Annotated in this window: 98 protein-coding genes; 43 read left to right on the top strand and 55 right to left on the bottom strand. The window is 71.6% G+C overall.

The window, feature by feature from the left end; genetic code table 11:
* The first annotated feature begins 468 nt into the window (after positions 1 to 468).
* On the top strand, positions 469 to 1,305 hold the full coding sequence (locus tag HGB44_RS24100; protein WP_061083414.1) for a CPBP family intramembrane glutamic endopeptidase: 837 nt from the start codon (positions 469 to 471) through the stop codon (positions 1,303 to 1,305).
* 222 nt (positions 1,306 to 1,527) lie between these two features.
* Here the strand turns inward: HGB44_RS24100 and serB are convergent, their stop codons facing one another.
* Complete coding sequence (gene serB, locus HGB44_RS24095) at positions 1,528 to 2,787, bottom strand: phosphoserine phosphatase SerB (RefSeq protein WP_061083416.1); 1,260 nt, start codon at positions 2,785 to 2,787, stop codon at positions 1,528 to 1,530.
* A 101-nt stretch (positions 2,788 to 2,888) separates the two neighbouring features.
* Positions 2,889 to 3,542 carry a DUF1707 SHOCT-like domain-containing protein gene (locus tag HGB44_RS24090; RefSeq protein ID WP_061083413.1) on the bottom strand — a complete coding sequence of 218 codons (654 nt, stop codon included), beginning with the start codon at positions 3,540 to 3,542 and terminating at the stop codon, positions 2,889 to 2,891.
* Between the two features lie 355 nt (positions 3,543 to 3,897).
* Here HGB44_RS24090 and HGB44_RS24085 point away from each other — a divergent pair, with 355 nt between their 5' ends.
* The gene (locus tag HGB44_RS24085; protein ID WP_082768635.1) at positions 3,898 to 5,463 is read left to right on the top strand and encodes a serine hydrolase domain-containing protein; all 1,566 of its coding nucleotides are present in this window, start codon (positions 3,898 to 3,900) and stop codon (positions 5,461 to 5,463) included.
* Positions 5,464 to 5,562: 99 nt separating this feature from the next.
* Here HGB44_RS24085 and HGB44_RS24080 read toward each other — a convergent pair whose 3' ends face one another.
* Complete coding sequence (locus tag HGB44_RS24080) at positions 5,563 to 6,345, bottom strand: hypothetical protein (protein ID WP_061083412.1); 783 nt, start codon at positions 6,343 to 6,345, stop codon at positions 5,563 to 5,565.
* Positions 6,346 to 6,401: 56 nt separating this feature from the next.
* On the opposite strand from HGB44_RS24080, the gene HGB44_RS24075 reads away from it, so the two are divergent.
* The 3 genes from HGB44_RS24075 (at position 6,402) to HGB44_RS24065 (ending at position 9,525) form a co-directional block, all read left to right on the top strand.
* Positions 6,402 to 7,187 (top strand): ABC transporter ATP-binding protein, encoded by a 786-nt coding sequence (locus tag HGB44_RS24075; protein ID WP_017563494.1) that lies wholly within the window; start codon positions 6,402 to 6,404, stop codon positions 7,185 to 7,187.
* A gap of 421 nt (positions 7,188 to 7,608) precedes the next feature.
* On the top strand, positions 7,609 to 8,532 hold the full coding sequence (locus tag HGB44_RS24070) for an SPFH domain-containing protein (RefSeq protein ID WP_017563493.1): 924 nt from the start codon (positions 7,609 to 7,611) through the stop codon (positions 8,530 to 8,532).
* Between the two features lie 234 nt (positions 8,533 to 8,766).
* A complete protein-coding gene (locus tag HGB44_RS24065; RefSeq protein WP_061083411.1) occupies positions 8,767 to 9,525 on the top strand; it encodes a sulfite exporter TauE/SafE family protein in 759 nt (252 codons plus the stop codon).
* Between the two features lie 82 nt (positions 9,526 to 9,607).
* Here the strand turns inward: HGB44_RS24065 and HGB44_RS24060 are convergent, their stop codons facing one another.
* The 3 genes from HGB44_RS24060 to HGB44_RS24050 all read right to left on the bottom strand — a co-directional run bounded on the left by HGB44_RS24060 (position 9,608) and on the right by HGB44_RS24050 (position 11,896).
* The gene (locus tag HGB44_RS24060) at positions 9,608 to 10,231 is read right to left on the bottom strand and encodes an HD domain-containing protein (RefSeq protein ID WP_017563491.1); all 624 of its coding nucleotides are present in this window, start codon (positions 10,229 to 10,231) and stop codon (positions 9,608 to 9,610) included.
* A 211-nt stretch (positions 10,232 to 10,442) separates the two neighbouring features.
* Complete coding sequence (locus HGB44_RS24055) at positions 10,443 to 11,312, bottom strand: alpha/beta hydrolase family protein (protein ID WP_061083410.1); 870 nt, start codon at positions 11,310 to 11,312, stop codon at positions 10,443 to 10,445.
* On the bottom strand, positions 11,306 to 11,896 hold the full coding sequence (locus tag HGB44_RS24050) for a TetR/AcrR family transcriptional regulator (protein WP_061083409.1): 591 nt from the start codon (positions 11,894 to 11,896) through the stop codon (positions 11,306 to 11,308). The genes HGB44_RS24055 and HGB44_RS24050 overlap by 7 nt, the downstream gene beginning before the upstream one ends.
* Positions 11,897 to 12,298: 402 nt before the next feature.
* On the opposite strand from HGB44_RS24050, the gene HGB44_RS24045 reads away from it, so the two are divergent.
* Entirely contained in the window at positions 12,299 to 13,756 is a 1,458-nt protein-coding gene (locus tag HGB44_RS24045; protein WP_061083408.1) for an aldehyde dehydrogenase (NADP(+)), read from the top strand.
* A 134-nt stretch (positions 13,757 to 13,890) separates the two neighbouring features.
* Here the strand turns inward: HGB44_RS24045 and HGB44_RS24040 are convergent, their stop codons facing one another.
* Positions 13,891 to 14,502 (bottom strand): hypothetical protein, encoded by a 612-nt coding sequence (locus HGB44_RS24040; protein ID WP_210752082.1) that lies wholly within the window; start codon positions 14,500 to 14,502, stop codon positions 13,891 to 13,893.
* A 164-nt stretch (positions 14,503 to 14,666) separates the two neighbouring features.
* Between HGB44_RS24040 and add the strand changes: the two genes are divergently transcribed.
* Complete coding sequence (add, locus tag HGB44_RS24035; RefSeq protein WP_061083406.1) at positions 14,667 to 15,725, top strand: adenosine deaminase; 1,059 nt, start codon at positions 14,667 to 14,669, stop codon at positions 15,723 to 15,725.
* On the opposite strand, the gene HGB44_RS24030 is transcribed toward add, so the two are convergent.
* Positions 15,722 to 16,843: a CapA family protein gene (locus tag HGB44_RS24030; RefSeq protein WP_061083405.1), complete on the bottom strand. Its 1,122-nt coding sequence runs from the start codon at positions 16,841 to 16,843 to the stop codon at positions 15,722 to 15,724. The genes add and HGB44_RS24030 overlap by 4 nt on opposite strands.
* Positions 16,844 to 17,801: 958 nt before the next feature.
* Here HGB44_RS24030 and HGB44_RS24025 point away from each other — a divergent pair.
* From HGB44_RS24025 to HGB44_RS24015, 3 genes are all read left to right on the top strand, one after another.
* On the top strand, positions 17,802 to 18,845 hold the full coding sequence (locus HGB44_RS24025; protein ID WP_168444125.1) for a chaplin: 1,044 nt from the start codon (positions 17,802 to 17,804) through the stop codon (positions 18,843 to 18,845).
* 194 nt (positions 18,846 to 19,039) lie between these two features.
* On the top strand, positions 19,040 to 19,903 hold the full coding sequence (locus tag HGB44_RS24020) for an SURF1 family cytochrome oxidase biogenesis protein (protein WP_061081469.1): 864 nt from the start codon (positions 19,040 to 19,042) through the stop codon (positions 19,901 to 19,903).
* A gap of 90 nt (positions 19,904 to 19,993) precedes the next feature.
* Positions 19,994 to 20,821 carry a class I SAM-dependent methyltransferase gene (locus HGB44_RS24015; protein ID WP_061081470.1) on the top strand — a complete coding sequence of 276 codons (828 nt, stop codon included), beginning with the start codon at positions 19,994 to 19,996 and terminating at the stop codon, positions 20,819 to 20,821.
* A 153-nt stretch (positions 20,822 to 20,974) separates the two neighbouring features.
* Here HGB44_RS24015 and HGB44_RS24010 read toward each other — a convergent pair whose 3' ends face one another.
* The gene (locus tag HGB44_RS24010) at positions 20,975 to 21,640 is read right to left on the bottom strand and encodes a MerR family transcriptional regulator (RefSeq protein WP_231972498.1); all 666 of its coding nucleotides are present in this window, start codon (positions 21,638 to 21,640) and stop codon (positions 20,975 to 20,977) included.
* Positions 21,641 to 21,717: 77 nt separating this feature from the next.
* Between HGB44_RS24010 and HGB44_RS24005 the strand changes: the two genes are divergently transcribed.
* From HGB44_RS24005 to HGB44_RS23980, 6 genes are all read left to right on the top strand, one after another.
* Entirely contained in the window at positions 21,718 to 22,752 is a 1,035-nt protein-coding gene (locus tag HGB44_RS24005) for a hypothetical protein (protein ID WP_082768443.1), read from the top strand.
* A gap of 107 nt (positions 22,753 to 22,859) precedes the next feature.
* The gene (locus tag HGB44_RS24000) at positions 22,860 to 23,315 is read left to right on the top strand and encodes a GNAT family N-acetyltransferase (RefSeq protein ID WP_061081472.1); all 456 of its coding nucleotides are present in this window, start codon (positions 22,860 to 22,862) and stop codon (positions 23,313 to 23,315) included.
* Positions 23,316 to 23,415: 100 nt separating this feature from the next.
* Positions 23,416 to 23,667 carry a Smr/MutS family protein gene (locus HGB44_RS23995; RefSeq protein WP_061081473.1) on the top strand — a complete coding sequence of 84 codons (252 nt, stop codon included), beginning with the start codon at positions 23,416 to 23,418 and terminating at the stop codon, positions 23,665 to 23,667.
* A 59-nt stretch (positions 23,668 to 23,726) separates the two neighbouring features.
* The gene (locus HGB44_RS23990; protein WP_061081474.1) at positions 23,727 to 24,005 is read left to right on the top strand and encodes a type II toxin-antitoxin system prevent-host-death family antitoxin; all 279 of its coding nucleotides are present in this window, start codon (positions 23,727 to 23,729) and stop codon (positions 24,003 to 24,005) included.
* A complete protein-coding gene (locus HGB44_RS23985; RefSeq protein WP_061081475.1) occupies positions 24,002 to 24,283 on the top strand; it encodes a type II toxin-antitoxin system RelE family toxin in 282 nt (93 codons plus the stop codon). Before HGB44_RS23990 ends, HGB44_RS23985 begins: the two co-directional genes overlap by 4 nt.
* A 275-nt stretch (positions 24,284 to 24,558) precedes the next feature.
* Positions 24,559 to 25,356 carry a VOC family protein gene (locus tag HGB44_RS23980; protein ID WP_061081476.1) on the top strand — a complete coding sequence of 266 codons (798 nt, stop codon included), beginning with the start codon at positions 24,559 to 24,561 and terminating at the stop codon, positions 25,354 to 25,356.
* A 66-nt stretch (positions 25,357 to 25,422) separates the two neighbouring features.
* On the opposite strand, the gene HGB44_RS23975 is transcribed toward HGB44_RS23980, so the two are convergent.
* The 3 genes from HGB44_RS23975 to HGB44_RS23965 form a co-directional block, all read right to left on the bottom strand.
* Positions 25,423 to 26,994, bottom strand: a complete 1,572-nt coding sequence (locus HGB44_RS23975) for a long-chain-fatty-acid--CoA ligase (protein ID WP_061081477.1) — start codon at positions 26,992 to 26,994, stop codon at positions 25,423 to 25,425.
* A 135-nt stretch (positions 26,995 to 27,129) separates the two neighbouring features.
* Entirely contained in the window at positions 27,130 to 28,146 is a 1,017-nt protein-coding gene (locus HGB44_RS23970) for an amidohydrolase family protein (RefSeq protein ID WP_061081478.1), read from the bottom strand.
* 45 nt (positions 28,147 to 28,191) lie between these two features.
* Positions 28,192 to 29,031, bottom strand: a complete 840-nt coding sequence (locus HGB44_RS23965; protein ID WP_061081520.1) for an EamA family transporter — start codon at positions 29,029 to 29,031, stop codon at positions 28,192 to 28,194.
* Between the two features lie 440 nt (positions 29,032 to 29,471).
* Here HGB44_RS23965 and HGB44_RS23960 point away from each other — a divergent pair, with 440 nt between their 5' ends.
* Together HGB44_RS23960 and HGB44_RS23955 are read left to right on the top strand one after the other, a co-directional pair.
* Positions 29,472 to 29,768, top strand: a complete 297-nt coding sequence (locus HGB44_RS23960; protein ID WP_061081479.1) for a DUF4287 domain-containing protein — start codon at positions 29,472 to 29,474, stop codon at positions 29,766 to 29,768.
* Positions 29,769 to 30,307: 539 nt separating this feature from the next.
* Complete coding sequence (locus HGB44_RS23955) at positions 30,308 to 31,600, top strand: MFS transporter (RefSeq protein ID WP_061081480.1); 1,293 nt, start codon at positions 30,308 to 30,310, stop codon at positions 31,598 to 31,600.
* 164 nt (positions 31,601 to 31,764) lie between these two features.
* Here HGB44_RS23955 and HGB44_RS23950 read toward each other — a convergent pair whose 3' ends face one another.
* The 4 genes from HGB44_RS23950 to HGB44_RS23935 form a co-directional block, all read right to left on the bottom strand.
* The gene (locus HGB44_RS23950; protein WP_082768444.1) at positions 31,765 to 32,505 is read right to left on the bottom strand and encodes an anti-sigma factor; all 741 of its coding nucleotides are present in this window, start codon (positions 32,503 to 32,505) and stop codon (positions 31,765 to 31,767) included.
* Positions 32,502 to 33,113, bottom strand: a complete 612-nt coding sequence (locus HGB44_RS23945) for a sigma-70 family RNA polymerase sigma factor (RefSeq protein WP_061081481.1) — start codon at positions 33,111 to 33,113, stop codon at positions 32,502 to 32,504. Before HGB44_RS23945 ends, HGB44_RS23950 begins: the two co-directional genes overlap by 4 nt.
* 249 nt (positions 33,114 to 33,362) lie before the next feature.
* Positions 33,363 to 34,010: a fasciclin domain-containing protein gene (locus HGB44_RS23940; RefSeq protein WP_061081482.1), complete on the bottom strand. Its 648-nt coding sequence runs from the start codon at positions 34,008 to 34,010 to the stop codon at positions 33,363 to 33,365.
* A 76-nt stretch (positions 34,011 to 34,086) separates the two neighbouring features.
* A complete protein-coding gene (locus tag HGB44_RS23935; protein WP_061081483.1) occupies positions 34,087 to 35,730 on the bottom strand; it encodes a molybdopterin-dependent oxidoreductase in 1,644 nt (547 codons plus the stop codon).
* 283 nt (positions 35,731 to 36,013) lie between these two features.
* Between HGB44_RS23935 and HGB44_RS23930 the strand changes: the two genes are divergently transcribed.
* Complete coding sequence (locus HGB44_RS23930; protein ID WP_061081484.1) at positions 36,014 to 37,618, top strand: OmpA family protein; 1,605 nt, start codon at positions 36,014 to 36,016, stop codon at positions 37,616 to 37,618.
* A gap of 225 nt (positions 37,619 to 37,843) precedes the next feature.
* Here HGB44_RS23930 and HGB44_RS23925 read toward each other — a convergent pair whose 3' ends face one another.
* The 5 genes from HGB44_RS23925 to HGB44_RS23905 form a co-directional block, all read right to left on the bottom strand.
* Positions 37,844 to 38,554, bottom strand: a complete 711-nt coding sequence (locus tag HGB44_RS23925; RefSeq protein ID WP_061081485.1) for a hypothetical protein — start codon at positions 38,552 to 38,554, stop codon at positions 37,844 to 37,846.
* Between the two features lie 261 nt (positions 38,555 to 38,815).
* Positions 38,816 to 40,219, bottom strand: coding sequence for a dihydrolipoyl dehydrogenase (gene lpdA / locus HGB44_RS23920; RefSeq protein WP_061081486.1), 1,404 nt, complete (start codon positions 40,217 to 40,219; stop codon positions 38,816 to 38,818).
* A gap of 198 nt (positions 40,220 to 40,417) precedes the next feature.
* On the bottom strand, positions 40,418 to 41,407 hold the full coding sequence (locus HGB44_RS23915; protein WP_061081487.1) for a DedA family protein: 990 nt from the start codon (positions 41,405 to 41,407) through the stop codon (positions 40,418 to 40,420).
* Between the two features lie 204 nt (positions 41,408 to 41,611).
* The gene (locus HGB44_RS23910) at positions 41,612 to 43,594 is read right to left on the bottom strand and encodes a chromosomal replication initiator protein DnaA (RefSeq protein WP_061081488.1); all 1,983 of its coding nucleotides are present in this window, start codon (positions 43,592 to 43,594) and stop codon (positions 41,612 to 41,614) included.
* Positions 43,595 to 43,712: 118 nt separating this feature from the next.
* Positions 43,713 to 44,828, bottom strand: a complete 1,116-nt coding sequence (locus HGB44_RS23905) for a winged helix DNA-binding domain-containing protein (RefSeq protein WP_061081489.1) — start codon at positions 44,826 to 44,828, stop codon at positions 43,713 to 43,715.
* 199 nt (positions 44,829 to 45,027) lie between these two features.
* Between HGB44_RS23905 and HGB44_RS23900 the strand changes: the two genes are divergently transcribed.
* The gene (locus HGB44_RS23900) at positions 45,028 to 45,624 is read left to right on the top strand and encodes a GNAT family N-acetyltransferase (protein WP_061081490.1); all 597 of its coding nucleotides are present in this window, start codon (positions 45,028 to 45,030) and stop codon (positions 45,622 to 45,624) included.
* Between the two features lie 319 nt (positions 45,625 to 45,943).
* Positions 45,944 to 46,465 (top strand): hypothetical protein, encoded by a 522-nt coding sequence (locus HGB44_RS23895; protein ID WP_061081491.1) that lies wholly within the window; start codon positions 45,944 to 45,946, stop codon positions 46,463 to 46,465.
* A 111-nt stretch (positions 46,466 to 46,576) separates the two neighbouring features.
* Here HGB44_RS23895 and HGB44_RS23890 read toward each other — a convergent pair whose 3' ends face one another.
* Positions 46,577 to 48,937 carry a trehalase-like domain-containing protein gene (locus tag HGB44_RS23890; protein WP_231972499.1) on the bottom strand — a complete coding sequence of 787 codons (2,361 nt, stop codon included), beginning with the start codon at positions 48,935 to 48,937 and terminating at the stop codon, positions 46,577 to 46,579.
* A gap of 465 nt (positions 48,938 to 49,402) precedes the next feature.
* Positions 49,403 to 50,059: a response regulator transcription factor gene (locus HGB44_RS23885; protein ID WP_061081492.1), complete on the bottom strand. Its 657-nt coding sequence runs from the start codon at positions 50,057 to 50,059 to the stop codon at positions 49,403 to 49,405.
* A 101-nt stretch (positions 50,060 to 50,160) separates the two neighbouring features.
* On the opposite strand from HGB44_RS23885, the gene alr reads away from it, so the two are divergent.
* A complete protein-coding gene (alr, locus tag HGB44_RS23880; RefSeq protein ID WP_210752081.1) occupies positions 50,161 to 51,369 on the top strand; it encodes an alanine racemase in 1,209 nt (402 codons plus the stop codon).
* Positions 51,362 to 52,414, top strand: a complete 1,053-nt coding sequence (locus tag HGB44_RS23875) for a D-alanine--D-alanine ligase family protein (protein WP_061081494.1) — start codon at positions 51,362 to 51,364, stop codon at positions 52,412 to 52,414. Before alr ends, HGB44_RS23875 begins: the two co-directional genes overlap by 8 nt.
* Positions 52,415 to 52,497: 83 nt before the next feature.
* Here the strand turns inward: HGB44_RS23875 and HGB44_RS23870 are convergent, their stop codons facing one another.
* Positions 52,498 to 53,202: a class I SAM-dependent methyltransferase gene (locus tag HGB44_RS23870; RefSeq protein ID WP_061081495.1), complete on the bottom strand. Its 705-nt coding sequence runs from the start codon at positions 53,200 to 53,202 to the stop codon at positions 52,498 to 52,500.
* Positions 53,203 to 53,417: 215 nt separating this feature from the next.
* Here HGB44_RS23870 and HGB44_RS23865 point away from each other — a divergent pair, with 215 nt between their 5' ends.
* The 3 genes from HGB44_RS23865 (at position 53,418) to hisG (ending at position 55,626) form a co-directional block, all read left to right on the top strand.
* Positions 53,418 to 54,251 (top strand): SDR family NAD(P)-dependent oxidoreductase, encoded by an 834-nt coding sequence (locus HGB44_RS23865; protein ID WP_061081496.1) that lies wholly within the window; start codon positions 53,418 to 53,420, stop codon positions 54,249 to 54,251.
* 181 nt (positions 54,252 to 54,432) lie between these two features.
* Positions 54,433 to 54,696 carry a phosphoribosyl-ATP diphosphatase gene (locus tag HGB44_RS23860; RefSeq protein ID WP_013156366.1) on the top strand — a complete coding sequence of 88 codons (264 nt, stop codon included), beginning with the start codon at positions 54,433 to 54,435 and terminating at the stop codon, positions 54,694 to 54,696.
* 75 nt (positions 54,697 to 54,771) lie between these two features.
* Positions 54,772 to 55,626 (top strand): ATP phosphoribosyltransferase, encoded by an 855-nt coding sequence (gene hisG / locus HGB44_RS23855; protein WP_061081523.1) that lies wholly within the window; start codon positions 54,772 to 54,774, stop codon positions 55,624 to 55,626.
* Positions 55,627 to 55,723: 97 nt separating this feature from the next.
* Here hisG and HGB44_RS23850 read toward each other — a convergent pair whose 3' ends face one another.
* Positions 55,724 to 56,182 (bottom strand): DUF6194 family protein, encoded by a 459-nt coding sequence (locus HGB44_RS23850; RefSeq protein WP_231972501.1) that lies wholly within the window; start codon positions 56,180 to 56,182, stop codon positions 55,724 to 55,726.
* A 99-nt stretch (positions 56,183 to 56,281) separates the two neighbouring features.
* Here HGB44_RS23850 and HGB44_RS23845 point away from each other — a divergent pair, with 99 nt between their 5' ends.
* Positions 56,282 to 57,157 (top strand): MerR family transcriptional regulator, encoded by an 876-nt coding sequence (locus HGB44_RS23845; protein ID WP_168444124.1) that lies wholly within the window; start codon positions 56,282 to 56,284, stop codon positions 57,155 to 57,157.
* Here the strand turns inward: HGB44_RS23845 and HGB44_RS23840 are convergent.
* Together HGB44_RS23840 and HGB44_RS23835 are read right to left on the bottom strand one after the other, a co-directional pair.
* Complete coding sequence (locus HGB44_RS23840; RefSeq protein ID WP_061081497.1) at positions 57,088 to 57,888, bottom strand: MerR family transcriptional regulator; 801 nt, start codon at positions 57,886 to 57,888, stop codon at positions 57,088 to 57,090. The genes HGB44_RS23845 and HGB44_RS23840 overlap by 70 nt on opposite strands.
* Positions 57,889 to 57,971: 83 nt before the next feature.
* Positions 57,972 to 58,385, bottom strand: coding sequence for a DoxX family protein (locus HGB44_RS23835; RefSeq protein WP_061081498.1), 414 nt, complete (start codon positions 58,383 to 58,385; stop codon positions 57,972 to 57,974).
* A 142-nt stretch (positions 58,386 to 58,527) separates the two neighbouring features.
* Here HGB44_RS23835 and HGB44_RS23830 point away from each other — a divergent pair, with 142 nt between their 5' ends.
* Positions 58,528 to 59,253 carry a spermine/spermidine synthase domain-containing protein gene (locus HGB44_RS23830; RefSeq protein ID WP_061081499.1) on the top strand — a complete coding sequence of 242 codons (726 nt, stop codon included), beginning with the start codon at positions 58,528 to 58,530 and terminating at the stop codon, positions 59,251 to 59,253.
* 27 nt (positions 59,254 to 59,280) lie between these two features.
* On the opposite strand, the gene HGB44_RS23825 is transcribed toward HGB44_RS23830, so the two are convergent.
* From HGB44_RS23825 to trxA, 8 genes are all read right to left on the bottom strand, one after another.
* Positions 59,281 to 59,964, bottom strand: coding sequence for an HAD family hydrolase (locus tag HGB44_RS23825; RefSeq protein WP_061081500.1), 684 nt, complete (start codon positions 59,962 to 59,964; stop codon positions 59,281 to 59,283).
* Between the two features lie 7 nt (positions 59,965 to 59,971).
* On the bottom strand, positions 59,972 to 60,190 hold the full coding sequence (locus tag HGB44_RS23820) for an EF-hand domain-containing protein (RefSeq protein ID WP_061081501.1): 219 nt from the start codon (positions 60,188 to 60,190) through the stop codon (positions 59,972 to 59,974).
* A gap of 158 nt (positions 60,191 to 60,348) precedes the next feature.
* Positions 60,349 to 61,260, bottom strand: coding sequence for a phosphate ABC transporter permease PstA (gene pstA / locus HGB44_RS23815; RefSeq protein WP_061081502.1), 912 nt, complete (start codon positions 61,258 to 61,260; stop codon positions 60,349 to 60,351).
* A complete protein-coding gene (gene pstC, locus HGB44_RS23810; protein ID WP_061081503.1) occupies positions 61,257 to 62,264 on the bottom strand; it encodes a phosphate ABC transporter permease subunit PstC in 1,008 nt (335 codons plus the stop codon). Before pstC ends, pstA begins: the two co-directional genes overlap by 4 nt.
* Positions 62,265 to 62,382: 118 nt before the next feature.
* A complete protein-coding gene (pstS, locus tag HGB44_RS23805; RefSeq protein WP_061081504.1) occupies positions 62,383 to 63,561 on the bottom strand; it encodes a phosphate ABC transporter substrate-binding protein PstS in 1,179 nt (392 codons plus the stop codon).
* 401 nt (positions 63,562 to 63,962) lie between these two features.
* Positions 63,963 to 64,757 (bottom strand): response regulator transcription factor, encoded by a 795-nt coding sequence (locus HGB44_RS23800; RefSeq protein WP_061081505.1) that lies wholly within the window; start codon positions 64,755 to 64,757, stop codon positions 63,963 to 63,965.
* A gap of 217 nt (positions 64,758 to 64,974) precedes the next feature.
* Positions 64,975 to 65,847, bottom strand: a complete 873-nt coding sequence (pstB, locus tag HGB44_RS23795; RefSeq protein WP_013156377.1) for a phosphate ABC transporter ATP-binding protein PstB — start codon at positions 65,845 to 65,847, stop codon at positions 64,975 to 64,977.
* A gap of 503 nt (positions 65,848 to 66,350) precedes the next feature.
* Complete coding sequence (trxA, locus tag HGB44_RS23790) at positions 66,351 to 66,722, bottom strand: thioredoxin (protein ID WP_061081506.1); 372 nt, start codon at positions 66,720 to 66,722, stop codon at positions 66,351 to 66,353.
* A 282-nt stretch (positions 66,723 to 67,004) separates the two neighbouring features.
* On the opposite strand from trxA, the gene HGB44_RS23785 reads away from it, so the two are divergent.
* Both HGB44_RS23785 and HGB44_RS23780 read left to right on the top strand, forming a co-directional pair.
* On the top strand, positions 67,005 to 67,361 hold the full coding sequence (locus HGB44_RS23785) for a YidH family protein (protein WP_061081507.1): 357 nt from the start codon (positions 67,005 to 67,007) through the stop codon (positions 67,359 to 67,361).
* Positions 67,358 to 67,729, top strand: coding sequence for a DUF202 domain-containing protein (locus HGB44_RS23780; protein WP_061081508.1), 372 nt, complete (start codon positions 67,358 to 67,360; stop codon positions 67,727 to 67,729). The genes HGB44_RS23785 and HGB44_RS23780 overlap by 4 nt, the downstream gene beginning before the upstream one ends.
* 367 nt (positions 67,730 to 68,096) lie before the next feature.
* On the opposite strand, the gene HGB44_RS23775 is transcribed toward HGB44_RS23780, so the two are convergent.
* The 3 genes from HGB44_RS23775 to HGB44_RS23765 form a co-directional block, all read right to left on the bottom strand.
* The gene (locus HGB44_RS23775; protein WP_061081509.1) at positions 68,097 to 69,080 is read right to left on the bottom strand and encodes an NAD-dependent epimerase/dehydratase family protein; all 984 of its coding nucleotides are present in this window, start codon (positions 69,078 to 69,080) and stop codon (positions 68,097 to 68,099) included.
* A gap of 132 nt (positions 69,081 to 69,212) precedes the next feature.
* A complete protein-coding gene (locus HGB44_RS23770) occupies positions 69,213 to 69,926 on the bottom strand; it encodes a PIG-L deacetylase family protein (RefSeq protein ID WP_061081510.1) in 714 nt (237 codons plus the stop codon).
* 96 nt (positions 69,927 to 70,022) lie between these two features.
* Positions 70,023 to 70,754 carry a WbqC family protein gene (locus HGB44_RS23765; RefSeq protein ID WP_061081511.1) on the bottom strand — a complete coding sequence of 244 codons (732 nt, stop codon included), beginning with the start codon at positions 70,752 to 70,754 and terminating at the stop codon, positions 70,023 to 70,025.
* Positions 70,755 to 71,102: 348 nt separating this feature from the next.
* Between HGB44_RS23765 and HGB44_RS23760 the strand changes: the two genes are divergently transcribed.
* Together HGB44_RS23760 and HGB44_RS23755 are read left to right on the top strand one after the other, a co-directional pair.
* Positions 71,103 to 72,632 carry a glycosyltransferase family 2 protein gene (locus HGB44_RS23760; RefSeq protein WP_061081512.1) on the top strand — a complete coding sequence of 510 codons (1,530 nt, stop codon included), beginning with the start codon at positions 71,103 to 71,105 and terminating at the stop codon, positions 72,630 to 72,632.
* Positions 72,633 to 72,772: 140 nt separating this feature from the next.
* On the top strand, positions 72,773 to 73,180 hold the full coding sequence (locus tag HGB44_RS23755) for a DUF3817 domain-containing protein (protein ID WP_082768448.1): 408 nt from the start codon (positions 72,773 to 72,775) through the stop codon (positions 73,178 to 73,180).
* Here the strand turns inward: HGB44_RS23755 and HGB44_RS23750 are convergent.
* Together HGB44_RS23750 and HGB44_RS23745 are read right to left on the bottom strand one after the other, a co-directional pair.
* The gene (locus HGB44_RS23750) at positions 73,156 to 73,914 is read right to left on the bottom strand and encodes an SURF1 family protein (RefSeq protein WP_061081513.1); all 759 of its coding nucleotides are present in this window, start codon (positions 73,912 to 73,914) and stop codon (positions 73,156 to 73,158) included. The two genes, HGB44_RS23755 and HGB44_RS23750, sit on opposite strands and share 25 nt — an antisense overlap.
* A gap of 445 nt (positions 73,915 to 74,359) precedes the next feature.
* A complete protein-coding gene (locus tag HGB44_RS23745) occupies positions 74,360 to 74,896 on the bottom strand; it encodes a DinB family protein (RefSeq protein WP_061081526.1) in 537 nt (178 codons plus the stop codon).
* 158 nt (positions 74,897 to 75,054) lie between these two features.
* Between HGB44_RS23745 and HGB44_RS23740 the strand changes: the two genes are divergently transcribed.
* Positions 75,055 to 75,822: an alpha/beta fold hydrolase gene (locus HGB44_RS23740; protein ID WP_061081514.1), complete on the top strand. Its 768-nt coding sequence runs from the start codon at positions 75,055 to 75,057 to the stop codon at positions 75,820 to 75,822.
* A 25-nt stretch (positions 75,823 to 75,847) separates the two neighbouring features.
* Here HGB44_RS23740 and HGB44_RS23735 read toward each other — a convergent pair whose 3' ends face one another.
* Positions 75,848 to 76,255 carry a VOC family protein gene (locus HGB44_RS23735; RefSeq protein WP_013156389.1) on the bottom strand — a complete coding sequence of 136 codons (408 nt, stop codon included), beginning with the start codon at positions 76,253 to 76,255 and terminating at the stop codon, positions 75,848 to 75,850.
* A gap of 336 nt (positions 76,256 to 76,591) precedes the next feature.
* Here HGB44_RS23735 and HGB44_RS32130 point away from each other — a divergent pair, with 336 nt between their 5' ends.
* The 4 genes from HGB44_RS32130 (at position 76,592) to HGB44_RS23715 (ending at position 78,172) form a co-directional block, all read left to right on the top strand.
* Positions 76,592 to 76,870 carry a helix-turn-helix transcriptional regulator gene (locus HGB44_RS32130; protein ID WP_061081515.1) on the top strand — a complete coding sequence of 93 codons (279 nt, stop codon included), beginning with the start codon at positions 76,592 to 76,594 and terminating at the stop codon, positions 76,868 to 76,870.
* Positions 76,871 to 76,895: 25 nt separating this feature from the next.
* Positions 76,896 to 77,447, top strand: a complete 552-nt coding sequence (locus tag HGB44_RS23725; protein ID WP_061081516.1) for a hypothetical protein — start codon at positions 76,896 to 76,898, stop codon at positions 77,445 to 77,447.
* 81 nt (positions 77,448 to 77,528) lie between these two features.
* The gene (locus HGB44_RS23720; RefSeq protein ID WP_061081527.1) at positions 77,529 to 77,786 is read left to right on the top strand and encodes a type II toxin-antitoxin system Phd/YefM family antitoxin; all 258 of its coding nucleotides are present in this window, start codon (positions 77,529 to 77,531) and stop codon (positions 77,784 to 77,786) included.
* Entirely contained in the window at positions 77,771 to 78,172 is a 402-nt protein-coding gene (locus HGB44_RS23715) for a type II toxin-antitoxin system VapC family toxin (protein WP_061081517.1), read from the top strand. The genes HGB44_RS23720 and HGB44_RS23715 overlap by 16 nt, the downstream gene beginning before the upstream one ends.
* A gap of 4 nt (positions 78,173 to 78,176) precedes the next feature.
* Here HGB44_RS23715 and HGB44_RS23710 read toward each other — a convergent pair whose 3' ends face one another.
* Positions 78,177 to 78,839 (bottom strand): class II aldolase/adducin family protein, encoded by a 663-nt coding sequence (locus tag HGB44_RS23710; protein WP_061081518.1) that lies wholly within the window; start codon positions 78,837 to 78,839, stop codon positions 78,177 to 78,179.
* A 334-nt stretch (positions 78,840 to 79,173) separates the two neighbouring features.
* On the opposite strand from HGB44_RS23710, the gene HGB44_RS23705 reads away from it, so the two are divergent.
* Together HGB44_RS23705 and HGB44_RS23700 are read left to right on the top strand one after the other, a co-directional pair.
* Positions 79,174 to 80,700, top strand: a complete 1,527-nt coding sequence (locus HGB44_RS23705) for an aldehyde dehydrogenase family protein (protein ID WP_061079650.1) — start codon at positions 79,174 to 79,176, stop codon at positions 80,698 to 80,700.
* 29 nt (positions 80,701 to 80,729) lie between these two features.
* Positions 80,730 to 82,301, top strand: coding sequence for a GMC family oxidoreductase (locus HGB44_RS23700; protein WP_061079721.1), 1,572 nt, complete (start codon positions 80,730 to 80,732; stop codon positions 82,299 to 82,301).
* A 107-nt stretch (positions 82,302 to 82,408) separates the two neighbouring features.
* On the opposite strand, the gene HGB44_RS23695 is transcribed toward HGB44_RS23700, so the two are convergent.
* The 6 genes from HGB44_RS23695 to purS form a co-directional block, all read right to left on the bottom strand.
* Positions 82,409 to 82,648 (bottom strand): hypothetical protein, encoded by a 240-nt coding sequence (locus HGB44_RS23695; RefSeq protein ID WP_061079651.1) that lies wholly within the window; start codon positions 82,646 to 82,648, stop codon positions 82,409 to 82,411.
* A 220-nt stretch (positions 82,649 to 82,868) separates the two neighbouring features.
* On the bottom strand, positions 82,869 to 85,163 hold the full coding sequence (gene purL / locus HGB44_RS23690; protein ID WP_061079652.1) for a phosphoribosylformylglycinamidine synthase subunit PurL: 2,295 nt from the start codon (positions 85,161 to 85,163) through the stop codon (positions 82,869 to 82,871).
* Positions 85,164 to 85,234: 71 nt separating this feature from the next.
* Positions 85,235 to 85,753: a hypothetical protein gene (locus HGB44_RS23685; protein ID WP_061079653.1), complete on the bottom strand. Its 519-nt coding sequence runs from the start codon at positions 85,751 to 85,753 to the stop codon at positions 85,235 to 85,237.
* 28 nt (positions 85,754 to 85,781) lie between these two features.
* Positions 85,782 to 86,477, bottom strand: a complete 696-nt coding sequence (gene purQ / locus HGB44_RS23680; RefSeq protein WP_061079654.1) for a phosphoribosylformylglycinamidine synthase subunit PurQ — start codon at positions 86,475 to 86,477, stop codon at positions 85,782 to 85,784.
* Positions 86,478 to 86,862: 385 nt separating this feature from the next.
* Positions 86,863 to 87,342 carry an ATP-binding protein gene (locus HGB44_RS23675; protein ID WP_061079655.1) on the bottom strand — a complete coding sequence of 160 codons (480 nt, stop codon included), beginning with the start codon at positions 87,340 to 87,342 and terminating at the stop codon, positions 86,863 to 86,865.
* 242 nt (positions 87,343 to 87,584) lie between these two features.
* Positions 87,585 to 87,830, bottom strand: coding sequence for a phosphoribosylformylglycinamidine synthase subunit PurS (gene purS, locus HGB44_RS23670; protein WP_061079656.1), 246 nt, complete (start codon positions 87,828 to 87,830; stop codon positions 87,585 to 87,587).
* A gap of 281 nt (positions 87,831 to 88,111) precedes the next feature.
* Here purS and HGB44_RS23665 point away from each other — a divergent pair, with 281 nt between their 5' ends.
* On the top strand, positions 88,112 to 88,729 hold the full coding sequence (locus tag HGB44_RS23665) for a sigma-70 family RNA polymerase sigma factor (RefSeq protein ID WP_061079657.1): 618 nt from the start codon (positions 88,112 to 88,114) through the stop codon (positions 88,727 to 88,729).
* Positions 88,730 to 89,067: 338 nt separating this feature from the next.
* Here the strand turns inward: HGB44_RS23665 and HGB44_RS23660 are convergent, their stop codons facing one another.
* Positions 89,068 to 90,105 carry a CPBP family intramembrane glutamic endopeptidase gene (locus HGB44_RS23660; protein ID WP_061079658.1) on the bottom strand — a complete coding sequence of 346 codons (1,038 nt, stop codon included), beginning with the start codon at positions 90,103 to 90,105 and terminating at the stop codon, positions 89,068 to 89,070.
* A gap of 460 nt (positions 90,106 to 90,565) precedes the next feature.
* On the opposite strand from HGB44_RS23660, the gene pdhA reads away from it, so the two are divergent.
* The 3 genes from pdhA to HGB44_RS23645 are packed head-to-tail and all read left to right on the top strand — an operon-like array spanning position 90,566 to position 94,087.
* Positions 90,566 to 91,681 (top strand): pyruvate dehydrogenase (acetyl-transferring) E1 component subunit alpha, encoded by a 1,116-nt coding sequence (gene pdhA, locus HGB44_RS23655; RefSeq protein WP_061079659.1) that lies wholly within the window; start codon positions 90,566 to 90,568, stop codon positions 91,679 to 91,681.
* A 3-nt stretch (positions 91,682 to 91,684) separates the two neighbouring features.
* Positions 91,685 to 92,665 carry an alpha-ketoacid dehydrogenase subunit beta gene (locus HGB44_RS23650; protein ID WP_061079660.1) on the top strand — a complete coding sequence of 327 codons (981 nt, stop codon included), beginning with the start codon at positions 91,685 to 91,687 and terminating at the stop codon, positions 92,663 to 92,665.
* 21 nt (positions 92,666 to 92,686) lie between these two features.
* Positions 92,687 to 94,087 carry a dihydrolipoamide acetyltransferase family protein gene (locus HGB44_RS23645; protein ID WP_061079661.1) on the top strand — a complete coding sequence of 467 codons (1,401 nt, stop codon included), beginning with the start codon at positions 92,687 to 92,689 and terminating at the stop codon, positions 94,085 to 94,087.
* A gap of 133 nt (positions 94,088 to 94,220) precedes the next feature.
* Here HGB44_RS23645 and HGB44_RS23640 read toward each other — a convergent pair whose 3' ends face one another.
* From HGB44_RS23640 to HGB44_RS23615, 6 genes are all read right to left on the bottom strand, one after another.
* Positions 94,221 to 94,580, bottom strand: coding sequence for a hypothetical protein (locus HGB44_RS23640; protein WP_061079662.1), 360 nt, complete (start codon positions 94,578 to 94,580; stop codon positions 94,221 to 94,223).
* A gap of 206 nt (positions 94,581 to 94,786) precedes the next feature.
* Entirely contained in the window at positions 94,787 to 97,447 is a 2,661-nt protein-coding gene (locus tag HGB44_RS23635; RefSeq protein WP_061079663.1) for a TPR repeat region-containing protein, read from the bottom strand.
* A gap of 61 nt (positions 97,448 to 97,508) precedes the next feature.
* On the bottom strand, positions 97,509 to 97,841 hold the full coding sequence (locus HGB44_RS23630) for a hypothetical protein (protein ID WP_061079664.1): 333 nt from the start codon (positions 97,839 to 97,841) through the stop codon (positions 97,509 to 97,511).
* 283 nt (positions 97,842 to 98,124) lie between these two features.
* Entirely contained in the window at positions 98,125 to 100,035 is a 1,911-nt protein-coding gene (locus tag HGB44_RS23625; RefSeq protein ID WP_231972358.1) for a serine hydrolase domain-containing protein, read from the bottom strand.
* Between the two features lie 143 nt (positions 100,036 to 100,178).
* On the bottom strand, positions 100,179 to 101,108 hold the full coding sequence (locus HGB44_RS23620) for an AEC family transporter (protein WP_061079666.1): 930 nt from the start codon (positions 101,106 to 101,108) through the stop codon (positions 100,179 to 100,181).
* 192 nt (positions 101,109 to 101,300) lie between these two features.
* Positions 101,301 to 102,110 carry a hypothetical protein gene (locus tag HGB44_RS23615; RefSeq protein ID WP_168444123.1) on the bottom strand — a complete coding sequence of 270 codons (810 nt, stop codon included), beginning with the start codon at positions 102,108 to 102,110 and terminating at the stop codon, positions 101,301 to 101,303.
* Positions 102,111 to 102,898 lie beyond the last annotated feature (788 nt).

The following is a 102,898-nucleotide window of genomic DNA, read 5'->3' as shown; positions in this document are numbered from 1 at the left end:
CTGCCCTGTGGTGGGGTGGGAGAGTAGGTCGCTGCCACGGTTTTTCTTGAGGGGGGAGGGGTTGCCTTGCGGGGCGGCTTCTCCCCTCTTTTTTGTTGTGGTGGGGGTGGGGTTGTCTTGTCGGGCGGCTCTGTCTCCTCTTTTTTTGTGCGGGTGTTTGTGCGTTTGTGAACGCGGGGGGTGGGGGTGGGTCTCTGGTTCTCAGTGAATGGGTGGGGGTCGGGGTGTGGTGTGTTCTGCGGACAACCCACACAAGACCCTCGCGCGTGATTCCCGTAGCGCACGCGACGACCCGATGAGAGCCGTCAGCTCCTTACGAAGGAACCGTCACCGGACCGCTCACGAGTTCTGTCCCCCGAGAGAGCTACGCGCAGGTGTCCACTGCACGGTGACGATTCCCAGCCGCCGAATCCGTAGTGTTCGATGCAGCCGCGGCACTCCGTCCGCGGATCCGGCGAAGGAGTTTTCGTGAGAATAGTTTGGCAGTTCTTGGCCGTCGCGGTGGTCGCCCTCATCGGAGGTCAGGGCCTTGCCGCGGTACAGGGGAACCCGTGGCTCACCATCGCCGTCGGTGTTCTGACGGCTGTGCTTTCGGTGCTCGCCTACAGGTGGGTCGTACGCCGGACCGAGCACCGTGAGGTCACGGAGCTCTCTCGGAAGGGCGCCGTGGCGGCGACCGGCCTGGGGACGCTGATCGGCATCGGGCTGTTCGGGCTCGTCATCGCGAACATCGCCTTCCTCGGGTTCTACCAGGCCAACGGTGTGGGCTCGGTGACGGGCGCGTTGGGGCTGCTCGGCTTCATGGCCGCGGTCGCGGTGGGTGAGGAGGTGATGTGGCGCGGCGTCCTGTTCAGGATCGTCGAGGAGCGCACCGGAACGTGGATCGCGCTGGTGCTGACCGGTGTGCTGTTCGGCCTGGTCCACCTGATCAACCCGCACGCCAGCTTGTGGGGCGCCATCGCCATCGCGATCGAGGCCGGGGGCATGCTCACCGCCGCCTACGCCGCCACCCGCAGCCTGTGGCTGCCGATCGGCCTGCACTTCGGCTGGAACCTCGCCGGGTCCGCCATCTTCAGCACCTCGGTCTCGGGCACCGACAGCCAGCAGGGACTGCTGGACACCACGCTGTCGGGTCCGATGCTGATCACCGGCGGCGACTTCGGGCCCGAGGGAAGCCTGTACTCGATCCTGTTCTGCACCGTGGCGACGATCGTCTTCATGTGGATGGCCCACCGGCGCGGCCGTCTGGTGCCCCTCCGCCGGCGCGCGGACGGGGTCGACGCGACCGCCGCCCCCTCCCTGTAACCGGTCCACGGTGCCCCGGAGACCGTGTCCAAGCGGTCGTCCGCACCTGCCGCCGCGGCCTGGTGGCCTGACGCGCCGCGCGGGCCGCGGGGAGCGTCAGGACCCGAGCGGCCGCCGTGTTCCTCGGGCGCGGGTCCGCAGCTCTCACCGGTTCCCTGCGTCCTCCGGAGCCCTGTGTCCTCCGCCCCCGCCGGGGGCGGAGGACACAGGGCTCCCGGGCCGTCAGCCAGGCAGCACCGAGTTCGAAACCGGTTCGATCTGCCCCCGCATGTCCGCGGCCTCGATCTCCTCCCGGGTGATTCCGAGGATGAACGCGATCGTGTCCAGGTAGGGCACGTTCACCGAGGTGTCGGCCTGCTGCCGCACGACCGGCTTGGCGTTGAACGCCACGCCCAGTCCCGCGGCCTGCAACATGTCCAGGTCGTTCGCGCCGTCGCCCACGGCCACGGTCTGCTCCAGGGGAACACCGGCCTCCGCGGCGAACCGCTCCAGGGTGGTCGCCTTGCCCTTGCGGTCGATGATCGGACCCACCAGCTCACCGGTGAGCTTGCCGTCGATGATCTCCAGGGTGTTCGCGGCGGCGTAGTCCAACCCGAGGCGCTCGACGAGCACGTCCGTGAACTGCGTGAAGCCGCCGCTGACGATCCCGCACTCGTAACCCAGGCGCTTCAGGGTGCGCACCAGCGTCCTGGCGCCCGGCGTCAACTGGATCTCCTCGCACACCTTCGGGATGGCGGAGGAGTCCAGGCCCTTGAGCAGCATGACCCGGCGGCGCAACGACTCCTCGAAGTCCAGTTCGCCGCGCATGGCCTCCTCGGTGACCCGGGCGACCTCGTCCGCGCATCCGGCGTGGGCGGCCAGCAGCTCGATCACCTCGCCCTGGATCAGCGTGGAGTCCACGTCCATGACGATGAGGTGCTTGGCCCGTCGGTGCAGGCCGCTGGGCTGCACGGCCACGTCCACCCCCTGGGTGGCCCCCTCCATGGCGAGTTCGGCGCGCAGCTGGTCGACGTCGCCGCCGGAGATCTCCATCTCCACGGAGGTCACCGGGAAGCTGGACAGCCGCTCGATCCGGTCGATGTTCGCGCCTGCGCGCGCGACGCACGAGGTGAGGGCGCCCAGGGCGCCGGGACGCAGCGGGTCGGCCAGGACGGTCACGTGCAGGCGCTCGTGGACGACCGCCTTCACACGGCCGTTGTCCTTCCCGCCGCCCTTGCCGTAGCCGACCTCCATGTCGAGGTCGATGGCGGTCTTGTCGAGCGCGCTGCGGACCTCCTCGAAGACCCGCGCGGGGCTCACACCGGGAGCCACCCGCTCGTCCACCTCCAGGACCGCGCCCAGCACGAGGCGGCCCGCGAGGACCACCTGTTCCAGATCGGCGATGGTCACCGGAAAGACGGAGAGGGTGCTCAGAAGACGAGCACTGATGCCCGGACGGTCGTGGCCGGTCACCGTCACCAATAGCGTGGATTTATCGTTCATGGCGTTGTCCACGGTACTCGGCCACTCCGGAGGGGCGTCGCGCAGGGCTGGCCCTTTTCCCAGCTAGTTCACTATGTGGACAGCTGGAGGCGCGACGTACGTCACCTGTCCTTCCGACTCTTTTTCTTTCGCTTGGGTCCCTTGGCCTTGATGTCCACCCCGCCCAGCATGCAGGTCCCCGTCAGGCGGACGACCGGGGCGTTCGGGTCGGTGACCTGGTCCGTTCCGTGCATGTCGGCGCCGCCCAGGATCGCGGACGTGTTGTTGATCACCCTCACCCCGTGGGGCACGGTGATGTCCACCCCGCCCATGATCACCGCGACCTGGATGGTCACCTCGTGCTGGCTGAGCACCGCCTCGCGCAGGTCCAGTTCCACGCCGCCGCACAGCACGGACACGTTCGTGCGCGGCTCGACCAGCCAGCGGCCCTTGCGCTCGCAGCCGCCGAACACCGCGACCAGGTTCTCCGAGCCCTTGCTCTGTCCGGCCAGGTCGCGCGCCTCGCTGCCCAGGATCTCCATGCCGCTGGGCTCGTCGGAACGCCGTTCCATCGACGCGTAGTCGTACCCCTGGCCGGGCACGGGCAGGTCCTCCACGATGGGGCCGAGCTCGCCCATGGTCTTGGCCTTGTAGAGGGTGTCCAGCCGCTCCTCGTGCTCGACCGGCGTCAGGCGCCCCTCGGCCAGGGCCTCGCGCAGCCGCTCGGCAACCTTGTCCCGGTCCGCGTCGGAGGCTCGGATGTGCTCGGGCTGCATGATGACGGGTCTCCTCGTTCCTTCCGTGGGGCCGGGGGTCCGGCCTGCCACACACCCAGTATCGGCATTCTCCGCCGCCACGGGATCAGGTAACGTCCCTGGCCCTACCCCGAGAATCCCGCTCCCCGTCCCAGGGTGTCCTTCCCCACCTCCAGGGTGGCCCTCGCGGGCGCGCGGAACAACCCCTGCCCCGCCCCCGCCCAACGCCTGCGCGCCTGACCGGAACCGGGAGCGGTGCCCGCGTGCCGGGACCGCGGGGTGGTGCGCACCGCAGGGCCGCCGTGGCGGAGACCCCAGGAGAGGTCCGAGGTCCACACCATGGAGGGCGCCCCGCCGCCCTCCCTAGCGTGGCCGCATGCCTCCAGACCCACGCCCACGCCCAGACTCAGACCCACTCCTGGACCCGGGTCCACGCCGCGGCCATCGCGTCCTCTGGGTCCTGGGAGCCTCCGCCCTGCTGCTCCTGCACGCGGTACCCGCCTCCGCCGGACCCTCCCCGACCCCGTCCCCCGCGGCCGTCGACGCCCTCGTGGAGGAGTACCGGGAGGCCACCGGCCTCCCCGGCGCGGCGGTGGTCCTGACCCACGGCACGGAGGTCGTCCACGCGGAGGGGTACGGCACGACCCCCGGAGGGGAACCCGTCACCGAGCACACGCCCATGGCCGTGGCCTCGGTGAGCAAGTCCTTCACCGCGCTGGCGGTCCTCCAACTGGCCGAGGCGGGAGAGCTCGGCCTGGACGACCCGGTGCGGGAGCACCTGCCCGGGTTCACGATGGCCGATCCCCGCGCGGTACGGATCACCGTCCGCCAACTGCTCGACCAGACCTCCGGCATGTCCGACTCCGAGTTCGCCTCCTACAGCCGGGGCCGGAACACGCTCACCCTGCGCCAGTCCGTCGAGGACCTGCGCGACGCCGGTCTGGCCGCAGAACCCGGCACGCGGTGGGAGTACCACAACCCCAACTTCCAGGTCGCCGCCCGCCTGGTGGAGGTGGTCAGCGGACGGTCCTTCGCCGACTACCTGGACGAGAGGGTCCTCTCCCCGCTGGGGATGGACGACAGCACCACCATCGACACCGACCTCGACCTGCCGCCCAGCGCGCGCGGCCACGTCAGCGTGCTCGGCCGCTCGTTCCCGGCGGACGAACCCCCGGGGTTCGGCAACGGCTCGGGCGGCGTCCTCAGCACCGCCTCGGACATGGGCGCGTGGCTCGTCGCCCACAACAACGGCGGGCGGGGGCCGGGCGGCGACCGGATCCTGTCCGAGGAGGGCGTCGAGTCCCTGCACACCCCCTCGCCGGTCTCCGAGGGGTCCTACGCGCTGGGGTGGTCGCTGGACGAGACCGGTTCGGGGGCGCCGGTGGTCGAGCACAGCGGCAACCTGCTCACCGCCACCGCGCACCAGGCGCTGCTGCCCGACAGCGGCCACGGTGTGGCGGTCATGGCCAACAGCGGATCGGCGGGCAGCGGCGCCTCCGCCCTGGCCGCCGCGCTCGTGGAGCTGGTCGACTCGGGACGGGCACCAGCACCGCCGACGGGCACGGCGGTGCTGGTCGCGGACGCCGTCCTGCTCGCCCTGGGCGCCGCCGCCGTGCCGCTGGCCTGGCGGGGCGTCCGGCGCGCGGGCGACTGGGCCCGTGCGTGCGGGGGCCGCCCGTGGTGGGACGTGGCGGCGCGCCTGCTGCCCTACGCCGCGCCACCGCTGCTGATGGCCGTCCTGCACGAGGTGGTCGGATGGCTCTACCGGGGCAGGGACGTGGCGTGGTTCCAGGTGCCCTACCTGTTCACGTCGTTCTGGGCGGCCCTTCTCACGTTCGCCCTGGCCTGCGCGGCGGTCGCCTCGGTCCGCGTCGTCCGCCTCGCGGCGGTGCGCCGCGGGAGCGGCGGCACCGGCGGGCAAGCGGGGCGAGCCTCGGGCTGAGTGCCCGGGCGGCCCGGTTCCCCGCTCCAGGGGCTGGGGCGGGGGCCGACCGTCCCGGCTCCGGCGGCCCGGCGGCGGTCCGACGGCTCCCGGGTCCGCTCAGCGTCCCGGCACACCCCGGTCGGACAGGTCGATCGCACCGTGCGCGGCCACCAGGGCCCGGCGCACAGCCGCGTCCAGCCTCCGCAGCCCCTCGGAGCGGGCCGTCGCCTGGTGGGCGGTCAGCCCCCGTCCCGACGACGGATCGGCCAGCTCCACCACCCTGGCCAACCGTCCCGCCTGCTCCGCCACCCGGTGCGCCCGCGGCGGGTACCCGCGGGCCAACGACGACGGACCGCCGCCGTCCAGTTCGCCCAGCTGGCGGTGCACGTCCGGCGCGAACGGCGCGACGTCGTCCACGCCCTCCATCGCCCGGGCGGCCTCGATGAGGGCGAGCTTGAGCGCCTGCTCCGCCTCGGCCAGGCCGGGCACCTGCGGCAGCGCGTCGTTCGCCGGATACGGTGTCCACGAAACGCCCACATAGGATGAACCACGCCGGTCGGCGGAGGGCACCAGGCCCACCTGCCGGTCGGCGAGCCGCACCAGTACCCCCTCCCGCGCCTCGACGGCGGCCTGGTTGAGCTCCTTGGGGCCCACCAGTCCGAGGGGATCGCCCCAGGTGGGCAGGGCCAGCCGGAAGGCGGACAACCCCAGGCCGCGAAGCCGTGTCAGTGCGGCCCGCAGCGGTACGCCGCTGTCGAAGGGCAGGTCCACAGCCGGTACTGTCCCGATCAGGTTGGGACCACCGCGCCGCTCGACGGCGTCGACGGCCTCGTCGAGGCCGACGTGCCCGGACAGCCAGGCGTTGCCCCAGGCGACGAGTGGTGCGGACGAGAGATGCATTGCTTCAGGGTAGGGCGGCCCGTGCACCGGCGTGGGACGTGACGTGAGGGAGGACGATGGACGGGCGTGTTCTGGGCCTGAGCGGGGTCACGGTGCGGAGGGGCGACGCCCATCTGCTGGACGGGGTGGACTGGACGGTCCTGGAGGGCGAGCGCTGGGTCGTCCTCGGCCCCAACGGTGCGGGCAAGACCACGCTGCTCAACGTGGCCTACAGCCAGACGCACCCGACCGCGGGCGAGGTGGAGATCCTCGGCGAGCGGCTGGGCCGGGTGGACGTGTTCGAACTGCGTCCGCTCATCGGCTACGCGGGTGCCTCGGTGGCGTCGCGGATCGAGGAGGGCACCGAGGTCCTCGACATCGTGCTGAGCGCCGCCTACGGCTACGTGGGTCGCTTCCGCGAGGAGTACGGGAACCCGGACTACGGCCGCGCCCGTGCCCTGCTGGGCCACTGGGGCGTCGGCGACCTGGCCGACCGCCGGTTCCACACCCTCTCCGAGGGCGAGCGCAAGCGCGTGCTCATCGCCCGCGCGCTGATGTCGGACCCCGAGCTGCTGCTCCTGGACGAGCCCGCCGCCGGGCTGGACCTGGGCGGCCGGGAGGACCTGGTGCGCCGTCTGGGGAGCCTGGCCCGCAACGAGGCCGCGCCCGCGCTGGTGGTGGTGTCCCACCATGTGGAGGAGATCCCCGCCGGGACCACGCACGCCCTGCTGCTGCGCGGGGGCTCGGTGGTGCAGGCCGGCCCGATCGACGGGGTCCTGACCGCGGACCACCTGTCGGAGACCTTCGGGCTCGCGCTGAAGGTGGAGAGGGACGGGGACCGCTGGAGCGCCCGGGCCGTCTGAGCGCCCGGGCCGTCTGAGCGCCCGGGCCGGTCGAGCGCTCGGGGCGCGGGGTGAGGGAGGCCGTCCGGGCGGGCGTTGCGCCCGGAGCCCCGGACGTCCGGAGACCCGGCCGTCCGAGCACGTGTCCCGTCCGGTTGCACGGGCTCTCCGAGGACCGGTTCCCTCTTATTGGATTGCGTTAACGAAGCAAATGTATTGACCATAAACAGCATTTCTGTCCGGATGTGGTCGCCCCGGCGCATATGGGGTAGCGTCAGCGGACGGTGAGCGGATCGCTCCATTTCGGCGCGCTTTATGATCTTCGGGTGGGCGGGGCCGCCGGGCGCGGTCCGTGCCCGCCTGTCACCCCCGTCAGGAGATCCGGAGCTGCCCAGATGCCGATACCGAATGACGTCCTCCGTCCGGAAACCGGGGCGGTCCCATGACCATGATCATCATCGTGGCGCTTTTCGTCGCGGTTCTGCTGCTCGTCTTCTGGCGGAGTGTGCGTATCGTTCCGCACTCGATGGAGGACGTCGTCGAGCGTTTCGGTAAGTTCCACCGGACGTTGAGCTCGGGTTTCAACATCGTCGTCCCCGGTGTGGACCACGTGCGCGAGCGCATCGACCGCCGCGTCCAGGTCGTGAGCTTCCCGCCGCAGTCGGCCATCACCGAGGACAACCTCGCGGTCGAGGTCGACTCGGCGGTCTACATCAGGGTCGTGGACGCCTACCGGGCCACCTACGAGGTGGCCAACTTCATCCAGGCCGTCGAACAGCTGACGCTGGCCACGCTGCGCAACGTCATCGGCGGTATGAACCTGGAGGGAACGCTCACCTCCCGCGACGCGATCAACCGCGAGCTGAAGGCCGTGCTGGACGAGGCCACCAGCGACTGGGGCATCGAGATCAGCCGTATCGAGCTCAAGGGCATCGAGCCGCCGTCCTCCGTGCAGGAGGCGATGGAGATGCAGATGCGCGCCGACCGGGAGAAGCGCGCCCAGCTGCTCAGCGCCGAGGGCGAGAAGCAGTCCGCGGTCCTGCGCGCCGAGGGTGAGCGCTCGGCGGCGGTGCTGCGGGCCAGGGGCGCGGCCGAGGCGCAGGCGCTCACCTCCAAGGCCGACGCCGAGGCCCAGACCACCCGGGCCCGCGGTGAGGCCGACGCCATCCACATGGTGTTCAAGGCCCTGCACACCAGCCGGGTCGATCCGGACGTGCTGGCCTACCACTACCTCCAGAAGCTGCCGGAGATCGCCCGGGGCGACGCGAACAAGGTGTGGATCGTCCCGGCCGAGATGGGCCAGGCCCTCAAGGGGGTCGGCGCCGCGTTCGACCGGCTGCGCGACGACGTGGTCAGGGCCCCCTGACCCGGCTCCGCCGTTCGGCACCCGGACGCGCCGACCCCTGAGCGAGGGGGCCCGCCCCGTCGGCCGGTCCCCGGATGTCGGACCGGTTGACGCAAGGCCGGGCCGAGAGGGCCTGAGCCCGGTACTGGACCGGGCTCGGGCCCTCCGCGCATCCCGGCATGATCATCCGATGACCCGCTCTCGTAGTCTGTTGTCGCCCTCGACCGTCGGGGGCGGACAGGGAGAGCTGGGCGGATGGAACTCTGGGAGGCGGCGGTCATCCTTCTCGCCGGTGTGGCAGCCGGCGGGATCAACGCCATCGCGGGGTCGGGGACGCTGTTCACCTTCCCCGTGCTCCTGGCGCTCGGCTATCCGCCGATCACCGCGACCGTCTCCAACAGCATCGGCCTGGCCCCCGGGACGCTCAGCGGCACCATCGCCTACCGCCGGGAGCTGGCGGGCCAGCGCACCCGCGTCCTCCGGCTGGGCAGCATGTCCTTCCTCGGCGCGGTGACCGGCGCCCTGCTGCTGATCTACCTGCCCCCGGGCGTGTTCGAGGCCGTGGTGCCGTTCATGATCGGCTTCGCCTGCGTGCTGATCGTTCTCCAGCCGCGGATCACCCGGTGGGTCCGCTCGCGCAGGCCCGCCCACAGGGACGGCGGTCCGCTGCTGCCGTTGGGCGCCTACGCGACCGGTGCCTACGGGGGCTACTTCGCCGCGGCCCAGGGGATCATCCTCATGGGCATCCTCGGCACCGCCCTGGACGAGGAGCTCCAGCGGCTCAACGCCCTGAAGAACATGCTCGCCACCATCGTCAACACCACGGCGTCGGTGTTCTACATCATCCTGGCCGAGCCGGCCTGGCCGGTGGTCGGCCTCATCGCCTGCGGGACGATCATCGGCGGGTACCTGGGCGGAAGGTTCGGGCGCAGGCTCAGCCCGGCCGCCCTGCGGGTGTGCCTGGTGCTCGTGGGCCTGTCCGCAGCGGTCCAGATCCTCATGGGCCGGGTCTGACCCAGAGACGCAGGGCCCCGCACGGGCCCCGCGGTGCCCGCCGGGGTTTTCCGGGAGGCGGTTCGGCGCCGGGCCCCGCCGCTCAGGTCCGGAAGTACCCGCGGCGGTCGGCGTCGTCCACCAGGGCGGTCGCGTAGGCGCCCAGCGCCTCCGACCCCTCCTGGATCAGCTTGACCTTCTCCATCACCTGCGCCCGGGTGATACCGAAGCGCACCCACGTGCCGCCCTCGTTGTGCCAGTTGGCGAGCATGGGCGAGAGCCGGTCGACCGCGCGGGCGAACCGCGCCTCGGCGGTGGCGCGCGCCTCGAACTCCTCCCACAGCTCGCGGGCCCGCTCGGCCTGGTCCTCGGGCAGGAGGGGGAAGATGCGGTCGGCCGCGGCGCGCTCGCGCTCCGCCTGGGTCCGGGAGTTGACGGTGTCGAAGAGGAAGGTGTCCCCGGCGTCGATCTCGACGATGTCGTGGAGGACCAGCATCTCGACGACGCGGTCGATGTCGGTGCCCTCCGGCGCGTACTCGGCGAAGGTGCGGGCTGACAGGGCCAGGTGCCAGGAGTGCTCGGCCGAGTTCTCCCGCCGGGAGCCGTCCACCAGGAGGGACTGCCGCAGGATGCGCTTGAGTTTGTCGACTTCCAGAAGGAAGCGGAGTTGCGCGTTCAACCGCTCGTTGTCGACCCCGCTGGCAAAGACCGGTGCCGGTTCCGTCACGTGGTTCGCCCTCCTGAAGGATGAGTCGAAACGGTCAGGTGGGCCGCTCGGTGCGGCCGCCCCTGGATGATCCCATGGAACGCGCACCAGCTGTCGCGGTGGCGTCCGTCAAGGGGACGCGGGAGGAGGCGCGAGGGTGCACCCGGTGAACGGCGGGTTTCATGCCGGGCCGGGGTGCGGACGGAGCACCCGGCAGGGCCCGCCGGAGCACCTATCCGGCCGTCCGGACCTGGGAGGAAGAGCTGAGGTGCTGGTGGAACCACTCGGTCAGCGCCCGGTCGGTGAGGACTCCGGCCGGGGTGAGCGGGCCGGGTCGCAGGCCCGGCTCCGGACCGATGGCGTGGGCCAGGTCGGGGACCACGATGTGACGGAGCGCATGCTCGGGTGCGTGGGCCGCCACGGCGTCGCGCAGCGACCGGCCGTGCTCGGGGGGCACGACCTCGTCCCGGCCCCCGCTGACGACGAGCAGGGGGACGCGGTCGCGGGAGACCTCCTCGGCGCGGTCGCCGAAGTCCAGCCAGCCGCGGGTGCTGCGGGCCTGCTCGGTCCACTCGTAGGCGGTGCCCGTGCGCCGCTCCCGCGCGGCGATGACCAGGGCGGGGTCCACGACCGGGTTGACGACGGCGGCGGCGCCCACGGGCAGCCGCCCCTCGGCCAGGGTGAGCAGCACGGCCGCGGCTCCGGCGCCCACGCCGACCAGCCCGACGGGGACGTCGGTGACGGGGAAGGCGGCGCGCAGTTCGGCGGTGACGCGGTGGAGCTCGGCGGCGGCCTCCTCGACCACCGGCCCGAACAGCTCGACGAGGTAGTCGCGCTCACCGCGCCGGTTGATCTCGGCGATGCCGCCCTCGGGAAGCCGGGCCCCGAACAGGGGCAGGCCCAGGTAGACCCGCCAGGCCGGGAGCGGGGCCATGGGCACGGTTCCGGCCAGGGCGGCCTCGGCCCGGGGCGGCTCGAAGGCGTGCAGGCCCAGCACGAGCGGGGCCGGGACGTCACCGCTGGCGGGCGGCAGGGCCAGGAAGGGCACTCCGGCGGCCGTTCCGGTGACGGGCCGGGAGAGGGTGCCGGCGTCGGCTACCACGGATGGTCGCCTCCGTTGCGTTGGGAGAAGTGGGACAGGTAACTGCTGACCAGGTGCTTGGCCTCGCGGACGAGGGCCGGGTCGCCCTCGGGGTCGTCGCGGAAGGCGAGCTTGAGCACGGCGTCCGCGGCCTCGACGGCGACGTTGATGGCCCGGTCCAGTTCGTCATTGTCGGGGATGCCTGTGACAGAGACGATGATCCTGCGCAGGCGGATGGAGATGACGCGGTTGTTGTCGGCGCCTCCGTTGAGGAGGCGTGTGTCGACGATGTCACCGAAGTGCAGGCTGCGGAAGCCGGGTACGTGGCGGTGCATGTCGATGTACTCGTCGACCACCGCGTCCACGGCCAGGGTCCAGTGGCTGAAGGAGGCGTCGGCGAGGCGCTCGGTGACGCGCGCGCCGAACTGGTCGAGGAAGCGCAGGCCGAGGGCCTGGGTGATGGCCTTCTTGTCCGGGAAGAACTGGTAGACGGAACCGATGGCGACCCCGGCGCGCTCGGCGATCCTGGTCGTGGAGAGGTTGTCGTAGCCGACCTCGTCGAGGAGTTCGGCGCAGCAGTCGAGCATGCGCTGGACCCTGAGCATGCTGCGCTGCTGGGCGGGCAGCCTCCGCAGCGGCGCCTGCGCGAAGGCGAGTTCGTCGTGGGCGACGCTGGCTCGTCCACGGTCCTCGCGTGACGCGTGGTCGCTCCCCGTGCTGCCTGGGGACCGTCGTGACCGCGGGGGTGTTGAGCTTCGGGAGTTTGTCGTCACAGTCCCTATGATGCCTTTCCGGAATCACCTGGTTCCGGGGAAATTCCAGTTTCGTTCCGCCGCCCCTCCGAGGACGCGGTCAGCGGCCCGGAGCGGCGGGTACCCCGGACGGGGTCTTCCGGCCGCTGTGCGCGCGGAGGACGCAACCTGTATGGATAGCGCTTTCCTGATCGGCTCTGGCATGGTTGTATCAGGGCCGACGCAGCGTACACACCCTCCTGGAGGCTGAGAGCCATGACCACCGCCCCGGACACCACGCCGGAGGAACTCGACGCCGTCATGGAACGGGCCGCCGCGGCGGCGCCGCTCCTGGCCGCCCTCACACCGGGCGAGCGCGCCGGACTGCTGCGGGCCGTCGCCGACGCCCTGGACGGCGCCGCCGACGAGCTCGTGCCGATCGCGATGGAGGAGGCGCACTACCCGGAGGCGCGCTGCCGGGGGGAGCTGGGACGCACCACCTTCCAGCTGCGCCTGTTCGCCGATGTCCTGGAGGAGGGCTCCTACCTGGAGGCCGCCGTGGACCCGGCCGACCCCGACTGGGGGACCCCGCGCCCGGACGTGCGCCGCCTGCTGGTCCCGCTCGGGCCGGTGGTGGTGTTCGGGGCGAGCAACTTCCCGTTCGCGTTCGCCACGGCCGGGGGCGACAGCGCCTCCGCCCTGGCCGCCGGGTGCCCCGTGGTCGTCAAGGCCCACCCGGGGCACCTGCGGCTCGCCCGGCGCACCGCCGAGACGGTGGTCGCGGCGCTCGACGGCGCGGGGGCGCCCGAGGGCAGCTTCGCTTTGGTGGAGGGGGTGGAGACGGGCAAACGCGCGGTCACCCACCCGCTCACCCGGGCCGTGGGCTTCACCGGGTCCATCCCCGGTGGACGGGCCCTGTTCGACCTGGCGGCCTCGCGTCCCGACCCGATCCCCTTCTACGGGGAGCTCGGCAGCGTGAACCCGGTGTTCGTCACCCGCGGGGCCGCCGCCGCGCGCGGCGACGAGATCCTGGGCGGGTACGCGGACTCGGCCACCATGGGATCGGGCCAGTTCTGCACCAAGCCCGGCGTGCTGTTCGTGCCGGAGGAGACCAAGCTCGACGCCCTCGTCGCCGACTTCGGCGCGCGTGCCGCCGCCCCGCTGCTCAACGAGCGGGTCTCCGAGGGCTTCGTGCGCGGGCTGGACGCCCTGAGCGCCCACCCGGCCACCGAGGTGCTGGTCCAGGGCGTGCGCACCGGCGACGACTGGACCCCGTCCCTGCTGCGCACCGACCTGGACTCCCTGCTGGAGAACGCCGAGACCCTCCTGGAGGAGTGCTTCGGCCCGGTCACGCTCGTGGTCACCTACCCCGACGAGCGGCGGCTGCTGGAGGCGGCAGGGGTGTTCGGCGGCCAGCTCACCGTGACCGTGCACGGGGAGGAGGACGACGAGATCGCGCCCGCGCTGCTGGCGCTGGGCGCGTCCCTGGCCGGACGGGTGCTCTGGAACAGCTGGCCGACCGGGGTGGCGGTCACCTACGCCATGACCCACGGCGGCCCCTACCCGGCCACCACCGCGCCGCTGCACACGTCGGTGGGCACCACCGCGGTCCGGCGCTTCCTGCGCCCGGTCACCTACCAGTCGGTCCCGCAGTCGCTGCTGCCCCGGGAGCTGCGCGACGACAACCCGCTGGGCGTGCCGCGCCGCGTGAACGGCGCCGCGCCCTCCGCCTGACCGCCCGCCGGGCGCGTCGGCGGACGCGCCCGGCAGGTGCCGCGCCTATGGGGTGTGCCGCGGAGCGCCTTCCCGAGCGGGTGGCGCGTCGTACGCGGAGTTCCGGGGTGCACGGTGCGCGGGTCCGGCGGTTCCTACGGGTGCCGTGCCCCGGCGGCGTAGCGGTCGTAGGCCTGGCTCAACGCCTCGGCCCGGCGCCGTCTCCTGGCCGCGTCGGCCGGATGCCGCCAGGCGGCCCAGAGGCAGAGGGCGGCGACGAGGGAGTGGATCGTGACCTCGGGAAAGGTCACCGGGGTGAGGCCCTCCACCACCAGGGTGCGGGCGGTCATGACCGCCACGCCCAGCGCGGCCACCGCCAGGAAGGCGCGCCAGGCCCGCGGAAAGCGCACGTCGAGCTTGCGCGCCTCCTGGTCGGCCAGGATCCGGGCCAGCCGGTCGGCCTCGGGGGCGGACCCCAGCACTCCCCACGCCAGCAGTCGTTCGGCCACCGCCACGCGTACCGGGTCGGCGTCGGCGGGGAGGGGGTCGCCGCGGACGAGCACGCGCGTCTCCCAGGCGGCCAGTTCACCGCAGAGCGCTGTCGCCCCGACGACCAGGACCAGTCCGGCGCCGGAGTAGGCCAGGAACCGCGCGGGGGTGTCCGTGAGGTGGGCGGTCGGAACCAGGCAGACCAGCCACAGGACGAGGAAGGCGATCCCGAAGATCAGGTAGGCGAAGAGGCGCGGCCTGTTCTGCGCGCGGATCATGTTGCGCGCACGGAACACGGCGGGGCCCGACGGGGGACGCGGAAACCTCGGCGGGGGCTGGGGGACCACCCCCTCACCTTATCCGGGCCCGCTTCTGACGGACGGCTGTGAACTTGGCCGGCGAGGGCTTGGGGGCGGCCTCCCGGTACGCGTAACTTGACGCCATGCACACCCACTCCACGCCTACCGACGTCGATGCGCTCGTCCGCGACCTGCCCAAGGTGGAACTGCACGTCCACCTCGAAGGTTCGATGCCCGCCGACACCCTGTTCGACCTCGCCCGCCGACACGGCGTCACCGACGTACCCGACACCCTGGAGGCACTCCGGGACTGGTACGTCTTCACCGACTTCCCGCACTTCGTCGAGGTCTACCTGGCCTCGGTCACGACCCTGCGCGAGGAGCAGGACTTCGCCCTCCTGGCCTCCGCGGTCGCCGAACGCCTGGCCGCGCAGAACGTGCGCTACGCCGAGATGCACGTCAGCCTCTACACCCACCTGATGCGCGGAGTGCCCGCCCGCGTGGTCTTCGACGGCATCGAGGAGGCCCGCCGCGCGGCCGAGAGCCGACACGGCATCCAGCTGCGGTGGATCCCCGACTTCCCCGCCGACTTCGGGCTGGAGAGCGCCGAGGCCACCGTGGAGGCGGTCCTGCGCGACGCGCCGCCCAGCGTCGTCGGCTTCGGCGTCGGAGGCGTGGAGACCCCGCTGGAGCAGTACGCCGGGGTGTTCGGCAGGGCCCGCGCCGCCGGGCTGGCCAGCCTGCCGCACGCCGGTGAGCACGGCGGCCCCGAGCGGGTGCGCGAGGCCCTGGACGCGCTCGGCGCCGAGCGCATCGGCCACGGCATCGACTCCATGCGCGACGAGGCGCTGGTCGGCCGCCTGGCGGAGGGGCGCATCCCGGTGGACGTCAGCCCCACCTCCAACGTGTGCACCCGCGCCGTGGCGGAGCTGGGCGACCACCCGCTGCCCCGCATGCTGGAGGCCGGTCTGCTGGTCACCCTCAACACCGACGACCCGACCATGTTCGGCACCGACCTGAACAGCGAGTACCGCGCCGCGCACGCGCTGGGCCTGGACGCCGCCGACCTGGTCGGACTCGCCGCGAACGGCGTGCACGCCTCCTACCTGGGCGCGGCCCGCCGCCACGCGCTGCTGGCCGAGATCGGCGAGGTCGCCGCGCGCCACGGCGTCGACCCGGCGAAGGTCGCGGCGCTGCGCTAGGCGGGCGAGTCGACGAGCGGCAGCCCGCACTGTGCGCGCATGTCCACCCAGGTCCGCGCGGCCTGCGCGGCGGCCTCGCCCTCGTAGGGGACGGGGACGCCGCCCTGGATCCGCGCCGGGGCCCAGTCCGACCGGGTCACGCTGCCCTGGTCGAAGGTGAGGGTGAGCACGCCCGTCTCCGCGGTGGGGCCCTCGAAGTTGTAGAAGACGAAGTTGCCCAGACCGTAGTGCACGTAGGAGTCGCCCAGGAACCCGCCCGGGGACAGCACGTGCGCGTGGCCGCCGACGACGGCGGACGCGCCCGCGTCGACCAGTTCCCGGGCCAGGGCGGGGGCGTGCGGGAGCGGGCAGTGCGAGCCCTCCAGGCCCCAGTGCAGGAAGACCGCGACGTTGTCGTGCTCGGCGGCGGCCTCCGAGACGGCGGTGAGCAACCGCTGCCTCATCTCGCCCTTGGTGGTGGCCAGGCCGGGCTTGCCCTCTCCCGCCGTCCACTCCGCCATGAGGTGGTCGTCCAGGACGTCGGTGGCGCCGAACAGGGCGACGCTCTGACCGTTGACCTCGGCGACGTGGGGCGTGTACGCCTCCTCGGCGTCGTGCCCGGCGCCGACCAGCGACACGGGTGAGGCCCCGCCGTTGGCCAGGGTGTCGGTCAACCCGTCCACGCCGTAGTCCATGCCGTGGTTGTTGGCGATGGTCGCCACGTCCACCCCCGCTGCGTCCAGGGCCTCCAGGGCGGTGGCGGGCGCGCGGAACGCGTACGTCTTGTCGGGGGCCGGGGTGCCGCCCTGGGTGACCGCGGTCTCCAGGTTGACCATGGCCAGGTCGGCGGCCGAGAGCTGCCCCGCGATCGGTGCGAGCGCGCTCTGGGGGGCGGCCAGGGCCGGTTCGAGCATGCCCTCGAACATCACGTCACCGCCGAAGGCGATGGTGAAGGGCTCCGAGGCCCCGGGCTCCGCGCCGGGCGAGGGGGAGGCCGTGTCCTCCTCGGTGGGGGCGACCGCGCCCCCGGACTGCCCCGGTGCCCCGTCGCCCGAGGCGCAGGCCGTGAGAAGGAGGAGGGTCAGTGCCGCGGCACCGGACGCCGTGCGCGTGCGGGGACGCGGGGGTACGGGTTGCATGCATGCTCCAGTGGGGCGGGGGAAACGGGCGGCATGTCCTTATTGAGACGCACATCACACATTTCCGGTTGGCCTTCATGGCTGGAGGGAGCCGGATGTTCCGATCCGTCACCGGCGATGACCACGGGTGTTCGTGCCCCTACCACGCGGGTGCGGTGCCGAGTCCGGGTGCCGACGGGTGTCGACGGTTCGCCGGGCCCAGGGTAGGGGCGTGTGACCAGCGCTTTTGTTGCGTTTGGTGAGGTCAGGGGCCTGCGGGCTCCCTGGAGTCCCTGGGGCTGAAGAGAATCGTGCTCAAGGGTGACAAACAGCACGTACCTCTTTGGTGGTCACGGTCCCGGCGGTCGCGCCCCCGGGGGCTCGCCTCCGGCGGCCGTGGCCCCGGCGGCCGCGCCTCCGGGCGGTGGGGCGCCACTGGCGGGGTTCCGCGAGCGGAACCCCCTTTTCCGACTTTTATCCCATAAGGGAATTCTCTTGCTCAAGAGGGAAAACTGTCAGGGTTTTGGGCGCTGGAGGGCGGCCTGGATACGAATCTGCGAAGTTGCTTAGTAGGTTCGCTTTTGAGGTTTACCGGGAAAATTTTCTTTTCCTGATGCAACCCCAGGTGGGTGTTCATAAGCAGTACGTAGTCGATCGGATGTGCTGTGAACTGCTATTCTCGCCTTGAGTAGCAAGTCAGTTGCTGGCTGTACTTGTACTGGTGAAGTGTATTTCCCGAAAACGCCTGCGAGCCTTCGGTTGCTTGCTAACGTTTCGGTCCGTCGGCGGTTCCGCGAACTTTCGGACCGCGACTTCACACACGCGGGTCACCCCGCCGCCACGCGGCGTTCTCCGCTGGCGGACCCGCCCCGCCGTGGACAGCCGGACCCGCGAGACGACGCGGGTACCGGTCCCGCTGCGGACCAGCGTCGCGACTGCGCGATCCCCAAGCCGTATCCGTGAAAGGTCACCTCCGCACATGCGCAACACACTCCGTTACTCCTTCGCCACCGTCATGACCGCCGGACTGGTCGTGGCGCCCGTCGCGGCGACCTTCGCCGACACCACCACCAGCGGCTCCGGCGGGATCGGCAGCGGGAACCAGGTCGTCGTGCCCGTGGACGTCGAGGCCGAACTGTGCGGCAACTCGATCGCGATCCTCGGCATCTCCAGCGCCACGTGCACCCAGGTCTCGGAGGTCCTCTACGAGGCCAGCGGCCAGGGCGGGGCCTCCACGGACGGCTCCGGCGGTGTGGCCAGCGGCAACCAGATCATCGTCCCCGTGGACGCCGCGATCGACGCCTGCGGCAACGCGGCCGCGGTCGGCGGCATCAGCCAGGCCGAGTGCGTCGAGGTGGTCGAGGTCCTGGAGGAGGAGAGCGCCGACGCGCCCACCACCAGGACCGACGGCTCCGGCGGTGTGGCCAGCGGCAACCAGATCATCGTCCCCGTGGACACCGCCATCAACGTCTGCGGCAACTCGGTGGCCATCCTGGGCGGCTCCAGCGCCAAGTGCACCACCATCATCAACATCATCCAGGCCTCCCCCGAGAACGAGGGCTCCCCCGACGCCGCCACCAGCGGCGCGGGCGGGATCGGCAGCGGCAACCAGGTCGTGGTCCCGGTCGACGCGGCCGTCGACATCTGCGGCAACGCCGTGTCCGTGCTCGGCCTGGCCGAGGGCTCCTGCATGGAGATCATCTCCGAGGAGGAGCCGGAGGAGCCCGGCGAGGAGAACCCCGGCGAGCCCGAGAAGCCCGAGGAGGAGAAGCCGGAGGAGGAGAAGCCCGAGGAGCCGGGTGAGGAGAAGCCCGAGGAGCCCCGCGAGGAGGACAAGGACGAGGACGACTCCAGCACCGGCGAGGAGCCCTCCGAGCCCCAGGCCGACGAGCAGCTCCCGGTGACCGGCGGTGCCCTGGCCGGTCTGGTCGCCGCGGGCATCGCCGCGGTCGGCGCCGGCGGTGCCGGGCTGTACTTCGCCCGCAGGCGCAAGGCCGCCGCCGTGACCGGCGACGACGAGTAGCACGGGCGGGACCTGAGTTCCTGCTCACACACGCGGGGCCGCCGGCGACCGGCGGCCCCGTCCGCGTGCGGTCGGTGGGCGTGCGGCGGTCGGCCCCGTCCGCGGCAGCGGGTCCGGGCACGTGCGCGGGGCCGCGCGGCGCGGGGGAGAGGGTCGGTGCGAGGCGGCCGGAAGCGTCTCCTAACCTCGAAGACGTGCTCAAAGTCCTGTTCTCGCAACGCATGCTGGCCTTCCACGCGCTGGTGCTGGTGCTGGTGCCCAGCTTCGTCTGGCTGGGCTTCTGGCAGCTGGACCGGGCCGGGCAGCGCGGCGCGGCGGTCGACCTCCAGCAGTCCAACCTCGCCGCCGATCCCGTGCCGGTGGCAGAACTGTCCCGGGTCGGCGAGGACGTCGATCCCGACGACCGTTGGCGCACCGTCGAGGCCACCGGCACCTGGGACACCGAGCACGAGCTGTTGCTGCGCAACCGCGACGGCTCCGGGGGCGTGGGCTTCCACGTGCTCACCCCGCTGGTCACCGAGGAGGGGCCCGCGGTCCTGGTCAACCGCGGATGGGTCGAGCGCGGCGCGACCGCCCTCGACCAGCCGGAGGTGCCGCCCGTGCCCGGGGGCGCCGTGGAGGTGGCCGGGCGCCTGCACTACTCCGAGACCGAGGAGAACACCGGACTGCGCAACCGCGACGACCTGCCCGAGGGGCAGATGATGATGGTCGACGTGGACCGGATCGCCGCGGATCTGCCCTACCCGGTCTACGGCGGGTACGTCGATCTGACCCGGCAGGACCCGATGCCTGACGCGGCGCCCGAGCCGGTCACCCTGCACGAGGAGGACGCGGGGATGAGCGCGTCCTACGCCGTGCAGTGGTGGGTGTTCGCGGTCGTCGCCGTCGGGGGCTGGGTCTTCCTCGTCCGCCGCGAGATACGGGACGCCCGCGAGGCCGAGGCCGGGGCGGCTGAGCCCGAGGACACCGAGGAGACCGGCGGGGGTTCGGTGCGGGGCGGGGAACCGGGTGAAGACCCCGGCGCGACCGCGGGCACGGGCCGGTCGGGAACCGCCTGACACGGAGGCCGGACGGGGAGCGTCCGGGCGCCCGGCGCCGACCTCGCACCGAAGCCTCGTGAGCGCTCGTCTTCTGGGAGGCTGGGGCACATGAACGATGACGGCTATCCGGATCCCGGGCGCGTCGGGCGCCGAGCGGTGGACGCGGCGGAGAGCGCCCGCGCCGGGCGTCTGTGGTGGGACGGCGCGGCCGACGCCTACCAGGCCGAGCACGGGGCCTTCCTCGGCGACGCCGAGTTCGTGTGGTGCCCGGAGGGGCTGACCGAGGCCGAGGCGCGCCTGCTCGGCGATCCTGGGGACCTCCCGCGGGCCCGGGTCCTGGAGGTGGGCTGCGGCGCGGGCCAGTGCGGACGGTGGCTGCGCGCCCAGGGGGTGTGCGAGGTGGTCGGGTTCGACCTGTCCTTCCGCCAGCTCCAGCATTCGCGCAGGATCGACGAGGGGACCGGGCACGCGCTGGCGACCGTGCAGGCCGACGCCCAGCGGCTGCCGTTCGCCGACGCCGCCTTCGACGTGGTGTTCTCCTCGTTCGGGGCCTTCCCGTTCGTGCCCTCCGCCGACGACGCCCTGGCCGAGGCCGCGCGGGTGCTCAGGCCCGGGGGGCGGCTGGTGTTCTCGGTGACCCACCCGATCCGGTGGAGCTTCCCGGACGACCCCGGCGAGGGCGGGTTCACCGTGCACCAGTCCTACTTCGACCGCCGCGCGTACGTGGAGGAGGACGAGGGCGGCGAGGCGGTCTACGTGGAGCACCACCACACGGTGGGAGACTGGGTGCGCGGGATCGCCCGCGCGGGCCTGGTGCTGCGGGACCTGGTCGAACCGGAGTGGCCCGAGGGGCTGGAACGGGTGTGGGGCGGCTGGGGGCCGGTGCGCGGCCGGATGATCCCCGGCACCGCGATCTTCTCGGCTGACCGGCCCTGAGCCTCCGGAGGAAGGGGCGGCGCGTACGCGGTCTCTCCGGTTCACGGTTCCGAAGGCCCCGCCGGGCCTCCGGCGGGGCCAGGGCTCTTCGGTCGGATACCGGAGCGGTGAGCGGGACCCTCGAGGCCGTGCCGTAGTGCCGCGCCCGCCCTCTCAGCAGTCGTCGGTCACCGCCCCCGACCTGCGTGCGGACTCGTCGGCCTGCGCGAGCCTGCGCAGGACGGCCAGCAGGGTGTCGCCCAGGACGGTGCGCACCACGGCCCCCTCCAGGATCGCGTCGGTCTCGCTGACGCCCTCCAGAACGTCGAGGTCCACCCGCGCCGCCTGTTCCGCGGCGGCGGCGTAGCCGTCGAACTCGGCGTCACTGAGCGGATGGCCCGCGCTCCGGTAGGCGGCGACCACCCCGGCCAGGTCGGTGACGGCGCGGTCGCTGGAGTAGACGCGCCAGTTCAGGCGCTCGACCAGAGCCTCTACCCGCTCCATGTCCGCGTCCTCCGCGCCTTCGAATCCCTTCGCGGCCGGGGTGAGGTCGTTCAGGGTCCGGCCGAGCAGTTGGTGGGTGGTGGGCCCGGGGGCGTCCACGTGGGCGATGATCTCGCGGACGGCGGCGATGGACAGCCCGCCCACGTCGGTCAGGGCGCGCACCAAGCGCAGGCGGCGCAGGTGCTCCTCGCCGTATCTCGCCTGGTTGCGGCCGGTGCGCTCGCCCCGGGGAAGCAGACCCTCCCGCAGGTAGTACTTCACCGTCGGCACCGGGGTGCCCGACCGTTCGCTCAGCTCGGCCATGCGCATGGGCTCGTCCTCGTTTCTCGTCTCCACTCCTTGCGGTGTCCACCCTATTTGGATAATACTAGTATCCATTATGGATAGTTAAAGTATCCAGAAAGAGGAGTCACATGGACGCCCCCTCGCCCTCACCCGTCCGTCCCCGCACCGACCCCCTCCGCCGGACCGCGCTGACCGCGCTGGACTGGCACCGCCCCCTCACGGTCACCGCCGCTCTGTGCCTCGCCCTCCTGGCCGTGGCCGTGGTCGGCCTCCTCCTGGACGACCGCGTCGTGCACGGTGACCCGGTCTGGCTCAAGCCCGCCAAGTTCGCCGTGTCCATCGGGGTCTACAACGTCACCCTGGCCTGGCTGCTGTCGCTGCTCACACGGTGGCGGCGCACCGGCTGGTGGCTCGGCACGGTCGTGGCGGCCATGCTCGCCGGGGAACTCGTCGCGGTCGTGTTCCAGGCGGTGCGCGGCGAACCCAGCCACTTCAACTACGCGACGCCCCTCGACTCGGCCGTCTACAACGCCATGGCCGCCATGGTCGTCACCGTGTGGGTCGCCAACCTCGCCATCGGCGTCCTGCTGCTCGTGCAGCGGCTCGACGACCGCTCCACGACCTGGGCGATCCGGATCGGCATCGCGATCGGGCTCGTGGGTATGGGCCTGGCCTACCTGATGACCTCCCCCACCGCGGAGCAGATGACCACCATGCGGGAGGGAGGCGTCGCCGAGGTCATCGGCGCGCACACCGTCGGATACGAGGACGGCGGTCCGGGCCTTCCGCTCGTGGGCTGGAGCACCGTCGCGGGCGACCTGCGCGTGCCGCACTTCGTCGGTCTGCACGGGCTCCAGGTGATGGTCCTGCTCGCACTGGCGCTGATGGCCTGGCGGGGGCGGTACCCGCGCCTGGCGTCGGACGCGCTCCGGCTCCGGGTGGTCGCCGTGGTGGGCGCCTCCTACAGCGCTCTGGTCGCCCTGACCACCTGGCAGGCACTGCGCGGCCAGTCGGTCGTGCGTCCCGACCCCCTCACCCTCGCCGTCGCCGGGACGCTGGGGGCGGTCACCCTGCTCGGCCTGTGGTGGGCGTTCCGGCGGAGGAGAGGGGAGCGGAGTGAGCGGGGTGCGTCGGTCCCGGGGCGGGGGTCCGGGCACCCCTGAGCGGTTTCCCGCACCCGGAGCGGGCGGGTCCGCGAAAGGGGTTCGCGGACCCGTCGGCGGGTATTCCGGGCCCGGAACACCCGCCGACGACGAGCAGGAGCCCCCGCGTGGCCGACGTCCGTGTCCGAACCGCCCTCCCCTCCGACCACCCGCGCATCGTGGCGGTCTGTGACGACTGGTGGGAGCGCCCCGTGGCGCACATCCTCCCCAGGCTCTTCCTCGACCACTTCCACACCACCAGCCTCATCGCCGAGGAGGAGGGGGAGCTGGCGGGCTTCCTGGTCGGCTTCCCCTCGCCGTCCGTGCCCGAGGAGGCGTACGTGCACTTCGCCGGGGTGGCCCCGGGGCACCGCAGGACGGGACTCGCGAACGGGCTGTACCGGCGCTTCGCGGACGGGGCGCGGGAACGCGGGTGCGCGGTCGTGCGCGCGGTCACTTCCCCCGCCAACGAGCGCTCCATCGCCTTCCACCGCGCCCACGGCTTCACCGTCACCGGACCGCACGCCGACTACGAGGGGCCGGGCGTGGACCGGATGGTCTTCACCCTGCGCCTCGGGGCGTGACGGGGGAGGCCACGGGCACCGGAGGGAAAGATCGTGCCGTGGCCTCGGCGCGCGGATCCGCGCCGCGTATGATCCGGCTACCGGAAGCGGAGGAGGCACGGTGCGGCTCAAACTCGACCTGCACGACATCTTCAACAAGGGCAGGGACATCGACCGGGCCCTCAGCGACATCATGGACGAGGCCGAGCGCACCGGGGCCAAGAGCGTCGAGATCATCCCCGGCAAGGGGTCCGGGCAGCTGAAGAAGCGGGTGCTGCGCTTCCTCGACCGCAAGGACGTCAAGGCCCGCTACCACCGGGTCGAGAAGGACTCCAAGAACTTCGGCCGCCTGTTCGTGCACTTTCGGCACTGAGTACGCCCTATAGGGACACCATCTTAGCCAAGTTAGCCAACTTGGCGTATCGTCGGCGCATGAGCACTGAACCTGTCGAGCTGACCGTCGCGGATGCCCGCAACCACTTTTCCCAGCGTGTGAACAGGGCGGCCTTCGGCGATGAGATCACCTACGTGACCCGAGGGCGCAAGCACGAGCGCGTTGCCGCGATCGTCCCGATCGAGCTGGTCGAGGCCTACGAGGAGCTTCTCGACGAGCAGGACGGCCGTGTCGCACATCAGAGGCTGGAGGAGATCCGGTCCGGTGACGCCGAGGTCGTGCCCGCCGAGGATGTGGCCAAGGAGCTTGGCCTGTGACGGATGGGCAGCCGAGCCGCTATGAAGTGGTGTTCGACGGTCGGGCCGGCAAGGAGCTCGGCAAGTTGGACAAGCCCGTGGCTCGCCGCGTGTACGCAGCCGTGATGGCCCTGGCTGAGGAGCCGCGGCCGGACGGGTGCCGTCAGCTCAGCGGTTATCCAGGTCTGTGGCGTATCCGAGTGGGCGACCATCGGGTGGTCTACTCGATCGATGACGGCCGACTCGTCGTCCTCGCCCTGCGCGTCGCCCATCGTCGCGAGGCCTACCGCAAACTCTAGGGCCGGCTTTCCGTAAGTACGTCGATGTGAGTACTTCGGCCGCCTGTTCGTGCACTTTCGGCACTGAGCGCGTCCGCGCCGCGGCCGGGAACCGGCTGGCGCGCGGAGTCACCGGGTCCGCGTCCCCGCGTCCCGCGACGGACCCGACCGCCCCCGGCCCGCCGGACGGTCTCGGCAACGGTGAGTTGTGTGAGACTTTGCCCCTCCGATCCCCGGAACCCCTCTCATCAGGGAAGGAACCGAAGGGTGGTGCGTCGTCACGGAGAGGGACAGCGATGATCAGTACGGATTTCACACCCGGGTCTCCCTGCTGGGTCGAGGTCTCCTCACCCGACGTCGAGGCCACGGCCGCCTTCTACGGTCAGGTGTTCGGCTGGAGCTCCGAGACGCACATCCGGCAGATGGAGGGCTACAAGTTCCTGTGCAGTGACGGACTCGCCGCGGCGGGGATCAGCCCGGTCATGGGGGAGAGCGACCACCCCTCCTGGACGGTGTACTTCGCCGACTCCGACATCGAGGACACCATCACACAGGTGGAGCGGCTGGGCGGCACCCTCCTGGTGGAGCCGTTCGACATCTTCGACCTGGGCCGCCAGGCACTGTTCCGCGACCCCCAGGGCGCCTCCTTCGGCGTCTGGCGGGGGGAGATGTACCTCGGCCTGGTGGGACGGATCAACAGCCTCTGCTGGGTGGAGCTGCGGACCACCGACGCGCGCGGCGCGGCCGAGTTCTACACCGGGGTCTTCAAGTGGGACCTCAGCCCGTTCGATCCGTCCCTCGGAGGAGAGGAGGTCGGCGGGTACACGGTCCTGCGCCCCGCGGGTACCGGTGACGAGCGCACCCACGGGGGCATCCTGCAAGCGGCTCCCGGGGGCAGGGAGCGGTTCGGCGGTGAGGAGGACTGGCACCCGGTGTTCGCGGTGGCCGACTGCGAAGCCGTCGCGGAGAGGGTCGTGGCCGCGGGCGGACACGTGCACGCGGAACCGGAGAACATTTCGGGCGTGGGACGTCGCATGGTCTGCTCCGACCTCTTCCAAGCCGGATTCGTCCTGCTCAACTGGCCGCCCGGGTGATCCGGACGCCGCCCGGCCGGGAGCCCCCGCACCAGAGGGGCGCGGCCCCCGGCCGGAATCCGGCGGCTACTGCCGGGACACCGCGGACGCGCCCCCGCGCAGGACGAACTTCTGGATCTTGCCGGTGGCCGTCTTCGGGAGCTGCTCCACGAACTCCACCCGCGTGGGCGCCTTGAAGTGCGCCAGGTTGTCGCGGGCGAAGGCGATCAGTTCCTCCTCCGTGGCCGTGGCGCCCCCGCGCAGGACCACGGACGCCTTCGGCGACTCGCCCCAGCGCTCGTGCGGCACGCCCACGACGGCCGCCTCCAGCACGGCCGGGTGCCGCAGCAGGACCCCCTCCACCTCGACGGAGGAGATGTTCTCCCCGCCGGAGATGATGACGTCCTTGATCCGGTCCTGGATCTCCACGTACCCGTCCGGGTGGGTGACCGCCGCGTCGCCGGTGTGGAACCAGCCGTCGCCCATGGCCTTCTGGGTGGCCTCCGGGTCGTTGTAGTAGCCCTTCATCACCACGTTCCCGCGTACGGTGATCTCCCCGACCGTCGTGCCGTCCCAGGGCACCTCGGCGCCGTCCGCGTCCACCACCCGCAGTTCGCCGGAGGTGATCAGCTCGACCCCCTGGCGTGCCTTGACGGCGGCACGGTCGCGCGGGGACAGGCCGCCGTGCTCGGCGCGCGGCTCGCACACGGTGATGAAGGGCGTGGTCTCGGTCAGCCCGTAGACATGGGTCACGGTCCACCCGAAACCGTCCTCCAGGCGTTCGATGGTGTCGGCGGCGGGGGAGGCCCCGGCCGTCACCACATGCACGCCGGACGGAACCTCACCGCGCACCTCCTCGGGGGCGTTGGACAGCATGATCAGCACGGTGGGGGCCGCGCACAGCCAGGTGACCCCCTCGGAACGGATCAGCTCGTACACGGCGGCCGGATCCATCGCGGGCAGGCACACGTGGGTGGCGGCCGCGGCGGTCACCGTCCACGTGTAGGTCCAGCCGTTGGCGTGGAACATCGGCAGCGTCCACAGGTACCGGTCGTCGATGCCGATCCTCAGGTGGAGCAGGGTGCCCACCGAGTTCATGTACGCGTTGCGGTGGGTGATCATCACACCCTTGGGTCGGGCCGTGGTTCCGCTGGTGTAGTTGATGGTCAGCAGGTCGGTCTCGTCGATCCCGGGACGGGTGTAGTCCGCCGTGGCCTGTGCGACGAGGGCCTCGTAGTCCTCCCAGCCGGGGCGCGCCCCCTCCAGGGCGACGAACCGCTCCACGCCCGGCATCTGGTCGCGGACGCCGTCCACGGCGTCGAGCTGGTCGGCGTGCACGCACAGGACCCGGGCCCCGGAGTGGTTGACGATGTAGACGAAGTCGTCCGCCGACAGCCGGAAGTTGACCGGTACCAGCACCGCGCCGAGCTGCGGTACCGCGTAGAAGGACTCCAGCTGGGCGTGGGTGTTGGGGGAGATGTAGGCGACGCGGTCGCCCTTGGACACCCCCATGTTCTGGAGGGTGGAGGACCAGCGGTCGCAGCGGTCGAAGAACTCCTCGTAGGTGAGCCGGAGGCCACGGTCGACCACCGCTTCGCGCCGGGGGTGCAGTCTTCGGGTACGGCGGGCGAACTCCAGGGGAGTCAGGGCGAGTTCCATGGTGCCGGGTGCCTTTCCGCGTCGGTGATGGCGGGCGGTGGTCGGGGCGGCGGAGGCCGAAGGCGGCCGCCCCACGACCACCATCACCGGACGGTCGTCGGCTGTCCAGCGTCGGTCGCCGGAAGTCGGTGACGCTCAGAGCCCGAACAGCCGGGCGGCGTTGCCGTACAGGACGTCCCGCAGCCAGTCCTCGCCCAGGTCGAGCCGGGCCAGGGCCCGGAGCTGTTCGAGGTAGGGGTGGGGGATGTTCGGGAAGTCCGTGCCGAACAGGATCCGGTCCGCGACGCCCTTCAGGCGGGGCACCTCCTCGTCGGGGAAGGGCGCCCAGTCCTTGGAGAACTCGGTGAACACCATCGTGGTGTCCAGGTGGACGCGTTCGTGGCGCTCGGCCAGGTCCAGGAACGCGCGGTAGTCGGGTGCCCCGGCGTGGGCGATGACCGCGGTGAGCCCGGGGTTCGCGCGCAGGGTCTCGGCGAAGGGGTCGGGGCCGGTGAAGGGGCCCGCCTCGGGGCTCGAACCGCAGTGGACCACCACGGGCGTGCCCGCGTCCGCGAGCAGCCCCCACACGTCGGCCAGCAGAGGGTCGCGCGGGTCGTAGCGGCCGACCTGGAGGTGGGCCTTGAACACGCGGGTACCCGCGTCCAACGCCGCGGCCACGTAGTCGCTGGCCTCCGGCTCGGGGTAGAAGGTGGCGCTGCGCAGGCAGTCGGGGTTGCGGTCGGCGAAGCCGTTCGCCCAGTCGTTGAGCCAGACGGCCATGCCCGGGCGGTGCGGGTAGGAGAGGGCGGTGAAGTGCTGGACCCCGAAGCCCCGGAGCAGGGACAGGCGTTCGTCCTCGTCGAAGCGGTAGGTGATCGGCCACAGGCCGCCGAGGGCGTCGAAGTGGGCCCACACCTTGCGCAGCACGTTGTCGGGCATGAAGTGCGTGTGGACGTCGATGAGCCCGGGGAGTCCCAGGTCCTGCCAGACCGCGCGTACGGCGGCGGACTCGGGCCCGTGGTCGGGTGCGGACTCCACCGCGTGACCGGTTCCGGGACCGGGGCCGGTCCCGGAACCGGCGTCAGTGGCGGTGGTGGCGGCGGTGGTGGTGGCGGTGTCCGTCGGGGCGTTCGTCGCGGTGGCGGACCCGGCGGGGGTCGAGGCTCGTGTCACGCCGGAAACGATACGGGTAAGCGCTGGTCAGAGTCATGAAGACGCTCAGAAAGTCAGGAGGAGAACTCCGGTCACGACGATGGCGGAGGCGGCGACCCGTACCGGGCCGAACCGCTCCCCGAACAGCAGCGCGCCCAGCAGCGCGGCGAAGACGATGCTCGTCTCGCGCAGCGCGGCGATGCCCGCGACCGCGCCGGTCAGCTGCGCCCACAGCACGAGCCCGTAGGCGACCGCGCTGACCACACCGCCCAGGACCCCGAACTTCCAGACCGGCTTGAGCTGGCGCGGGAGCGCGCCACGGCGGGTGAACACCGCCACCACGAAGAACACCGGTCCCTGAAGGATCATGAGCCACGTGATGTAACCCAGTGGGTTCTGGGTGAGGCGGACCCCGTAGGCGTCGACCACGGTGTAGACGGCGATGCTGACGCCGGTGGCGAAGGCCGCCAGCAGCGCCGGGAACTGTGCGCGGCCGGGTCGGCCGCCCGCGAACACCAGCGTCGTCAGCCCGGCCGAGACGACCAGGACCCCGGCCAGGTCGGACGGGGGCATCGACTCGCCGAGGAGGATGATGCCGGTCAGGGCGACCACCCACGGCGCCGTGCCGCGCGCCATCGGGTACACCTGGCCGAACTCACCGGTCCGGTAGGAGAGCATCAGCAGGCTCATGTACAGCAGGTGGGTGACCAGCGAGGCGAGCAGGACCGGCCAGACCTCGCGCGGCGGCAGCCCCACGACCGGGAGCAGGGGCAGGGCGGCGAGCATCCCGCCGAGGCCGATCAGGGCGAACCCGAGCAGGCGGTCGGTGATGGAGTGGGCGATCGCGTTCCAGCCCGCGTGCAGGAGCGCCGCGAGCAGGACCACGGCCACGACCCACGGGGTCATGGGGCGGAGGCGGATGCCGGGGAGGGCGTCCGGCAAGGCGGGGGTGGAGGAAGCGGGCCTGGGAAAGGCTCCCGGCGGAGCGCTGGCGGAGGAGTCGGGGCCGGGGAGGGCATCGGGGGCGGAGAGGGCATCCGGCAAGGCTAGGCGTTTGTCCACAGGCCGGGGAGCGCGGGGTGGCACGGGGGGCGCGGCGGGCATACCTGTCATGGGGGACGTGTTCCACGGCGCGGAGGCCGGGGACCCCCATCAACAGCATGCTCCTCCCGGAGGCCGTCCACCACCCCGCTGCCCCGCCTGTGGACGACCCTCCTGAGCCCGCGCGCTCCGTCCCCTGCGCGCCTGCGCGTCCGAGATCCGCCTCGAAGGCTGCCGCCGCCGCTGCCGCCGGAATGTCGGAGGCGCGTGTGATCATCGGAGCCCGCCCAGTTGAGGAGGCCCCCATGTCGTTCCAGGCCTATCTGGATGCCGTCGAGGACAAGACCGGTCTGACCCCGCGCGCGCTCGTCGACCGCGCCAAGGAGAAGGGCTACGACGACCCCTCGGTCAAGGCGGGCACCATCGTGCGGTGGCTGGCCGAGGACTACGGACTGGGGCGCGGCCACGCGATGGCCCTGGTCCACGTCATCAAGAAGGGTCCGCAGATCAGCGCCAAGCACGTGGGCACCACCGGTACCCACAGGGACGCCTCCACCGAACTCTGGCTCGACGGCAAGGCGACCAGGCCGCAGACGGCCTGAGGTCGCACGCCCCTGCCTGCCCCCGGGCCCGTTCCCACCGTTCCGCCACCGTCGAAAGTCCGGAACGGTCCGGTCGAGCGGGACCGAAAGCTCCCATGGCCGAATTCGGCCACATCCTCCGCATGCCCCGCGACGGCCTCCGACGCCCTTTTCCGCCGTCGCCGCTGGCAGCCGTTCCCCGATCCCGCTCAACCCGTCCAACCCACCTTTCACACGGAACCCGGCACACTCCACTTTCCCCTCCCGGCGCGCACCGACCCACACCGGCCTGTGCCGCCTCGCGCTGACTCGAAACCCGCGTTCCTCCTGTTCAGGGCATGCGAGAAGCCAGGGAAGCAGCCACACGCACCCCAAGCCATCCCTGTGTGACTACGGGACTACACCACTCCCGGAGTGGATTTTCCAGATGATCTCTACTGTGCGGAGTACAGAACCAACAAAGCTCACTAATGCGGGCAATGCGCGCATAATGACGGAATGAGAACCACACCCCTCGACAGGTCCGCCGCGCGGTCCTGCGGACGGGGCAGTCGATCGCGATGACGGCGGAACAGGACCGCCCGCCCCGACCCCCCGGCCCGGCCCCGCCGGTCGGCGGCGCGGAGCGGTTCGTCCCCCTCGCCCGCAACCGGGACTTCCAGGTGCTCTGGACCAGCCGGTTCCTCGCGGGACTGGGCAAGGAGAGCGGCGAGGTCGCCTACCCCCTCCTCACCCTCCTCCTCGCGGGGTCGGCGGCGCAGGCGGGCGTCATCGGGGCGGCCCAGGTCACCGCGGCCATGGTCACCGCCGTCATCGGCGGTGCGCTCGCGGACCGGGCCGACCGCCGCACGGTGCTGCTGTGCTGCGACCTCGGACGGCTCGCGCTGCTCTCCCTCTTCACCGTTCTCCTGCTCACCGAGAACGTCACATTCACCGTCATCGTGGGCGTCGCGGTCGGCTCCGCCGCGCTGATGGGCGTCTCCAACCCCGTCGCGATGGCCTCCGTCAAGCAGCTGGTTCCCGCCTCGCAGATGGCCGAGGCCTCCGCCCAGAACCAGATCCGCCTCTTCAGCACCACCGCCCTCGGCGCGCCCTTCGCCGGAACCCTGTTCGGCGTTGGCCGGGTCTTCCCCTTCGCCGCCGAGGCCCTCGCCTACCTGGCGTCGGCGGCCCTGGTGATGCTCATCCGCCGCCCCATGCAGGCCCGCCGGACCGACGTGCCGGAACCGTGGACCCTGCGCGGAGCGGTCAGCGGGTTCACCGTGCTGGCCAGGCATCCGATCCTGCGGCCGATGATCTCGTGGATCGTCGGATTCAACCTCACCTACACCCAGACGGGTGCCTTCCTGGCCCTCATCGCGACCGCCGAGAGCCAGGGCGCCGACCACCTCCAGATCGGGCTGACCGTCTCCCTGGCCGGATCCGGCGGCCTGCTCGGCGCGCTGTGCGCAGGGGCGGTCATCAGGTGGGTGCGGCCTTCGGTCATCTTCCTCACCGCGGCCTGGGCCGCGCCGGTGTGCGCGCTCGGGCTGCTGTTCGCGCCCAACGTGATGTTCCTCGGGGTGATGGTGGGCTGTGTGTTCGCCATCGTGCCCTGCGTGAACGCCGTGTTCCACGGTTACGTCGCCGCGTCGGTCAGCGATCGCCACCAGGGCCGCGTCCTGGGCGCTGTCACGTTCATGGCGCTGGTCTCCCAGCCGGTGGGCATCCTCGGCATCGGGGTGATCTTCGACCACGCCGGACCCGCCTGGGTGTTCCTGACGATGGCGCTGGTCTCGGCGCTCGCCGCGCTGTTCAGCCTCTCCCCGGTCATGCGCGACCTGCCCCGGCCCGAGGAGGTGGCCGTGGCCTGACCGCGGCCCCGCCCCCCGAAGGGGCCGAGCGGTCAGGCCGCGGCCGGTCTGGTATCCGGACCGCGGCCCAGGGGGCGGTCCGGCCCGGGCGCCGGTCACCGGTCATCCGACGACCAGAAGGAAGCCGGTCGCGGCTCAGCCGGGAGCCCGACGGCGACCGGACCTCAGCCCTCGAATGGCATCGCCATGAGCGGATCGGAGGTGGGCTGCTCGGAGCCGCCCTCGGGCTCGACGGTGACGGCCACGCCCCCGGTCGCCTCGTCCTCCGGCGCGGCCAGCACCGGGAGCACGAAGCCGGACTCGTCCACGGAGAGCACCCCGGCCGAGTACACGCTGCCGTCGTCACGGGTCAGCCAGAGTTGGTAGTCCTCGTCCTCCAGCCGCTCCAGGCCGTGGGCGCTGAACACCAGCCGCCCGCTGCTCTCGGAGTGCACCACGGTCACGGACACGCCCTCCATGGGCTCGGCCGTGGTGTGGTCGGAGTTCGGGTCGGCGAGGACCGCCGCGATCTGCCGCTCGTTCTCCCGGAGCTGCTGCACCTGGCGCACCTGGTCCATGACGACCGCTCCCAGCGCGACCATGACGGCCAGGCAGGCGGCCAGCACCAGCCCCAGAGCCCGGGTCCACCGGCCCCTGCGCGGCGCGGGCAGGCGCTCGGGTGCGGGGGCGAGCTGGCGGGTGCGCGCCACCTCCTCCAGCACGCGCTCGCGCAGTTCGGCGGGCGGCGTGCCCGCGGCCGCGGTGCCCAGAAGAGAGACGGTCTCGGTGAAACCGCGCGTCTCCTGCACGCAGGAGTCGCATTCGGCCAGGTGGTCCTCGAACCGCACGCTCTCACCCGGAGACAGGGCGCCCAGGGCGTAGGCCCCCGAGAGGATGTGCGGGTCCTGGCCCAGTGTCCTCCTCACCACTCCACCCCCAAGCAGTCCCGCAGCCGGATCAGGCCGTCGCGCATCCGCGTCTTCACGGTGCCCAACGGCGTCGAAAGCAGGCGGGCCACCTCACGATAGGTGTATCCGCCGTAGTAGGCCAGGCGCACGGACTGGCCCTGGAGTTCGGTCAGTGTGTCGAGGCAGCGGCGCACCCGCTCGCGCTCCAGACGGTTCGTGGCCTCCTCGGCCACCTCGTCGTAGGGGCGCTGCGTGCTCGCCGCCGCCACCCTGGCCTCCCGGTCGCTGGAGGCCTGCTCCGAGCGCACCCGGTCCACCGCCCGGCGGTGCGCGAGCGTCATCACCCACGCCTGGGGGCTGCCGCGCCGCTCGTCGTAACGGCAGGCGGTGCGCCACACCTCCACCATCACCTCCTGGGCGACCTCCTCGGACTGGGCGGGGTCGCGCAGCACACGGCGCACCAGCCCGTACACCGACGGGATGACCAGGTCGTACACCTCGCCGAACGCGCTCTCCTCACCACGGGCCACCTGGCGGAGCAGCTCCGTGAGCCGCTGGGCCGGCGAAACCGGCGGCTCCGCTCCCGCCCTGCGGGGGCCCCGGGGTATCGCGGCCTGCTCGTCCATCCGCTCCTCTTCCTGGTGGTCCTGCGTCGCTGCCTCGTCCGTGCGATGGGCGGATCCGGGCGGGTTCCGGGAGACCCGCCCCCAAGAGTCGCACCTCGACGGTGCCGTCGTCCGGCTGTTCCTCCGCCGAGCGCCCGGCGGGGCTCCGCGGAGTCCACGGAGCCCGTGCGCTGGCAGGGGCGGTGGTGGGCCCGGACGGCCCGGCGCCAACGCTCGGACCGCCCGGGGGCCACACCGTGCCGGAGGCCGTCAGGCGGGCATCAGCACACCGTCGATGATGTACACCGTGGCGTTGGCGGTCTGCACGTTGCCGCAGATGACTGCCGCCTCGCCGTTCACCGTGAACTCCTCGCCGGAGCCCTCGGTGGTGACCTCTCCGCCCTGGAGCGAGGTGAACGTGCCGTCCTCCAGGTCGGCCGGGGTCTGGCGGCCCTCGACCACGTGGTAGGTCAGCACCTCGGTCAGCTGCTCCTGGTCGGCCAGCAGCGCGTCGAGGTCCTCCTGCGGGATCGCCTCGAACGCGGGGTTGGCCGGGGCGAAGACCGTGACGTCCTCGGCCGAGTTGAGCGTGTCGACCAGCTCCGCCTCGGTCACGGCCGTCACCAGCGTGGACAGCACCGGGTTGTTGGACGCCGCGGTGGCGACCGGGTCGTCCGCCATGCCCTCGAAGCTGCCCTCGCCGTCGGCGGGCACCTCGGCGCAGCCGGAACCGAAGTTCTCGCCCGCCATCTCGGTGGTGCCCTCCCCGCCGCCCATGTCGCCGCTCTCGGACTCGGTCGCGGCGGGGGTCTCCTCGGCGGCCTCCTCCTCGCCGCCCATCTCGCCGCCACAGGCGGTCAGACCGAAGGCGAGCGCGGCAGCGGCGGCCGTGACGGTGAGGCTGCTCTTGCGGATCATTGTTTTCTCCTTCAACTCGGTTAACTTCTGCTTGCTCACGTCACCGACTTGCGTCGGTGCTGGTTGAGGGGTACGTCTACTCGGCGGTGAACCGGATGCTGTGCCAGCCGGTGGCACCGTTGGGGACGGGGTCCACCCGTTCGGCGGGCTGGGTGAACCCGGCGGCGTCCGTGGCCCGGACCTCGACCGAGTGCTGGCCGGGTTCGACGGTGGTCTCGGCCACCCACTGGACCCAGGTGTCGATGCCGGGGACCGCGGCGAGTTCGGCCCGCTGCCACCCGCCCTCGTCCACGCGCACCTCCACGGCGTCGATCCCGCGGTGCTGCGCCCAGGCCACTCCGGCCAGGACGACCTCTCCGGCGCCCACCCGGCCCAGGGGCGCGGGCACGTCCACGCGGGACATGGTCCTGACGGGTGCGCGCACGGCCCAGCCGCGCTGCGCCCAGTAGGCCTGCTCGTCGGCGAAGCGGGTCAGCTTGACGTCGGTGACCCACTTGGTGGCGCTGACGAACCCGTAGAGGCCGGGGACGACCATGCGCGCCGGGTAGCCGTGCACGTGGGGGAGGGGTTCTCCGTTCATGCCCACGGCCAGGAGCGCGTCGCGCCCGTCCATGACGACCTCGGTCGGGGTGCCGCAGGTCCAGCCGTCGTCGGAGGTACTGAGGATCTGGTCGGCGCCCGACCGCACGCCCGCGCGCCGCAGAAGGTCGGCCAGGGGGAAGCCCAGCCAGCGGGTGTTGCCCGCGAGGTCGCCGCCGACCTGGTTCGACACGCACGTCATGGTGATGTCGGCCTCGACGAGCTCCTCGGCGAGCAGTTCGTCCATGTCGATCTCGAAGGGGCGGTCCACCATCCCGTGCACCCTCAGCGTCCACCGGGTGGAGTCCAGCCGGGGAATGGTGAGGGCGGTGTCGATCCGGTAGAACTCCCGGTTGGGCGTGGTGAAGGGAGTCAGCCCCGGAACGCCCAGGTCGGTGGCGGCGGGCAGCGGCGGCAGCGGGTCCGCCGCCGGGGGAAGGACGAGGGCGGAGCGGGAGCCGGCACCGCCGCCGAGTGCCGGCAGCAGGCGCCCGAGGACACCGGCGGTTCCGGACACGGCCAGTACGCCCGTCGCGGTCAGCACGAAACCGCGTCTGCCCGGGCCCTGGCCCGGTCCGGCCGCGGGAGGGGGAGGAACCTCCTCCGCGCCCGCCGGTGTCTTCGGGGGCCCCGTCCCCCGTGGTCCAAGGTCCGGGTCGGAGCGGAGCATCCCGCGCGCGCCACGCGCCAGGAGCGCCAGGGCCAGAGCCCCCGCGACCGCCCCGACGAGCACGGGCACCGGGGCGCCCGGGTCGTCGGAGCGGTGCGGAAGCACGGCGGCCAGCCCGACCGCGGTGAACACCGCCAACCCCGTGTACCCGACGAGGGGCCGCCGAAGCGACGCCGTGCCGAGTACGGCCCCGACACCCAGAAGGGCGACGATGATGCCGGCCACGAGCACGACCTTGTCGGCTCTGCCCAGCAGATCGATCGCCACCTCCACCAGGGCGGGCGGTGCGATGTCGACGACCGTGTCGCCGACGGCGATCACCGGAGACACGGTTCGGAGGAGTCCTGCGGCCAGCTCGGCGGCACCCAGTGAGGCGCCGACCGTGAGCAGCCCCACGACTGACCCGACGACGACCCGTCGCCTGTCGCGTGGCGGGGTGTTCCCGCGTGTCTCGGTGGTCACGTCGGTCATTCGGGGCCGACGCGGGTGCGGATGGGTGTTTGCCGGAGATTTTTTTCGATCCGTATGGAGAAGGCCGTGACCTGCGACGACATGGTGCCGTCGACCGTCGCCGGAGCGGTCCTCGTCGGCCGCCGCCCGTCCGGGGCTCCCGCGCGGACCGGGCGCCCCCGCGCGGGGGCGCCGCCCGCCAGGCGGACGTAACCCGCCAACAGGGGGCAGGGCGGTCGGTTCCGCCCCGCGCGTGCAGGAGGATGTTGCCCGTACGTCTCCTCAACGATCGGAGTTCCCCCACATGGCGAGGAAGTCGCCCCTACCCCTGGTCGCGCTGGCGGTCTCGGGCAGCCTCCTGCTCAGCGGCTGTACGGTCACCGAGGGGGTGTCCGACTGGTGGTCCGAGACCTTCGGAGACGCGTCGGGCCCTCCCGAGGTCAGGGAGGAGTTCCCCTACGTCCGCGAGGGCCGCATCTTCCAGGACACCGGTCGGGACAACGAGATGCGATTCGCCGTCACCGGCCTGGAGCGCACCGATGACTACACCGTCATGTACTACGAGGTCACCTACCTCGACGAGTTCACCGGACCCAACCGGAACATGAGCATGGCCCACACCCTGGTCGACCCGCTCACCGGCCGCGTCTACCGGGAGTTCCTGGACGAGGAGGGCCTCAAGTACGGCTCCGAGAGCCCCAACCAGGACGGCCTCTACCCGGTCCACGACGGGGTCACCAACGAGTACGTGCGCTACTTCCCGCGCCTGCCCGACGAGGTCGGGCAGGTCACGTTCGTCGGCAGCGGACTCGGGGCCATGACCGGAATCCCGGTCGTGGACGTGGAGGAGGAGCGGGCCGACCCGCAGGACCCCAACGGGGCCGACCACCTCACCCCGGACAACCCGCCGCCGAGCGGGGAGAGCCTCACCTTCGCCAACCGCCGTCCGGACGGGGACGCGGTGGCCGACGAGGGATGGGTGCAGAGCTTCGTGGACTCCGAGATCGCCTCCACCACCCGCGACGGCGACCGGGAGATCATCTCCCTGCACTCCGACGTCATGTTCGAGTTCGACCGCTCGGACCTGACCTCCGAGGCCGAGGACGTGGTGCGCCGCGCGGCCACCAGCCTGGCCCGGAACGTCGACCCCGACGAGCCCGTCATCACCGTCATCGGCCACACCGACAGCATCGGCGACGACGCCTACAACGACAACCTGTCGGTGCAGCGGGCCGAGAGCGTGCGCGACCTGCTCGCCGAGGAGTTGGGCACCGACTACACCCTTGAGGTGGAGGGCCGCGGCGAGCACGAGCCGATCGCCCGGGAGGGCGGCCCCGACGACGACGAGGCGCGGGCGCGCAACCGGCGCGTGGAGTTCTCCTACGTCTTCAACACCACCGTGGCCGCCACGGAGGAAGAGGAGTACGACGACGACGGTCTGGGCGCCGCCCAGCGCAACGTCACCTGGCCCGCGCCCTACGACGACGACCCGGGGTCCGTGGTGGCCGAGGGCGAGCTGGACGGGGTGCGCCTGGAGGTCTACCCGCTGCGCCGCGACGGCGCGTACGTCATCGGCACCGTGGCGCTGACCAACACCACCGACGAGCCGACCATGCCCGACATGGGCGGGCAGGAGGCCGTCCAGGCGGGCGGCCCCGAGCAGTTCAACAAGGGCACGCTCGGCGGCTTCCAGCTGCTGGAGCCGGAGAGCGGCCTGGTGCGCTACGTGGCCCAGATGGACTTCGGCGAGGGACGCTACAGCAGCTTCGCCGAGGAGGTCCACACGCTCCAGCCCGACAACACCTACAGCCTGGTCGCGGTCTTCCCCGCGCCGCCGGTGGACGTGGAGGAGCTGACCCTGCGGGCGGGCCCGTTCGGTGAGTTCGAGGAGATCCCCGTGGAGTACTAGCGGGTTGGCCGGAACTGTTGCCGGTGTGAGGCATGGGTTCTGACCTGCGATGATCTTGTACTTATGGCCGATGTCGGCGCTCGAAGCTCGCTATAGGTACAAGATCACGGCGAAGAGAACGGAACGGTGAACCCTTCCGGTCACCGCACCGGGGACACCGGAACCGTCCGGGAACACGCGAGGGGGCCGCCGATCGGCGGCCCCCTCGGTCGTTCGCGCCGCGGATCAGCCCCGGATGCGCTCGGCGGCCAGCATGACCACCCGCTCCAGGTCCTCGCGCGGCACCTCCTCGCCGTAGGCGATGGCGGTGACGTACAGCTCGTCGGGCAGCGTCAGGTACAGGTGGCGGCTGGAGCCGTCCACGGTGCCCACGTACTCCAGGTCGCCGCCCAGGGAGTCGGACTCCTCGGTGTGGTAGGTGTCCACGTCCACGTCGATGTCCACCTCCCAGTTCATCTGCTCCTGCTCCCCGGGCACCCGCACCACGTCCGGGTTGGCGCTCGGGTCGGCGTTCAGGGTGAACACCAGCGTGAACGAGGACGCGCCGGGCCCGGTGCTCCCGTCGCTGAACGAGCACACGACCTGCTCGGCGCCGTCGACGCCCTCCACCTCACCGACCTCCTCGGTGAGCACCTGGCCCGGGGCCAGGTCGCCGACCACCTCCGCGGCGCCGGCGGCCGCGCACGACTCGGGCAGTCCGTACTCCGGGGCGGCCTGCTCCGGCTCCTCCTCCGGGCTGGGCGAGGCTCCGGCAGCCTGTTCGGGGACCTCCTCGCCGTCCCCGAAGGGCAGGTCCACGCCGTCTCCGAAGGACAGGTCCATATCGAACTCGTCGAGGTCGATCACGTCGAAGCCGACGAGGACGAACCCTCCGACGACGGCGGCGACGACGGCCGTGCCCAGGCACGACAGGGGAGTGGACGGGATCAGGCGCATGGATGGCTTTCGGTCGGGGGAGCACCGGAGCCCGGGGTGGGGGTCCGGCGGGGACACACGAAACCTAGCAAGTCCCCGGAGCGTTCGCGGCAGCGGTCGCCGCCCGCCTCCGGCGATCGGTGCCTCCGCCCGTCCGGCCGACGGGCCCGCGCCGAACGGAGCCGTGTGCCGCCCCGCTCCTCCCGCGCCGCGTGCCCCGCCCCGGACACGGCGCGGCCCCGCCGTCCTCCCGGAGCGGCGGGGCCGAGGATGACCGTTGCGTCACATGTTGATCATGTGACCGGCCAGGCCGTGCACGGCCTCCTTGACCGCCTCGCTGAGCGTGGGGTGCGCGTGGATGTTGCGCGCGACCTCGTGCACGGTCAGGTCCCACTGCTGGGCCAGGGTCAGCTCGGGCAGCAGCTCGGTCACGTCCGGGCCGATCATGTGCGCGCCGAGGAACTCCCCGTACTTGCCGTCGGAGAGGATCTTGACGAAACCGCGCGTGTCCCCGAGGCCGTGCGCCTTGCCGTTGGCCATGAACGGGAACTTGGCGACCTGGACGTCGAAGCCCGCCTCACGCGCCTCCTTCTCGCTGTAGCCGAAGCTGGCGATCTGCGGCTGGCAGTAGGTGGCGCGCGGGATGAACCGGTAGTCGATCTCCTGGGTCTCGGCGCCCGCGATGGTCTCCGCGGCGACGATGCCCATGGCCTCGGCGGTGTGGGCCAGCATGAGCTTGGCGGTGACGTCGCCGATCGCGAAGATGTGCGGGACGCTGGTGCGCCCCCGGGAGTCGATGCCGATCGCGCCCCGGTCGGTCAGCTCCACGCCGGTCTTCTCCAGACCGTAGCCCTCCACGTTGGGGGCGAAGCCGATGGCCTGGAGGAGCTTGTCGGCCTCCAGGGTCTGTTCCCCGCCGTTGCTGCTGACGGTGACGCGCACGCCCTCGCCGGTGTCCTCGACCGACTCCACACGGGTGGAGGTCATCACCTTGACGCCCAGCTTCTTGTAGGCGCGGCCCAGCTCCTTGGAGACCTCCTCGTCCTCGGTGGGCACGAGGCGGTCGAGGAACTCCACGATCGTCACGTCCACGCCGTAGTTGGCCAGGACGTAGGCGAACTCGACGCCGATGGCGCCCGCACCGGCGATGACGATGCTCTCCGGCAGGGTGTCGGTGAGGATCTGCTCCTCGTAGGTGACGACCCGCTCGGACAGCTCGGTGCCGGGCAGCAGCTTGGTGGAGGAGCCCGCCGCGATCACCGCGTGGTCGAAGGTGACGGTCTCGGTGGCGCCGTCCTCACCTCTGACCTCGACGGTGTGGTCGTCGGTGAAGGTGCCCCGGCCGTTCAGCTCGGTGATCTTGTTCTTCTTCATCAGGTAGTGGACGCCCTTGACCCGGCCGTCCGCCACCTCGCGGCTGCGGCTGTGCGCCTTGCCGAAGTCGAACTCGACCTTGCCGTCGACCTTGATGCCGAAGAAGTCGGCCTCGTTCTGGAACAGGTGGGCGAGTTCGGCGTTGCGCAGCAGCGCCTTGGAGGGGATGCAGCCCACGTTGAGGCAGACCCCGCCCCAGTACTTCTCCTCGATGACGGCGGTCGTCAGGCCGAGCTGGGCGGCGCGGATGGCGGCCACGTAGCCGCCGGGGCCCGCGCCGAGAACCACCAGATCGAAGTGTCGCTGTCCCATGACGGGATCTCCTTGAGTGTGTTTGTGACGCACCCAGCGCAGTCGGCTTGCCCGGGTTGTCGGATTGCCGAACGCCAGCCTAGCCGGGTGCCCCCGGCACGTGGGTGACCAGCCGCTTCCTTCACGGTACTTTCCGTGGAAGCGCCTGCTCACAGGGGGTTCCGGGCGCTCGACGGAGGGAGATCCCGGCCCGCGGTGTCAGCCCCGCGGGTCCTGCGCCGTTCCGTTCCCCTGAGCCGCCTCGGACCCCCGCGCCGTCCCGCCATCCCGCGCCGCCTCGGACCCCTCAGCGGCCGCGGCCCCTTCGGCGGCCCTGGCCTCCTCCGCGGCCCGGGCCCTCTTCTGCGCACGGTTCTGCTTGAACACGGGGACGAAGGCCATGACGACGACGATGCCCAGGGTGAACCAGAGGGCGTACCTGTCGACCAGCAGGACGATGTCGACACCGGTCTGGCCCGCCGCGTAGCCGACGGAGGCCACGGACGCGGTGAGGACCAGGGCCCCGAAAGCGTCCAGGAGGAGGAAGGGCAGCAGGCGCATCCCGGTCCAGCCCGCGATGACGAGGATGAACACGGTGGGGATGCCCGGCAGGTAGCCGAGGATGAGCGCGACCGGCATGATCCACGGGCTCATGTCCTGTGCCCGGTCGGCGAAGCGCTGTGCCCTGTCCCCCGGCGCGATGAGGTTGACGAGACCGCGGCCCCAGCGCCTGCCGACCCACCAGAACAGCCAGTCGATCTTCACCTTGCCGACGACGCCCGCCACCACGACCAGCCACAGGGGGATCTCCCCGATCCGGGCGAACGCCGCGGCCGCGCCGATCGCCGCGTTGCTGCCGGTGACGAACTCCAGCAGGACCGGGTGGTTGGCGATCAGGAAGGGCTTCAGCGGCGTCAGCGCCATGAAGAAGAGGGGAACGCCGACGAAGGCGGCCAACAGCGCCTTGTCCTGCCGGGTCGCCTTACCCTTCCAGGGCTTGATCGCGCGCAGGGCCGCCCGGGCCTCCTCCTTCTGCGCCTCCTTCTCGGCGGCCTCGCGCTCCTCCGCCGACAGGGGCGCGCCGCCCGCGCGCGGGGAGTCCTCACCGGCGTGCTCGGTCACGGACCCGGACGCGGACCGGGGCTCGGAGGCGGGCTCCGGCCCGGATCCGGAAACGGCGTCGGGGCGGTCGCTGTTCACTGTCGTCATACCCCCAAGCTTGGCTGACCGGGGAGGTCCGCCCCCAGACGCAGGAGTCACCGGGTCGGTGTGAGAGCCGCCGGGGCCGCGGCATGACACCTGTCATACGGCGCCACCGGAGCCGGAGCCGGGTCGGCGTACCCGACCCGTACCGACCCCGTGCCCGTACCCGGTTCGCGGCCGGGAGGCCCGCCTCCGCGCCGCGGGTCGCGCTCAGTCGGAGGAACCGGGCGGCGCGGGCCACTTCCAGCCCGGAGCCCAGGCCCAGCTGTCCGAGACACCCGGCGGCATGGGCGGCAGCAGACGGGAGCCGGGGCGCCTTCCGTCGCCGGAGTCCGCTATGTCCGCCGCGTCCGCGGCCTTCTCCGCGTCCGCCGTGTTCTCCGAGTCCTCTGGGTCCAGGGAATGGGACGGGCCCGCCGTTCCCCGGTCCTCCGGGGTCTCCGGCTGATCCCATGCGCCCAACGGGTCCTCCGAAGCCGAGGGGCTCCAGAGCTGGTCCCGACCCTCCTGCCCCGGCTGTCCCCCGGGTTCGGTCGGGCTTCTCCAGTCGCCCAGCGGCTCGGCGGGCCCGGCGGAGCTCCAGGAGTTCTCCGACGCCGCCAGGGGCCAGGGCTGGGCCTGTTCCCTCCGCTCCTCGGGTTCGGCGGGGGTCCAGGAGTCCAGGGGTTCGGGGCTCCGCCACGCGCCCAGCGGCTCGGCGGGTTCCGCGGCGCTCCAGGGGTCCTCCGGCCGCGCGGAGCTCCAGGGATCCTGTGGACCCGAGAGCGGGTCTGCGAGCGGGTCTGCGAGCGGGTCCGGGATCGGGTCCCCGGCCCGGGGGGCCTCCGGCGGTTCCGGGCGCGTGCGGGAGGGCAGCGGGTCGGCGGCCCACGGGTGCGGTCCGGGCGCGTCGGTCCCGGAGGATCCGCCCCGGTCCTCCGGTGAGGTCCCCCACGGCTCCGGCGGGGACTGCGGTTCCGCGGGAGCGGCATCGGACTCCCCGGGGAACAGCCCGTCATCGGTCTCCGGTTCCAGCGACCGGAACGAGGCCGACATCGGACCCGAGTCCACCTCGGCGAAGTGGGCGGCGACACCGAAGTGGCGGGGCGCCTGCGTCCGGTGGGTTCCGGTCTCGTCGTGCTCGATCGGCGGTGCCATCGGATGGCGCACCGAACCGGCCAGGTGGATCCGCGTCCACCACACGGCCGCGTCCTCGTGGCGCAGCTCCTCCAGTACCTCCAGCGACCCCGGGATGTGCGGGTGTCTGCGCCCCGCGCGCCAGGAATGGCTGAGCGACTGCGGCTCCAGCACCAGCACCCGCGTGCCCTCGACCAGCGGGATGTCCCCGGGATAGGCCTCGTTGCCCACCCACGTGCCGTCGCCGCCGACCAGGTCCCACTCGCCGCGCACCACGTCCGCCAGCGGGTCCACCGGCGCGTCCAGGCACGCGGCGGTCCACCGGGGGTCGGGCCGGGTGCCGGGCACCAGCCGTCCCTCCTTGCCGATCAGCGCGTCCGCGAGCAGCGTGTGCAGTTGGAAGTTGTCGCCGATCCCGTCGAAGCGCACCCGGAAGCCCCGGCGCGAGGTCCGGTCCAGCACCAGGAGCGTGCCCGCCTCCGCCATCCGCAGCAGCTCGTTCACCTCGACGAACTCGCTGAGCTGCGTGGACAGCGCGTGCACGATCTGGGTCAGCCCCTCCAGCGCGCTGGAGTCGGCGCGCACGGCCGCCCGCACCTCGGGGTCGCCCAGCATGGCCTTGGCGGCCAGCCCGTAGCGCAGGGACGTCCACCAGCCCACGGTGGCCAGCGGGGCGTTGTCCCCGAGGACCTCCTCGACGCGCTGCTCGTCGGCCGCCGACACGTCGTTGGGCGCGGGCAGCTGTCCGCCGCCGGTCTTGTCCCACGCGTGCATGAAGGCCACTGCGGCCTGACCGTAACTTCCGAGCTGGCGCAGTACCTCCAGCCCCACCTGTCCCGCGGGCGCTCCGGCCTCCACGAGGGCACCGGCCAGGACGGCGAGGTCGGCCGCGATCCCGGCGACCGGTTCGCTGTCGCCCAGAACCGGGGCCAGCGCCTCCATGGCGATGGCGAGTTCTTCGACGGGCACCTGGGAGGACAGCCGGAACACGTCGTGCACGGCCGCCGGAAACGCGGGTGCCTGGCTGGCTGCGGTGTCGAGCACGCGTTGGAACGCGGCACGGAACTCATCGGTCACCTGTGAATCCTTCCATACCCACACGTAGTGTCCGTGGTCCGGTCACATGCGTCGAAGCCGGGCATCAAAAGAATCCCGGCAAAACGGACTGGTCCGTGTGTCCCGGGGCGGGCGGCGGTCAGGCGGGCGCCGCGAACCGGACCTCGTGCCCGTCGCGCTCCGGTGCCAGGAAACCCAGCAGCCGCAGCCCCTCGGCCTCCGCCTCGTCGCGGTCGGCGGCCCCGAACGGCCGGAACGGCGTCACCTCCACGGCCGCCGTCCCCCTGGCGCGGACCACCTTCCAGGAGCCGCGCACCTCGCCGTCCACGAGCACCGTGGCGGGCGGCATCCCGTTGCGGGAGGCGAGCCGCCCCAGGTCCTCGGCGGAGAGCATCCGGCTGCGGTCGGCGTGGCCGCGCAGCACGTTGTCGAAGTCGTAGAGGAAGCGGACGGGAGCCGGGACGTCCGGACCGGGGCGCGGGGCGTCGGGGAGGTCGAACAGCTCGGCGCCGTCCTCGCCGCGCAGGGACACGAGCCGCTCGCGCAGGCGGTCGACCACCGCGCGCAGCCGGGTCAGCCCCGACCACGCCTGAACGTCCTTCACGGTGGCCGGTCCGAACGCGGCCAGGTAACGCAGTACGAGCGCCTCCGGATCGGGTTCGGCGTCCATGGGCAGTCCGGTCCAGGTGTCGGCGGGGGCGAACGCGGGTGGACCGGAGGAGCCCCACACCCCGCGCGGGGGGATCTGGACGAGGGGCAGCAGGGAGCGCACCGCGTAGGACAGGTCGTCGCCGGGGATCCCGGGCCACCGCTCGGCCAGGTGCGCGCCCAGCTCGCCGGTGGTGAGCGGCTCCTTCAGCAGCAGGGCGCGCCCGGCGTCCACCACGGCGTCCAGGTCGATCCCGGCGGTGGCCCTCCCGTGGCTGCTGTGCGCCAGACCGCTGGTGATGACGGGCTGGACCGTGGGGCGCAGCGCGCGGAAGTCCTCCGGGGTGACCAGGTGCAGGGTGCCGCGCATGAGTGTGGCGCGGACGAGTTCGCCGTCGGTGAGCTGGCGGCCGACGTCCTCGGGGGACGGGTCCTCGATCCGGTTCTGGAGCCCGACGTACCAGGTGTGCGTGGTCTGGGCCTGGAGGCCGACCAGGTGGGCGACGACCTCGGTCACCGGCCGGTCCACGCGCCGGAGGAGGAACTGGCGGGCGAGGGTGGCGCGGTTGAGCGCGCGCCGGGAGAGAACGGTGTCGGTGGCGGCCATCGCTCGGTTCCTCCAGGATTACCGGTCAGTGGGGGGTCACACTACCCACCGGCTCCGACAGGGCGGGGGCGCGCGGGGCGGTCCGGTTCGCCCCGGGCGGAGCGGCGGCCGCTGTGTGGGGTACCCCACTCGACGGGCGGTCCGTGGGGCGACACTACAATCCGCAACGGACATAACGCCGTACACCGGAGGAGTGCCCATGTCGTGGTCCGAGCAGTCGCGTGTCCGGTTGGAGAACGAGCACGTGCTGCTCACCCCCCTGGTGGAGACGGACCGCGAGGGATGGCGTGAACAGGCCCTGGACTCCGACATCTGGACGTACTTCGTGGCCCGTGTGGACGACGAGGCGAGCTTCGTCCGGTTCTTCTACTCCTACCTGGCCGCCAGCGACGGCGGCCAGCGCTCCACGTTCACCATCACCGACAAGGCGAGCGGGCGCGTCGCGGGCAGCATGAGCTACGGGCACATGTCCGAGACCGACCTGCGGCTGGAGATCGGCAGCTCCTGGCTGGGGCGCGACTTCCGGGGCCGGGGGGTCAACCACTGGTCCAAGTACCTGCTGCTGCGGCACGCCTTCGAGGAGATGGGCGCCGAGCGGATCGAGTTCAAGACCGACGTGCTCAACGAACGGGCCCGTCGCGGCCTGCGCTCCATCGGCGCCACGGAGGAGGGGGTCCTGCGCAGCTACAACGTCATGCCGGGCGGGCGCCGTCGGGACGCCGTGTACTACTCGGTGCTGCGCAACGAGTGGCCGGACGTGCGCGAACGCCTGGAGGAGGGCCCGCGCTTCCGGTGAGGCCGGTGTTCACGGCGGGGCTCGCCTGCCCGGTGAGGCCGGTGTCCGCGGTGGTGCTCGCGCTTCCGGCGGGGTCCGTGTGTCCGACTGGATCCGCGCGTCGGGAAACGACGGTCGGGCCGCGGAGCAGGGGGAGGAGGCCCCCCACACCGCCCCTCGGCGCCGCGGGCGGCTCACGTCCCCTGGGAGCCGCCCGCGGCGCCGGCGCGGGCGGGGCACGGGTTCCGCCCGGGAGGGAACCGTTCTCCCCCCGCGCAAGTCGTAGGTCCGAAACATCCCTCGTCCCGCGCACGGCCCCGACCGGGAAGGCGTCTCCCCCGTGAACCCCTACGCTCCCGCACCCCCGATGCCCGGTCCGCTCAAGGCGGTCCGCGTCATCCTCATCATCAGGATCGTGCTCGCCGCCGTCCTCTACTCCCTGGCCCTGTTCGGCCTCCTGGCCGTCGTCAGCCTGCCCAGCGCGCAGGTCGAGGCGGAGATGGGCATGGGGGTGGGCGGGCTCACCGCCATCCTGCTCTACGGCCTCGCCCTCACGGCCTTCGAGGTCTACGTCGCCATCGCCCTGGGGAAGGGCGGGGCCAGGGCGCGCACGCTCGTGCTCGTGGTCGTGGCCCTGGGATTCGCCAGCGCGCTCCTCAACCTGCTCACCGACTCCTCCAACCCGGCCCTGGGCATAGTCCTGATGGCGGTCATCCTGATCCTCATCCGGACCGAGAGCGCTAAGGAGTGGTTCCGCGTGACCGATCCCGGTCACCAGCCCCTCCAGGGCGGTCACCCCGGCCAGGGCGGCTATCCGGGCCCCGGCGGCCACCCCGGCCAGACGGGTTCCACCGGTCACTGAACGGCCCCGCCGAACGCCGCGGATCCGTCCGTTGGCGGGCGGAACGTCCGTGGGCGCGCTCCCACGGCCCTCACAGGCCGGGGCGGGCGCCCACGGGCGCCCCGGCAGGACTCAGAGGCGGTCGAGCAGCTGCGCGCAGCGGATCAGGCCCAGGTGCGAGTACGCCTGCGGGTGGTTGCCCAGCGCCCGCTCGGTGACCGGGTCGAACTCCTCCGGGATGAGCCCGGTCGGTCCGGCGCAGTCCACCAGGTGCTTGAACAGTTCGTCCGCCTCCGCGCGGCGGCCGGTCAGCAGGTACGCCTCGATCAGCCACGCGGTACACAGGTGGAAGCCGCCCTCGCCGCCCGGCAGGCCGTCGTCGCGGTGGTACCGGTACACGGTCGGGCCGCTGCGCAGCTCCGCCTCCACGGCGGTCACGGTGGCCTGGAAGCGCTCGTCGGCCGGGTCGATCAGGCCGGACAGGCCGATGTGCAGGGACGCGGCGTCCAGGTCGGTGCCGTCGTAGGCGGTGGTGAAGGCCTGCGCCTCCTCGTTCCAGCCCTTGTCCAGCACCTCGGCGGCGATGCCGTCGCGCAGGTCCGACCAGGACGGGTCCACCTCGCGGCCGTAGGCGCGGGCCAGGGCGACGGCGCGGTCCAGGGTCACCCAGCACATCACCTTGGAGTAGACGCGCTGACGGGGCTCGTCGCGCTCCTCCCAGATGCCGTGGTCGGGCTCGTGCCAGCGGCGGGCGACCGCCTCGGCCATCGACCGGACCAGGTCCCAGTCGCGGTCGGCCAGGGTGCCGCGCACCGAGGACAGCTTCTCGATCAGCTCCACGACGGGGCCGAACACGTCCAGCTGCACCTGGTGGTCGGCCAGGTTGCCGATCCGCACCGGCCGCGAGCCCGCGTACCCGGACAGCGACTCGACGACCTCCTCCGGGCCCAGGTTGGTGCCCCGCAGCGAGTACAGCGGGCGCAGCAGCTCCGGGCCGGGCAGCGAGTCCACGACCCGGTGCACCCAGTCCAGGAACTCCTCGGCCTCGGCGGTCGAGCCCAGGGAGACCAGCGACTGCACGGTCAGGGCGCCGTCGCGCAGCCAGCAGTACCGGTAGTCCCAGTTGCGGACGCCGCCGATCTCCTCGGGCAGCGACGTGGTCGCGGCGGCCATCACGCCCCCGGACGGGGTGCACAGGCCGCGCAGGGTGAGCGCGGAGCGCGCCGCCAGCTGCTGGGCGGTGTCGGGCAGGGTGAGCCCGTCGAGCCAGTGCGACCAGTGCTCGCCGGACGTCCGCTGGCGCTCGGACTCGGGCAGCGTGCCGCGCACGAGGGAGTCGGTGCCGCAGCGCAGCTCCAGCACCACGGGCTGCTCCGAGCGCGGGTGGACGACCGCGCGGGCGAGGTCGGAGACGCCGTCGTGGTCGATCTCCCACTCCACACCGGGCGAGTACAGGGCCATCGGGAAGTCGGCGCCCTCCACGAGCAGGCCGTCCTCCTGGGGGGTGATGCGCACCGGCACGCGGCCGAAGTCGGGCCGGGGGGCGAACTCCACCGTGGCCGGGGTGACGCCGCTGATCACCCGGACCAGGTCGGTGCGCCCCTGCGGGGTGCCGTGGGCGAGGTAGTCGGTGACGTCCATGCGAGACCAGCGGGTGCGCACGGTCATGGTGCCGGGCAGGTAGCGCTGGCCCAGCGGGCGGCCGCCGTGGGCGGGGGCGACGGCGAACACGCCCGCCTGACGGCCGCCCAGGACCTCGGCGAACACGGCGTTCGAGTCGGGCTCGGGGTGGCAGAACCACAGCAGGCGCGCGTCCGGGCCGACGAGGGCCACGGAGCCCTGGTTGGAGAGCATCGACATGCGCTCGATGGGAGTGGGGCGCTCGCCGAAGACCCAGAAGCGGCGCTCGGCGGCCAGCGCGGACAACAGGGCCGCGGCGGTCGGGGTGTCGGCCACGCGGTGGGAGGCCACGGTGGGCCCCTCGCCGACCCGCACGCCCGCGTCGGCGCCGGTCAGCCGCATGAAGACGGGCTCCTCGCCCTCGCCGCCGCCGATGTAGAGGATGGCGGTGGCCTCGACCTGGTCGCGCAGCAGCTCCAGGGCGGCGGCCTTGTCCGAGGGGGAGTCGGCGGAGCGGTGGGCGGGGTCGATGGTCACGTCGGTGTCGAACTCGGTGCCGTGGGCGCCCACGAGGCGCACCTCGGCGGGCAGGCGCGAGAGCGCGGCCAGGTCGCGCAGGGGGCGGCCGGAGATGACCGCGCACACGGTTCCGGGCAAGTCGGCCAGGTCGCGCAGCGCGCGCAGCGCCTCGGGCAGCGGGCGCCGGTCGGCCGGGTCGACCGTGGAGAGCGCGCCGTCGTAGTCGCAGGCGACCAGGAGCCGTGAGGTCCTGGCGAGGGCGGAGACGCGTTGTCTGACGTCCACGGGCATGAGCGCGGGAGCGGTGTCCTCCGGGACGCCCGGAACCGCTTCGACCGCTTGGGTGACCGTCACGCTGCCTCCTCCGTTGGTCCGCGTTGACCTGGGGAATCGGATGATCTGTAGGACTCCGCACGCATGCTGCTGGTTCACTCTGATATGGGTGTGCACAAAGGTGAGCCCAGGGCTTGTGGCGTGGGATGGGACTTCCGGGGACGTCAGAGGGATCCTCAGGAGCTCTTCACGTGTGTGCGGGCGAGAGGTGGTGCCGAACGCAAAGATCCGGTCCGCAAGAAGTCAACGCGAGACTACCCGCGTCTCACCCGTACCTGCGACCTCAGTTTCCGGTGATGCAGGTCACGAATGGGTCGCAAAAGAGGGCAAAGGCCGCTTATCCCGATCCGGGCGAGCCCGTGATCACCCACCGTCGCGAAGGATCCGGGCGGAGGAGGGGAATCGCGTGTGCTCCGGCGGCGCGGGACGTGCGATGGGACACGTCGGTGCGCGGCGACGGGCTCAGGTCACCGCCCGGGATCCGGGTCACATCAGCCGGTAACCCACGCGGGGCACGGTCTGGATGGGGTTCGGGGCGCCCAGCTTGCGCCGCAGGGAGCGGATGGTGACGCGCACGATCGTGGTGAACGGGTCGATGTTCTCGTCCCACACCCTCTCCAGCAGCGCCTCCGCCGACACCGGGGCGCCGTCGGCGCGCAGCAGCTCCTCCAGCACCCCGAACTGCTTGGGCGACAGGTGCAGGGGCCTGCCGTTGCGGGAGGCCTCGTAGCGGGTGGAGTTGAGCCGCAGGCCCGACCGCTCCAGGACCGGCGGGTCGGCCCGGCCGGGTCGCCGGGCCAGGGCGCGGACCCGGGCGATCATCTCCTCGCGGTCGAGGGGCCTGGTGAGGTAGTCGTCGGCGCCCAGCTCGAAACCGGCGAGCCGCTCCTTCGGGCTGGTGGGGGAACTCACCATGAGAACCCGCACCTGACCGTGCAGGGCGGTGGCCGCGCGGCACACCTCGTTCCCGCTCAGCCCCGGCAGCGCCCGTTCGAGAAGCATGACCCCGTACTCGTTGACGGCGAGCTTGTACAGCGCCGTCTCCCCGTCCGGGGCGGTGTCCACGGCGAAACCGGCCGCCCGCAACCACGAGGCGGTCGGCTGTGCGGGGTCCTCTCCGTGGTCCACGACCAAGACCCTCATACGCTCTTCCTTCTCCCTCCGCGCTCGGCGGGCGTTCCGTGGGACGTGACGAGGGGGGCGCTCACACTCTGTTCACAGCGCGTCGTGTCTACTTTTTGGTCATGCCGTCGACCGACCCCGGGGAGCACTCGCTCCACCTCCCCGGACACCCGGCCTCACCTCTGGGTGAGGCCCTCATCGATATAAGCGCGATCGCCCACAATGTACGGTTCATGGCAAAGCGGACCAATTCCGAAATTCTTGCCGTCGTCAAGGCGAACGGCTTCGGCCACGGGGCCGTGGAGGTCGCCCGCGCGTCCCTGGAGTCCGGAGCGACCTGGCTGGGTGTGACCTCCCTGGAGGAGGCGCTCGCCCTGCGCCGCGCCGGTTTGCGCGCCCCCGTGCTGTGCTGGCTGCACCGCGCGGACCAGGACTTCGACTCCGCCGTTGCCGCCGACGTGGACCTGTCCGTCCCCTCGGTCAGCCACCTGCGCGCCGTGGCCGACGCAGCCGTGCGCACGGGCCGTGTCGCGCACGTCCACCTCAAGGCCGACACCGGGCTCAGCCGCAACGGTGCGCCGCCGGACGCCTGGCCCGGCCTGGTCGGACTGGCCCGCGTGCTGGAACTGGACGGTCTGGTCCGGGTGCGCGGCGTCTGGTCGCACCTGGCCTCCGCCGACCTGCCCGGCGCGGCGACCACCGCCCAGCAGGTCACCGCCTTCGAGAGGGCGGTCTCCCAGGCGCGCGCGGCCGGACTCGACCCGTCGCTGCGGCACCTGGCCAACACGGCCGCGATCCTCAACGAGCCCGCCACGCACTTCGACCTGGTCCGGGCGGGTGTGGGCCTCTACGGGGTGGAGCCCGTCGAGGGCAGGCGCTTCGGCCTGCGCCTGGCCATGACCCTGCGCGCCCGGGTGGCCATGGTCCGCCGGGTCCCCGCGGGGACGGGCGTCAGCTACCACCACACCTACACCACCTCGCGCGAGAGCCTGCTCGCCCTCGTCCCGCTCGGCTACGCCGACGGCGTCCCCCGGGCGGCGGGGGACCGGGCCTACGTGTGGATCGCCGGACGGCGGTGCCCCGTGGCCGGACGCATCGCCATGGACCAGTTCGTGGTCGACGTCGGCGGCATGGACGTGCGCGAGGGCGACGAGGTGGTCGTGTTCGGCCCCGGCGACCGGGGCGAGCCCACCGTCGAGGAGTGGGCCGACTGGGCCGGAACCATCCCCCACGAGATTCTCACCGGCGTGGGCGCTCGCGTGCCCCGCCTCCACCAGGACCTGGCGCGGCCCCTGCCGCGCGAGCAGAGCAAGGAGATATCGAGTGCCTGAGGCAAGGACACGCGTCGCCGTCGTCTTCGGTGGGCGCAACGGGGAGTACGACGTCTCGTGCGCGTCGGCAATGTCGGTCCTCGCCCACCTGGACCGCGACCGGTACGAGGTCGTCCCTGTGCGGATCACGCGCGCCGGGGCGTGGGTGGTGGGCACCGACACCGACGACCCCGCCGCGCTGGACGGTGAGCGCCTGCTGGCCCTGACCGCCGAGCCCGAGGGCGAGGGGAAGCGGCGCACGGGCGACGGCCTGGGAGACGCGATCGTGGCGATGGGCGGGGTGGACGTGGTCTTCCCCGTCATCCACGGCCCCTACGGCGAGGACGGCACGATCCAGGGGATGCTCGAACTCCTGGGCGTCCCGTACGTGGGCAACGGCGTGCTCGCCAGCGCCGCGGGGATGGACAAGGCCACCACCAAGACGCTGCTGCGCGCGGCGGGCCTGCCGGTCGCGCGGGACGTGGTGCTGCGCGGACCGGACGACGAGGTCTCGCCGCGGGAGCGCGCCGAGCTGGGGCTGCCCGTGTTCGTCAAGCCCGCGCGCAGCGGCTCCAGCCTGGGGGTGACGCGGGTCGGCGACTGGTCGGAGCTGGAGGCAGCCGTCAAGACCGCGCGGGAGTTCGACACCAAGGTGCTGGTGGAGGAGACCGTCGTCGGCCGCGAGGTCGACCTGGCCGTCCTGGAGCTGCCCGACGGCGCGCTCAAGGCCGGGCCGCCGCTGGAGATCCGGGTCGCGGAGGCGGACCGCTTCTTCGACTACGACACCAAGTACGGGGGCGACGCGGTCTTCGACATCCCCGCCGACCTGCCGGTCGAGATCCAGTCTCAGCTGAGCGAACTCGCCCTGGGCGTGTTCGAGGCGGTCGGCTGCTCGGGCCTGTTGCGCGTGGACTTCTTCCTGCGCGGGGGCACCGAACCCGTCGTCAACGAGGTCAACACCCTGCCCGGGTTCACCGCGCACTCGCAGTACCCCCAGATCTGGCGGGCGGCGGGCCTGGACTACCCCGAGCTGCTGGACAGCCTCATCCGGACCGCGCTGGCCTGAGGGGCGCGCCCCTCAGGGCGAACGCACGAGGGCCCGCCACGCGTGTGGCGGGCCCGGACCGTCGGCTGGGGGGGAGGGGAGGCTCAGTCCTTCCCCGGCTTGCGCAGGTGGTGCACCCACGCGGGCGGGACGTTGGCGAACACCTTCTCGGAGCCGACGCCGTAGCGGTCGATCCACTCCTGGACCAGCCAGCTCGTGCGGGCCTGGCGCAGGTAGTCCTCGCGGCGGGCGATGACCGCCTTGACCTCCTTCGTGTACAGGTACCCGTAGAAGGACAGGGTCCCGCCCGGTTCGAGCACCTCGAAGTAGTAGTCCAGGATCTCCCGGACGGCGTCGACGGTGAAGTTCGCGAACGGCAGGCCCGACACGATCACGTCGTAGGACCGCTCGGTGCCCATGTCGTTGACGAGCTTGGCGTGCACGCGGGAGTCGTCGGCGACCCGCAACATGACCGGGTCGGTCCCGAGCAGTCCCTCCACATGGGCGGCGAACTCGGGGTTGGCCTCCACGAGGTCCAGGGTGTCCCCCGGCTGCATCGCGGCGGCGATCCCGCGGCTGATCGCGCCGGTCCCGGCTCCGGCCTCCAGGATGCGCAGCGGGCGGTCGGGTTCGGGTCGGCGTCGGACGTACTCGGCCATCGCACGCGCCAGCGCACCGCTGCTGGGGAGGATGGAACCGGTGGCGTGGAAGGTGCGCAGCGCCTGGCTGAAGAACAGTCGGGTGTCACGCAGGCGCTCGTCCAACCTCAGGGAGGAGAGGGGTCCGGCAGGGCTGTGGGTCTCGGACATACACGCACGCTAACGCCTCACCCCTCCCCGAAGGGAGTCGGCACGGCCGCGTTCGGGGAAAACCCAGGTGAAACCGTGTGTGTCCATACCCACCGCGCAAAGGGGAACTTCGGCCCCGACGGGGGCGCGGGGCGGGCCGCGACCGTGCGCGCGCGCCGCTCCGCCGTCCGCCGGGGCCTCTGTCCGTGCGGCCGGTGACGGCCTACCCTGGGAGGATGAGCGAAGCGGCCAGCACCTCCGAGACCCCCGCCCATCCCCGGACCGCGCTGGTCACCGGAGCCTCCACCGGGATCGGGGAGGAGTACGCCCGCAGGCTCGCCGAGCGCGGCTACTCCCTCGTCCTCGTCGCCCGCCGGGGCGAGCTCCTGGAGGCCCTCGCCGAGGAGATCGGCGGACGCTACGGGGTCGGCGTCCAGCCCCTGCCCGCCGACCTCGGCACCGACGAGGGCCTCTCGCTCGTCGCCAAGCGCCTGTCGGCCGACGGCAGCGGCGACGAGGCCCCCGTGGACCTGCTCGTCAACAACGCCGGTCGTGGCGACGGCGGCCCCTTCACCGAGCAGGAGCCCTCGGAGATCGACGCCATGCTCGACCTCAACGTGCGCGCGGTCCTCCAGCTGACCCGCGCCGTCCTGCCGGTGCAGATCGCCCGCCGCGGGACCGTTCCGGGCCGGACCAGGCTCGGCGTCGTCAATCTCTCCTCCGTCGCGGGCGAGATCACCGCCAACCCCGGCGGCTCGGTGTACGGGGCCGGGAAGAAGTTCGTGTCCCTGTGGAGCGAGAGCGTGGCCGCCGAGGTCGCCGAGCACGGCGTGCACGTCACCGCGGTCCTGCCGGGCTTCGTGCGCACCGACATGACCAGGGGCGTCCAGGAGAGCGGCCTGCCCGCGTTCGCGTTCGTCCCCAAGGAGCAGGTCGTGCGAGAGTCCCTCGCCGCCTGGGCGGCCGGGCGCTCCAGTGTCGTCGCCGGCGCCCAGTACAAGGCGGCCACGGGGCTCCTGCGCTTCATCCCCAAGCCGCTCGTGCGCGCCGCCGCCCGCAAGGTGTGGTGAAGCGGGGGAGGGGCTGGTGGAGCCGGGGGAGCGGCTGCCCCGAGCGGGGCGGGGCGGGCGGAGCGCGGCGCGGTGTGGCGCACGCCGCCGACCACATGCTGAGACATCCTCGCGAGGGTGCGGCATCGGGGCGCCGGACCGCCTACGCTGGTAGCGCATCTGTCGGTCGAGGAAAGACACCATGAAGACCTTCGAAGAGCTGTTCGCCGAGCTGTCCGAGAAGGCGCGTTCCCGCCCCGAGGGGTCCGGGACCGTCGCCCAGCTCGACGCCGGCGTCCATGCCATCGGAAAGAAGGTCGTCGAGGAGGCGGCGGAGGTCTGGATGGCCGCCGAGTACGAGTCGGACGACCAGGCCGCCGAAGAGATCTCGCAGCTCCTCTACCACCTCCAGGTCCTGATGCTGGCCCGCGGCCTGCGTCTGGAGGACGTCTACAAGCATCTGTAGGCCGACGCGCAGCCCGTGCGCATCCGGCCACCGACGCCACGTCCCCGTACACGCAGCCACGAGAAAGCCGTGAACATGCCCGACATGTTGAGAATCGCCGTGCCCAACAAGGGGCAGCTCTCCGAACCCGCCGTGGAGATGCTCCGCGAGGCCGGGTACCGGCAGCGCAAGAGCAGCCGCGACCTGGTCATGATCGACCCCGACAACGACACCGAGTTCTTCTTCCTGCGCCCCAAGGACATCGCCGTCTACGTCGGCGAGGGCATCCTCCAGGCCGGCATCACCGGCCGCGACATGCTGCTGGACTCCGGCGCGGCAGTGGACGAGGTCCTACCGCTGGGCTTCGGCGGTTCCACCTTCCGCTTCGCGGCGCCCGGCGGCGCCGACATGAGGGTGTCCGACCTCAACGGCAAGCGGATCGCCACGTCCTTCGACGGCCTCCTGCGCTCCTACCTGGACCAGCAGGGCGTCGACGCCCGCGTCATCCACCTGGACGGCGCGGTCGAGAGCTCCGTCCAGCTCGGCGTCGCCGACGTCGTCGCCGACGTGGTCTCCACCGGCACCACCCTGCGCCAGGCGGGCATGGAGACCTTCGGCGAGCCGATACTGGTCTCCGAGGCGGTGGTCATCCGTCCGAGCGGGGCCCCCGAGAACCCCAAGTTCGACACGCTGGTACGCCGTCTGCGCGGCGTCCTGGTCGCCCGCGACTACGTGATGATGGACTACGACGTGCACGCCGAGCGCCTGGAGGCGGCGGTCGCGCTCACCCCGGGCATGGAGGGGCCGACGGTCTCCCCGCTGCACCGGGAGGGCTGGGTCGCGGTCCGGTCGATGGTGCCGAGCAAGGACGCCCAGCGGATCATGGACGACCTGTGGCAGCTCGGCGCCCGCGCCATCCTGGTCACCGACATCTACGCCTGCCGCCTGTAGGCCGTGTTCCGAGCGAGGGACCGCCGGGGGCCGGCCTGGCCGGCCCCCGGCGGTCCCCGTCGTGCCACGGGGCTTTCGCGCGCCTCGGCGTCGACCGTCAGTCCGTCGTCGGCCGTCGGCCCGACGCGGTCCCGGTGCGCCGCCGGTGGCGCGAGCGTGCGAGGCCGTGAGCCGTGCGGAGCAGCTCCCGGACCGCCTCCCCGGTCCGCGGTCCCGGGTCCACCACGGCGAGCCAGCCCAGGCCGCCGTAGACGGGGTGCGCCATCACGACGTCCGCCGCGCTCGGGTCCGAGTCCGGGTCGGCCGGTTCGCGCGGCTCGCGGCCGGTCCAGCTGACGAAGGCCTCCCTTCCGGCGGCGACGTTCAGGCGGAAGACGCCGGGCCGGTCCAGGCGCGACGCCCGGTCGTCGGGGTAGTCCTTCGTCACGACGGTCGCGAAGGGCTGGGTCGCGGCGGGGACGGCGCCGTCGGGCGCGTAGTAGAAGAACGCGTCGCCCCAGCTGACCTCGGGCGAGCCGTCGCCGGGCTGCGGCCTGAGGGCCAGCACGCCCTCGATCTCCTAAAGGAACGCGGTGATCTCGTCGATGCTCATGTGTTCCAGCGTTACATTCATGTGCTTGTGGAGACTTTTCCGCGAAGAGTGCGAGGTGGGGGAGTGAGAAGTCGCAAGTCGTCCGCCCTGCGTACGGTCGACGTCGCCCGGCGCTCCGGGTACTCCGTCCAGCAGGTGCGCAACCTCGAACGCGACGGCGTGCTGCCCCCGGCGGAGCGCACCGCCGCGGGTTACCGGGTCTACGCCGAGGTGCACGTGTGTTCGGCCCTGGCCTACCGGGCCCTCGCCGCCGGGGCCGGTCCGGTCGAGGCCGGGAGGATCGTGCGCGCCGCGCACGGGTACCCGGCCTCGGACCTGCTCGCCCTCCTGGACGCCGCGCACGCCCGGATCCACACCGAGCGCCGGGATCTCGGACTGGCCAGGGAGGCCGCGGAGGCGATCGCCGCGGAGCCGGTCGGGGACGTCCGCCCGGCGGACTCCATGGGCGTCTCCGAACTCGCCGACGCGCTCGGAGTGCGGCCCTCGACGCTGCGGCACTGGGACGCCGAGGGGCTCGTCGTGCCCGGCAGGGTCTCTCCCGGGGGAACGCGGAGGTACTCGCCCGCCGACGCCAGGGACGCGCGGATCGTCCACCAGCTGCGCACGGCCGGGTACCGCATCACCCCGCTCCGGGCCCTGATGCCGGAGCTGCGCCGCGCACGGCGGTGGGACGAGGTGATGACCGCGCTGGCTGCCCGGGACGCGAGCATCGACGCCCGCTCGGCGGCCCTCCTCGAAGGCGCCGCCGCGCTCGGCGCCCTGCTGCGGTCAGCGCGGTCTCCGGACGCGGGGCCTTCGGCCGCGGAGCTGTCGGATGGGGCGTCCCCGGGCGCGGACAAGCCAGAAACGGGGCCTTCGGCCGCGGACCCTCACTCCGGAGCCTCCGCCAGGGGCCGCATCCCGATGGCGAACTCCACGCCTCCGTCGCACTCCGACTGACGGAGGGCGCCCACGTCGGCGAACATGCCCTCGACCTCGTGCCCGAACAGGTGGGTCAGCGCCAGGGTGAGGCCGCCCAGGCTCTCCCTGCCGGGCATCAGCAGCCAGGCCTCGGTGCCCTCCCCGTACTCCACCAGCTCCACGTCCTCCGGCAGCGGGGACGGGGAGGGGCCGACCGCCGAGACCGGGACGCACACCCGGTAGCCCGCGGCGTCGCCCCTCGGCTCCAGGCTCTTCCACCACCGGCCGTCGGTGCGCCACCCGCGCTCCTCGACCAGCGCGCCGAGCCGCCCGGCCAGGGCCCGCACCTCGGCGCGCGCCCGGCCCATGTCGAAGTCCTCGCCCGAGGACCGCGCGGTCACCCCGGTGAGGGCCGTGCACGCCCGCCGGGGCCGGACCCCCACCCTCGGCTCCCACGCCAGGACCGCGAGGGCCTCCGCCAGTGCCCGGTCCTGGGCCTCCCGCTCGCGCCGGAGGTCCTCGGCGTGCCGGCGCAGCGCGTCCGGGGCCAGGCCGGGGTCGTCCACCACGAGCCGGACGGTGTCCAGGCCCATGCCCGCGCGGCGCAGGGTGACGATCTGCCCGGCGCGCTCGATCTGGTCGACGGTGTACCAGCGGAACTGCGTGTCCTCGTCCACGCGGGCCGGGACCAGCAGCCCGAGTGCGTGGTAGTGACGCAGCGCCTTGTGCGAGAGGCCGGTGAGTTCGCTGAAGGAACCGATGGGAAGCATGGTTCCACTGTGGCTCCTCCCCCAAGGGGAGGGGCAAGCGGAAACCCCCGGTCGGCCGACGCCTCGGCGCGAGCCGCCGCCGGTCAGTCCTCCCTGCCTCCGCGGCGGGCCTGGAGGGCCGCCCAGACGAGCGGGATCTGGAGCGGCACGCGGGCCCAGGCCACGAGGCGGTTGTCGGCCGGGCCCCGGAGCCTGCCCGTACCCGAGTCGAGGGCCATCTGGACGTTGGCGGGCCACACGGCGAGCAGCAGGGCCGCGCTCGCCGGACCGGCCCACGCCCTGCGCGTCAGCAGGCCCGCACCGCAGACCAGTTCGGCCGCACCGCTGCCGTAGACCCACGCGCGCGGCGCGGGCAGGGAGCGGGGCATGATCGCCTGGAAGGGTCCGGGCGCCGCGAAGTGCAGCACGCCCGAAGCCACGAACAGGCCGCCGAGCGCGTAGGGGGCGGCCCCGCGCACCCGGTCGAACAGTCCGCCGCGTCCGTGCTTGACCTGCATGGAGTTCTCCTTCGGTGGGGTGGTCCCTGACCCTACTCTTCGGTAACCATGCGGTCCGCGAAGACCCCCCGGGCAGCGTTCCCCCGGCCCCCTCCGCGGGAACGCGGGCGCGTCCGCCGGGCGGGCGGGCACAATGTGGGGTATGGACCAGCCGACGACGTACACCGCCTCCACTTTCCGCGAGCCCGAGGAGGAGTCGGTCACCCTGGCGAGGGTGACCGGGGAGACCGGTGGCGACCTCGTGCTGCGCCGGGTGGGCGCGCACTACGAGATCTACTCCAACGGGGTGTTCCTCATGGACACCCGCGACGGCACATCCGAGCGCGAGATGGTGCGCGCCAGCCTCGCCGCCCTCCCCGCGGGCCGCTCGCGCTCGCGGGTGCTCATCGGCGGGCTGGGCGTGGGCTTCTCCGCCCGCGAGGCGCTGGAGCACCCCCAGGTGGCGGTGGTGGACGTGGTGGAACTCGAACCCCACGTGATCGCCTGGCACGACGGGGAGCTGGGCGAGGCCGCCGACTACGTGCACCAGGACCCGCGCTGCCGGGTGGTCAACGCCGACATCGTGGCCTGGCTGGAGAAGGCGTCCTCGGCCGCGAACCCCGTCCGCTACGACGCGATCTGCCTGGACACCGACAACGGGCCCGACTGGACGGTGGTGGAGAGCAACAACCGCCTCTACGAGGCCGCGGGGCTGGACCGGCTCACCCGCCTGCTCGCCCCCGGCGGGGTCCTGGCCTTCTGGAGCGCCAACGCGGTGCCCGACTTCGAGGAGTCGCTGCGGGGCAGGTTCGCGTCGGTGGAGGTCATCGAGGTCCTGGTCGCCAACGGCGTGCCCGACACCGTCTACCTGGTGCGCGAGCCGCGCTGAGGCGGCGGCTCCACACGGGTTCCACTGTCAGTTCGGCGCCTCCCCGGGCACACGCACGTGCGCCCGGGGTCCGCGGTCCCCCTCGGGCAGGACCGCGGCCAGGTGCCCGAGCACGTCGTCCCTTCCCCAGAGCAGCGCGGACAGTCCGGCGTCCTCGGCGGCGGCCACGTTCTCCGGCGTGTCGTCGACGAAGAGGACGGGAGCGCCCGTGAAGGCGCCCGAGCGCGTTCCGGAGACGCTCTCCTCCGCGATCCGGTAGAACTCCGGATCCGGCTTGGCCACACCCACCCGCGAACTGTTGACGACGTCGAGGGCGACCCCGTCCAGGCCGAGCGCCGCCAGGTCGGACTCCAGGCGGGTGGTCGCGTTGGACACCAGCACCACCGGAACGTGCCTGTTCACGGCGGTCAGCAGGCCCGCCATCTCCTGGTTCACCGTGCCGGGGATCGCGGTCCAGTCCGCGACCAGGGCGCGGGCGCGCTCCTGACCGCCGCAGCGGTCGGCCAGCGCCAGGGCGACGCCCTCGCGCCACTCCTCGTCGGACACGCGTCCGGTGATCGCGGGCAGCAGGAGGTCGGGGTGGAAGGCGGTGGCCGCCAGTGTCCCCTCAGCGAGCCCGTACGCCCGGTCGACGCCTGGCATGGCGTCCGGGGGCCACAGGCGCAGCACCCCGTCGACGTCGCACAGGACGGCGCCGTAGGGCGGGCCCATCGGGGGCTCAGCCCCTGGTGTCGGACATGTAGGCCGTGAACTCGTCCAGGGTGACCAGCCCGTCGCCGTCCTGGTCCATGGCCTCGATCGCCCGCAGGGCCTGCTCCTCGGTGCAGCTGTCCCCCAGGCGGTGCATCAGGTCGGCGTACTCCTGGGCGGAGATGCGGCCGTCGCTGTCGGCGTCGACGAACGCGAAGGTCGTCGCGTACTCGTTGGTGTCGGGCATCTGCGTTCGTCTCCAGGGAGTCGCGGTGGCGGGTCCGGCGCAAGATTACCGGTGAGGGGGCGGTTCGGGAAGCCGGGCGGGCACCGGTGCGGCCCGCAGAGCCGAAGGGGCCGCGCACCGGAGGGCTCTCCGGCACACGGCCCCACGGGGGCGGATCGTCAGCGGCTGCCCACGGAGGCCCGCGAGCCGATCCACCGCGCGATCACGGTGAACAGCAGCACCAGCAGGAACAGGCACAGGGCAGCGCCCCAGGCGCGGTCGATACCGGCCTCGAAGGGCTGCATGGCCCCCCGGTACAGCTGCATCGGCACGGCGCCCTGCGGCTCGCCCTGGAAGGCGGTCACCACCAGGCCGGTTCCGAACGCGGTCAGCAGCAGCGGGGCGGTCTCACCGATACCGCGGGCGACGGCCAGCATCGAGCCGGTGGTCAGACCGGGGGCGGCGGCGGGCAGCACCGTGTGCAGGATGGTCTGCCACTTGCGCGCGCCCAGGCCGTAGCTGGCGTTGCGCATCTCGTTGGGCACGAGCCGCAGCATCTCCTCCGCGGACCGCGTCACGATCGGCAGCATCATCATGGCGATCGCCAGAGCACCGGCGAAGGTGCCGAAGCCCATGCTGCCCCAGCCGATCACGATCAGGCCGTACACGAACAGACCGACGAAGATCGAGGGGATACCCGTCATCACGTCGGTGAAGAAGCGGATCGCGCCGGTCAGGCGGTTGGGACCGTACTCCACGACGTAGACGGCCGTGGCGATGCCGATGGGGATCGACATCACGACCGCGAGCGCCATGATGTAGAGCGTGCCGAAGAACCCGGCCGCGTACCCGCCGCCCTCGCGCCGCGGCGGGGGCTCGGTCGCGGTGAAGAACTCCAGGTTGACGACGCCGATGCCGCGCCGGGTGACCTCGAAGATGATGAGGACCAGCGGGATCATCGCCAGGACCATCGCGGCGGTCAGTACCACCGAGGCCGAGCGGTCCTTGAACCTGCGGAAGCCGGAGCCGGGCGAACGCTGGCCCAGGGGGGTGTGCCGGGCTTCCGGAGGAGTGGTGGTTGCTGTGCTCATACGGCGGAGTCTCCCGTGAACTGCCCCAGGCGCCAGACGATGACGCGGGCCAGGATGTTGACGATCATCGTGACCAGGAAGAGGGCGACGCCGATCGCCATCAGCGCCGTCCGGACCTCGGGCGAGGCCTCACCGAAGGACGCGGCGATGTGCGAGGCCATGCTGCTTCCGGTGCCGAACAGGCTGCCGCTCCACCCCTGCGTGCCGCCGATCAGCATCAGCACGGCGATGGTCTCACCGAGGGCGCGGCCCAGTCCCAGCATGGCGGCGGCCACGATCCCGGAGAAGCTGGCGGGCAGGATCACCTTGGTGATGACCTCCCACCGGGTGGAGCCCAGGGCGTAGGCGGCCATCTGCTGCTCGACCGGCTGGACGACGACGACCTCGCGGATGAGCGCCGTCATGATCGGCAGGATCATGATGGCCAGCACGATGCCCGCGGGCAGGTAGCCGACGCCGCGCACCGGTCCCTCGAAGAGGAAGAACCAGCCGAACGTGCTCTCCAGCCAGACGAAGAAGGGGCGCATCACGTTCGGCAGGAACCAGTGCAGGCCCCAGAGGCCGAAGATGACGCTGGGCACGGCGGCGAGCAGCTCGACCGTGTACGACAGCGGCTTGGCGAGACGGCGCGGGGCCAGGTGGGTCAGGTAGACGGCGACCATGATCGCCAGCGGCAGCGCGATGATGATCGCGATGGTCGCCGTGACCAGGGTGCCGTAGATGAAGGGCCAGGCGCCGTAGACGCCTGTGATCTCCGTGCGCGAGCCGCCGCTCTGCCAGTCCTCCCCGAGGAGGAAGCCGAAGAAGCCCTCCTTGGCGAAGACCGGCCAGGCCTCGCTGGTGGTCCGGATGACCATCAGCGCCAGGATGACCAGCACGATGGTGCCGCAGGCCGCGACGGCCCACTTGAAGATCGGATCGCCCAGGCGCCCCTTACCGGACTTCAGCGTCCCCCGCCGGGAGTCCTCGGGGGCCTGGGGGGCCTCGCGGGCCTCGGTGGACATGTGCTTCTCCTCTGTGGCTTTCGTGGGGAGTGGAGAGCGTCCCGCCCCGGGACGGGGGCGGAGGTTGGGAAGAAGGCGTGCGGGGCCGGGAGACCTCTCCCGGCCCCGCGGGGCGTTCCTACTCGGTGGCGGCTTCGTCCTCGGCGGGGGCGCTCTCCTCAGCGCTCTCCTCGGAACCGGCCTCCTCCTCGGCGCCGGCGTCGGCGCCGCCGTTCTCGGAGTTGGTCTTCTCCAGCTCGGCGACGACGCGGTCGGTCAGCTCCTCGCCCAGCGGCGCGTAGCCCAGCTCACCGGCCAGGTCGCGGGCGCCCTGGTCGGTCAGGGCCCAGGTCCAGAAGTCGATGATGGCGTCGGCGTTGGCCTGCTCGTAGCCGCAGGTGTAGGTGAAGATCCAGTTGGAACCGGCGATCGGGTAGCCCTCGCCGCCGATGTTGTCGATCGCGAACTGGAAGTTCTCCGGGATCTCGGCCTCCTCGGAGGCCGCGATGGTGGACTCCAGGGTCGGCTCGATCGGGTTGCCGTCCTCGTTCACGATGTGGGCGACGGACAGACCCGCCTCCTGCGCGAAGGACTGGTTGACGTAGCCGATGCCGCCGGGGTTCTGGGTGATGCCCTGGGCGACGCCGTCGTTCTGCTGGCCGCCGACCAGGCCGTCGGCCCACTCGATCTCCTTGCCCTCGCCGTACTTGTCGGCCCAGGAGTCGACCTCGGTGCTCAGGTAGTGCGAGAACACGTAGGTGGTGCCGGAGCTGTCGGAGCGGTGGACGGGGATGATCTCGTCGCCGGGCAGTTCCATGTCCGGGTTGAGCTCGGCGATGGCCGGGTCGTCGAACGTGGTGATCTCGCGGTCGTAGATGGCCGCGATGGTCGCCGGGTCCAGGACCAGGCCGTCCAGCTCGGGGTTGTTGAAGGCGATGACGACGGCGCCGAAGACGACCGGGAACTGCACGGCCTCACAACCGCGGGCATCGGCCGCGGCGGTGAGGTCCTCCTCGCCCAGGGGCTCCTCGGAGGAACCGAAGTCGACGGTCTGCTCCAGGAACTGCTCCACGCCGGCACCGGAGCCCACGCTCTGGTAGTTGACGCTGACGCCGGGCTGGACGTCGTTGGAGTAGGTGTAGATCCAGTCCTGGAACAGGGGGTCGGGGAAGCTGGCCCCGGCTCCGGTCAGGGAGGCGCTGAGGTCGCCCCCGCCGCCGCCGGAGCTGTCACCGCCAGTGTCGCCTCCGCTGCTGCACGCCGCCGCGAGCAGGGGGATGGCCGCCAGAACGGCGAGCTTGGAACGCCCGTTGCGCATGTCGTAGTTCTCCTCGTTGAATCACCGCTGTCGGGGCTGACGTGAAACGACAGTAAGTGCGCAGGAAGACGCTGTGTCATCGAAATGAAGGCGGGATGGTAGAAGAAGGGTGAATGCGGAGTGAATGGCGGTAACCATTTGATAACGGGTGTGTGTTTTCGGCTTCGCGGAGATTCTGTGATGTCCAGGGGACAGGCGGTGATGACCTGCGGGTATGGCCGTGGACGCCCGGGCGGCGCGGCGGTTTTCCGGCAGCGAAGGTGACGCGTCGGATTATTCGACGATTCACCTTCGCGTTCGTCTCGAAGCTAGGTGACGCGAAGGTGAACAAGGGGTCTCGTCGGTATCACCCGGGGGCCCTGTGAGGAATTGGCGAACCTCGTCCCGCGATTCTTCTCCGCTCAGGCGCCGTTCGCCGTGTCCAGCCGGTAGCCGATTCCTCGGACCGTGTGGATGAACCTGGGCTGTGCCTCGGAGTCGCCCAGCTTGTGGCGCAGGCGCCGGATGTGCACGGCGATGGTGTTGTTCACCGGAGGCAGCGGCTTGTGCCAGACCTCGGTCCACAGCTCCTCACGGCTGACCACCCTGCCGCTGTGTCTCAGCAGGAAGTCCATGATCCCGAACTCCCGCAGCGCCAGGTTGACCGGGTTGCCGTCCACGAAGAGCCGGTGCCCCAGCGCGTCCAGCTCCAGGGCGCCCGAGCGCAGTGCGGCCGGGGAGACGGTGCCGTCCGGGCTGCCGCCGCCGTCCGGTCCGGGGAGGGAACCGCGCAGCAGCGCCGCCAGCTCCGGGATCCGGTAGGGGCGGTTGACGCACGCGGTGGCTCCGGCCGCCAGCGCGCGCATCGCGCGCTGGGAGTCGCCGGGGCCCACCCCGATGAGGATCGGGATGTCCGTCGCCCGCCGGGTCACCCGCACCAGCGTCTCCAGGTCCACCTCGGGCGGAGTGGCGCTGGTGAGCAGGGTGTCCGGTCGCATCATCCCCACCCGCAGCAGAGCCTCGGCACCGTCCACGCACACCGTGATGTCCACGTCGTGCCCGCTCAGCGACAGCACCAGCTGGTGCGACTGCTCCGACTCGGGCTCCACCAGCAGGACCCGGAGCGGTCCCTCCGACCGTTCCGAGCGCTCGACCAGTTCGTCCTCGACCGGGGCACCCGGAAACGGGACGGATGCGGACGTTGTGAGCGCGGGCATGGGAGGTCCACTTCGTCGAAGGAACAGCGGGGGCGGGGTCCCGGACGGGTGCTCCGGCCTGACCGAAACGACCCTCCGGTCGGCGGTCGCGACCGGAGGGCGTACGGCCGTCGGTTCGCCCGAAGCGGCCCTCCGGAGAGCCGGTGGCCGGTGGTTTGGCCGAAGCGACCCCTCCGATCAGCGGTCCCGGTCCGTCGGAGAGCCGGAGACCAGCGGTTTAGCCGAAGCGACCGCTGATATAGTCCTCGGTCCTCTGGTCGGAGGGCTTGCTGAAGATCGTCGCGGTCTCGTCGAACTCCACCAGGCTGCCGTAGCGGTCGCCCGCGTCGTCCACACCGGCGGTGAAGAAGGCCGTGCGGTCGGACACGCGCGCCGCCTGCTGCATGTTGTGCGTGACGATGACGATGGTGTACTCGCTGGCCAGCTCGTACATCAGGTCCTCGATCTTGAGGGTCGCGATGGGGTCGAGCGCCGAGCAGGGCTCGTCCATCAGGATCACCTCGGGGTTGACCGCGATGGTGCGCGCGATGCACAGGCGCTGCTGCTGACCGCCGGAGAGGGCGAAGGCGCTCTCCTTGAGCTTGTCCTTGACCTCGTCCCACAGGGCGGCCTTGGTCAGCGTCTCCTCGACCAGGTCGTCCATGTTGCCGCGGACGCCGTTGATCTTGGGGCCGTAGGCCACGTTGTCGTAGATCGACTTGGGGAACGGGTTGGGCTTCTGGAAGACCATGCCGATCCGGCGGCGCACCTCGATGGGGTCCACCTCGGAGGCGTACAGGTCCTCGCCGTGGTAGGTGACCTTCCCCTCGATCCGGGCGCCGGGGATGAGGTCGTTCATGCGGTTCAGGGTCCGCAGCACGGTGCTCTTGCCGCAGCCGGACGGCCCGATCATCGCCGTGATCTGACGGGGGCCCACCTTCAGGTCCACGTCGCGCACGGCCTTGTTGGAGCCGTAGTAGATGGAGAGCCCGGAGACGTCGAAGACGGGGTCGCCCAGGTCGGGTACCTCGCGGTTGTACCGGACGGTGTCGGGGGCGACGCCGCGACCGGTCTCGGTGCCGCGAGGGGAGGCGGTGTTGCTGACAGACATGAGGCCACTTCCGGGTCGGACGGTGCGTGCGCGGAGAGGTGCGCGGCCGGAGCCGCGGAGCGCGGTCGACCCCCATGCAAATATGTCCGTATGAAGCAGCGGTGAACGAACCCCGTGGCGAAGGTGAACGTGGGCGGTGAACTCGGAGGCGTCGCGATCGCGAGGCGTTGTCCTCCCGTCACCGAAGGAGGTGCGGACCGCCTCTGGAGTGCGGTTCGTCCCGTCCTGGGGAATCGGGCCACGGGCGGGCCGAGGCGCGCCGGACGGGTGGACAGGTGACCGGCCACAAACCTCTTGATGACTTTTCGGTCTTCCTAATCCACCCTTTTCGGTCCCACCATGGTGGGGCGCGGCCCCGCCAGAACGGGGCGGATTCCCGCCCGTGGGCCGCCGCGGGTGCACGGACCGGTCCCCGTCCGGACGCGCGAACGCCCCGGACGCCGCCCTCCGGGGGAGGGGGCGTCCGGGGCGCGCGGGTCTGTTCCGTGCTGCTCCGGGGAGCGCTACTCGGGCGAGCCGCCCTGCTCGGCGATCTTCTCCCGCACCTCTTCCATGTCCAGTTCCTTGGCCTGCGTGATCAGGCTCTCCAGAGCCTCGGAGGGCAGGGCCCCGGGCTCGTTGTAGATGACGGTGCGCTCACGCACGATCATCAGGGTCGGGATGGACTGGATCTTGAACTCGAAGGCGAGCTCGCGCTGCGCCTCGGTGTCCACCTTGGCGTGGACGATGTCGGTGTGCTTCTCCGAGGAGGTTTCGAACACCGGGGCGAACTGCCGGCAGGGACCGCACCAGTCCGCCCAGAAGTCGATGAGGACGAAGTCGTTGTCCTTCAGCGTGTCCGCGAAGTTGTCCTTGGTGAGCTCGACCGTGGGCACGTGGTCTCCTGTATCTGTTCGTTGGTTGGTGTCGACCGTCGGCCAACCGCCATCTCTCAGTGCTACAGCGGTCGTGCCCGTTCGTTTGTTCCGCATGCCTGCCGGGGCCGGTGAGCCGCTCCGCAGTCCGGTTGTTTTACGTCATAACACGCCTTACATACCTGTTTGGGAGGAAAGAGGGTCGGCGGCTAGTGTCGACTGGAGGGACGCGGGCCGCGCGCGTCGGGCCCGGGCCGGGTCGGGGGCGGACCCGGGATCTTCCCTGCTGAAAGGGGGTGCTGGATGGGTTCCGAGACCTCTTCGCGGGACACGGCGGGTCCTCCCGTCGACTACCGGTTCACCCTCGCCAACGAGCGCACCTTCCTGGCCTGGGTGCGCACCGCGCTCGCCCTGCTCGCCGGTGCCGTCGCCGTCCTGCACCTGCTCCCGCTCGGCTGGGAGGAGGGGCCGCGCACCGTGGTCGGCCTGCTGCTGGCGGCGCTGGCCGGGGTCATCACCGTCTACGCCCCGCTGCGCTGGTACCGGGTGCAGCGGATCATGAGCCGGGGCGGAGCCCTGAAGCTGAGCGTGCTTCCGCTCGTCACCGCCCTGGCGGTGGGGCTGGTGTGCGCCCTGGTCGTCCTGGGCCACCTGCTGTGACCGCTCCCGTCGAACGCGACCCCGGCATGCAGCCGGAGCGCACCCTGATGGCCTGGCACCGTACGATCGCCCTGCTGGTCGTGGTGGGGCTGCTGTTCCTGCGCGGGTCCCTGGCCCCCGGCGACCACGCCTTCCCGGAGGCGCCGGTCGGGGTGCGCGTGGCGGCGACGGCCGGACTGCTGCTCCTGGCGGCGGTGCTGGCCGTGCACGTGTGGCTGCGTTGGCGGGCCAGCGGGCACGGTGCGCGCTCTCCGGGGACCGGGCGGCCTCCGCCGTCCGTGGCGGGCCCGTGGGCGATGGTGCTCCTGTGCGCGGGCGTCCTCGCCCTGAGCTGCGTCCTGGCGCTGACGGTGCTGCTGGCGCCCTGAAGACCCCGGCGCTCCGGTGCCGTGGTGCCGTGAAACCCGGTGCCCGGTGCCGTCGGACGCTCGGTGGGCGGGGGATGGGCGGTGCCTTGGAGCCCGCGTGCACCCGGCCGACCGCGGTGTCTCGCCGGACGCCCGGCCACGTCGTTCGCGCTGTCCGGGGGGACACGACCGTCCATGCCCTTGACGGGCCTGTGGTCCACCGGCGCCGACCGCCCTCGTGCGGGCATGGGGGAGCACCGGGCCCCGTCGGGGGACAGCGCGACCACCCCGTCGGGGGAAGGGCCGGAGCCGTGGCCCTTCGTCGCCTTGTCTCGTGGTCAGTCGGCCGAGGCGGAGAGGGCGCCCCGGACCGGACCCTCCGGTTCGGTTACGCCGGCTGCGGCACGGAGCCGACCGCGCGGCGGTGCGCCATGATCGACCGAATGATGTCGTTGAGGTCGCGCTCGGGGCGGTACCCGATCAGCCGCGCGGCCAGCGAGGTGTCCGGATAGCGGCGCTGCATGTCCTCGTAGCCCTCGCCGTAGGCCTCCTCGTAGTCGACGTAGGTGACCGCGCTCCTGGAACCCGTCAGCTCCACGACCCGGTCGGCCAGGCCCTTGATGGAGACCTCCTCGTGCCCGCCGAGGTTGACGGCCTGGTTGTAGGCCTCGGGGGTGTCCATGAGCCGCAGGAGCGCGGGCACCACGTCGAACACCGAGCCGAAGCAGCGGCGCTGCGTCCCCGTCCCGTACACGGTGATGGGCTCGTCCGCCATCGCCTGGTCGACGAAGCGCGGGACGACCATCCCGTACCGGCCCGTCTGGCGGGGGCCGACCACGTTGAAGAAGCGGGTGATGACGCACGGCACGCCCGACTCGACGCCGTGCACGTAGGCGACGAGCTCGTCCAGCCCCTTCGCCGCGGCGTAGGACCAGCGGCTCTTGGTGGCCGGGCCGTAGACGCGGTCGTCGCTCTCCTTGAGCCCGTCGGCGTCGTTCTTGCCGTAGACCTCGCTGGTCGACGCGACCATGTAGGGCACGCGGTGCGCCACGGCCGCCTCCACCACGTTCTCCGTCCCGTGCAGGTTGATCCGCAGGGAGCGCAGCGGGTTGTCGACGATGTTGTACACGCCCACGGCCGCGGCGAGGTGGAACACGGCGTCCGCCGGGGCGACCAGGGAGTCGACCAGTTCCCGGTCCAGGACGTCCCCCTCCACGAACCGGAACCCGGGCGAGCCCTGCGCCTGGACCAGATTCGCCAGGGACCCGGTCGACAGGTCGTCCAGGACGGTGACCTGGTGTCCCTGGGCGATCAGGTGATCGCACAGGTGCGAGCCGATGAAACCGGCTCCTCCGGTGACTACAGCCTTCATGGTTTCCCCTCCACTTAGGTGTTCTCTCTCGCTGCTTCTTGACTGGAAACGGCTTGTGTGCGCGGTCGGCGCGTCCGCGCGCACGGCGAGGCGCTGCGCGCGCGGACGCGCCGACCGCGGGTCCGGGAGCGCTCAGGCCAGGAAGCGCAGCACGTGGAACCCCTCGCCGAGAGCCACGCCCGCCTGCATGCCCCGCAGGACGGCGAGGCTGCGCAGGGTCGGCTCGGAGCGCGTGTGCGGGTGCTGGTGGGACTGGGACCCGTACAGCTGCATGCCGTGGAGCTTGTCGACCACCTGCACCTCGTCCAGTTCCACGATGAGGTTGGGCGGGCACAGCGGCTCCGAGCGCCAGTGGTCGGCGGCCTCCTCGTAGGCCAGCGCCAGGTGCGGGTGGTGGCGCAGCGCGGTGTTGGACGGACGCAGCGCGGTGTGCACCGCCTCGGCCACGGCCCGGTGGTCCTGGTTGTAGCTGGAGTGGTGCGGTCCGAGCACCACGGTCGGGCGGAGCCGCTCGATGGACAATGGGCTCTCGCGCTCGATCAGCTGGGCGAGGTCCACCCGGGCGACGGAGTCGAGCCTCAGGTGGTACTGGTCGCCGGGCAGCGCCATGTGCCAGTCGTCCCAGCGGAAGTGGTCGGCGACCTTCTTGATCTCCGCGTAGCGCTCCTCCGCGGTGGAGAAGCCCTTGGGAGACATGTCGGCCGTGTCCCCGACGGTGAGGAACTGGACGAACACCTCGGCGCCGGCCGCCTTGGCCTTGCTCATGAGGCCGCCGCAGCCGAGCGTCTCGTCGTCGGGATGGGGCGCGAAGACCAGGATGCGTTCCTGGGACCAGTCCGTCGTCATACTGTTTTCCGTCCTTTGCCTAGAGAGCGATCGGGTTTTTCCCGGGGAGCGACGCCGCGCCCGGTGGCGCGGCGCTGTGGTGGACCCTCGTTCGGGTCAGCTCTGGGTTCTCGCCTGCCTGAGCACGTGCAGTGCCTCCGGGCCGGTGTTGAGGAGAAGGTCGATCGCCGACAGACGGGGGACGAAGTCGGCCGGGTCGCGCCCGTGCTGCGGGTAGACCGGGTGGCGGAAGTCCTGCCACCGGACGTCGATCCCGTAGCGGCGCAGGGTCTCGGGCTCCAGGTAGTCCCGGGCGCCGTCGCCCGAGAGCATGGTGTGCGCTCCCACCCTGGTGCAGATCTGGGCGAGGAGTTCGCTCTTGCGCCCGGGGAAGTCCCCGATCTCGCTGGCCAGCAGCAACGGCGTGTCGATCCCGAACCACCGCATCAGCATGCGCGTGGTCGCTATGCACAGGTCCGCGAGGCCGTCCCACTCCTCTTCGTACAGGTGGGCGATCTCGTCGCGGTAATCCCTCCAGTAGGGCGCCTTGCGGTAGCAGTGTTCCGAGAGTGCCTTGTAGTGCCTGAGCTTCCAATTCTGGCTGTTGTCAACAATCTTGTCCCGTATGCGGTCGTGTCGGCTGCCCTGGACGACCGGAACGGTGAGCAGGACGGGTTTTGCGCCTCCTGCGACGTAGTTGCGGTTCTGCCAACCGCGGCGCTCGAACTGGACGTTGTCGAGGATGACGAAACGGTCGCAACGGTCAATTTTGTCCAAAAGTCCCAGCCATGGCAGGTAGTGCGGCTGGTGCAGCGCCACGGTGTGGACCGCCTTGTCCTGGCTGCTCATAGCGAAGCGACCCCTGGGGCCGGTGGCCTGTGGGATTCGAGTGGAACCGGATGAGGATGAGGACGGAACGCCGATCACTCCGAGCATTCTCCTTCTCTCCGCTGGTCACTTTCCGCAGGTTTTCCCAGGATCTGGGCAATGTTGGACAAACCACAGACGAGCCGTAGCTACAGCTCACAAATATCCTCTTATGGTTACCATCTTCCGCAAGCCCGTGTATACGATTTGCGTGGCCTACATAGGACGCGAACCCGGGTGAACCTCTCGGTGTCGTAGGGCGTCAAGCTAACACCGACTTTGCGGGTTAATGTCGGTCCGAAACCGAGAACTTCGGAGGGTCCTAGCGCTGTGCGTATCGCACGTTTCATAGGCGGCCTGCTGATCGGGCTCATCGCCCTCGCCCTGGCCGCGGCACTCTTTGTCTACTGGTTCGGCTACGCGACGGACATGGCCGAGGCCTCCGGTCTCGGCGCCCTGGGTTACGCGTTCCTGTGGTTGGCCTTCGGCGCCAACCTGCTGCTGTGGACCGCCGTCGGACTCGTGCGCCTGGGTGAGGACTCGGTGCGCGCCGTGCTCCGGTCGCCCCGGACGGGGCGCCGCGGCGCCGTCGGGGGGAGGGCGCGCGAGCGCGTCCTGGTGGGCGCGGGCGGCCCCGGCGGCGGTACCGCCCTCGCCGAGCGGGGCGGCGACGCCGCGGGGGAGGGCGCCTCGGCGGTCGCCGCGGCCCGGGCGCCGGATTCCGGGCAGGAGGGCGCGTCCCTGGCCGTCATCATCCCGGCGCACAACGAGGAACCCGTCATCGGCGGGGCCATCGCCTCCGCTATGGGGCTGTTCGACCGCTGGGACATCTACGTGGTCTCGGACTCGTCGAGGGACTCCACCGCGCAGATCGCGGCCAAGACCGGCGTGAACGTCCTCGAACTCCTCACCAACCGCGGCAAGGCCGGGGCCATCGAGGCGGTCATCGAGGAGTTCTCGCTGACCGACAACTACGACGGCGTCCTCATCCTGGACGCCGACACCGAACTCGACCCGGGGTACGTGGAGGGTGCCCGGAGGCAGCTGGCCGACCCGTCCGTGGCGGCGGTCGCGGGCTTCGTCGTCTCGGAGTGGAAGCCCAAGGAGCGCGGCTTCGTCGGCCGGACGATCTCGGCCTACCGGGACCGCCTGTACTTCATGCTCCAGTACCTCATGCGCTTCGGGCAGACCTGGCGGCACGCCAACACGGCCTTCATCGTGCCGGGCTTCGCCAGCGTCTACCGCAGCGAGGCGCTCAGGGAGATCGAGGTCAACCCCAAGGGGCTGGTGATCGAGGACTTCAACATGACCTTCGAGGTGCACCACAAGCGCCTCGGCCGGGTCTCGATGAACCCCGACACCAAGGCCTACAGCCAGGACCCGTTCACCTTCCGGGACTACTACAAGCAGGTCACCAGGTGGACGCTGGGCTTCTGGCAGACGGTCCGGCGCCACCGGGTGTGGCCGAGCCTGTTCTGGGCCTGCCTGGCGCTGTACATCCTGGAGGTCGTCCTGGTCTCCGCCGTGCTGCTGGCCACCACCGTGGTCGGCCTGTTCGTCCTCGCGGGGACGCTGGGCGGAGAGTTCTTCCTGAGCCTGCCGTTCGCCGGGGAGGCGTTCACGGCGGTGACGGCCTTCCTGCCGCTGCTGGCGATCGCCATCGGCCTGTTCATCCCGGACTACATGCTCACCTGCCTGATGGCGGCGATCCGGCGGCGGCCGTCCTACCTGGTCTACGGACTGCTCTTCTTCCCGATCCGGATCGTGGACGCCTACCTCGCGCTGCGCATGATCCCCAAGGCGTGGACCACCGAGTCCGACGGCCGGTGGAGCAGCCCGGACCGCGTCTCGGGCAGGTGATCCGACCTGCGGTGATGTGAGATCGTCCGGCCCCGGGTACCCCGGGCGCCCGGGGTACCGGACAGCGTTTAGGCTGATTTTCGCCCGCCCGTGGACCTGCCTTCCGGAGCGGGGACGCAGTCGTCTGAGGGGGATCAGCCGTGGACAAGAGGCGCGTGTCGTTCGCGTTGTACCGGGTGCTCGCGTACGTGACCGGAGTCTTCCTGCTGGGCCTGACCTTCGTGGCCATGCCCGCCAAGTACCTGGTCGGGGAGACCGCCCGGTTCTCCCTGGTGGCCGCGCCGCAGGGCCTGGAGCACTGGTTCGGCCCCGAGTCGCCGCTCATGCTCTACATCGCGATGCCGCACGGTTACGTCTACATGGCCTACGTCTTCGTGGTCCTGTGGGTGGCCCTGGACCGCCGCTGGAGCGCCTCCCGCACCCTGGGCGTGGCGCTCGCGGGCACCATCCCCGTGCTCGGCTTCGTGGTCGAGCACCGGATCGTCCGCTCGGAGCAGGCCAGGGACCGCGAGTCCGGACGGGCTCAGGAGCCCGCGACCGCGGGCTGATCCTCCCGGGAGCCGCCCTCGCGCAGCTCCCGGCGCATCAGCAGGATCCAGAAGACCACGGCGGAGACGCCGAACATCGCCCACTGCACGGTGTAGCTGAGGCTGCGCCAGTTGACGGTGAACCCGGTGGGCGGCTCGGGCGGCGGCGCCGGGACGAGCGAGGCGGTGGCCGGGTCCGCCTCGGGCAGGGTGACGTAGCCCTCGTAGAGCGGGTGGTCCCACTCGTTGACGAGCACGGACGTGGCGATGCGCTCGACCTGGCCCTCGGAGACGTCGACCGGCACGACCCCCTCGGCGCCCACCGGAGGCAGCAGCCAGCCGGTGACGGTGACCTCGCCCCCCGGCACCGGCGGGATGTCCTGGCCCTCCTCGGCCCAGCCCCGGTTGACGGTGACGGCGGCGCCGTCGTCGGTGACCAGGGGCACGATGACGTCGTAGCCGCGGACGCCGTCCACGACGCGCGGCACCAGCAGCTGGGCGTCGGCGTCGTAGCTGCCGCTGGCCTCCACCGCGCTGTTGGCGAAGGAGTCCGGGTGCATGTACTGGCCCGGTTCGAGCAGGTCCGAGACGGGCACGGCGCCGGCCAGGTCCTCGACCGGGTTGGTGATGACCTCGCGGTCGGGTTCGAAGGCGCGGACGAACTGCCAGGCGGTGCCGGCGACGCAGACGGCGCCGACCAGCACGGCGAGCAGGTGGATGCCGAGCCACCGTGGGCTGAGGAGCGGTGATCTCACCAGACCAGGCTAAGCGCGGTCCCCGAGCGCCCCGCCATGACCCCGGTTTGACGCTCGCCCACACGCGCTTGGCCCGTTGTCTGCCGAGGAATGACGATCACTTTAAGTAGTTTCCCGTGACTGAGGGTTGTTCTTCGAGGGTGTGGTGGGTAGTGTCTCCATCAACGCGGAACGACGGGGTCGATTCCGCGGCAGGCCTTCAAGGCCGCGACTCCAGGGGGGAGGAGTCGCTGGCCGTTTCCCAGCGCGAGGGTCGCTTCCGTACTTTGAGGGGGGATGCGGAAGCGACCCTCGCCACCTTTTCGGCGGGGCGTTCCCACAGTTCAGTGGGGGCGCCTCCGTCGTTTTCCCACCGTTCCTGGAAGTTCTCTCAGGGGGTGTCCTGGATCCGGCGCCCCCTCAGATCGGTGAGGTGGCGCGCGGCCGTCGCGAAGCCGTTGTCGTGTCAGCCCATGCTCTTCTGGCCGTCCAGGGCCTCGCGCAGGATGTCGGCGTGCCCGCAGTGCTGCGCGGTCTCGCGGATGACGTGCAGCAGCACGTCGCGGGCGGACCAGGAGGCGCCCTCGTCGAACCACGGCGCGTCCGGGAGCCGGTGGCTGACCTCCAGGTCCGGCAGGCCGTTGACGAACTCCTCGGTCTCCCGCGCGGTCAGCGCGTAGTCCGCCAGGACGCTGTCGAGGGTCTCGCCCTCCATCAGCCGGAAGCCGTCGGCGTGCTCCTGCCAGGTGGCGGGGTCCTCGTAGTCCATCTGGGTGTCGCCCGTCAAACCCTCACGGGCGAACCGGATCCAGTTGCGCTCGGCCTGGGTCACGTGCTTGACCAGCCCGCCGAGGGTCAGTTCGCTCACCGTGGTGCGCCGCGCGGCCTGTTCGTCGTCCAGGTCCTTGACCGTGAGACGCAGGAAGTCGCGCTGGTCCTCCAGGAACCGCAGGAGGCTCGCGCGCTCCGCGTCCACCGTGCTCGTCGTCGTTGTGACCATCATGACCACCGCTTTCTCGCCCTGCCCGACTCGGTACACGAGGACTCTAGGAACCGTGGCGGTCAGTTACCGTCCTCCACTGGACTGAGAACGGGAGAAAGGGTGCGGTACCGAACAGGGCTCTGCCGATAGCCTGGCGTTCTGGCGACTCGGAGGGTTCCATGACCTTGATTCCGCTCCAGTACCGGTTCGACGGACCCCGGCACGCGCCCGTCGTGCTGCTCGTGCCGCCCTTCGGCACCACGATGTCGGTCTGGGAACCGCAGCTGCCCGAACTCACCCGCGACCACAGGGTCCTGCGGGTCAACCACCGGGGGCACGGCTCCTCCCCGGCCCCGGCTGGCCCCTACACCGTCGAGGAACTCGCCCTGGACCTGCTCGGGGTCCTGGAGTCCCAGGGCCTGACCCGGGTCCACGCGGTCGGTGCCGGACTCGGCGGGGCGCTCCTGGTGTGGATCGCGGCCAACTCGCCGCGCACCCTGGAACGCCTCGCGCTGCTGGCCGCGGCGCCCCGCACCCCGCGGACGCACCGGTGGGACCTCCTCGCCTCGCGGGTGCGCTCGTCGGGTCTGGACTCGGTGGCCGCGGACGTGGTGCGGCCCTGGTTCACCCCGGACATGGGCGAGGGGCGGCCGCGGGTCGTGGCCCGGCTGGCCGAGGAGTTCGGCGGGCTCGATCCGGAGGGCTTCGCCGCGGTGTGCGACGCGGTGGCCGGGATGGACCAGCGCCACCTGGTGGCCTCCGTGCGTGTGCCGACCCTGGTGGCGTCGGCCGCCCACGACCCGATGCTGCCGCCCGGCCACGGCCGAAGGCTGGCGGACGGGATCCCCGACGCCCGGTTCGAGGTGGTCTCCGGCGCCGCGCACCTGCTCGGGGTCGAGCGCGCGGACCGGGTGAACGAGCTGCTGGTGGAGCACCTGTCCGGCTGAGGGGAGCCCGCCCGGGGAGGCGGGATCAGACCTGCGCCAAGGGGATCAGCGGACTGTTGATCTCCAGCAGGTAGCCGTCGGGGTCGCGGAAGTGCGCCGCGCGGATGCCCCAGGCGGTCCAGTCACGCGGCTCCATCACCTGCCGGGCGCCGTCCGAGACCAGTCTGGCGGCCGTGGCGTCCACGTCGTCCACCTCGAAGATCACCGCGAACCGGTCCTGGTTGGGCAGCGCCGGGTCGGCGGTGTCGGTCTCCAGGGCCTCCGCCATCACCTCGCGCTGGTTGATCGCCAGCCGCGTCCCCGACTCGACGTCGAACTCCGCGTAGCGGCTGCCCTCGTCCCCGCGCAGCACGGGGAGCTTGAGCACCTCGGAGTAGAAGCGGAAGCAGGCCTCGTAGTCGTTGACGAGGAGCCTGATGTAGCTGCAACGCATGGGGTCTCCTGCCGTTCGGCGTCGTTCTCAGCACCATTGTCCCGTTCCGGGAGCCGCGTGGGGGGTTGTCCACACCCGTTTTTCCTCTTCCCCGGCACCGTGTTCGAAACGCGTTCTCCGCGCTGCCGCCCGGGCTCCTCCGCCTGGGCCGCCGGTGCGCCGTGCTCTGCGGTTCGCTTGCGGTCCGGCGTCGTAGCCCCTGTTGTTCAGTATGTAGTACATGTACTATCAACGGCAGTAGATCGATGACGGGATGGAGAACCAGTGTGATGAGTGCGAATGTCCGGTCGGGCGCCGAGACGCAAGCTGAGGCGACCTGGAAGAAGGCGGTGCGGAGTGTCCGCTGAGCGCGACGGGACGACCGGCCGCCGTCCCAGGGTCGCGGCCGGAGGCGGCGAGGCCGTCCACAACCGGATCGCGATGCTGCGCGCGGAGCGCGACGTGTCCCGCCGCCAGCTGGCCGAGGCGCTGGGCGTGCACTACCAGACGGTCGGCTACCTGGAGCGGGGCGAGTACAGCCCCAGCCTCCACCTGGCGCTGCGCATCGCCCGCTACTTCGAGGTCCCGGTGGAGGTCGTCTTCTCCACCGAGCCCTTCCCCCGTATCGGCCAGTAGCCGTTCCGAACCCGAGGAGACCCCCATGTTCGTCAGCAAGCCCAGCTCGCAGAAGCAGGAGCGCCTCCGCGCCCTGGTCGAGAACCCGCGCCGCCGCCGGTTCTGGGCCGCGCGGTCCCGCCGCCGGCAGGCGGTGGCCGCGTGCGCCTTCGCCACCGTCCTGGCCGCCGTCCTGTTCTCAGCCGCGGTGGTGACCGGACCGCCGACGTCCACCGTGCTGGTGATCGGCTTCGCCCTGTCGCTGGGCGCGTCGGCCGTACTCAGCACGCACATCAACATCGCCGCGCGCTGGGTGGTCGGGTACGAGGGTGTGGACGAGTTCCAGCAGGCGGAGATGGACCGCGCAGCCAGCCTGGGCCACAACGTGACCGCGGCTCTGCTGACCCTGCTGGTCGCGGTGACCTGCGGCTTCGGTGGCTGGCTCTCCCTGGGGAACATGGACGCGCGGATCCCGCTCACCGTCCTGGTGCCGCTGGTGGTCCTCACGACCATGTGCCACGCGGCCTTCCCGGCCTGCTACCTGGCCTGGACCCGCCCGGACGAGATCCCCGGCGACGAGGGCGACGAGGACGCGTGACGGTTCAGGAGGCGCGTACAGGCTTTCTTCGTTTCCCACGTGACTGGATGAAAAATCTGATAATCAGATATCATGTTGACCATGCGTACGATCACCGCGACCGAGGCCGCGAGAAAGTTCTCGGAACTCCTTGACGCCATCGAGAGCGGTGAGCGGGTGACTATCACCAGAGGCAAGCGTCCTGTCGTCGTCATGACGCCAGCTCCTCGCTACACGGGTGCCGACCTGCGTGCCGCCCTGGAGAAGATCGAGCCGTTGGACGATGATTTCGAGCGTGACGTGCTCAGCGCGAGGTCGTTCGTCGACGACGAGGTGAGGAACCCGTGGGACGACGTCTGATCCTCGACACGAACATGCTCATCGCTTACGAGAGGGGCGGACTCGACCGGTCGGTGTTCGATGACGACGAACTCGCGATCGCCGCGGTCACGGTAGCCGAGTTCCGTGTCGGGATCGAACTGGCAGGTACGGCGAAGCGGGCGGCTGCGCGCTCCCGGGTCCTGGCGGAGATCCTCACCTACACGGAAGTTCTCGACTATACGGAGGCGACCGCCGTTCACCACTCCACGCTGCTCGCGCACACCATCAGTACCGGACTCAAACGGGGCGCACTCGACCTCATCATCGCCGCCCACGCGGCGCAGACGGGGAGAACCATCGTGAGCCGGGACGCCAAGGCGCGTTTCGACGGCCTTCCGGGAGTCCTGGCCACAGAGCCCGGTTAGGGAGTTAGAGGATGTCCGGGCCAGCCCAGCCGTAGGTGTCGCGCTCGCGGATCCGGGCCAGTTCGTCCTCGGACAGCACACGGGGCTCGCCGAGCTGGCGGGCACTCAGGTACGCGCCGCTGAGCCAGTCGAGCAGCCGCAGGTTCTCCAGCGCGTGCCCCAGGTCGCGGCCCAGGGCGAGGCCGCCGTGGTCGGCGAGCAGCGCGGCGTCGCGGCCCTTGAGCGCCTTGACGGCGTGGTCGGCGATCTCGCCGGTGCCGTAGGTGGTGTAGGGGGTGACGGCGATCGCCCCGCCCAGACCGGCGGCGCGGTGATGGATGGCGGGGAGCTCGGCCAGGACCGAGGACACCGCGACGGTGTCGGCCGTGAACGCGTTCACCACGGCGGTGACGTCGCGGTCGTGCTCGGCGGCCAGACGGTGCACGGCCATGTGCAGGGTGGCCTCGGCGGCGGGGTCGCGCCTTCCCTCCAGCACGCGGTCGTCGAGCGACATCACCGGGCAGTCGGCGGGCTGGATCTGGTCGAGGCAGACGCCGTGGGGAGTGACGACCACCAGGTCGCCGCTGCGGACGCTGACGGTCCCCGACTCGCCGGGTGCGGTGCCCGTGCCCGCGGCGAGTGCGCGGGCGGTCAGACACACGTCACGGCGTTCCTGTTCGAGCAGCATGCCTTCCTCAAGGGGTGCGCGGTGGGCGCGGTCCGTGCCGCGGGGGCTCGGAAGCCCGGACGAACCCGCTTAGGTATGCCTCAACTAAGGAGGCACAACACCTCAATGTACGTCAAACTCTCGTCCCCGTCTTCCCCAGGTGCGGGTGTCCGGTTCCTCACCCGGCTGACATCGGGAGTAGTTGTTGGCCCGGGTGTGACGTGGGCCGGACCACGGGCGACTCCGCTGGGTCAGGTTGTCAGTGCAGCTCAGTCCGGTCTCCAGGGCGGATACGACTGAAGAGACTGATGAGACGAGGCTGTTTGTGGCTAACGATCCTGGGCAAACCGGACCCGTGAACGAACTCTACGTAACGCTGCCGTCCGTGCCGTACCTGTCGGAGCCGGGGGCGGCGACGGCCACCAGCCTCTACATCGACGGTCGGTGGCGTGCGGCCGGGAACGGCCGGGTGCGAGAGATCCTGAACCCCGCCGACGCCTCCGTCCTGACCATCGTCAGCGAGGGGGGAAGGGCCGACTCCGAGGAGGCCATCGCCGCGGCCCGCCGCGCCTTCGACGGCGGGGAGTGGCCCCGCACCCCCGCCGGGGAGCGCGGACGCGTCCTCGACCGCATCGCCGACCTGCTCCAGCGCGACCGCGAGGAGATCGCGGTCATGGAGTCCCTCGACACCGGCAAGACCATCGAGGAGGGCGGGATCGACGTCGACGACGTCACCAACGTCTTCCGCTACTACGCGGGCCTCGCCGACAAGGACGCGGGCCGCCTGGTCTCCGCACCCGAGGGTGTGCACAGCAAGGTGGTCTACGAACCCGTCGGCGTCTGCGGCATGATCACCCCCTGGAACTACCCGCTGCTCCAGCTCGCCTGGAAGATGGCCCCGGCCCTGGCCGCGGGCAACACCATGGTGGTCAAGCCCAGCGAGATCACGCCGGTCACCACCGCCAAGCTGGTGGAGCTCACCACCGAGGCGGGCGTCCCGGCGGGCGTGGTCAACCTGGTCACGGGCAGCGGCCCCGACGCGGGCGCCCCGCTGTCCGAGCACCCCGACGTGGACCTGATCTCCTTCACCGGCGGTCTGGCCACCGGCAGGCGCATCATGGCGGCGGCCTCCGAGACGGTCAAGAAGATCGCCCTGGAACTCGGCGGCAAGAACCCCAACATCATCTTCCCGGACGTGGACCTGGACACCGCCGTGGACTACGCGCTCAGCGCCGCGTTCTTCCACTCCGGACAGGTCTGCTCGGCCGGGGCGCGCCTCATCGTGCACAACGACGTCCACGACGCCTTCACCACCGAGCTCGCCCGCCGCGCCGAGGCCATCCGCATCGGCCGCGGCCAGGACGAGGGCGTGCGCTGCGGCCCGCTGGTGTCGGCCGAGCACCGCGCCAAGGTGGAGGCCGCGGTCGCGCGCGGCGTCGAGGAGGGCGCCCGGATCATCGCCGGGGGCAGGCGTCCCGACGACCCGGACCTCGCGCAGGGCTACTTCTACCGGCCCACCGTGTTCGTGGACTGCGACCGCGCCATGGACATCGTCCAGACCGAGGTGTTCGGCCCGGTCGTGACCGTGGAGCGGTTCGAGACCGAGCAGCAGGCCGTCGAGCTGGGCAACGACACCGACTACGGGCTCTCCGGCGGGGTGTGGACCGACGACACCGCCCGCGGCGAGCGCGTCGCGGCGGCCCTGCGCCACGGCACCGTCTGGATCAACGACTACGGCCCCTACTTCCCCGGTGCCGAGTGGGGCGGCTACGGCCGCAGCGGCATCGGCCGCGAACTCGGGCTCGCGGGCCTGGACGAGTACCGCGAGGCCAAGCACGTCTACCGCAACCTGTCCCCCGAACCGCAGCGCTGGTTCGGCTGACGGTGACGAGCGACGAGAGGAACCGGACCGTGGAACCGACCGAGAGCACCTATGACTACGTGATCGTGGGGGGCGGCACCGCGGGATCGGTGATCGCCAACCGGCTCACCGAGGACCCCGGCACCACCGTGTGCCTGGTCGAGGGCGGTCCCGACGACCGCGATCTGGAGCACGTCCTGCGCCTGCGCGACTGGCTGAGCGTCCTGGACGGGGAACTCGACTACGGCTACACCACCGTCGAGCAGCCGCGAGGCAACTCCCACATCCTGCACTCCCGGGCCCGCGTGCTCGGCGGGTGCTCCTCGCACAACACGCTCATCAGCTTCCGGCCGTTCGCCGAGGACCTCGACGACTGGGTCGCGGCGGGGGCCGAGGGCTGGGACAACGCCACCGTGCAGTCCTACGCGGACCGGATCAAGTGCAACATCGTCCCGGTCGCCGAGAAGGACCGCAACACCATGGTCAAGGACTGGGTGGCCTCGGCGGCCGAGGCGGCCGACGTCCCGGTGGTGGAGGACTTCAACGCCCTGACCTCCCACGGGGGCGGCTTCGCGTGCGGGGCGGGTTTCCTGTCCATCGCCTACGACCCCTACACCGGCCACCGCTCCTCGGCCTCGGTGGCCTACCTCCACCCGATCATGGACGTGCGCGACAACCTCACCGTCATGCTGGAGACCTGGGTCGACCGGCTGCTGTTCGACGGCGACCGCGCCACGGGGGTCAGCGCCACGGCCAAGGACGGCACGCGCGCCACCGTCAGCGCCCGCCGCGAGGTGATCCTGTGCGCGGGAGCGGTCGACTCGCCCCGGCTGCTCATGCTCTCGGGGGTCGGCAACGCCGAGGAACTGCGCGAGGTGGGCATCGACCCCCGCCACGACCTGCCCGGCGTCGGCGAGAACCTGCTCGACCACCCCGAGTCGATCATCATGTGGGAGACCAGCAGGCCGGTCCCGCGGAACACGGTGATGCACTCCGACGCGGGCCTGTTCGTGCGGCGCGACGACTCCGACCCGCGTCCGGACCTGATGTTCCACATCTACCAGGTCCCCTTCGACGACAACACGAAGCGGCTGGGCTACGAGTCCCCGCCCGACGGACGCGCGGTCTGCATGACGCCGAACATCCCCCGCGCGCGCTCGCGCGGCAAGCTCAGCCTCACCAGCAGCGACCCCCGCGAGAAGCCCGCGCTGGACTTCCGGTACTTCACCGACCCGGAGGGCTACGACGAGAGGACGATCGTGGACGGGCTCAAGATCGCCCGCGAGGTCGCCGCCACCGAGCCGTTCCGGTCCTGGATCACCCGGGAGGTCGCGCCCGGCCCCGGCGTCCGGAGCGACGAGGAGCTGTCCGAGTACGGCCGCCGCGCCGCCCACACCGTCTACCACCCGGCGGGCACCTGCCGGATGGGCGCCGCCGACGACGACGGCGCCGTGGTCGACCCGCGCCTGCGCGTGCGCGGGCTGCGCGGCCTGCGGGTGGCCGACGCGTCGGTGTTCCCGACGCTGCCGACACCCAACCCCATGGTCATGGTCCTGGCCCTGGGCGAGCGCGCCGCGGACCTCATCCGCCAGGACGCCCGGGCCGGGGAGGACACGCGGTGAGCGCCCCGGCGACCGGGGCCATCGGGAGCCGGGCGCGGGAGCACCCGGGCGCGCCCCGCTCCGGCCGCCGGCCGGCGGCCGTCACGCCGACCCCCGCGGCCTGACCGTCAGGGAGAGGGGCGCTCGTGCCTGCGGCGCCTGGACACCCAGTACACGTTCACGCAGGCGGCGACGAAGCCCGCGCCGAGCAGGACGACCAGCCAGACCTGGTCGGTCCACACGTACGCGGCGATCGCGCCGAGCAGCAGTACCAGGGCGCCGAACACGGCCAGCACCGCACGGAAACCCAGGGCGCTCGCCGGACGCTCGTGGCTGCCCAGGGGGCCCTTCAACCTGCCGCGTCGCATGACGTCCGCTCCCTTCCGTCGCCGTACGCTCCCGGCCTCCGGGTCCCCCGCGCGTACCGCGGGGGACCCGGTCCACTGTTCCTTCCCGGTCCCCTACCCAGCCAGCGGCAACCACGCGGAAAACCTCCGGACGCCGCGCGCGGAGGTGAGCAGACGAGGGTCGGCTGAGACGACGCGGCGGGGGCGCCCCGAAGGACGCCCCCGCCGCGGACGGGCGGTGCTACACGCCGTCCATCAGGGCGGGCAGGGCCGCCTCGTAGGAGGCGCGCAGCTCGGTCAGCGCGACCTCCACTGCGCCGCCGGGGTGCGTGACCGAGAGGGTCTCGCCGCCCACGACGCCGATCTGCTCCACCGGCACGCCGTGCTCGTTGGCCAGTGCCACGAACGACTCCTCCTCGCCCGGCCGCACCGCGACGACCGCGCGGGCGCCGGACTCGCTGAACAGGGCGGTGAACACGTCCCCGTCCACGGTCACCCGCACGCCCCGGCCGCCGCGCATCGCCGACTCGGCCAGCGCGACCGCCAGGCCGCCGTCGGACAGGTCGTGCGCGGCCTCGGCCAGGCCGCGCTCTGCGGAGGCGGCCAGCACCTCGCCCAGGGCGGCCTCGGCGGCCAGGTCCACCCGCGGCGGCAGTCCGCCCAGGTGGCCGTGGACCGTGTCGGCCCACGCCGAGCCGCCGAACTCCGGCCGGGTCTCGCCCAGCAGGAACACCCGGGCGCCCTCGGTGTCGAACGCCGTCCGCAGCCGGGTGCGCACGTCGTCGATCACGCCGAGCACACCGATCACCGGGGTCGGGTTGATCGCCACGTCACCGGTCTGGTTGTAGAAGCTCACGTTTCCGCCGGTCACCGGGGTGCCCAGCTGCTGGCAGGCGTCGGCCAGCCCGCGGGTGGACTCGGCGAACTGCCACATCACCCCGGGGTCCTCGGGCGAGCCGAAGTTGAGGCAGTTGGTCACCGCCAGCGGGCGCGCGCCCGTCGCGGCGACGTTGCGGTAGGCCTCGGCGTAGGCCAGCTGCGTGCCCGCGTACGGGTCCAGCCTGGTGAAGCGGCCGTTGCCGTCCGTGGACAGGGCCACGCCGCGGTGGGAGTCGTCGGAGACGCGGATCATCCCGGCGTCGTGCGGGGTGGAGACCACCGTGTCTCCGCGCACGTAGCTGTCGTACTGCTGGGTGACCCACGTCGGGTCGCCCACGCCCGGGGCTCCCAGCACGCGCAGCACCTGCTCGCGCAGCTCGGCGTCGCCGGAGGGCCGGGCCAGCTTCCCGGCGTCGTCGGCCTGGAGCGCGTCCTGCGAGGCCGGGCGCGCGTACGGGCGCTGGTAGACGGGGCCCTCGTCGGAGGCGGTCCGCGGCGGCATGTCCACCACGGTCTCGCCGTGCCAGGTCATCACCAGGCGACCGCCGCGCTCGGCCTCCTCGGGGGTCACGTCGGTGACCTCGCCGATCTCGGTGGCCAGGATCTGCCACTTGTCGCAGATGGCCAGGAACTCGTCCAGCTTCGCGGGCTCGACGATCGCCATCATGCGCTCCTGCGACTCGCTCATGAGGATCTCCTCGGGAGTGAGCCGGTGGTCGCGCAGCGGGACCCGGTCCAGCTGGACGCGCATGCCGCCGGTGCCGCCCGCCGCGAGTTCGGTGGTGGCGCAGGACACGCCCGCCGCCCCCAGGTCCTGGATGCCGACGACCAGGTCCTTCTCGAACAGCTCCAGGCTGCACTCGATGAGCAGCTTCTCCATGAACGGGTCGCCGACCTGCACGCTGGGCCGCTTGGCGTGCGACTCGTCGTCGAAGGTGGCGCTGGCCAGCACGGAGGCGCCGCCGATCCCGTCGGGGCCGGTGGTGGAGCCGAACAGCACCACCTTGTTTCCCGGGCCGGGCGCCTGCGCCAGCTTGATGTCCTCGTGCCGCATCACGCCGATGCACAGGGCGTTGACCAGCGGGTTGCCGATGTACCCGGCGCCGAAGCCGATCTCGCCGCCGATGTTGGGCAGGCCCAGGCAGTTGCCGTAGAAGGAGATGCCCGACACCACGCCGGGCAGCACCCGCTTGGTGTCGTCGGCGTCGGCCGGGCCGAACCGCAGCGCGTCCATCACCGCGACGGGCCGGGCGCCCATGGTGAGGATGTCGCGCACGATGCCGCCCACGCCGGTGGCCGCGCCCTGGTGCGGCTCCACGTAGGAGGGGTGGTTGTGCGACTCGATCTTGAACGTGACCGCGCGGCCGTCGCCGACGTCCACCACGCCCGCGTTCTCACCCATGCCGACGAGCAGGGCGTCGTTCTCGGGCGCCTTCTCCCCGAACTGGCGCAGGTGCACCTTGGACGACTTGTAGGAGCAGTGCTCGCTCCACATGACCGAGTAGATGGCCAGCTCGGCGGAGGTGGGGCGGCGGCCCAGGATCTCGCGTACCCGCTCGTACTCGTCCTTGGCCATGCCCAGTTCGGCGTACGGCTGGGGTGTGTCGGGGTTGTCGTGCGCCACGGCGACGGTGTCGAGACCAGGTGCTTCAGACATGCGTGGTTCCGTTCGGGATGTGCGGGTGGAAGCCGGGCCGTGGCGTCCGACCAACGGCGCGGAAGGTCGGGTCAGGGCGTTTCGGGCCCGCTCGCGTCGCCGAGCATCAGCGTCGCCGGGGACTCGGGTTCGTCGTGGGCGGAGGTGTCGGCCAGCATGTGGTCGCCGTCGCTGAGGAAGACCTGCTCCTCGGGCGCTCCCTGGGGCTCCTGCTCCTCCCAGCCCCGGCCGAGGAGGTGGGCGACCACCGTGTCGACGGTCTCGCGCGAGTCCTCGGTCGGCTCCCCGTCCTCGGTCACGACCATCACCAGCCGGACGCACTCGGTGCCCTCGCAGTAGACGTCGGCCTCCGGGTCGGAGACGTAGGTCAGACCGGAGGGCGCCTGGCCGAGCACGTCCACGTCCGGCGGCGGGTTCTGGGACGGGGCGCCGTCCTGGCCCCCGTCCGGCTGGCCCTGGGGAAGGGGCGAGGCGACGGGTGCCGAGCCGATGGCGTTGAACAGGCCGATGCCCGCGGACACCACCAGTCCGACGACGACCAGCCCGACGAGGACGAACATCGTCCTTCTGGAGCGCAGCAGCCCCATCATCGGCCAACCCTCCAGTTCGGGATGCGGCTCAGGCGTTCACCGGCGAACCGGCGGCCAGGTGGGCGAGGATCGAGGAGAAGAAGCCCAGGCCCTCGTCGGAGGGGCCGGTGAGCAGTTCGACGGCGTGCTCGGGGTGCGGCATGAGGCCGACGACGTTCCCGTGCTCGTTGGTGATCCCGGCGATGTCGCGGCGGGAGCCGTTGGGATTGCCGCCGACGTAGCGGACCACCACGCGGCCGGTGGCCTCCAGCTCGTCCAGGGTGTGCTCGTCGGCGACGTAGCTGCCCTCACCGCTCTTGAGCACCACCAGGACCTCCTGGCCCTCGGTGTAGGCGCTGGTCCACGCGGTGCCGGTGTTCTCCACGCGCAGCACCTGGTCGCGGTTGACGAACCGCAGCGAGGAGTTGCGGGTCAGGGCGCCGGGGAGCAGGTGGCTCTCGCACAGGATCTGGAAGCCGTTGCAGATGCCCAGGACCGGCAGCGCGCCCGAGCGGGCGGCCGGGACGAGCTCCGACATCAGGGGGGCGAACCGGGCGATGGCGCCGCAGCGCAGGTAGTCGCCGTAGGAGAAGCCGCCGGGCAGGACCACGGCGTCGACGCCCCTGAGGTCGGCGTCCGCGTGCCAGAGCGGGACGGGTTCGGCGCCCGCCAGCGCGACCGCGCGCGCGGCGTCCTTGTCGTCGAGGGAGCCGGGGAAGGTGACGACGCCCACACGGGCTGTCATGAGCACACTCCGAGAGATCGGGTCGAGTCCGTCCCCGCGTGCACGGGGAGCGTACGGCGAGGAGACGCCGTTGCCTGGCCCCGTCACTGGGGACGGTGCGTCCGCACTTGGCAGCGTACCCGCTCACCTGTGGTCGGGTACGACAGCGGATCCCCTCGGAGGCCCTTCGCTTGGATGAAGCTCCAAGCTCCCGCGGTCGCGTACCGCGTCTCCGTGTGGCATTCCACAGGCGGGACCGGTGGCGCAGGAAGCCTCCTGTGGTGTGCGTCACGGGGGTGGTCCGCGTTCGCGGCGCGGCGCCGGGGGCCGCGCGTCGTCGGCGCGGTCGCGGCCCTCGCCGCGGGCCGCCGCGTCCCGGGGCCGGGGGACAAGCGGCTCGGCCGGCTCACATCAGGGCGTAGCGCTGGGCCGGTACCTGCTCGGCGGCGTCCGCCTCCGGCGGCTCGTCGCACGCCGTGAGCCGCTTGCGCAGCAGGACCGTCGTCCTTGGCTCCCCCTCGAAGGCGACCTCGTCCATGAGGTAGCGCATCAACAGAATGCCCCTGCCCGATTCTGCGTCCAGACCGGGGAGGGGCGTGCGGTCGGTGGTGAACCGCTCGGCGAGCGCCACGGGATCGGGCGCTCTCCCGGTATGGGATATCCGCAGTTCACACCATCGCCCGCCCATCTCCGCCTCGACCCTGTAGTCGCGGGCGGGCCCGCCGTGGTCGATCGCGTTGGCACAGGCCTCGGAGACGGCCAGGAGGATGTCGTCGACGCAGTCCCCGCACACCCCAGCGCGAACGAGGAGAGTGCCCAGAACATCGCGAGCGACGGCGACCGTGTACGCCTGCCTGGGGAGGGAGATCGAGAAATCGGCGTCCATTCGTACACCTCTCGTACTCCGTTGTCGTGTTCATCCCGGCATGTTAGGAACCTTCCCCGAGGGTGGGCGGAGTAAAACGAACAGCCGTGTCCCCGGCGGGGACACGGCTGTTCTTATCCGGCACTTCGGGCACGTCGGACACCGTGCGGGCGAATTCTCACGGATTTTCCGCGGGTTTCCCGCGATGGCGGACTTCGGGGGGCGGCACGGCACGAGGAGTGTTCCGGATCACACGTGCGGGGTCAGTCCTCCACGCGCACGCTGTACTCCTCGATGACGGTGTTGGCGAGGAGGGTCTCGGCCAGGCGGCGGACGTCGGCGAGCTTGGCCTCGTCCACCGAGCCCTCCACCTCGACCTCGAAGCGCTTGCCCTGGCGGACCTGCTCGATCCCCTCGAAGCCCAGCCGGGAGCAGGCCCCGGCGATGGCCTGGCCCTGGGGGTCCAGGATCTCGGGCTTGAGCATGACGTCAACAACGACGCGGGCCACAGGGTCCTCCACAAGGAAAAGGGGTGTGCCGCACGTGCCTGCGGCGGGCGGGCCGCCTCCCCGGAGAGGCGGGGAGGGGGACGACGCAAGCGTACGGCACGCGCAAACGGGTAGGCATCCTGACCAGGAGGCGCGCCGGGCCTTTACCTCACGTTGAAGGGTGCCGGGGACTGTTTCGGGGGTCCCGTGACTCGTATCACGTGGATTGATGTCATCATTGGAGGCATGCGGCGGCGTCTTACACAGTGGAAGTGACCGTCCGGTCGTCCTGAGGGGGAATCTTGACGACTATCGAAATGGACCAGGCCTCCACGACCGGTGGGACCCGCGACGGGGAGCAGACGCTGGACTTCGCCACCGCGGTGACACCGTTCGCCGACCAGCTCTACCCCACGGCCCTGCGGATGACCCGCAACCCCGCCGACGCGGAGGATCTCGTTCAGGAGACCTTCGCCAAGGCCTTCGCGAATTTCCACCAGTTCCGTGCGGGTACGAACCTGCGAGCCTGGCTTTACCGGATCCTGACCAACACCTTCATCAACAGCTACCGCAAGAAGCAGCGCGAACCGCGCCAGGAGACCACCGACGAGATCAAGGACTGGCAGCTCGCCGCCGCCGAGGCGCACACGTCGTCCGGCATGAGGTCGGCCGAGAACGAGGTCCTGGACCACCTGCCCGACTCCGACATCAAGCAGGCGCTCGCCCGCCTGCCCGAGGAGTTCCAGGAGGTCATCTACCTCGTCGACATCGAGGGCTACGCCTACAAGGAGGTGGCCGAGCGCATGGGGACGCCCCTGGGGACGGTGATGTCCCGACTGCACCGCGCCCGCCGCCAGCTCCGCGAGATGCTCGCCGACTACGCCCGCGACCGCGGGGTGCGCGTCCCCAGCGCCGGATAGGACCCCCGCCGACGGGCCGGAACCCCGTCGTACGCGCCCGTGCCCAGGACCGCCCCCGTGGCCCGGTCCGGGCCGCGCCGCCCCTGTCCCCGAAATCGTCCGATGACCGGAGGGGCCCTGCCCGCCGGGGCCGGTTCCGGTCCACCCGGTGCGGAAACCGCCCGAAGCCCATGGCGCGGAGGGTCTCCGAGGCCCCGGGTCCCGATGTCCGGGCGGACCGACCACGTTTCCCACGCGAACCACACCGGTGATGCCCCGGAGTCGCCGCCGGTGGCCTCCCCCGTGCCCGGAAAAGGGGGGTGCTCCCTGGGTCCGGCGCTCTTTCCCGGTTCGACCGATCACGCGTTCCGTTCCGCCGCCGGGATCGGGGCCGTCCCCACAGGGGTCGTCTCCGGTCCCGTCCTTCGCGTGCGCAGCCACACCACGGCCGTGACAGCGACGAGGAGGACGCAGGGCACGAGCATGACGGGCGACGCGGCGCCCGCCGACCGGTCCATCCCCTCCATGATGTCGGTGTGCGTGATGGTGGTGATGAGGAAGGCGAGCGTGTTGTTGACCGCGTGGATGACCACGGCGATCTCCAGGCCACCCGTGCGCCACGTGATGAGGGCGAGGGTGACGCCCATCGTGAAGTAGTACAGGTTGAGCCACGGGTCGAACGCCAGGTGCGCCACCATGAACAGCAGGCTCGACACGACCACGCCGAGAACGAGGCTGGTGCGCGCGCCACGGCCCCAGCTCGCGGCGACGCGGAAGACGAGCCCGCGGAAACCGTACTCCTCACCGGCCGACTGCAACGGCGCCAGCAGCAGGATGACGGCGAACATGGCGATGAGGTCGGCGAACAGCCAGGAGCTTTCGGGGTAGGGCGTGAAGGCGGAGAAGAGGGCCAGGTAGACCGTCCAGACGGGCAGGATCACCAGGAGGGTTCGTCCGAACACGTCGGCTCGGAAGAGGGACCGGACCGAATGCAGCGAGGCGCCCTTCACTCCGTAGAGCCACCGTTGGATGAGCATGCTCCACGGCAGTAGCAGGGCGAGCCCGAGCAGGGCGGAGGCCTGGGCGATGGGAGTGAACTCGTCGCCGCCCAGCATCACGCTGGAGCGGCCGAGCGCCAGGTCGACGAACGCGCCGAGGAGCCCGACGGCGAATGAGAAGACCAGCATCCCGCCGACGAAGAGGACGAGGGCGGCGATGCCGCGCCAGACGCGGCGCTTCTCGTGGGCGAGGACGCGGTGGTAGGGCACACCCGGCGGGACCGGACGGGGGCCGCGCCGCCGCCTGGTCTCGGGCGGCGGGTACCCGGGTCCCGCGTCCGGGGCCGGGGGAGCCGTGAGGGTCGGCTGGGGGGAGGGGTGTTCGTCGTCGCGGTCCATGTTCTGAACCTAGTTTCGGCGGATGGCGCACAGTAGTACCACTGGTCACCTGGTTCCTCCGCGTTCCACAGCGTTCGTCGCATGACGGATGTCATGAGGGCGTGTCCGGAGGGGCCGCGGACCGACGACTCCTCGCCGGTGCCGGAGAGCCGGGTGCGCGGTTCCTCCGCGTCCGGGGCGGCCGGTGCCCGGCGTGTCGCGGCCGCGTGCTCGAAAAGTCGTGGGGAGCCCTTGTAAGTGCTAGGAAGCCCTGGTAATCGCCCTGGTGGGCGATCGGGGATCATGGGGCGCGCAGCTGAAAAGGTGGCGCTGAGGGCTTGCGCTCTCCATGGTGAGGTCTGTCACGATATGGAGAGGGCTGTCCGACTCCCGCCCACCACCCCGGGTGGGACGAGGACCGTGATTCGGCCGATCAGCGTTCACCCACGCGAATTCGGCCCCGAGAACCCGAGGGAGCAACGTGTCGGACACGACCGTGCACGAGGAACCGGAGCTGATCCAGCTCCTGACACCGGAAGGGGAGCTGACGGGGCACCCCGACTACCCCCTGGACATCAGCGCGGAGGAGATCCGCGCCCTGTACAGAGACCTGGTCCTGGTGCGCCGGGTCGACAGCGAGGCGGTCTCCCTCCAGCGCCAGGGCGAGCTGGGCCTGTGGGCCTCGCTGCTGGGCCAGGAGGCCGCGCAGATCGGCTCCGCACGCGCGCTGCGCGCGAACGACATGGCGTTCCCCTCCTACCGCGAGCACGGCGTCGCCTGGTGCCGGGGCATCGAGCCCCGGGAGCTGCTCGGCATGTTCCGCGGCGTCACCAACGGGGGCTGGGACCCCCACGAGCACGGCTTCCACCTGTACACGATCGTCATCGGCAGCCAGGCCCTGCACGCCACCGGCTACGCCATGGGCGTCCAGCGCGACGGCGCCGTCGGCGAGGACGGCACCGCCGTCATCTCCTACTTCGGCGACGGGGCCACCAGCCAGGGCGACACCAACGAGGCGTTCAACTTCGCCTCGGTCAACAACGCCCCGGTGGTCTTCTTCTGCCAGAACAACCAGTGGGCGATCTCCGAGCCGCTGGAGCGCCAGGCCCGCGTGCCCATCTACCGGCGCGCCGCCGGGTTCGGCTTCCCCGGCCTGCGCGTGGACGGCAACGACGTCCTGGCCTGCCTGGCCGTGACCCGCGCCGCCCTGACCAACGCCCGCGAGGGCAACGGCCCCACGCTCGTGGAGGCGTTCACCTACCGGATGGGCGCCCACACCACCAACGACGACCCCACCCGCTACCGCGCGTCGGCCGAGCTCGACGAGTGGAAGGCCAAGGACCCGATCCTGCGGGTCCGCCGCTACCTGGAGCGGGGCGGCCACGCCGACGAGGAGTTCTTCGCGTCCGTGGACGCCGAGGCGGACCGGCTGGGCGAGCAGGTGCGCACCGAGTGCCGCTCCCTGCCCGACCCCGAGCCCCTCGACATCTTCCACGAGGTCTACGCCGAGCCCAACGTCCACATCGACCACCAGCGGTCCGAGTTCGCCGACTACCTGGCCTCCTTCGAGGGCGCGGGCGCGGAAGGGGGCCGCTAGGCCATGGGAACCAACCTCACCATCGGCAAGGCCATCAACGCCGGCCTGCGCGCCGCCATGGAGCACGACCCCAAGGTCCTCGTCATGGGCGAGGACGTCGGCAGGCTCGGCGGCGTCTTCCGGGTCACCGACGGCCTGCACAAGGACTTCGGCGCCGACCGGGTCATCGACACCCCCCTCGCCGAGTCCGGCATCGTCGGCACCGCGATCGGCATGGCCATGCGCGGCTACCGCCCCGTGGTGGAGATCCAGTTCGACGGCTTCTTCTTCCCGGCCGCGAACCAGACCTTCACCCAGCTGGCCAAGATGCGGCGCCGCTCGGCGGGCACGCTCAGCATGCCCGTGGTCATGCGCATCCCCTACGGCGGCGGCATCGGCGCGGTCGAGCACCACAGCGAGTCCCCGGAGGCCTACTTCACCCACACCGCCGGGCTGCGCGTGGTGTCGGTCGCCAACCCCGAGGACGCCTACTGGATGATCCAGCAGGCGGTGCGCTCCGACGACCCGGTGATCTTCCTGGAGCCCAAGCGGCGCTACTACGAGAAGGCCGAGGTCGACACCGACGCGTCCATCGCCGAGGCCGCCCCCATGGGGGCCGCCCGCGTGGTCCGCCCCGGCACGGACGTGACCCTCCTGGCGTACGGGCCCATGGTCAAGACGGCCCTCCAGGCCGCCGAGGCCGACACCGACCACTCCGTGGAGGTCGTCGACCTGCGGTCACTGTCCCCCGTGGACTACCCGACCCTGTTCGCCTCGGTGAAGAGGACGGGGCGCCTGGTCGTCGCCCACGAGGCGCCCCTCTCCGGCGGTCCCGGCGCGGAGATCGCCGCCCGGGTCACCGAGGAGTGCTTCTACCACCTGGAGTCGCCGGTCATCCGTGTGGCCGCGTTCGACACCCCCTACCCGCAGTCCCGGCTGGAGGAGCACTACCTGCCGGACCTGGACCGGGTTCTGGACGGGGTCGACCGGGCTTTCGCGTACTAGGGATCGGGGAAACCGAAGGACATGGCGATTTCCAAGAACGAACCCGCCGTCGGCGGAGTGCAGTCGTTCAGGCTGCCCGACGTCGGAGAGGGCCTGGTCGAGGCCGAACTCCTCACCTGGTACGTCAAGCCGGGTGACGAGGTCGGGGTCAACCAGATGATCTGCGAGATCGAGACCGCCAAGGCGGTCGTCGAGCTCCCCAGCCCGTTCGCGGGGACCGTGCGCGAGCTGCTGGCCGAGGAGGGCCAGACCGTGGAGGTCGGCGCGGTGATCATCACCGTGGACGACGGCTCCGGCGGCTCCTCCGGCGAGGCCGCCGCGGAGACCGGCTCCGAGGAGCGGGAGAAGCCGCTGGTCGGCTACGGCGAGAAGGCGGCCTCCACCCAGCGCCGCCCGCGCCGCCGCCCGGGCCCCTCGGCGCCGGTGTCGCCGCCCGTGCCGCGGATCAGCGAGCCCGCGCCCGCGAACACGCCCGCGGTGGGCGGGACTCGGGCGGCTCCGGCCCCGGCGGCCCAGGCACCGGGCCGCCCGCTCGCCAAGCCGCCGGTGCGCAAGCTGGCCAAGGACCTCGGTGTGGACCTGGCTTCGGTCGCCCCCACGGGGGAGAACGGCGTCGTCACCCGCGAGGACGTCCGGGCCGCGGTCGGCCGGGCCCAGGAGGGCCCGCAGGTCGCGCAGGCCGTGGAGGCCGCCCCCGCGGCGGCCGCGGACCGCACCGCGCGCGAGCGGCGCGTGCCCGTCAAGGGCGTGCGCAAGCACACGGCCGCGGCGATGGTCGGCAGCGCGTTCACCGCTCCGCACGTCACCGAGTTCCTCCAGGTGGACGTCACCAGGACGATGAAGGCGGTCGCGCGCCTGCGCGAGCGGCCCGACTTCGCCGACGTGCGGGTGTCCCCGCTGCTGCTGGTCGCCAAGGCCCTGCTCATGGCGGTCCGGCGGCACCCGGAGGTCAACGCCTCCTGGGACGAGGAGAACCAGGAGATCGTGGTCAAGAACTACGTGAACCTGGGGATCGCGGCGGCCACCGAGCGCGGCCTGGTGGTGCCCAACATCAAGGACGCCGACGCCATGACCCTGCCGGAGCTCGCGGCGGGGCTGAAGCGGCTGACCGAGACCGCACGTGCGGGCAAGACCAGCCCGGCGGACATGTCCGGCGGCACCATCACCATCACCAACGTCGGCGTGTTCGGCGTGGACGCGGGCACCCCGATCCTCAACCCGGGAGAGGCGGCCATCCTCGCCTTCGGGCAGATCCGGGACATGCCCTGGGTGCACAAGGGCAAGTTGAGGATCCGCAAGGTGACGACCCTGTCGCTGTCCTTCGACCACCGGCTGGTCGACGGGGAGCTGGGTTCCAAGGTGCTGCGCGACATCGGCACGGCGCTGGAGGACCCGGAGCTGACCGCCCTGGCCTGGGGCTAGGGACTTCCGGAGGGCGGGAGCGGGAGTGAGCCGGGGGCCGGTGCGCGTCGCACCGGCCCCTCTCCCGTGAGGGGAGCCCGTCCCGGGGCGCGCGGTTTCGGGCTCAGCGCGGTTCCGGAGGGCCCGGACCGGGCTACGGGGTGCCGTCCCCGCAGTCGACGTAGTCGGCGATGCTGGCCGTGTACTCCTCGTGGGAGTCGAGGGTCTCCCAGAACTCCTCCACGTAGGCGTCGACGAAATCCTCGCCGTTGACGGTCTCACCGCACCAGGTGACCTCGTTGAATTCGGTGGCGTTGGCCAGAGCGGCATCGATTCGGCTGATGGGACCGACCTCTTCGGTGCGCCACTCGTCATAGTCGAGTTCGACGGTGTACCCGTCCTCGGTCTCCTGGAGGATCCGGGCTTCGAACAGTCTGTCCCGGCTGCCGGTGCTGTTCTCAAGAACCTCTTCTGGATCGTTCTCGACGAGCATGCGGTCGAGAGTGTGAAGCATGACTTGCCGTTCGACCCAGAAGAAGGAGACGTAGTCCGGTGGCAGCCCTCCCCTCTCAGGTTCTGGCTCAGGTGTGGAGCACGCGGTCAGAGCCGCGCACGCAGACAGGGTGATCGCGAGGAGGGCGGGTACACGGCCCTTACGGCGGGTCAAGGGTTTCCTCCCGGGACGGTTCGGACGCGGGAACGCTGCGATGGCCCGGTCCGTCATGACCCGGCCTCCTCGTTCGGAGACCGGAAACCCTCGACTTCGCCGTTGAAGTAGTCCCTCGTCTCGCCGTAGGCACCCGTGTACACGTCGACGAACTGACCCACCCACGTTTGGCTGGCGCCGTCGTGCCTGACGGGCTCGCCGTGTTCGTCGATGTACTCGCCGTAGATGTGCGTCGTGTCCATGACCCCGGAGAGGGCGTCGTCGACACCGTCGAGGTTGTCGCTGTCCAGGTCGGACCAGTCGGTGCCCCCCGCGACGTTGACCGTGACGGACTCGTCGAACACGAAGTCGTTGGTGATGTCGGAGGCGTCGAGCACCTGTCCGTCGCGTTCGACGGTCACCACACCGTTGTCGACCAGGACCCTGAAATCGCCGCGCTGGGTGTTGTCCTGGAACGACTGGGGAGTGTTCTGCGCCAGGTAGTCGAGGGTTTCCATCCGGAAGTTCCGCAGGATGCTCTCCTCGCTGGTGTAGACGGGGAACCGGGGTGAGACCTCGTACTCGCCGTCGATGATCGCGTTCACGATGCTGTCCTGGCCGAGTTCCAACCCCTTGGACACGGCGGCGCCGATGACCGGGATCTTCTCGGACAGACCCGTCGCCTCGCCCACCACGAACTCGGCGATCTGCGTCCTGCGCTCGACCTGCACGCCGAGGTCGTCGCTGCGGTCCTCCGACTCCAGCCACAGGGCCCGCTCCAGCAGGCCCTGGAGCTGTCCGGCACCGCGTGCGGCGGCCGTTTCGTTTCCGGTCTCCAGGAAGGCGAACGACTCGATCTGCTGGTAGGCGTCCACGGAGTTGACCACGCGCCCGGCGGTCTCGTCGTTGCCCATGAGGAGCTGCATGTACATGGCCCGCTCGTCGGGCCCCATGTCCACGAAGCTCCTGTCCGCCTCGAACTCCCCGATACCCGAGTTCGGCACGTCGTTGCCGCCCAGCACCTCACCGTTGGCGAAGCTGTAGATGTGCGCGTCGAAGATGTCGGCGAGGCTGTCGGCCAGCTCCCCGTTGAACTGGGTGAACGAGGCGTCGGAGTACTCGTTGTCCCCCTCGGTGACGTCCACGCCGGTGTTGACGAGGGCCGCGTGCATGTCCGCGTCGGTGATGGTCTCCATGAACCCGGCGAAACCGTCCCCGGCCCGCTGGCGCACGTCGGGGTCCTCGCTGTGGATGTCCTCGGCGAGCCAGTCGGTGAGCTGGCGGGCGGTGTGGCCGTCGTCGTGCCACTCGTGGGTGAGCGTGCCCTCCAGCGCCCGCGTGCGCAGGTCCTCGTCGCCGTGGTCGACGCCCTCCTCCCCGTTGAGGTGCTCGCCGGTGAGCATGTAGTAGTTGGCGTCGGTGTTGCGGCTGGCCACGTCGATGATGTGGGAGACCTGCTCGGAGTCGGGCAGCACCCCGTCGGGGTCGGGGTCGTCGCCCCAGGCGTCGAGGAAGGCGCCGGTGGTCAGGTGCAGGTTGGTCGACAGCCCGTAGCCGCCCTCCAGGTCCTCGTCCGTGTGCTCCATGAAGGCGGAGAGCGCCTTCATGTCCATCCCGATGCTCACGGGTGTGCCGGGGAGCTTGTTCTCGGCGTCGGGGTTGATCCAGGACCCCTCGACGGCGTACCGGAAGCTCTCGGGCAGGCTGTCGTACCCTCCGCCGAGCGCGGGGTCCGAGAGCGCGAGCAGCCCGTTGCCGAGGACGCCCAGGGCGTCCTCCCGCTCCTCGTCGCTCATGTCGGACTCGGCCATGAGATCGGGGTAGACCATGATGCCCGCTCCGGCCCCGTCCCTGCGGTAGGGCTCCTCCAGCTGCTCGTAGAACTCCTCCAGGAACGCGATCTCCTCGGGGCTGAGCTCCGTGCCGTTCTGCTGGTTCTGCCGGGCGCCGGTCCCCAGCATCGAGAGCACGAGCATCAGCTCGTGGTAGCGGTCGTCCAGCGGCTTGTCGCCGGACCAGTAGGCGGCGAGCTCGTCGGCGTACTCCTCGGCGTTCTCGGGCGTGAGCTCGCTGTCCTCGATGAGCGAGGAGTAGCGGGAGGGATCGATGTTGAGGAACGCCCAGTTGGCGTTGCCCGCGTCCATGAGCTTGCGGACGTTCTCCGGGGTCGGCCCCTGTTCGAGCATCGTCCGGATCTCCTCGGCGCTGTCCTGGAGACCCTGCCAGTTGGTCTGCTCGCGGGAGATGAGGCCTTCCTGCACGGTGACGAGTTCGTCGTAGAGGGCCCGGCAGCGCGCTTCGTCCCCCGCGCCCCAGTCCGTCCAGAGGAAGCCGTCGGCCTGGGGGTGGGAGGCGGTGATGTGGTCGTCCTGGTACTTGGAGGGGACGGCGTTCTCCTTCTCCGTCCTGCTGCCCTCCCAGCTGGTGATCTGCGCGTCGCGCTCGTCGTGGAACGCCTTGACGGCGTCCGCCCACATCTCGGCGACCGAGGCGGCGTAGGTGACGGAGACGGCGGCGTCCCGCCAGTTCTGGAGGTCCTCCTCGGAGATGCTGCGGACGTCCCAGGCGATGACGTCGGTGAACTCGCCGGCGGCGGAGTCGAAGCTCCCGTTGAGGTCGTCGGCCCGGCCGAGGACGCGCGCGTTGAGGACCTCCAGATCCGCCGCGCAGTCGTAGACGGGTTTGGAGTCGTAGTAGAAGTCGCGGGGGACGAAGATGACGGAGAAGGTTGCCACGGTCTTCCTCGGAGGGGCGGCGGACGGGCGGGGAGGCGGTGAGGGCCGGCGGGAGGCGCCGTCAGCCCTCGAAGTTGATGTCGCGGTGGGACTCCCAGGGATGGCTGAAGTCCTCCGAGCTGTCCAGGTCGTTCTGCGCGATCTCCGCCGCGCCCGCCTGGACGTTGTCGGCCAGCGCCAGTCCGAGCGCCTGGACGTCGATGAGGGCCTGGGCGGTGTTCTCCTTGAACGTGCCGAACCCGGCTCTGACGTCGTCGTGGCCCGAGGCGCTCTCGGCGTCCTCCATGAGGAGGTCGAACGCGTCGGCGAGCCCGGCCATGGCGGCCGCGAGCGTCTCGGCGTACTCGCCGCCACGCATCCCCTCGATCGGGTTGCCGCCCGCTTCGGTGGTCATGTGGGGGTCTCCTCTCCTCGAACGCGGATCCCGCGGGGGGACACGACGTCCTCCACGCACGGAGGCCCGCCCGTGGCCGTCGAAGCCACTGGAGCGGGTCCGGATGACGGGTGGGACGCGCGGACGGGGGCAGGAGTTCCGCCGTTCCCCTGAACTGTGGGGATGGTATCGGGAGGGGCGTCGCGTGTGTACCTTTCGCCCCGGGATGTTAGCTCCTTGTTCAGCCCGCGCCGGGGTCCGCGGCGGGTCCGGAACCAGGACGGGGCTCCGGACCCGGGTCTGTTCAGGACACCAGCAGCACGAAGCCGTACTGGGCCCCCGTCACGATGACGGCCGTCGCGGCCAGGACGACCAGGGAGAGGTGGACCCGCCCGGCCGGGCGCAGCCACCCCCTGACCCAGGCGGTCACGGCCACGGCCGCGGTGGCCAGGGTGAGAGGGACGGCGATGGCGAGCGGCAGGGTGAGCGCGAGGGACTCACTGAAGATCCACTGCTCCAGCGTGTGGCTGTCGAGCAGCCCGTACACGACGAACCCGACGGCGGCGAAGCAGCTCAGAGCGGTCAGCGAGGCCAGCACGCGGGCGAGGACGGTGAACCGGTCCGGTGCGCGGCGGAACTGCACGAACGTGGTGAACAGGACGAGCAGCCCGGCTGCGGCGACCACGCCGTGCGTGATCGGGCTGGTCAGCGGGGTGGTCCGCTCGTAGACCTGGGTGGCGTTGCTGTCCGTGGCCAGGGCGACGACCTCGCCGTCCTCCTCCAGGAAGGTCAGCTGGTCCTCGCCGTTCTCAGCGGACATCCGTCCTCCGCCGAGGGGCAGCCAGCGGTCGTCCGTCGCCATCGCACCGTTGACGGAGAGGGTGCCGTCCCCGGCCTCGCGCACGGTCATGTTGTCGAAGAGGGCGACGATCTGGCCGGGCCCGCTGGCGGCGCGGCGGCTGCTGACGTAGGTGCCCGTGTAGGCGCCGAGGTCGGTGCCGGTGTCGGCCTCCCCGGTCGGAGGGACCTGCGGGTCGAACGTGTCCGAGAACTCCTGGGTCACCGCCATCCGCAGGTCCTCAAGGGGGTTTCCCGCGACGGAGTCGTCGCCGTTGACCGCGACGAACATCCCGGCGTCGATCCCGGGGATCAGGGTGTAGGCGGTGTGCATGCCCGTCAGGTCGCCGGCGTGGCCGATGACCGGGGAGTCCCCGCCCCGCCACTGGTAGGTGCCGTAGCCCACGGCGGGGGCCTCCGGGTGGGACTCGTGCTGGCTGGCCAGCATCTGTTCGGCGACGTGGGCGGGCAGTACCCGCTCGCCGTCGACCTCGCCTCCGTCCAGCAGCGCCAGCATGAACCGGGCCATGTCGTCGGTCGAGGCGAGGGAGGCACCCGCGGGCGCCTGGGAGACGTGCAGGTCCTCGGCCTGGCTGCCGTCGGGCAGGTGGAACGTCGGGACCTCGTAGACCTCGCGGGCGTCGTAGATCTGGAGGAACGCGCTCCTGTCCATGCCCAGCGGCTCGAACAGGTTCTGGTCGACGTACTCCTCGAAGGGCTGGCCGCTCACCTCCTGGACGATGTACCCGGCCAGGCCGTTCCCGTGGTTGGAGTAGGCGGTGAACCGGCCGGGCTCGTAGAGCGCCTCGGGCTTGAGCGTGCTGTACACCTCCTCAAGGGTCAGGTGCCGCTCGGTGTCCCCGGCCGTGGGGAAGTCGAGCACGTCCGCGAACCCGGCGGTGTGCGTGAGCAGGTGGTGCATCGTGACGCCGTCCATGGGCAGCCGGGCGGCTTCGGGCAGGTAGGTGTTGACGTCCTCGTGCAGGTCGATCTCCCCGTCCTCGGCCAGGAGGAGGGCGGCGGCCGCGGTGAAGGACTTGGACACCGAGCCCGTGGGAAGCGTGTGGACCGTGTGGTCCATGGGGGTTTCGGTGGCGAGGTCGGCGTATCCGTGGGAGGCGGAGGCGAGCTGCTCGCCCCCGGCCACGATGGTCACGGCGACGCCGGGCGCCCCGTGCTCCTCCAGCAGTTCGGCGACGCGGGTGTCCACGAACTCCCGCGCGGTCTCGGGGTTGAGCGGCGCGGCCTCGGCCGGGGCGCCCGGCAGGGCCGCGGCGACACCGGGCGCGGCGGCGGCCGAGGCCGCGCCGGGCGCCAGGACGGCGGCGATCATCAGGGGCGCGGCCAGCATCGGCAGGACGCGGGGGACTCGTGGCATCAGGGGCTCCCAGGGGTGTTTTCGCTACCCCTCGAACCTAGGATCCGGGGCTGTTCGGAGCACTGGTACGGACGGGCGTTCCGGTACTACAGCCAGCTCCACCATCGGGAGGGTTCCGGGCCCGGAACGGGCCCGGCCCCGGCTCACCCCAGCAGGAAGGTGACGGTGAGCAGTGCGGGGATGGTGAGGAAGGTGGTCACGAGCACCACCTCGCGGACCATCACCTCGCCGGTGCGGTACTGGGTGGCGTAGTTGAAGACGTTCTGGGCCGTGGGCAGGGCAGCCAGCACGACGACGGAGAACAGGCTGGAGGCGTCCAGGTCGAAGACCAGGGCGCCCAGGGCCCACGCCGCCAGCGGCTGGACCACGGACTTGAGCGCCACGGCGACCAGCATCGGCACCCGCTCCGGGCCCCGGCCGGGGAACGGGCTGCCGTGCAGGGAGATCCCGAAGGCCAGCAGCATGGCGGGGACGGCCATACCGCCGATCAGGTGGAAGGGCTCCATCAGGGGTTCGGGCGGAACCCAGCCCGAGGCGGAGACGGCCACACCCGCCAGGGACGCGATCACCACGGGGTTGCGGACCGGCGTCCCCAGCGCCCGCCGGAAGACGGGGCCCACCCCGCGCACGTCGCCGTCGGCCAGGTCCATGAGGGTGAGCCCGACCGGGGCCAGGACCAGGAGCTGCGTGAGCAGGATGGGTGCGACCAGGGACGCGTCGCCGAGCACGTAGACGGAGATGGGGATGCCCAGGTTGCCCGCGTTGACGTACGAGGACGCGAGCGCGCCGACCGTGGTCAGTCCGACGCCCTGGCGCCGGACGAGCCCGAACACGACGAAGGCGAGCGCCACGACGGCCACGCTGAGGACGCTGACCAGGACCGGCCCGGACACCAGGACGGAGAGGTCGACGTCGGCCAGGATCGTGAACAGCAGCGCGGGGCTGGCCACGTAGAAGGCCAGCTTGGTGAGCACCTCCTTGGCCCCCGGGCCGAGGAGGGGGATGCGCCCGAGCATGTAGCCGATGACCACGATGCTGGTGATGACACCGAAACCGATCAAGACCCCGGACAAGAGGCGCCCCCACTGCGCACGCGCGACACAACCCGAAGACGCTATCCAAGGTCGCGTTCCGGCGATACGTCGCAGATCACACCGGTGTGGGCGCTGTGACGGTCTACGGCGCGGTTCGCGGTGCGCGGTGGGGGTTTCGGCCCGCCATGGGCGCGGTGGGTTTCAGGGCGTCACGGGCTCCGGCGCGACGCCTCACTCCGGGGGCTCCTCCGGGTCGGGGGACGGTGAGGCCTCCGCCTCCTCCTCGGCGGCCTCCTCCTCCGCCTCCCGGGCGGCCTCCTCCGCGGCTTCCTCCTCGGCCAGGCGCTCGGCCTCGGCGCGGTCGGCGGCGCGGGTCGTGCAGACCTCCTCGGCGGCGGACGCGGAGCCGTCCACGGCGATCACGGTGAAGCAGTACTCCATGCCCGTGTAGCCGGTGGCGACCTGCGCGGACACCACGCCGGGACCGGTCCGGGCCAGGGTGGCGGCCTCGTGGCCGAAGGGGCCGCCCAGCACGAAGAACGAGGCGGTGCCGCCGCTGTTGTCGGTCCAGTTGAGTTCGACGGCGTTGAGACTGTCCGCCAGGACGACGTTCGTCGGCGCGGAGACCTCGGGCGGGGCCGAGGGGTCGACGACCGGTTCGGCGGCCTCCTCCTCGGCCGCGGGCTCCGGTTCGGCCTCCTGCTCGGCGGCCGCGACCACCGGGGCCGGTGACTCCAGCGCGGCGAACACCCCGGAGACGCTGGTGACCATGAGGATGCCGCACACGGTCACGGCGATGTGGAGGTGGCGGCGCCACCGCGGCTGGTCCTGCTCGGTCTCGGGCGCCGGGCCCCAGGAGGGGGTGTCGTCCTCGGCCAGCGCGGACTCGTCCACGGGCAGGGAGGAGGACTCGGCGGTGCCGGTCCAGCCCTCCAGGCGCGACCAGGCGCGCAGCGCGGAGATCTCCTCGCCGCGCAGCTTCGCCATCATGATCTCGGCGGTGCCGCCCGCGTCGACGGCCGGGAGCCTGCTCCCCTCCAACCCGGTGTGCCGGGGCCTGAGCTCACGTGACTGCGGCGGGTGCGGCTGTCGGGGCCCTGGCGCAGGGCGCGGGACCGCGTCCCCGGGGAAGGGCGGTGAGTGCGGCGGGGCGGCGGGCGCGTGCGAGGCCTGGGGGCCCGAGGCCTGGAACCACGCCGTGGCGGGCGGGGTCTGCGGACCTGGGGGAGGGAGGGCCGGGGAGGGCGGGGAGTCCGTGCCGGACGGGGGCTGCGGCCCGGAAGGTGCCGGGGGCGGGGACTGCGGACCCGTCCAGGGGGTGTGGGCGTCCTGCTGGGGGCCGGTGGCGTAGGGCGGAGGCGGGAACTGGGGACCCGACACGGGTGTCTGCGGTCCCGACACGGGTGTCTGCGGTGGTGCCGTGGGGTGCTGCGGCCCGGGGTGCGGGGCCTGTGCGTCCGCGGCCGGGGTCTGGAAGCCGGTCATGGGCGCCTGCGGCCCCGACAGCGGTGTCCGGGGCCCGCTCATCGGCGCCTGCGCACCCGATACCGGCGCCTGCGGGTTCGGTGCGTGGGGACGCTGCTCCCACACGGGAGCCTCGGGGGCCGGTACCGGCTGCTGCGGCCCGGACGCCGAAGGGCGCGGTGCCGCCGGATCCGGCGCGTACGCCGGGCTCTGGGCACCGGTCATGGGTGCCTGCGGCCCCGACACGGGTGTCTGCGGTGGTGCCGTGGGGTGCTGCGGCCCGGGGTGCGGGGCCTGTGCGTCCGCGGCCGGGGTCTGGAAGCCGGTCATGGGCGCCTGCGGCCCCGACAGCGGTGTCCGGGGCC

Source organism: Nocardiopsis alborubida (genome assembly GCF_012396365.1).
GTDB classification, from domain to species: domain Bacteria; phylum Actinomycetota; class Actinomycetes; order Streptosporangiales; family Streptosporangiaceae; genus Nocardiopsis; species Nocardiopsis alborubida.
The sequence above is the reverse complement of the archived record's forward strand: the minus strand, read 5'-3'. Positions and strand labels throughout refer to the sequence as shown.

Coding starts and splice junctions, on each gene's coding strand:
- serB (WP_061083416.1), bottom strand. CDS start 2,787: ATGAACGATAAATCCACGCTATTGGTGACGGTGACCGGCCACGACCGT.
- HGB44_RS24090 (WP_061083413.1), bottom strand. CDS start 3,542: ATGCAGCCCGAGCACATCCGAGCCTCCGACGCGGACCGGGACAAGGTT.
- HGB44_RS24085 (WP_082768635.1), top strand. CDS start 3,898: ATGCCTCCAGACCCACGCCCACGCCCAGACTCAGACCCACTCCTGGAC.
- HGB44_RS24080 (WP_061083412.1), bottom strand. CDS start 6,345: ATGCATCTCTCGTCCGCACCACTCGTCGCCTGGGGCAACGCCTGGCTG.
- HGB44_RS24075 (WP_017563494.1), top strand. CDS start 6,402: ATGGACGGGCGTGTTCTGGGCCTGAGCGGGGTCACGGTGCGGAGGGGC.
- HGB44_RS24070 (WP_017563493.1), top strand. CDS start 7,609: ATGACCATGATCATCATCGTGGCGCTTTTCGTCGCGGTTCTGCTGCTC.
- HGB44_RS24065 (WP_061083411.1), top strand. CDS start 8,767: ATGGAACTCTGGGAGGCGGCGGTCATCCTTCTCGCCGGTGTGGCAGCC.
- HGB44_RS24050 (WP_061083409.1), bottom strand. CDS start 11,896: ATGCTCAGGGTCCAGCGCATGCTCGACTGCTGCGCCGAACTCCTCGAC.
- HGB44_RS24045 (WP_061083408.1), top strand. CDS start 12,299: ATGACCACCGCCCCGGACACCACGCCGGAGGAACTCGACGCCGTCATG.
- HGB44_RS24040 (WP_210752082.1), bottom strand. CDS start 14,502: ATGATCCGCGCGCAGAACAGGCCGCGCCTCTTCGCCTACCTGATCTTC.
- add (WP_061083406.1), top strand. CDS start 14,667: ATGCACACCCACTCCACGCCTACCGACGTCGATGCGCTCGTCCGCGAC.
- HGB44_RS24030 (WP_061083405.1), bottom strand. CDS start 16,843: ATGCAACCCGTACCCCCGCGTCCCCGCACGCGCACGGCGTCCGGTGCC.
- HGB44_RS24025 (WP_168444125.1), top strand. CDS start 17,802: ATGCGCAACACACTCCGTTACTCCTTCGCCACCGTCATGACCGCCGGA.
- HGB44_RS24015 (WP_061081470.1), top strand. CDS start 19,994: ATGAACGATGACGGCTATCCGGATCCCGGGCGCGTCGGGCGCCGAGCG.
- HGB44_RS24005 (WP_082768443.1), top strand. CDS start 21,718: ATGGACGCCCCCTCGCCCTCACCCGTCCGTCCCCGCACCGACCCCCTC.
- HGB44_RS23990 (WP_061081474.1), top strand. CDS start 23,727: ATGAGCACTGAACCTGTCGAGCTGACCGTCGCGGATGCCCGCAACCAC.
- HGB44_RS23980 (WP_061081476.1), top strand. CDS start 24,559: ATGATCAGTACGGATTTCACACCCGGGTCTCCCTGCTGGGTCGAGGTC.
- HGB44_RS23975 (WP_061081477.1), bottom strand. CDS start 26,994: ATGGAACTCGCCCTGACTCCCCTGGAGTTCGCCCGCCGTACCCGAAGA.
- HGB44_RS23965 (WP_061081520.1), bottom strand. CDS start 29,031: ATGACCCCGTGGGTCGTGGCCGTGGTCCTGCTCGCGGCGCTCCTGCAC.
- HGB44_RS23960 (WP_061081479.1), top strand. CDS start 29,472: ATGTCGTTCCAGGCCTATCTGGATGCCGTCGAGGACAAGACCGGTCTG.
- HGB44_RS23955 (WP_061081480.1), top strand. CDS start 30,308: ATGACGGCGGAACAGGACCGCCCGCCCCGACCCCCCGGCCCGGCCCCG.
- HGB44_RS23945 (WP_061081481.1), bottom strand. CDS start 33,113: ATGGACGAGCAGGCCGCGATACCCCGGGGCCCCCGCAGGGCGGGAGCG.
- HGB44_RS23940 (WP_061081482.1), bottom strand. CDS start 34,010: ATGATCCGCAAGAGCAGCCTCACCGTCACGGCCGCCGCTGCCGCGCTC.
- HGB44_RS23935 (WP_061081483.1), bottom strand. CDS start 35,730: ATGACCGACGTGACCACCGAGACACGCGGGAACACCCCGCCACGCGAC.
- HGB44_RS23930 (WP_061081484.1), top strand. CDS start 36,014: ATGGCGAGGAAGTCGCCCCTACCCCTGGTCGCGCTGGCGGTCTCGGGC.
- HGB44_RS23925 (WP_061081485.1), bottom strand. CDS start 38,554: ATGCGCCTGATCCCGTCCACTCCCCTGTCGTGCCTGGGCACGGCCGTC.
- lpdA (WP_061081486.1), bottom strand. CDS start 40,219: ATGGGACAGCGACACTTCGATCTGGTGGTTCTCGGCGCGGGCCCCGGC.
- HGB44_RS23915 (WP_061081487.1), bottom strand. CDS start 41,407: ATGACGACAGTGAACAGCGACCGCCCCGACGCCGTTTCCGGATCCGGG.
- HGB44_RS23905 (WP_061081489.1), bottom strand. CDS start 44,828: ATGGCCGCCACCGACACCGTTCTCTCCCGGCGCGCGCTCAACCGCGCC.
- HGB44_RS23900 (WP_061081490.1), top strand. CDS start 45,028: ATGTCGTGGTCCGAGCAGTCGCGTGTCCGGTTGGAGAACGAGCACGTG.
- HGB44_RS23885 (WP_061081492.1), bottom strand. CDS start 50,059: ATGAGGGTCTTGGTCGTGGACCACGGAGAGGACCCCGCACAGCCGACC.
- alr (WP_210752081.1), top strand. CDS start 50,161: ATGCCGTCGACCGACCCCGGGGAGCACTCGCTCCACCTCCCCGGACAC.
- HGB44_RS23870 (WP_061081495.1), bottom strand. CDS start 53,202: ATGTCCGAGACCCACAGCCCTGCCGGACCCCTCTCCTCCCTGAGGTTG.
- HGB44_RS23865 (WP_061081496.1), top strand. CDS start 53,418: ATGAGCGAAGCGGCCAGCACCTCCGAGACCCCCGCCCATCCCCGGACC.
- HGB44_RS23860 (WP_013156366.1), top strand. CDS start 54,433: ATGAAGACCTTCGAAGAGCTGTTCGCCGAGCTGTCCGAGAAGGCGCGT.
- hisG (WP_061081523.1), top strand. CDS start 54,772: ATGCCCGACATGTTGAGAATCGCCGTGCCCAACAAGGGGCAGCTCTCC.
- HGB44_RS23840 (WP_061081497.1), bottom strand. CDS start 57,888: ATGCTTCCCATCGGTTCCTTCAGCGAACTCACCGGCCTCTCGCACAAG.
- HGB44_RS23835 (WP_061081498.1), bottom strand. CDS start 58,385: ATGCAGGTCAAGCACGGACGCGGCGGACTGTTCGACCGGGTGCGCGGG.
- HGB44_RS23830 (WP_061081499.1), top strand. CDS start 58,528: ATGGACCAGCCGACGACGTACACCGCCTCCACTTTCCGCGAGCCCGAG.
- HGB44_RS23825 (WP_061081500.1), bottom strand. CDS start 59,964: ATGGGCCCGCCCTACGGCGCCGTCCTGTGCGACGTCGACGGGGTGCTG.
- HGB44_RS23820 (WP_061081501.1), bottom strand. CDS start 60,190: ATGCCCGACACCAACGAGTACGCGACGACCTTCGCGTTCGTCGACGCC.
- pstA (WP_061081502.1), bottom strand. CDS start 61,260: ATGAGCACAGCAACCACCACTCCTCCGGAAGCCCGGCACACCCCCCTG.
- pstC (WP_061081503.1), bottom strand. CDS start 62,264: ATGTCCACCGAGGCCCGCGAGGCCCCCCAGGCCCCCGAGGACTCCCGG.
- pstS (WP_061081504.1), bottom strand. CDS start 63,561: ATGCGCAACGGGCGTTCCAAGCTCGCCGTTCTGGCGGCCATCCCCCTG.
- HGB44_RS23800 (WP_061081505.1), bottom strand. CDS start 64,757: ATGCCCGCGCTCACAACGTCCGCATCCGTCCCGTTTCCGGGTGCCCCG.
- pstB (WP_013156377.1), bottom strand. CDS start 65,847: ATGTCTGTCAGCAACACCGCCTCCCCTCGCGGCACCGAGACCGGTCGC.
- HGB44_RS23785 (WP_061081507.1), top strand. CDS start 67,005: ATGGGTTCCGAGACCTCTTCGCGGGACACGGCGGGTCCTCCCGTCGAC.
- HGB44_RS23775 (WP_061081509.1), bottom strand. CDS start 69,080: ATGAAGGCTGTAGTCACCGGAGGAGCCGGTTTCATCGGCTCGCACCTG.
- HGB44_RS23770 (WP_061081510.1), bottom strand. CDS start 69,926: ATGACGACGGACTGGTCCCAGGAACGCATCCTGGTCTTCGCGCCCCAT.
- HGB44_RS23765 (WP_061081511.1), bottom strand. CDS start 70,754: ATGAGCAGCCAGGACAAGGCGGTCCACACCGTGGCGCTGCACCAGCCG.
- HGB44_RS23745 (WP_061081526.1), bottom strand. CDS start 74,896: ATGATGGTCACAACGACGACGAGCACGGTGGACGCGGAGCGCGCGAGC.
- HGB44_RS23740 (WP_061081514.1), top strand. CDS start 75,055: ATGACCTTGATTCCGCTCCAGTACCGGTTCGACGGACCCCGGCACGCG.
- HGB44_RS23735 (WP_013156389.1), bottom strand. CDS start 76,255: ATGCGTTGCAGCTACATCAGGCTCCTCGTCAACGACTACGAGGCCTGC.
- HGB44_RS23725 (WP_061081516.1), top strand. CDS start 76,896: ATGTTCGTCAGCAAGCCCAGCTCGCAGAAGCAGGAGCGCCTCCGCGCC.
- HGB44_RS23720 (WP_061081527.1), top strand. CDS start 77,529: ATGCGTACGATCACCGCGACCGAGGCCGCGAGAAAGTTCTCGGAACTC.
- HGB44_RS23710 (WP_061081518.1), bottom strand. CDS start 78,839: ATGCTGCTCGAACAGGAACGCCGTGACGTGTGTCTGACCGCCCGCGCA.
- HGB44_RS23695 (WP_061079651.1), bottom strand. CDS start 82,648: ATGCGACGCGGCAGGTTGAAGGGCCCCCTGGGCAGCCACGAGCGTCCG.
- purL (WP_061079652.1), bottom strand. CDS start 85,163: ATGTCTGAAGCACCTGGTCTCGACACCGTCGCCGTGGCGCACGACAAC.
- HGB44_RS23685 (WP_061079653.1), bottom strand. CDS start 85,753: ATGATGGGGCTGCTGCGCTCCAGAAGGACGATGTTCGTCCTCGTCGGG.
- purQ (WP_061079654.1), bottom strand. CDS start 86,477: ATGACAGCCCGTGTGGGCGTCGTCACCTTCCCCGGCTCCCTCGACGAC.
- HGB44_RS23675 (WP_061079655.1), bottom strand. CDS start 87,342: ATGGACGCCGATTTCTCGATCTCCCTCCCCAGGCAGGCGTACACGGTC.
- HGB44_RS23660 (WP_061079658.1), bottom strand. CDS start 90,105: ATGGACCGCGACGACGAACACCCCTCCCCCCAGCCGACCCTCACGGCT.
- HGB44_RS23650 (WP_061079660.1), top strand. CDS start 91,685: ATGGGAACCAACCTCACCATCGGCAAGGCCATCAACGCCGGCCTGCGC.
- HGB44_RS23645 (WP_061079661.1), top strand. CDS start 92,687: ATGGCGATTTCCAAGAACGAACCCGCCGTCGGCGGAGTGCAGTCGTTC.
- HGB44_RS23640 (WP_061079662.1), bottom strand. CDS start 94,580: ATGCTTCACACTCTCGACCGCATGCTCGTCGAGAACGATCCAGAAGAG.
- HGB44_RS23630 (WP_061079664.1), bottom strand. CDS start 97,841: ATGACCACCGAAGCGGGCGGCAACCCGATCGAGGGGATGCGTGGCGGC.
- HGB44_RS23625 (WP_231972358.1), bottom strand. CDS start 100,035: ATGCCACGAGTCCCCCGCGTCCTGCCGATGCTGGCCGCGCCCCTGATG.